116 protein-coding genes, 1 other RNA gene and 1 pseudogene (2 of these 118 cut by a window edge) are annotated in these 115,343 nt (G+C 33.4%); 66 read left to right on the forward strand and 52 right to left on the reverse strand.

The window, feature by feature from the left end; genetic code table 11:
• The 3 genes in view from ACHRVX_RS21150 to ACHRVX_RS21160 are tightly spaced (at most 59 nt apart) and all read left to right on the forward strand, a layout consistent with a single transcriptional unit that may run on beyond the window.
• A protein-coding gene (locus ACHRVX_RS21150; protein ID WP_395335971.1) for a Crp/Fnr family transcriptional regulator crosses the window boundary here: on the forward strand, positions 1-192 show its end. It extends 369 nt beyond the left edge of the window; only the last 192 of its 561 coding nucleotides appear in the window; its start codon lies beyond the left edge, outside the window; it ends in the stop codon at positions 190-192.
• Between the two features lie 59 nt (positions 193-251).
• A complete protein-coding gene (locus ACHRVX_RS21155) occupies positions 252-1,280 on the forward strand; it encodes a saccharopine dehydrogenase (protein WP_395335973.1) in 1,029 nt (342 codons plus the stop codon).
• Between the two features lie 6 nt (positions 1,281-1,286).
• Positions 1,287-1,865 (forward strand): NAD(P)H-dependent oxidoreductase, encoded by a 579-nt coding sequence (locus ACHRVX_RS21160; RefSeq protein WP_395335975.1) that lies wholly within the window; start codon positions 1,287-1,289, stop codon positions 1,863-1,865.
• 86 nt (positions 1,866-1,951) lie between these two features.
• Here the strand turns inward: ACHRVX_RS21160 and ACHRVX_RS21165 are convergent, their stop codons facing one another.
• Positions 1,952-2,326, reverse strand: coding sequence for a DNA polymerase III (locus ACHRVX_RS21165; RefSeq protein ID WP_395335977.1), 375 nt, complete (start codon positions 2,324-2,326; stop codon positions 1,952-1,954).
• Between the two features lie 31 nt (positions 2,327-2,357).
• Between ACHRVX_RS21165 and ACHRVX_RS21170 the strand changes: the two genes are divergently transcribed.
• Complete coding sequence (locus ACHRVX_RS21170; protein ID WP_395335980.1) at positions 2,358-2,537, forward strand: hypothetical protein; 180 nt, start codon at positions 2,358-2,360, stop codon at positions 2,535-2,537.
• 73 nt (positions 2,538-2,610) lie between these two features.
• Here ACHRVX_RS21170 and dnaX read toward each other — a convergent pair whose 3' ends face one another.
• The gene (gene dnaX, locus ACHRVX_RS21175; RefSeq protein ID WP_395335983.1) at positions 2,611-3,696 is read right to left on the reverse strand and encodes a DNA polymerase III subunit gamma/tau; all 1,086 of its coding nucleotides are present in this window, start codon (positions 3,694-3,696) and stop codon (positions 2,611-2,613) included.
• A gap of 409 nt (positions 3,697-4,105) precedes the next feature.
• Here dnaX and ACHRVX_RS21180 point away from each other — a divergent pair, with 409 nt between their 5' ends.
• Positions 4,106-4,681 (forward strand): hypothetical protein, encoded by a 576-nt coding sequence (locus ACHRVX_RS21180; RefSeq protein ID WP_395335985.1) that lies wholly within the window; start codon positions 4,106-4,108, stop codon positions 4,679-4,681.
• A gap of 25 nt (positions 4,682-4,706) precedes the next feature.
• Positions 4,707-5,156 carry a nuclear transport factor 2 family protein gene (locus ACHRVX_RS21185; RefSeq protein WP_395335987.1) on the forward strand — a complete coding sequence of 150 codons (450 nt, stop codon included), beginning with the start codon at positions 4,707-4,709 and terminating at the stop codon, positions 5,154-5,156.
• Between the two features lie 92 nt (positions 5,157-5,248).
• Here the strand turns inward: ACHRVX_RS21185 and ACHRVX_RS21190 are convergent, their stop codons facing one another.
• Complete coding sequence (locus ACHRVX_RS21190; RefSeq protein ID WP_395335989.1) at positions 5,249-5,524, reverse strand: hypothetical protein; 276 nt, start codon at positions 5,522-5,524, stop codon at positions 5,249-5,251.
• Positions 5,525-5,731: 207 nt separating this feature from the next.
• Here ACHRVX_RS21190 and ACHRVX_RS21195 point away from each other — a divergent pair, with 207 nt between their 5' ends.
• The 3 genes from ACHRVX_RS21195 to ACHRVX_RS21205 all read left to right on the forward strand — a co-directional run bounded on the left by ACHRVX_RS21195 (position 5,732) and on the right by ACHRVX_RS21205 (position 7,206).
• The gene (locus ACHRVX_RS21195; protein WP_395335991.1) at positions 5,732-6,217 is read left to right on the forward strand and encodes a cupin domain-containing protein; all 486 of its coding nucleotides are present in this window, start codon (positions 5,732-5,734) and stop codon (positions 6,215-6,217) included.
• A gap of 132 nt (positions 6,218-6,349) precedes the next feature.
• On the forward strand, positions 6,350-6,826 hold the full coding sequence (locus ACHRVX_RS21200; RefSeq protein ID WP_395335993.1) for a BON domain-containing protein: 477 nt from the start codon (positions 6,350-6,352) through the stop codon (positions 6,824-6,826).
• 8 nt (positions 6,827-6,834) lie between these two features.
• Entirely contained in the window at positions 6,835-7,206 is a 372-nt protein-coding gene (locus ACHRVX_RS21205) for a LysM peptidoglycan-binding domain-containing protein (protein WP_395335995.1), read from the forward strand.
• A gap of 338 nt (positions 7,207-7,544) precedes the next feature.
• Here ACHRVX_RS21205 and ACHRVX_RS21210 read toward each other — a convergent pair whose 3' ends face one another.
• Complete coding sequence (locus tag ACHRVX_RS21210) at positions 7,545-7,838, reverse strand: hypothetical protein (RefSeq protein WP_395335997.1); 294 nt, start codon at positions 7,836-7,838, stop codon at positions 7,545-7,547.
• 124 nt (positions 7,839-7,962) lie between these two features.
• Here ACHRVX_RS21210 and rnpB point away from each other — a divergent pair.
• The 3 genes from rnpB (at position 7,963) to ACHRVX_RS21225 (ending at position 10,744) form a co-directional block, all read left to right on the forward strand.
• Positions 7,963-8,280: RNase P RNA component class A (gene rnpB, locus ACHRVX_RS21215), an RNA gene on the forward strand.
• 32 nt (positions 8,281-8,312) lie between these two features.
• Positions 8,313-9,563 carry a cation:dicarboxylate symporter family transporter gene (locus ACHRVX_RS21220; RefSeq protein ID WP_395335999.1) on the forward strand — a complete coding sequence of 417 codons (1,251 nt, stop codon included), beginning with the start codon at positions 8,313-8,315 and terminating at the stop codon, positions 9,561-9,563.
• A gap of 263 nt (positions 9,564-9,826) precedes the next feature.
• Positions 9,827-10,744 (forward strand): ketopantoate reductase family protein, encoded by a 918-nt coding sequence (locus tag ACHRVX_RS21225; protein ID WP_395336002.1) that lies wholly within the window; start codon positions 9,827-9,829, stop codon positions 10,742-10,744.
• 5 nt (positions 10,745-10,749) lie between these two features.
• Here the strand turns inward: ACHRVX_RS21225 and ACHRVX_RS21230 are convergent, their stop codons facing one another.
• Positions 10,750-10,944, reverse strand: a complete 195-nt coding sequence (locus ACHRVX_RS21230; RefSeq protein WP_055096600.1) for a hypothetical protein — start codon at positions 10,942-10,944, stop codon at positions 10,750-10,752.
• Positions 10,945-11,169: 225 nt separating this feature from the next.
• On the opposite strand from ACHRVX_RS21230, the gene ACHRVX_RS21235 reads away from it, so the two are divergent.
• Positions 11,170-11,718, forward strand: a complete 549-nt coding sequence (locus ACHRVX_RS21235; RefSeq protein ID WP_395336006.1) for a hypothetical protein — start codon at positions 11,170-11,172, stop codon at positions 11,716-11,718.
• 28 nt (positions 11,719-11,746) lie between these two features.
• On the opposite strand, the gene ACHRVX_RS21240 is transcribed toward ACHRVX_RS21235, so the two are convergent.
• Positions 11,747-12,436, reverse strand: a complete 690-nt coding sequence (locus ACHRVX_RS21240; RefSeq protein WP_395336008.1) for a response regulator transcription factor — start codon at positions 12,434-12,436, stop codon at positions 11,747-11,749.
• Between the two features lie 10 nt (positions 12,437-12,446).
• Entirely contained in the window at positions 12,447-13,805 is a 1,359-nt protein-coding gene (locus ACHRVX_RS21245) for a sensor histidine kinase (protein WP_395336010.1), read from the reverse strand.
• A gap of 276 nt (positions 13,806-14,081) precedes the next feature.
• Here ACHRVX_RS21245 and ACHRVX_RS21250 point away from each other — a divergent pair, with 276 nt between their 5' ends.
• Positions 14,082-14,387, forward strand: a complete 306-nt coding sequence (locus ACHRVX_RS21250) for a hypothetical protein (RefSeq protein WP_395336012.1) — start codon at positions 14,082-14,084, stop codon at positions 14,385-14,387.
• A gap of 57 nt (positions 14,388-14,444) precedes the next feature.
• On the opposite strand, the gene ACHRVX_RS21255 is transcribed toward ACHRVX_RS21250, so the two are convergent.
• On the reverse strand, positions 14,445-15,047 hold the full coding sequence (locus tag ACHRVX_RS21255) for an RsmD family RNA methyltransferase (RefSeq protein WP_395336015.1): 603 nt from the start codon (positions 15,045-15,047) through the stop codon (positions 14,445-14,447).
• Positions 15,044-15,865: a DUF3822 family protein gene (locus tag ACHRVX_RS21260; protein ID WP_395336018.1), complete on the reverse strand. Its 822-nt coding sequence runs from the start codon at positions 15,863-15,865 to the stop codon at positions 15,044-15,046. Before ACHRVX_RS21260 ends, ACHRVX_RS21255 begins: the two co-directional genes overlap by 4 nt.
• Before the next feature lie 326 nt (positions 15,866-16,191).
• Between ACHRVX_RS21260 and ACHRVX_RS21265 the strand changes: the two genes are divergently transcribed.
• From ACHRVX_RS21265 to kdsB, 3 genes are all read left to right on the forward strand, one after another.
• Positions 16,192-17,616, forward strand: coding sequence for an ATP-dependent RecD-like DNA helicase (locus ACHRVX_RS21265; RefSeq protein ID WP_395336021.1), 1,425 nt, complete (start codon positions 16,192-16,194; stop codon positions 17,614-17,616).
• A gap of 144 nt (positions 17,617-17,760) precedes the next feature.
• Positions 17,761-18,591 (forward strand): 4,5-DOPA dioxygenase extradiol, encoded by an 831-nt coding sequence (ygiD, locus tag ACHRVX_RS21270; protein WP_395336024.1) that lies wholly within the window; start codon positions 17,761-17,763, stop codon positions 18,589-18,591.
• Positions 18,592-18,718: 127 nt separating this feature from the next.
• Positions 18,719-19,453, forward strand: coding sequence for a 3-deoxy-manno-octulosonate cytidylyltransferase (gene kdsB, locus ACHRVX_RS21275; RefSeq protein ID WP_395336026.1), 735 nt, complete (start codon positions 18,719-18,721; stop codon positions 19,451-19,453).
• Positions 19,454-20,055: 602 nt separating this feature from the next.
• Here kdsB and ACHRVX_RS21280 read toward each other — a convergent pair.
• The 11 genes from ACHRVX_RS21280 to ACHRVX_RS21330 form a co-directional block, all read right to left on the reverse strand.
• Positions 20,056-22,470, reverse strand: coding sequence for a thiamine pyrophosphate-dependent enzyme (locus ACHRVX_RS21280; RefSeq protein ID WP_395336028.1), 2,415 nt, complete (start codon positions 22,468-22,470; stop codon positions 20,056-20,058).
• A 186-nt stretch (positions 22,471-22,656) separates the two neighbouring features.
• Positions 22,657-25,407 (reverse strand): aminopeptidase, encoded by a 2,751-nt coding sequence (locus ACHRVX_RS21285; protein ID WP_395336255.1) that lies wholly within the window; start codon positions 25,405-25,407, stop codon positions 22,657-22,659.
• Positions 25,408-25,776: 369 nt separating this feature from the next.
• Entirely contained in the window at positions 25,777-26,505 is a 729-nt protein-coding gene (locus ACHRVX_RS21290; RefSeq protein ID WP_395336031.1) for a TIGR00730 family Rossman fold protein, read from the reverse strand.
• A 222-nt stretch (positions 26,506-26,727) separates the two neighbouring features.
• Positions 26,728-27,087 (reverse strand): cupin domain-containing protein, encoded by a 360-nt coding sequence (locus ACHRVX_RS21295; protein ID WP_395336033.1) that lies wholly within the window; start codon positions 27,085-27,087, stop codon positions 26,728-26,730.
• 327 nt (positions 27,088-27,414) lie between these two features.
• Positions 27,415-27,714 (reverse strand): type II toxin-antitoxin system RelE/ParE family toxin, encoded by a 300-nt coding sequence (locus tag ACHRVX_RS21300; protein ID WP_395336035.1) that lies wholly within the window; start codon positions 27,712-27,714, stop codon positions 27,415-27,417.
• A gap of 9 nt (positions 27,715-27,723) precedes the next feature.
• The gene (locus tag ACHRVX_RS21305) at positions 27,724-27,951 is read right to left on the reverse strand and encodes a hypothetical protein (protein WP_395336037.1); all 228 of its coding nucleotides are present in this window, start codon (positions 27,949-27,951) and stop codon (positions 27,724-27,726) included.
• A gap of 47 nt (positions 27,952-27,998) precedes the next feature.
• The gene (gene uvrA, locus ACHRVX_RS21310) at positions 27,999-30,830 is read right to left on the reverse strand and encodes an excinuclease ABC subunit UvrA (RefSeq protein WP_395336039.1); all 2,832 of its coding nucleotides are present in this window, start codon (positions 30,828-30,830) and stop codon (positions 27,999-28,001) included.
• Positions 30,831-31,072: 242 nt separating this feature from the next.
• Positions 31,073-32,026 carry a Fic family protein gene (locus ACHRVX_RS21315; RefSeq protein WP_395336041.1) on the reverse strand — a complete coding sequence of 318 codons (954 nt, stop codon included), beginning with the start codon at positions 32,024-32,026 and terminating at the stop codon, positions 31,073-31,075.
• Between the two features lie 63 nt (positions 32,027-32,089).
• Positions 32,090-33,874: a chloride channel protein gene (locus ACHRVX_RS21320; protein ID WP_395336043.1), complete on the reverse strand. Its 1,785-nt coding sequence runs from the start codon at positions 33,872-33,874 to the stop codon at positions 32,090-32,092.
• Between the two features lie 74 nt (positions 33,875-33,948).
• Entirely contained in the window at positions 33,949-35,631 is a 1,683-nt protein-coding gene (gene ggt, locus ACHRVX_RS21325; RefSeq protein WP_395336045.1) for a gamma-glutamyltransferase, read from the reverse strand.
• Positions 35,632-35,669: 38 nt separating this feature from the next.
• Positions 35,670-36,254 carry an ACP phosphodiesterase gene (locus ACHRVX_RS21330; RefSeq protein WP_395336047.1) on the reverse strand — a complete coding sequence of 195 codons (585 nt, stop codon included), beginning with the start codon at positions 36,252-36,254 and terminating at the stop codon, positions 35,670-35,672.
• Positions 36,255-36,535: 281 nt separating this feature from the next.
• Between ACHRVX_RS21330 and glmM the strand changes: the two genes are divergently transcribed.
• On the forward strand, positions 36,536-37,924 hold the full coding sequence (gene glmM / locus ACHRVX_RS21335; protein ID WP_395336049.1) for a phosphoglucosamine mutase: 1,389 nt from the start codon (positions 36,536-36,538) through the stop codon (positions 37,922-37,924).
• A 180-nt stretch (positions 37,925-38,104) separates the two neighbouring features.
• Here the strand turns inward: glmM and ACHRVX_RS21340 are convergent, their stop codons facing one another.
• Positions 38,105-39,583, reverse strand: coding sequence for a glycosyl hydrolase (locus ACHRVX_RS21340; RefSeq protein WP_395336051.1), 1,479 nt, complete (start codon positions 39,581-39,583; stop codon positions 38,105-38,107).
• Positions 39,584-39,805: 222 nt separating this feature from the next.
• Positions 39,806-40,678 carry a lysophospholipid acyltransferase family protein gene (locus tag ACHRVX_RS21345; RefSeq protein WP_395336053.1) on the reverse strand — a complete coding sequence of 291 codons (873 nt, stop codon included), beginning with the start codon at positions 40,676-40,678 and terminating at the stop codon, positions 39,806-39,808.
• Between the two features lie 112 nt (positions 40,679-40,790).
• On the opposite strand from ACHRVX_RS21345, the gene ACHRVX_RS21350 reads away from it, so the two are divergent.
• Both ACHRVX_RS21350 and ACHRVX_RS21355 read left to right on the forward strand, forming a co-directional pair.
• Complete coding sequence (locus ACHRVX_RS21350) at positions 40,791-41,429, forward strand: rhomboid family intramembrane serine protease (RefSeq protein ID WP_395336055.1); 639 nt, start codon at positions 40,791-40,793, stop codon at positions 41,427-41,429.
• Positions 41,430-41,481: 52 nt separating this feature from the next.
• Complete coding sequence (locus tag ACHRVX_RS21355; RefSeq protein ID WP_395336057.1) at positions 41,482-42,171, forward strand: SIMPL domain-containing protein; 690 nt, start codon at positions 41,482-41,484, stop codon at positions 42,169-42,171.
• A 144-nt stretch (positions 42,172-42,315) separates the two neighbouring features.
• Here ACHRVX_RS21355 and ACHRVX_RS21360 read toward each other — a convergent pair whose 3' ends face one another.
• Together ACHRVX_RS21360 and ACHRVX_RS21365 are read right to left on the reverse strand one after the other, a co-directional pair.
• Entirely contained in the window at positions 42,316-42,525 is a 210-nt protein-coding gene (locus ACHRVX_RS21360) for a hypothetical protein (protein ID WP_395336058.1), read from the reverse strand.
• A gap of 156 nt (positions 42,526-42,681) precedes the next feature.
• Positions 42,682-45,393, reverse strand: a complete 2,712-nt coding sequence (locus tag ACHRVX_RS21365; protein WP_395336060.1) for a S8 family serine peptidase — start codon at positions 45,391-45,393, stop codon at positions 42,682-42,684.
• A 511-nt stretch (positions 45,394-45,904) separates the two neighbouring features.
• On the opposite strand from ACHRVX_RS21365, the gene ACHRVX_RS21370 reads away from it, so the two are divergent.
• The 6 genes from ACHRVX_RS21370 (at position 45,905) to ACHRVX_RS21395 (ending at position 53,697) form a co-directional block, all read left to right on the forward strand.
• Entirely contained in the window at positions 45,905-46,738 is an 834-nt protein-coding gene (locus ACHRVX_RS21370; RefSeq protein ID WP_395336062.1) for a M57 family metalloprotease, read from the forward strand.
• Between the two features lie 1,015 nt (positions 46,739-47,753).
• Positions 47,754-48,545 (forward strand): polysaccharide lyase, encoded by a 792-nt coding sequence (locus tag ACHRVX_RS21375; protein ID WP_395336065.1) that lies wholly within the window; start codon positions 47,754-47,756, stop codon positions 48,543-48,545.
• Positions 48,546-49,434: 889 nt separating this feature from the next.
• Positions 49,435-50,019: a Crp/Fnr family transcriptional regulator gene (locus tag ACHRVX_RS21380; protein ID WP_395336067.1), complete on the forward strand. Its 585-nt coding sequence runs from the start codon at positions 49,435-49,437 to the stop codon at positions 50,017-50,019.
• 163 nt (positions 50,020-50,182) lie between these two features.
• The gene (locus ACHRVX_RS21385; protein WP_395336069.1) at positions 50,183-50,554 is read left to right on the forward strand and encodes a helix-turn-helix domain-containing protein; all 372 of its coding nucleotides are present in this window, start codon (positions 50,183-50,185) and stop codon (positions 50,552-50,554) included.
• 443 nt (positions 50,555-50,997) lie between these two features.
• Entirely contained in the window at positions 50,998-51,573 is a 576-nt protein-coding gene (locus ACHRVX_RS21390; RefSeq protein WP_395336072.1) for a hypothetical protein, read from the forward strand.
• A 3-nt stretch (positions 51,574-51,576) separates the two neighbouring features.
• Positions 51,577-53,697 (forward strand): cation:proton antiporter, encoded by a 2,121-nt coding sequence (locus tag ACHRVX_RS21395; protein WP_395336074.1) that lies wholly within the window; start codon positions 51,577-51,579, stop codon positions 53,695-53,697.
• Between the two features lie 68 nt (positions 53,698-53,765).
• Here the strand turns inward: ACHRVX_RS21395 and ACHRVX_RS21400 are convergent, their stop codons facing one another.
• The gene (locus ACHRVX_RS21400; RefSeq protein WP_395336257.1) at positions 53,766-54,422 is read right to left on the reverse strand and encodes a CBS domain-containing protein; all 657 of its coding nucleotides are present in this window, start codon (positions 54,420-54,422) and stop codon (positions 53,766-53,768) included.
• Positions 54,423-54,850: 428 nt separating this feature from the next.
• On the opposite strand from ACHRVX_RS21400, the gene ACHRVX_RS21405 reads away from it, so the two are divergent.
• The 3 genes from ACHRVX_RS21405 to ACHRVX_RS21415 all read left to right on the forward strand — a co-directional run bounded on the left by ACHRVX_RS21405 (position 54,851) and on the right by ACHRVX_RS21415 (position 59,990).
• A complete protein-coding gene (locus tag ACHRVX_RS21405) occupies positions 54,851-55,897 on the forward strand; it encodes a sensor histidine kinase (protein ID WP_395336077.1) in 1,047 nt (348 codons plus the stop codon).
• Complete coding sequence (locus ACHRVX_RS21410; RefSeq protein WP_395336079.1) at positions 55,894-56,616, forward strand: LytR/AlgR family response regulator transcription factor; 723 nt, start codon at positions 55,894-55,896, stop codon at positions 56,614-56,616. The genes ACHRVX_RS21405 and ACHRVX_RS21410 overlap by 4 nt, the downstream gene beginning before the upstream one ends.
• Before the next feature lie 209 nt (positions 56,617-56,825).
• Positions 56,826-59,990, forward strand: a complete 3,165-nt coding sequence (locus tag ACHRVX_RS21415) for a S41 family peptidase (RefSeq protein ID WP_395336082.1) — start codon at positions 56,826-56,828, stop codon at positions 59,988-59,990.
• A gap of 164 nt (positions 59,991-60,154) precedes the next feature.
• Here ACHRVX_RS21415 and ACHRVX_RS21420 read toward each other — a convergent pair whose 3' ends face one another.
• A complete protein-coding gene (locus ACHRVX_RS21420) occupies positions 60,155-60,541 on the reverse strand; it encodes a winged helix-turn-helix transcriptional regulator (RefSeq protein WP_395336085.1) in 387 nt (128 codons plus the stop codon).
• 150 nt (positions 60,542-60,691) lie between these two features.
• Here ACHRVX_RS21420 and ACHRVX_RS21425 point away from each other — a divergent pair, with 150 nt between their 5' ends.
• The gene (locus ACHRVX_RS21425; RefSeq protein ID WP_395336087.1) at positions 60,692-61,105 is read left to right on the forward strand and encodes a ketopantoate reductase family protein; all 414 of its coding nucleotides are present in this window, start codon (positions 60,692-60,694) and stop codon (positions 61,103-61,105) included.
• A gap of 199 nt (positions 61,106-61,304) precedes the next feature.
• The gene (locus ACHRVX_RS21430; protein WP_395336089.1) at positions 61,305-61,613 is read left to right on the forward strand and encodes a hypothetical protein; all 309 of its coding nucleotides are present in this window, start codon (positions 61,305-61,307) and stop codon (positions 61,611-61,613) included.
• A 257-nt stretch (positions 61,614-61,870) separates the two neighbouring features.
• Here the strand turns inward: ACHRVX_RS21430 and ACHRVX_RS21435 are convergent, their stop codons facing one another.
• The 4 genes from ACHRVX_RS21435 to ACHRVX_RS21450 all read right to left on the reverse strand — a co-directional run bounded on the left by ACHRVX_RS21435 (position 61,871) and on the right by ACHRVX_RS21450 (position 64,929).
• Complete coding sequence (locus ACHRVX_RS21435) at positions 61,871-62,287, reverse strand: acyl-CoA thioesterase (protein WP_395336092.1); 417 nt, start codon at positions 62,285-62,287, stop codon at positions 61,871-61,873.
• A 230-nt stretch (positions 62,288-62,517) separates the two neighbouring features.
• The gene (locus tag ACHRVX_RS21440) at positions 62,518-62,943 is read right to left on the reverse strand and encodes a DoxX family protein (protein ID WP_395336094.1); all 426 of its coding nucleotides are present in this window, start codon (positions 62,941-62,943) and stop codon (positions 62,518-62,520) included.
• Between the two features lie 77 nt (positions 62,944-63,020).
• On the reverse strand, positions 63,021-63,878 hold the full coding sequence (locus ACHRVX_RS21445; RefSeq protein WP_395336096.1) for a hypothetical protein: 858 nt from the start codon (positions 63,876-63,878) through the stop codon (positions 63,021-63,023).
• An 82-nt stretch (positions 63,879-63,960) separates the two neighbouring features.
• Positions 63,961-64,929 (reverse strand): AraC family transcriptional regulator, encoded by a 969-nt coding sequence (locus ACHRVX_RS21450; protein ID WP_395336098.1) that lies wholly within the window; start codon positions 64,927-64,929, stop codon positions 63,961-63,963.
• A 710-nt stretch (positions 64,930-65,639) separates the two neighbouring features.
• Here ACHRVX_RS21450 and ACHRVX_RS21455 point away from each other — a divergent pair.
• The 10 genes from ACHRVX_RS21455 to ACHRVX_RS21500 all read left to right on the forward strand — a co-directional run bounded on the left by ACHRVX_RS21455 (position 65,640) and on the right by ACHRVX_RS21500 (position 72,537).
• A complete protein-coding gene (locus tag ACHRVX_RS21455; protein WP_395336100.1) occupies positions 65,640-66,350 on the forward strand; it encodes an NRDE family protein in 711 nt (236 codons plus the stop codon).
• Positions 66,351-66,361: 11 nt separating this feature from the next.
• A complete protein-coding gene (locus ACHRVX_RS21460; RefSeq protein ID WP_395336102.1) occupies positions 66,362-67,396 on the forward strand; it encodes a D-alanine--D-alanine ligase in 1,035 nt (344 codons plus the stop codon).
• 3 nt (positions 67,397-67,399) lie between these two features.
• Positions 67,400-68,047 (forward strand): hypothetical protein, encoded by a 648-nt coding sequence (locus tag ACHRVX_RS21465; protein ID WP_395336104.1) that lies wholly within the window; start codon positions 67,400-67,402, stop codon positions 68,045-68,047.
• 222 nt (positions 68,048-68,269) lie between these two features.
• The gene (locus tag ACHRVX_RS21470; RefSeq protein ID WP_395336106.1) at positions 68,270-68,950 is read left to right on the forward strand and encodes a Crp/Fnr family transcriptional regulator; all 681 of its coding nucleotides are present in this window, start codon (positions 68,270-68,272) and stop codon (positions 68,948-68,950) included.
• Between the two features lie 191 nt (positions 68,951-69,141).
• Positions 69,142-69,828, forward strand: coding sequence for a phosphopantothenoylcysteine decarboxylase (locus ACHRVX_RS21475; RefSeq protein WP_395336109.1), 687 nt, complete (start codon positions 69,142-69,144; stop codon positions 69,826-69,828).
• Between the two features lie 78 nt (positions 69,829-69,906).
• On the forward strand, positions 69,907-70,623 hold the full coding sequence (locus tag ACHRVX_RS21480) for a hypothetical protein (RefSeq protein ID WP_395336112.1): 717 nt from the start codon (positions 69,907-69,909) through the stop codon (positions 70,621-70,623).
• A gap of 106 nt (positions 70,624-70,729) precedes the next feature.
• Complete coding sequence (locus ACHRVX_RS21485; RefSeq protein WP_395336114.1) at positions 70,730-71,173, forward strand: YHS domain-containing (seleno)protein; 444 nt, start codon at positions 70,730-70,732, stop codon at positions 71,171-71,173.
• An 18-nt stretch (positions 71,174-71,191) separates the two neighbouring features.
• Positions 71,192-71,653, forward strand: coding sequence for a YHS domain-containing (seleno)protein (locus ACHRVX_RS21490; protein ID WP_395336117.1), 462 nt, complete (start codon positions 71,192-71,194; stop codon positions 71,651-71,653).
• A 4-nt stretch (positions 71,654-71,657) separates the two neighbouring features.
• Complete coding sequence (locus ACHRVX_RS21495) at positions 71,658-72,047, forward strand: DoxX family protein (RefSeq protein WP_395336120.1); 390 nt, start codon at positions 71,658-71,660, stop codon at positions 72,045-72,047.
• Between the two features lie 4 nt (positions 72,048-72,051).
• Positions 72,052-72,537, forward strand: coding sequence for a DinB family protein (locus tag ACHRVX_RS21500; RefSeq protein WP_395336122.1), 486 nt, complete (start codon positions 72,052-72,054; stop codon positions 72,535-72,537).
• 184 nt (positions 72,538-72,721) lie between these two features.
• On the opposite strand, the gene ACHRVX_RS21505 is transcribed toward ACHRVX_RS21500, so the two are convergent.
• A complete protein-coding gene (locus ACHRVX_RS21505; protein WP_395336124.1) occupies positions 72,722-73,117 on the reverse strand; it encodes a RidA family protein in 396 nt (131 codons plus the stop codon).
• Between the two features lie 155 nt (positions 73,118-73,272).
• Between ACHRVX_RS21505 and ACHRVX_RS21510 the strand changes: the two genes are divergently transcribed.
• On the forward strand, positions 73,273-74,151 hold the full coding sequence (locus ACHRVX_RS21510; protein WP_395336126.1) for a helix-turn-helix domain-containing protein: 879 nt from the start codon (positions 73,273-73,275) through the stop codon (positions 74,149-74,151).
• A gap of 97 nt (positions 74,152-74,248) precedes the next feature.
• Here ACHRVX_RS21510 and ACHRVX_RS21515 read toward each other — a convergent pair whose 3' ends face one another.
• From ACHRVX_RS21515 to ACHRVX_RS21525, 3 genes are all read right to left on the reverse strand, one after another.
• Entirely contained in the window at positions 74,249-74,821 is a 573-nt protein-coding gene (locus tag ACHRVX_RS21515) for a DUF1349 domain-containing protein (RefSeq protein WP_395336128.1), read from the reverse strand.
• Between the two features lie 500 nt (positions 74,822-75,321).
• Complete coding sequence (locus ACHRVX_RS21520; RefSeq protein WP_395336130.1) at positions 75,322-75,918, reverse strand: peroxiredoxin-like family protein; 597 nt, start codon at positions 75,916-75,918, stop codon at positions 75,322-75,324.
• Between the two features lie 295 nt (positions 75,919-76,213).
• Complete coding sequence (locus ACHRVX_RS21525; RefSeq protein WP_395336132.1) at positions 76,214-76,573, reverse strand: winged helix-turn-helix transcriptional regulator; 360 nt, start codon at positions 76,571-76,573, stop codon at positions 76,214-76,216.
• A gap of 96 nt (positions 76,574-76,669) precedes the next feature.
• On the opposite strand from ACHRVX_RS21525, the gene ACHRVX_RS21530 reads away from it, so the two are divergent.
• The 11 genes from ACHRVX_RS21530 (at position 76,670) to ACHRVX_RS21580 (ending at position 85,391) form a co-directional block, all read left to right on the forward strand.
• Positions 76,670-76,837, forward strand: a complete 168-nt coding sequence (locus tag ACHRVX_RS21530) for a hypothetical protein (RefSeq protein ID WP_395336135.1) — start codon at positions 76,670-76,672, stop codon at positions 76,835-76,837.
• 60 nt (positions 76,838-76,897) lie between these two features.
• Positions 76,898-78,058, forward strand: a complete 1,161-nt coding sequence (locus tag ACHRVX_RS21535; RefSeq protein ID WP_395336137.1) for an MFS transporter — start codon at positions 76,898-76,900, stop codon at positions 78,056-78,058.
• 158 nt (positions 78,059-78,216) lie between these two features.
• Positions 78,217-78,849 (forward strand): NAD(P)H-dependent oxidoreductase, encoded by a 633-nt coding sequence (locus ACHRVX_RS21540; protein WP_395336139.1) that lies wholly within the window; start codon positions 78,217-78,219, stop codon positions 78,847-78,849.
• A 26-nt stretch (positions 78,850-78,875) separates the two neighbouring features.
• The gene (locus ACHRVX_RS21545) at positions 78,876-79,307 is read left to right on the forward strand and encodes a MarR family winged helix-turn-helix transcriptional regulator (protein ID WP_395336141.1); all 432 of its coding nucleotides are present in this window, start codon (positions 78,876-78,878) and stop codon (positions 79,305-79,307) included.
• A gap of 1 nt (position 79,308) precedes the next feature.
• A complete protein-coding gene (locus ACHRVX_RS21550) occupies positions 79,309-79,731 on the forward strand; it encodes an organic hydroperoxide resistance protein (protein WP_395336143.1) in 423 nt (140 codons plus the stop codon).
• A 232-nt stretch (positions 79,732-79,963) separates the two neighbouring features.
• Entirely contained in the window at positions 79,964-80,752 is a 789-nt protein-coding gene (locus ACHRVX_RS21555; protein WP_395336145.1) for an SDR family NAD(P)-dependent oxidoreductase, read from the forward strand.
• Positions 80,753-80,973: 221 nt separating this feature from the next.
• Complete coding sequence (locus tag ACHRVX_RS21560; RefSeq protein WP_395336148.1) at positions 80,974-81,780, forward strand: phytanoyl-CoA dioxygenase family protein; 807 nt, start codon at positions 80,974-80,976, stop codon at positions 81,778-81,780.
• 153 nt (positions 81,781-81,933) lie between these two features.
• Positions 81,934-82,620 carry a CDP-alcohol phosphatidyltransferase family protein gene (locus ACHRVX_RS21565; RefSeq protein ID WP_395336150.1) on the forward strand — a complete coding sequence of 229 codons (687 nt, stop codon included), beginning with the start codon at positions 81,934-81,936 and terminating at the stop codon, positions 82,618-82,620.
• 1 nt (position 82,621) lies between these two features.
• Positions 82,622-83,053, forward strand: a complete 432-nt coding sequence (locus tag ACHRVX_RS21570) for a GtrA family protein (protein ID WP_395336152.1) — start codon at positions 82,622-82,624, stop codon at positions 83,051-83,053.
• A 317-nt stretch (positions 83,054-83,370) separates the two neighbouring features.
• Positions 83,371-83,949 carry a DUF4833 domain-containing protein gene (locus ACHRVX_RS21575; protein WP_395336154.1) on the forward strand — a complete coding sequence of 193 codons (579 nt, stop codon included), beginning with the start codon at positions 83,371-83,373 and terminating at the stop codon, positions 83,947-83,949.
• 677 nt (positions 83,950-84,626) lie between these two features.
• The gene (locus tag ACHRVX_RS21580) at positions 84,627-85,391 is read left to right on the forward strand and encodes a HEPN domain-containing protein (RefSeq protein WP_395336156.1); all 765 of its coding nucleotides are present in this window, start codon (positions 84,627-84,629) and stop codon (positions 85,389-85,391) included.
• Between the two features lie 398 nt (positions 85,392-85,789).
• Here ACHRVX_RS21580 and ACHRVX_RS21585 read toward each other — a convergent pair whose 3' ends face one another.
• The 7 genes from ACHRVX_RS21585 to ACHRVX_RS21615 form a co-directional block, all read right to left on the reverse strand.
• Complete coding sequence (locus ACHRVX_RS21585; RefSeq protein ID WP_395336158.1) at positions 85,790-86,209, reverse strand: XRE family transcriptional regulator; 420 nt, start codon at positions 86,207-86,209, stop codon at positions 85,790-85,792.
• Between the two features lie 431 nt (positions 86,210-86,640).
• Positions 86,641-87,363: a DUF5131 family protein gene (locus ACHRVX_RS21590; RefSeq protein WP_395336160.1), complete on the reverse strand. Its 723-nt coding sequence runs from the start codon at positions 87,361-87,363 to the stop codon at positions 86,641-86,643.
• 15 nt (positions 87,364-87,378) lie between these two features.
• Positions 87,379-87,729 carry an MmcQ/YjbR family DNA-binding protein gene (locus ACHRVX_RS21595; protein ID WP_395336162.1) on the reverse strand — a complete coding sequence of 117 codons (351 nt, stop codon included), beginning with the start codon at positions 87,727-87,729 and terminating at the stop codon, positions 87,379-87,381.
• Between the two features lie 13 nt (positions 87,730-87,742).
• Entirely contained in the window at positions 87,743-87,967 is a 225-nt protein-coding gene (locus ACHRVX_RS21600; protein ID WP_395336164.1) for an MmcQ/YjbR family DNA-binding protein, read from the reverse strand.
• Between the two features lie 299 nt (positions 87,968-88,266).
• A complete protein-coding gene (locus ACHRVX_RS21605) occupies positions 88,267-89,178 on the reverse strand; it encodes a helix-turn-helix domain-containing protein (protein ID WP_395336166.1) in 912 nt (303 codons plus the stop codon).
• Positions 89,165-89,524, reverse strand: a complete 360-nt coding sequence (locus tag ACHRVX_RS21610; protein WP_395336169.1) for a DUF4345 family protein — start codon at positions 89,522-89,524, stop codon at positions 89,165-89,167. Before ACHRVX_RS21610 ends, ACHRVX_RS21605 begins: the two co-directional genes overlap by 14 nt.
• Positions 89,524-90,438 carry an alpha/beta hydrolase gene (locus tag ACHRVX_RS21615; RefSeq protein WP_395336171.1) on the reverse strand — a complete coding sequence of 305 codons (915 nt, stop codon included), beginning with the start codon at positions 90,436-90,438 and terminating at the stop codon, positions 89,524-89,526. Before ACHRVX_RS21615 ends, ACHRVX_RS21610 begins: the two co-directional genes overlap by 1 nt.
• A 254-nt stretch (positions 90,439-90,692) precedes the next feature.
• Here ACHRVX_RS21615 and ACHRVX_RS21620 point away from each other — a divergent pair, with 254 nt between their 5' ends.
• The 3 genes from ACHRVX_RS21620 (at position 90,693) to ACHRVX_RS21630 (ending at position 93,461) form a co-directional block, all read left to right on the forward strand.
• Positions 90,693-91,571, forward strand: a complete 879-nt coding sequence (locus ACHRVX_RS21620; protein ID WP_395336173.1) for a helix-turn-helix domain-containing protein — start codon at positions 90,693-90,695, stop codon at positions 91,569-91,571.
• 85 nt (positions 91,572-91,656) lie between these two features.
• Positions 91,657-92,253 (forward strand): DapH/DapD/GlmU-related protein, encoded by a 597-nt coding sequence (locus ACHRVX_RS21625; RefSeq protein ID WP_395336175.1) that lies wholly within the window; start codon positions 91,657-91,659, stop codon positions 92,251-92,253.
• Positions 92,254-92,417: 164 nt separating this feature from the next.
• Positions 92,418-93,461 (forward strand): alpha/beta hydrolase, encoded by a 1,044-nt coding sequence (locus ACHRVX_RS21630; protein ID WP_395336177.1) that lies wholly within the window; start codon positions 92,418-92,420, stop codon positions 93,459-93,461.
• A 173-nt stretch (positions 93,462-93,634) separates the two neighbouring features.
• Here ACHRVX_RS21630 and ACHRVX_RS21635 read toward each other — a convergent pair whose 3' ends face one another.
• The 7 genes from ACHRVX_RS21635 to ACHRVX_RS21665 form a co-directional block, all read right to left on the reverse strand.
• On the reverse strand, positions 93,635-94,063 hold the full coding sequence (locus tag ACHRVX_RS21635) for a nuclear transport factor 2 family protein (protein WP_395336179.1): 429 nt from the start codon (positions 94,061-94,063) through the stop codon (positions 93,635-93,637).
• A 303-nt stretch (positions 94,064-94,366) separates the two neighbouring features.
• A complete protein-coding gene (locus ACHRVX_RS21640; RefSeq protein ID WP_395336181.1) occupies positions 94,367-94,948 on the reverse strand; it encodes a Crp/Fnr family transcriptional regulator in 582 nt (193 codons plus the stop codon).
• Positions 94,949-94,995: 47 nt separating this feature from the next.
• Complete coding sequence (locus ACHRVX_RS21645; RefSeq protein WP_395336183.1) at positions 94,996-95,442, reverse strand: nuclear transport factor 2 family protein; 447 nt, start codon at positions 95,440-95,442, stop codon at positions 94,996-94,998.
• An 11-nt stretch (positions 95,443-95,453) separates the two neighbouring features.
• On the reverse strand, positions 95,454-96,344 hold the full coding sequence (locus ACHRVX_RS21650; RefSeq protein ID WP_395336185.1) for an MBL fold metallo-hydrolase: 891 nt from the start codon (positions 96,342-96,344) through the stop codon (positions 95,454-95,456).
• A gap of 67 nt (positions 96,345-96,411) precedes the next feature.
• Positions 96,412-97,032: a DsbA family protein gene (locus ACHRVX_RS21655; RefSeq protein WP_395336187.1), complete on the reverse strand. Its 621-nt coding sequence runs from the start codon at positions 97,030-97,032 to the stop codon at positions 96,412-96,414.
• Between the two features lie 162 nt (positions 97,033-97,194).
• Positions 97,195-97,776 carry a Crp/Fnr family transcriptional regulator gene (locus ACHRVX_RS21660; RefSeq protein ID WP_395336189.1) on the reverse strand — a complete coding sequence of 194 codons (582 nt, stop codon included), beginning with the start codon at positions 97,774-97,776 and terminating at the stop codon, positions 97,195-97,197.
• A 232-nt stretch (positions 97,777-98,008) separates the two neighbouring features.
• On the reverse strand, positions 98,009-98,374 hold the full coding sequence (locus tag ACHRVX_RS21665; RefSeq protein ID WP_395336191.1) for a winged helix-turn-helix transcriptional regulator: 366 nt from the start codon (positions 98,372-98,374) through the stop codon (positions 98,009-98,011).
• A 142-nt stretch (positions 98,375-98,516) separates the two neighbouring features.
• Between ACHRVX_RS21665 and ACHRVX_RS21670 the strand changes: the two genes are divergently transcribed.
• Positions 98,517-98,786 (forward strand): hypothetical protein, encoded by a 270-nt coding sequence (locus ACHRVX_RS21670; RefSeq protein WP_395336193.1) that lies wholly within the window; start codon positions 98,517-98,519, stop codon positions 98,784-98,786.
• Positions 98,732-99,064 (forward strand): annotated as a pseudogene (locus ACHRVX_RS21675) (SDR family NAD(P)-dependent oxidoreductase); the annotation flags it as partial. The gene ACHRVX_RS21670 and the pseudogene ACHRVX_RS21675, both read left to right, overlap by 55 nt.
• 59 nt (positions 99,065-99,123) lie before the next feature.
• Here ACHRVX_RS21675 and ACHRVX_RS21680 read toward each other — a convergent pair.
• Complete coding sequence (locus ACHRVX_RS21680; protein ID WP_395336195.1) at positions 99,124-99,288, reverse strand: hypothetical protein; 165 nt, start codon at positions 99,286-99,288, stop codon at positions 99,124-99,126.
• 36 nt (positions 99,289-99,324) lie between these two features.
• A complete protein-coding gene (locus ACHRVX_RS21685; RefSeq protein ID WP_395336197.1) occupies positions 99,325-100,833 on the reverse strand; it encodes an ATP-binding protein in 1,509 nt (502 codons plus the stop codon).
• A gap of 216 nt (positions 100,834-101,049) precedes the next feature.
• Here ACHRVX_RS21685 and ACHRVX_RS21690 point away from each other — a divergent pair, with 216 nt between their 5' ends.
• The 7 genes from ACHRVX_RS21690 to ACHRVX_RS21720 all read left to right on the forward strand — a co-directional run bounded on the left by ACHRVX_RS21690 (position 101,050) and on the right by ACHRVX_RS21720 (position 111,678).
• The gene (locus ACHRVX_RS21690; RefSeq protein ID WP_395336199.1) at positions 101,050-101,559 is read left to right on the forward strand and encodes a response regulator; all 510 of its coding nucleotides are present in this window, start codon (positions 101,050-101,052) and stop codon (positions 101,557-101,559) included.
• A 391-nt stretch (positions 101,560-101,950) separates the two neighbouring features.
• Positions 101,951-102,712, forward strand: a complete 762-nt coding sequence (locus tag ACHRVX_RS21695) for a carbonic anhydrase family protein (protein ID WP_395336201.1) — start codon at positions 101,951-101,953, stop codon at positions 102,710-102,712.
• 464 nt (positions 102,713-103,176) lie between these two features.
• Positions 103,177-106,053 carry a TonB-dependent receptor gene (locus ACHRVX_RS21700; protein ID WP_395336203.1) on the forward strand — a complete coding sequence of 959 codons (2,877 nt, stop codon included), beginning with the start codon at positions 103,177-103,179 and terminating at the stop codon, positions 106,051-106,053.
• Between the two features lie 146 nt (positions 106,054-106,199).
• Positions 106,200-107,480: a DUF5690 family protein gene (locus tag ACHRVX_RS21705; RefSeq protein ID WP_395336205.1), complete on the forward strand. Its 1,281-nt coding sequence runs from the start codon at positions 106,200-106,202 to the stop codon at positions 107,478-107,480.
• 278 nt (positions 107,481-107,758) lie between these two features.
• A complete protein-coding gene (locus tag ACHRVX_RS21710) occupies positions 107,759-108,916 on the forward strand; it encodes a TIGR03364 family FAD-dependent oxidoreductase (protein ID WP_395336207.1) in 1,158 nt (385 codons plus the stop codon).
• A 139-nt stretch (positions 108,917-109,055) separates the two neighbouring features.
• Positions 109,056-109,772: a phosphonatase-like hydrolase gene (locus ACHRVX_RS21715; RefSeq protein WP_395336210.1), complete on the forward strand. Its 717-nt coding sequence runs from the start codon at positions 109,056-109,058 to the stop codon at positions 109,770-109,772.
• Between the two features lie 223 nt (positions 109,773-109,995).
• Complete coding sequence (locus ACHRVX_RS21720; RefSeq protein WP_395336213.1) at positions 109,996-111,678, forward strand: DUF4983 domain-containing protein; 1,683 nt, start codon at positions 109,996-109,998, stop codon at positions 111,676-111,678.
• Positions 111,679-111,861: 183 nt separating this feature from the next.
• On the opposite strand, the gene ACHRVX_RS21725 is transcribed toward ACHRVX_RS21720, so the two are convergent.
• Together ACHRVX_RS21725 and ACHRVX_RS21730 are read right to left on the reverse strand one after the other, a co-directional pair.
• Positions 111,862-112,446, reverse strand: a complete 585-nt coding sequence (locus ACHRVX_RS21725; protein WP_395336215.1) for a helix-turn-helix domain-containing protein — start codon at positions 112,444-112,446, stop codon at positions 111,862-111,864.
• A 284-nt stretch (positions 112,447-112,730) separates the two neighbouring features.
• Complete coding sequence (locus ACHRVX_RS21730; protein ID WP_395336217.1) at positions 112,731-114,035, reverse strand: hypothetical protein; 1,305 nt, start codon at positions 114,033-114,035, stop codon at positions 112,731-112,733.
• Between the two features lie 476 nt (positions 114,036-114,511).
• On the opposite strand from ACHRVX_RS21730, the gene ppk1 reads away from it, so the two are divergent.
• Positions 114,512-115,343: the start of a polyphosphate kinase 1 gene (gene ppk1, locus ACHRVX_RS21735; protein WP_395336220.1), read on the forward strand. It continues 1,187 nt past the right edge of the window; the window shows 832 of its 2,019 coding nt (coding positions 1-832); its start codon is at positions 114,512-114,514; the stop codon falls past the right edge of the window.

Here is a 115,343-nt window from a genome sequence, read left to right on the forward strand (position 1 = left end):
CTAACCGAAATGGAATATGTAACGCTTCAAAAAAGAATGATTTCTTTCCAGAAATTGTCAGGCACGCAACGTTACGAAGAACTTTACAAACATCATAAAAAATACCTTCAGTTGATTCCGCTTCAATATTTAGCATCGTATTTAGGCGTGACGCCAAGGCATTTAAGCCGAATAAGAAAAGCGATTTTATAGGACATTTGTCCGGTTGCTAAGAGATTTTCCATCATTATTTTTGCCAAAAACAATATATAATGATGAGAAAAAATATTTTAGTAATTGGAGGAACAGGATTAGTAGGCAAAGTCATATTGCGTATTCTTGAAGCAAGAAATCCTGACTATAACTTATTTGTTGGAAGTCGCCAGTTAGGAAACTCTGATAAAGATTTAGTTATTGACGTGAATAGTCCAAAAACATTTAATACTATCATACATAATAAAATCGATTTGATTGTAATGTGTACAAAAGATAGTAATAATGAAATTTTACAGTTTGCTGTAAAAAACAAACTTGATTATATTGATATTACAAAGCCAACTCCTGATTTAACTGCTTCATATAATTTAGTTAAAAATGTCGAACAAATAAATAGCCGAATTGTTTTTAGTTCTGGCTGGATGGGAGGTATCGTAGGAAGTTTAATCAATTTTGCAGAGCCCGAAAAGCATAAAATTCAGGAAGTAAATATTTACATCTATTACTCTGCGAAAGATCTGGCAGGTAAAAGTTCCGCTAATTTTTTAGCCGAGAATGTATGTAAGCCATTTATTGTTTACAGAAATAGCCAACCAGTAAAAGCCAAGCACTTTTTGGATGCTGAAAATTTTAATTTTTCATTCGGAATTGGGAAACGTAAAGCTTACAACCTGGATATTCCGGATTTGTTTATTTTAAATCAGATAGAAAAAATACCAACCGTTTCGGTTAAGATGACCTATAACTCCAAGTTTATAACTAATTTGATGGGTTATTTTCAATCGCTAAAGATTTTTAATATCATGTTTTTAAGAGAAAGGCAATTGCTGTTTGGTTCAAGTGGAAATGGAGATCAGACTATTTTTGAGGTAGTTATAAAAACTCCCGATAAAGTAAGCAAGGTCAGTTTGCAAAGCAGTAAAGGACAAGCAGAATTAACAGCATTTTCTACAGTTTTACATATCGAAAAAATGTTGAGTCAAACTTTACTGAACGCAGTTTATTTTAGCCATCAAATGCATTCATCTGAAGAAGTTTATAATGCGTTAAATGATTACAGCACCATTAATATTAAATTAAGTTAACTTAACATGAAAAATATACTGATTATAAACGGGCATCCCAATCCTTCAAGTTTTAATTTCGCTATTGCTGAAACTTACTTAAAAGGTGCAATTGCTTCAGGGGCAAAAGTAGAAACCATAACAATTGCTTCTTTAAAATTTAATCCGAATCTACAATTTGGTTATCAAAAACGAACTGAATTAGAACCTGATTTATTAGAATCCTGGGAGAAAATTAAAAAAGCAGATCATTTAGTGTGGATTCATCCGGTTTGGTGGGGCGGACTTCCCGCAATTACAAAAGGATTTATCGATCGTTTGTTTTTACCGGGAATGGCATTTCAATATCGCCAAAATTCAGTTTGGTGGGATAAATTGCTAAAAGGTAAAACCGCTCATATCATTACAACATTAGATCAACCAAGTTGGTATTACAGATTTTTTTATGGAAGACCTAGCGTCAATCAATTAAAGAAATCAACTTTAGAATTCTGCGGAGTAAAACCTGTAAAAGTAACGTACATTGGAATCATTAAAGGGTCTGATAATGCTCAAAAAGAAAAATGGCTTGAAAAAGTGTATGATTTTGGAATGAGAAATAAATAAAAAAGTTCGCCACTAATTTAACGAATTTTCACTCCTTCTTCTTAAAAAATTCGTGCAAATTCGTGAAATTTGTGGCTAAAAAAATCTTAAGTATGTAAATCCAATCCAAAAGTAGAACGTAAAAGCTCAATATTTGGATTCAGTTCTAATAAGCGATTGTAACGGTCCTGATCATTTAAACTTCTTTTGCTTTCAACCGCTTCATTTACATTAACATGAATTGTGATGTCGTGATTGTGCAAATGACCTTTTAAATGTCCTAAAAGTCCATTAATCTGGCTTTCAAAATCCAGTTTAGAACCTTCATTTGGTAATTCAAGAGTAATCGTAGTCCCGTCTAAAGTAGGATCGTTGATAAGTAATAACGATTCCATAATTTTTAAACCTTTATCTCCTAAACGTTGTGCATATTTATTCCATTCTACTAACATTTCAGTCTCTGTAAATTCTTCCGTAGGCATTACCGACGTAGGTTTTACATAAGATTTATTGGTGGCTTCCAATTCTTTTTTCTTTCGAATACTCGATAATGAAAAAGCCGAAATTTTAGGTTCACCACTAACTTCAGTTTTTGGAGTGGCAGGAGCTTCAGCTTTAGGAGTTACAGGAGTTTCATCCTTTTTTGGAGCTTCAACAGCAATATTTACAGTTGTTTTTTCAGTCTCAGGTTGACTTTCGACTTTTGACTTTTGACTTTCAACTTCAACTATTGAATATCCGCTATTTCGATAATAAGTAGGGGGAATTATGAATTGCTCAACTTTTTTTTTTCTCCATCAAAAGTGATAGAGGCCAATTGCATTAAGCATAATTCAACTAAAAGACGCTGATTCTGACTCAATTTATATTTTAAATCACAATCATTAGCAGTATCAATTCCTTTTAATAAAAATTCCTGAGAGCATTTTTGAGCTTGTACGCCATACATTTGCTGTGCTTGTTCACCCACTTCAAGTAAAGAGATTGTAGCAGGAGTTTTACTTACCAGTAAATCTCTAAAATGCGACGCAAGACCGGCAATAAAATGATGTCCGTCAAAGCCTTTTGACAAAATATCATTGTAAGCCAATAAAAGATCCGGAATCTTATTTTCTAAAAGTAAATCAGTAATACTAATGTAAGTTTCGTAATCTAAAACGTTAAGGTTTTCGGTTACAGCCTGACGCGTTAAATTAGTTCCGCAGTACGAAACTACACGGTCAAAAATAGATAAAGCATCACGCATTGCACCATCAGCTTTTTGAGCAATAATGTGCAAAGCATCGTCTTCAAAATTGATTCCCTGACTTGTAGCAACTTCCGCTAAATGTTCTTTAGCATCTTTTACGGTGATTCTTTTGAAATCAAATATCTGACAACGAGATAAAATCGTTGGAATAATTTTGTGTTTCTCTGTTGTTGCTAAAATGAATATAGCATGTTTTGGCGGTTCTTCCAATGTTTTTAAAAAAGCATTAAAAGCTGCCGAAGACAACATATGGACCTCGTCAATAATATAGACTTTATATTGCCCGGTTTGTGGCGGAATTCGAACCTGATCAATCAGGCTACGGATATCATCAACAGAGTTGTTTGAAGCCGCATCTAACTCAAAAACGTTAAAAGCAAAATCTTCGTTAGGATCATCATATCCCGGCTGGTTTATTTTACGGGCCAGAATACGTGCGCAAGTCGTTTTTCCAACTCCACGCGGTCCTGTAAATAAAAGGGCAGAAGCAAGGTGATTGCTGTCAATAGCATTCAGCAAAGTGCTGGTAATGGCTTTCTGACCTACAACATCCTTAAAGGTTTGTGGGCGATACTTACGAGCCGATACTACAAATTGTTCCATATTCTTTTTATTCGACAGCAAATATAGGCTGAAATTTACCAAATCACAAATCAGAAATTCATAAATATTCAAGTGTTTTTTGAGTGTTTTTGAATAGGATAAAGTAAGGAGCGATTTTAATATAACCTTGGGGAAACTGAACGCTGATAAAACGAATTCGCTAAAGCGAAAACGCGGATTAATATGGATTTTTTAATCGTTTGTCTTCCTGAGCGGAGTCGAAGGACTGCAATCATTATAGCAATCAAAGCCTTAATTTGAAACGAAATAATATCATGAAGTTTATATGTAAAAAAAATATTCTTTTATGACTTTTAATTGGCTTAAAACATTGATAACAACATATAATGTAATTTATAGTAAAAAAGAATTATTTTAGCGACAGCCAAAACCAACTAACCTTATCAAAATGGAAAAAATATTTTATAAAATTTTAAAATTAAAACCTGCAACTTTAGCCATAATATTACTATTAGTTCCTTTTCTTTCGATGACGATAACAGCAATAATTACCATTATATTATTGTTTACAGATTTTGAATTTATCTTTCCGTTATTTACTATTTCCATTACTATAGATGTTATAATCTATTTAATTTGGACTTGGGCTATTGTTTATTATGTTGAAGAAAAGGAAATTTTAGATAAGCGGTATTTTAAAATTTCATATTGGATATTTTTTTCCTATTGTATCGTTCAGTTTATATTAAATCTCGAACTTGATATCACTCATAAACAAGTTTTATTAGATAATTCTATTTGGACAATTCTGGGAATAATAGCAGGTTTGTATACTTTGATAGTATTTGCCAGTTATATTTATCTCAGCTATTTTGTTTCAAAAAAAATAACGCTGTTACTTAAGAACGAACGAATTCCTGATTTTTTGTATTTTGCCGGAGCATGGTGTTTTCCTGTTGGGATTCCATTTTTGCAAGGTAAATTATTAAAGGAAAAGACCATTTTTGATATCATTTCTAAATAGTGTGTTGTATAAAAATTCAATTTTAATGAAAAAATATTTTTTATTTATCACAATTGCATTTTGTAGTTTTCAACTTCAGGCACAAACTGCGCAAGATACCCTTGACATAAAACGTGTTGCTTTAGCATATATTGAAGCACAACACAATCCAAATTCAAAATTGATGGAAAGTGCTTTGCATCCAAGAATGGTAAAAAGATCTGTCTTTAGAAATAAAACAGCCCAAAAAGATTTTGTATCTGAATATTTTGCCGAAAACATGATTATTCTCGCCGAAACTTACAATGTAAAAGGAGATAAATTCCCAAAGAATCCAAGAAAGGAAATTAAGCTTTTAGATATTTCTGCCAGAACAGCATCTGTAAAATTATTAGCCGATGCCTGGATTGATTATATGCACATTGTAAAAATAAATGGAGAATGGAAAATAATAAATGTGCTTTGGCAATATAATGATGTAACGCAACATGAGTAGCAGTCTAAAGTATAAACGAATGTCACGTTTGTGAACTCAAATTGAATTAACAAAATCATATAGAAACCGCTCATAGAGCGGTTTCTCTCTTTCTAAAGGTCGAAATTATCATCCAACCATTTTTTAACGTTTGCATGACTTCTGGTTGAACCAGGAAGTTCATCGCGCAAAACGTCTTCCAGTCTGTTTAATGTTGATACTGAAGTCGAATTGTTTAAATATCGATTAAGAAAGGGAAGAACTTCATAGCCTTCATGTCGATCAAGTAGAGTACTATCAGGAACTCCAGTAATTCTTGCATTGTCATTTTCTGCAGATGCAGTCCAAGAATAAGTGAGTTTTAAATCACTTCTTTTAAAATTTGCCATAATTATATATGTTTTTAATTAATAATTATGAAAGGTATTTCCAAATAATAAAATAATATTACGGTAATCCATAATGTAAATTTTAAAGTCATTAGTATCAAATTTCTATATTTGTTGGAAAGAGTTTTTCTTTAATCCGTATTTTTGATTTGAATAAATTTAAAACTCGATTAAGTTTTTTCATAAATTATACAATAAAAAAGCATCATGAAAACTCCAAACCCAATCATAACCGTAAATGAAACCGAAGGTCAAAAATTAAATATTGCCGGAGGAAATTACCGAATCATTATTTCTGGAAAACAAACCAATGGAGAATATGCCGTAATCGAAATGTCGGTTCCTCCGGGAGCAGGACCAAATCCGCATTCTCATGCTGATTTTACGGAGACTTTTTATGTTTTGGAAGGGGAAGTTTCTTTTAAATCGGAGTTGGGAAGTTATGTTGCTAAGAAAAATTCGTTTATCAATATTCCAAAAGGCGGAATTATTCATGGCTTTAAAAATCTAAGTAACGAAACAGCTCAACTATTATGCACCGTAAGTCCGGCAGGATTAGATAATTTGTTTGAAGAAATGGCAGAATATATTGAAAACGCCTCTGCAGACGATGAAATGATTAAAAAAGAAAAAGTACAAACTCTTTTTGAAAAATACGGTCAGACTATATATCCGGAAAATTATCTGGATTAGATTAAGAAATGTCCTTTTGTATTTTTTTTCAAAACTTATAAATTGAAAAAATATAAAATTGTAAGATTATTATGTAATATTTGATATTTTTATTCGTTTAACTTTATTAGTAATAAATTAAAAATATCGATTATGAAGATTAAATCAGTTTTATTAGGAATGGGTCTTGCGATTTCGTTAGTAGCTTGTGGACCAAAAGATGCAGATATTCAAAAAGAAATCAGTGCAAAATTAAGCAGTACTCCTGAAGTTCAGGTTACAGTACAGGACGGTGTTGCGACAATATCCGGAATTTGTAAAGATGATGTATTGAAGCAAAATGTTGAAAATTCTATAAAAGAAGTTAAAGGAGTAAAATCTGTAGTGAACAACTGCCAGATTGTAGCGCCGGAAGAAACTGCCGCAGCTGCTGTGATCATTAGCCCGGATACTGAATTAGATAAAGCAGTACACAAAGTAGTAGATACTTATGATGGTGTAAGTGTAACTGTTGTTGGTGGTGTTGTAACGCTTTCGGGAGAAATTAAGAAAAGCCAATTGCCAAACCTAATAAAAAGTGTACAGGAATTGAAGCCTAAAAAAGTGGATAATAAGTTAACTATTAAATAAAAAATATCATGAGCTTAAAAGATAAATATAAAGAGTTAACAGATCTTGCTACTAATTTAGGAATAGCTAATTTGCAGGTGAGAGAGCAGGATAATGTATTGTATATTGACGGTACATCAAAATCTGCAGATGATAAACAAAAAATTTGGGACGCTTACGGAAAAATTGATCCTGACTTTAGAGCAGGTGATGTAGTAATGAATATTGAAGTTACCGAAGGCGCGACAACTGAATATACAGTTGCAAGTGGTGATTCGTTATCAAAAATAGGCAAAGCACACGGCGTTTCATGGGAATCAATTTTTGAAGCCAACAGAGATATTATTAAAAATCCTGACCTGATTCAACCGGGTTGGAAAATAAAAATACCAACAGCATAATTTATTTATGAGTTGTAATTGAAAGTTCGTCTTAATGGCGGACTTTTTTTTTGGCTTATTGTTGAGATGAGACGCGGATGACCCGGATTCGCTAAAGCGAAAACGCGTATTTAAGCCGATTTTAAAGATATAGCGTATAGCAGGAAATGGCTCCTGAAAATCAATCTGCTTCTTATTGAGAACTAGTTGTTAGAGTCTATTTTAAAAATATAATTTTGAATTGAAAGATGAAAAAAATTAAAGGACAGAAGAATTGATTGTTTGAAAATTACAGGTTAAATCATAAACTTATTTTTGTCGGTGAGTTAAAGGTTGATTTCAACTCACCGACTTGTTATTTATCTTCCTTTAATGGTCAAATCGTTTAAAAGCTTTACAGTTTCCTGATCTGAGTCGGCGGAGAAACCTGCTACATAAACGCCTTTTTTACCTGATGTTGATTTAATTCCGTATACAACTGCCTCATCGCCAGGGTCTGATTCCCCTTCGTATCGATACACATGTACAATTTCAAATTTTTCAGGATTTTTTTTAATCAGATCTGAGTTCAGATTAAAATCACATGTAAATCCTTTTTCATGAAGTTGATCTAAAGCTTTTGAAACAGTTGCGTAGTGATACATTCTAGTCATGATAATTGAATTTTAAAATTATGGATTTTAAAGATAACTAATTTAAAATTAAATCATTATGAAAACAGGTCAAAAATCTAAAATTTAAAATCATTATTGTTAGTGTATAAATCGCTACTTTTGCCGCGCAGACCGCCTTATCGTCGCTCAATTCGTTGGGGGGAGGAAAGTCCGGACACCAGAGAGAAGCATAGCGGGTAACACCCGTCGGTCCCGAATCTTCGGGACAAGGACAAGTGCAACAGAAAGTATGTACAGGTAATGCTGTAGTGAAACCAGGTAAACTCTATGCGGTGAAATACCAAGTATATCAGCATTTAAGGGCTTCTCGTCCGTTGTTGAAGGGTAGGTAGCTTGAGTTCCGTAGTAATGCGGAATCTAGATAAATGATAAGGCTCTGATTTATCAGGGACAGAATCCGGCTTACAGGTCTGCATTTTTTATATATTTGTGAAATACACCTAATCTGTCTTCATGAATATAACCGCTCCAAAATCTTCGAATAAACCTAAAAAAAGCAATTTTCATACTATAATTACCAACCTTACTTTTTGGGTATTGATGGCTATTATTGCGGGGATTTTGCTCGGACATTTTTCTCCTGAAAATGGCGTGAAAATGGAAATATTAGGAAAACGCTTCATCGATATCATCAAACTTTTTATTGGTCCAATTATTTTTCTGACGATTGTTTTGGGGATTTCCGGAATGGGAAACCTGAAAAAAGTGGGTCGAATTGGAATCAAAGCTTTAGGATATTTTGAAGTAGTTTCAACCGTGGCGCTGGCAATTGGCGTTAGCGTGGCTTACTTTTTTAAACCCGGAAAAATTGACAGATCAGGTTTGACACTTGGCGATGCAAGTCAATATACAAAAGGAACTGCCGAACATTTTTCGTGGTTGCAATTCTTCTTTTCTAACTTTACATTACAGGTTTTATTGGCAGCAATTATTTGCGGTATTGTATTGAACTTTTATAAAAAAAGAGAACAGACCATTCTGGTTTTAGAACGTGCTTCAAAAGTGGTTTTTACGGGTTTGAAATACGTAATGTATCTTGCGCCAATAGGTGCTTTTGGCGGAATGGCATTTACAATTGGCAAATTTGGACTGGCAACTTTAATTCCGCTTGGAAAACTGATGTTATGTGTTTATTTGACAATGGCTTTGTTTGTGTTTTTGGTTTTAGGAAGTATTTTAAGATATTATAAAATTAGTATCCTTTCGATTCTAAAATATATAAAAGAAGAACTTTTACTGGTTCTGGGAACTTCATCTTCTGAGGCTGCTTTGCCAAGTATTATGGTAAAGCTGGAGCAAATGGGCTGTAGTAAATCGGTTGTAGGTTTGGTGATTCCTACGGGTTATTCTTTTAATCTCGACGGAACTTCGATTTATTTGTCCATGTCCGTTATATTTCTGGCGCAATTGTATGACGTGCATTTGAGTTTTTTCGAAATCCTGAGCGTAATCGGCATCTTGATGATTACGTCAAAAGGTGCAGCAGGCGTTACCGGAAGTGGATTTATTGTTTTAGCGTCGACTTTGACGGCGTTGCACAAAATTCCGGTTGAAGGTTTAGCATTTTTATTAGGCGTTGATAAATTTATGAGCGAAGCACGTGCTATAACCAATTTGATTGGGAATACGGTGGCGACAATTGTAATTTCTAAAAGTGAACACGATTTTATTGAATTGAATTTAGAACCTGTTATAGAAGAATAATTTGTTTGGCTTTGCGCAGAATGGCACGCTGATGATACGATTCGCTTTCGCGAAAGCGCGGATTTTTACGGATTTTTTTATGGTGTGGTTCACGCAGATTTTGCAGATTAAGCAGATTTTTTATTTTAGTTTATATTTGGTTTGTCATCTCGACCAAGAGGGAGAAATCACACACGTAACTCCACAAAGACTGACGACTTTAGGACGGAGTTTCTAGTTTAATTTATATTATTGGAATTTGGAATTTAAAAAAATGGAATTTTATGAAACGAATTGGAATTTTAGGACTTGGTGGAGTAGGTGGTTACTTTGGCGGACTTTTGGCGAAAGCCTACTATAAATCTTATGATGTCGAAATTATCTTTATAGCTCGTGGTGAAACCCAAAAAGCAATCGCTGAAAGCGGATTAAAAATCATTACCGATGATGAGGAGGCTATTGTTTATCCAAAATTAGTTTCGAATAATCCTGATGAAATTGGCGAATTAGATTATTTGATCTGTGCTACTAAAACGTATGATATCGAGGAAAGTTTGCTTTCGTTGCAACAATGTATTACTCAGAAAACTGTAGTTCTTCCGTTATACAATGGTGTTGATGCTCCGGAACGCATTCTTGAGCTATTTCCTAAAAATGAGGTTTTACAAGGTTGTGTTTATATTATTTCGATGATATTTTCGCCCGGAACAATTCGCAAAATCGGTTTTTATGAAAAGTTGTTCTTTGGTTCAAAAACGGCTTCAGTTTCAAAGCTAAATGAATTACAAATTATTTTTCAAAATGCGAAAATAGAAAGTTATATTGCTGAAAATATTGAAGAAACGGTTTGGGAAAAATTCATTTTTATATCTGCGCTAGCCTCTGCAACTTCTTACCTCAATCAAAATATTGGGCAAATTTTAAGCAATCCGGAATCTAAAGCGGTTTATGTTGAATTGCTGACTGAAATTGAATTAGTTGCGAAAGCAAAAGGTTTGAATTTACCGGAAGATATCGTAAATCAAACCATTTTAAAACTAGAAAAATCGCCTAAAGAAGCGACTTCATCTATGCACAGGGATTATTTGGCAGGGAATAAAATAGAATCATCTTCGCTTACAAAATTCGTTGTGAATGAAGGTGTAAAATATGGCGTAAAAACTCCTCTGTACGAAAAAATATCTAGTGTATTATTGTCCTGATAAGTTTATGCTTCGTCTTTTGTAGCGCGCACTAAACTAATTCCGGACATGAAAAATACGATTCCAAGTATACCGTAAATAATTAATGATTTAATATCTCGTGTTTCGCCTGATGTACCTGCAAAAATAACAGCAGTGTAAATCAAACCAACTATCCCAAGGATGGTTAATAATCCTCCGAAAAATCTTTTTAGGTTCATGATGTTTGGTTTTTATGTTCATTACAAATGTATAATCTTCATAAAATGAAAATGTTATACAATTAGTATAAAAAACTTATATCATTCACAGTACAAGTTTTGACTATTAATAACCATCGCACAAATATGATTTAAGGAATCATTTTGCCTTAAGAAATATATTTGTTTTTAAGTTGTTTGTATTTTTTTAATATTATTTTTGACTCATCAATTTAAAAACGAAACATGAATAAAAATTACCTTTTCTTAATTTTATCTTTTCTTTTAATTAATAGCATTCAGGCTCAGGATGAAGATCCTGCTGCTGTGGTTAAAAATCAATTTAAAATTAATTTATTATCGCCGGGTTTTGTTTACGAACATGGTTTTGACTCGAAAAATACTTTGTATTCTGAATTGAATTTAGGGGTTGGTTATGTACATAGTGACTATTATGATGAAACAAGCTGGTACATTTTACCTGTAATAAACGAGCAGTTTCGTCATTATTATAATTTAGAAAAAAGAGCGGAGAAAGGAAAAAGAACCGCTCGTAATTCAGGAAACTTTGTAGCTGGATCTGTTTATTATAATTTTAAATCATTTAATACCTACGAAAGGTATGGAAATTATGATCCTTCATTAACCTTAGCTGCACTTTGGGGTTTCCAACGTACTTACAAAGGAAGATTCAATCTCGAAGTACATTTAGGTCCCGGAGTAAATTTTGACAAATATGATACTGAATTTGTGCTCATCAGTAACTTAACTTTGGGTTGGGTTATAGGAAAGTAATTCTTTTAAAATAGAAAATCTTGATTCGTCAAGGTTTTTCTATTTTAAATTCCAAACCAATATTGCGAACACTTTCAATACTGATTTTCGGATCTGAATTAAAATATTTTCTAAGTCTGCTGATAAAAACATCCATACTTCGCCCTGAGAAATAATCATCTTTTTTCCAAACCGACATTAAAATTTGATCCCTCTTTAATAACTGGTTATGGTTGAGATATAAATATTCAATAAGGGCAGCTTCCATTTCTGTGAGCTGCTGGACATGATTTTTATTATTCAGGGTCAATCTTTCATTATCAAAAATATAAGAACCAATTTCAATTATATTATTTCCGTCCAGGCTTCTCTTTTGTTCGATTCTCTTTAAAATATTCTGCAGGCGCAGCACCAGTTCGTCTACTTCAAAAGGTTTTACGATATAGTCGTCTGCACCTAGTTTTAATCCAATGATTTTGTCTTCTTTTAACTTTCTTGCCGTTAGAAAAATAAATGGAACCTCAGGATTGATCGTAATTATTTTTTCAGCCAATGAAAATCCGTCCAATTTTGGCATCATAACATCAAAAACACAAATATCAAAAATCTGGTTTTTAAAATACTCCAATGCTATTTCGCCATTTTCTGCACAGGTAACTTCAAATTGATGCAGTTCTAAATATTGTTTTAAAATTGCGGCAAAATCAAAATCGTCTTCCGCTAAAAGTAATTTTTTCAAAATAAGGTAATTAAACTTTTAATAAAATAGTAAACAACGTTCCTTTTCCTAAATCGCTCACAACATTAACAGAACCCTGGTGCGCTTTGATAATTTGATCGACATAATACAATCCTAAGCCTAAGCCTTTTGTATTGTGAAGATTTCCTTGTTCAACACGATAGAATTTTTCAAAAAGAAGTGATTGTTTATTTTTTTCAATTCCAATTCCGTCATCTTCAATGCTAATTGAAAATTGATTCTGGTGGATATTTGTTTTTATTGTAATCGTATTAGAACCATATTTTACGGCATTTTCAAGTACGTTTAAAAGTGCCGTAGTCAGATAAAATTTATCAAGGACAAGATTTGTTTTCCCGGTTTGAAAATTGGTTTTAATATCGATTTTAGGGTAGGTGATTTTAAAATCATTGACTATTGCAGCTATAAAACTTTCGGTATCAATTGTTTCTTTTTGTAAATCGATTCCGTTTTCTGCCAATGAATTCGCCATGACCTGATCGATTAAGTTTTGTAAACGATTGTTCTGTCGTGAAATCGTATTGACAATTGTATTAAAATTTTCGTCATTATCACGAATGTCTTTTCGCTCTAATATTTTAGTCGAAATTCCTAAAGTTGCCAAAGGCGTTTTAAGTTCGTGAGTAATATTATTAATGAAATCAGTTTTGATCTCGTTTACTTTTTTTTGTTTGATTAAAGCCTTTATCGCAATTACAAAAAGCGTAATAAGAGTTACTATAGAAAGTAGGGACAAAATTAAAATGAAAGTCATTCGTCTTAAAATAATCATTTCCCAATCAATTACAGAGATATACATCGAATCCTCGGTCAATAATTGATAGTCTTGATTTTTGTAAGTGCCATTTGTGGTACCAACATAATTGCGAACTAAAAAAGCATGATTTAACGACGCAAGATTGCCGTATAATTTGTTTTGGATAAAAGGCTTTTCAGAGAAAATTGTATCTGCCTTTTTGGTGTTTTGGTACAGAATAAATTTATTGAGAACAATGGCAAAATCTATTTTAAAATTAGGTAATTCCCTTTCAAACTTACGTTGGATTTTCTGTGTCAAAACATCCTGATATTCATTTTCAAGAATGTATTTTTTTACTTCAAGCCTCGTATTTTTCTTCTCAATATAATTTTCTGACAGCTGTTTGTAAAGTGCTTCTTTTTTTGCAACAATTACAGAATCAATATCACTGTAATTATTGGAAATTTTGGCAATTTCATTTTTGATTTCGGTATGAAACTGTGCTACTTTATAATCATAAGTGGTTTTTACCAAATAGCATTGAACCGTTGATAAAACGATTAATGCGATGACAGAAAACACGATTAGTAAATTGATTCTTTGTTTCATTAGTTTTTATGGCTCGCGTATGACGCGTATTAAACGGATTTACACTGATTTTTTCACGTAGATAAAAATGATTTAACCAGATTTCTATAATAATCGAATCTGTGCAAACCCGTTCAATCCGTAAAATCTACGGGATATTTTCAAAATCAAAAATAATCTTTTTATAGTTCCAAAAGCGCGTTAACTCCGCATTAACCTTCAATTAACCTACAGAACTTTTTTTTAGAAGCACTTTTGCAGATTATAATCTTAATCAAACCTAAAATGAATCTTTATTTGCCTTTAAAACTTTTTTTAATCCTCCTTTTTTTTCTTATTTCTCTAACAGGATATGGACAAAATGAAACGCCAAAAGACAGTATTTCAAATCATTTAAATGAAGTTGTTATTAGCCAAAACAAAAAGACTTTTACCAATACAAACGGAAATATAAAAGTAGATGTTTCGAATTCTATTTATAATTCAATTCTCAATACTGTTGATTTACTGGCGAAACTTCCAAGCATTCAGTTGAGTACTGATAAAGAAAGTATTTCGGTTATTAGCAGAGGAAATCCCTTAATTTACATTCAGATAGATTGAAATAATCAAAAAACTCCCTTGAATTTCAAGGGAGTTTTTATACTTTTAAAAAGGAAATTATCCCTCGTCGTCTTCTGTTGCTTTGTTCAGTTTAATCGTTAGTTCCTCCTCGTCATCTGTAGAGTTTAATTCGAAGAAACTAAAAAATGAACCTCCGTAATTCTTCTGAAAAGAGAAATTACTTAAATGCTCCATTTTTGTATATTTTGAATGTTCGATAATCATCATTCCGTCCTCGTGAAGTAATTCTCTTTCAAAAACCGTAAGAACAATTCTTTCAAACGCAGCCTGATCTAATCCGTAAGGAGGATCGGCAAAAATAATATCGTAAGAGGTTTTGCAGTTATCCAGAAATTTATAAACATCGCTTTTAGTTGCCGCAATGTCAAAATCATATTCTGATGAAACTTGTTTGATGAATTTTACGCATCCAAAATCACCATCAACAGATGTAATTGGTGCGCTGCCGCGTGAAGCAAATTCGAAACTAATGTTTCCTGTACCTGAAAACAAGTCCAAAATTTTAAGGCCTTCAAAACTAAAATGATTATTCAAAACATTAAACAATGCTTCTTTACTCATGTCGGTCGTAGGTCTTACAGGAAGGTTTTTTGGCGGAAAAATGCGTCGTCCTTTGTATTTTCCTGAAATGATTCTCATGATTGAAATAAGATATAATGTTTTTGATTCTGTGCAGTTGAAAAGCTGTTTTTTTCTTGTAAAGTACTTACATCCAAGAATGAAATATGTCGGATATATTTGTATGCAATTTCATAAAACGCGTCGTTTTGATGAATAGTACCTAGTAATTCAAGTGGAAAACTTTCCGGATTTAAACTCAATTGTTCGGCAGTAAAAAGTAGGTAATATATAAAATCTTCCGGCGTTTGATATTCAAATGAATTGAATAATAAAAGCTTTTGATTTTGAACAACGATAACTTCAAAATGATTTGGATTGAAATTCACGACCATTTTTTTCTGGTCGTTATTTTTAGAACTTTCTAAAATTTTCTCTACTAAAATACTGTTGACATGTTTGTAATCAAACGAACCAACAGTATCAATTAAAAAATTATTTATGTTGATATACGGAATATAAACCGAGTGCATTTCGTATTTTGAAATTTGATCAAAAGTAAAAAAATCGGTTTCAAAAACCTTTGTATTGTACTGCAAATAACTGCCTAAAAAATCTTCATCAAATAAAGCAGTTGGTACAAAAGTCGAAAGATTATTGTTATGAATTACTAAAATTTCGTCGTAAGTTTCTTTTAACTCCGAAAATTTTTTAAAAGCTAAACTATATAATTCTTCGATTTTAGATGCTTTTTGTGCACCATCAAAATTGACTTCATTAAAAGCTGTAATCGTATTATTTAGTGTATCAAAACAACAAAACGAAAATCCATTCAATGAAACCTGAATAGAAAGCTTTTTGTAATTTTTAGAAGTGATGTTTGTATTTTGCAATGACATATTGATTTACAATTCGTTACCTGTTTTACAAGAAAAGAATTTAAGGCGATTACAAACTTACAAATAAAATAAATAATAATATCAATATCAATGTCAATGTAAATGCGAAAAATCAAAAAATGAAATTGAATGTAAAAATTGAAAATTCAACTGCAATTTCAAAAAACAATTTTAATTGGATATTTTTTAAACAGTATAAGTTGCAGGAGTAATTTAAGTTCAAGCCTCGTTTAATTGATAGGAGCTTATATAACTTATATGGTTTAAATTTTTTGACCTTGACATTCCCATTAAAAAAGCCGAACTTTGTATTTCAATTTTCCCTTATGAATTCATCACTTTTTTACGGCGTTTTACAAAAAAGATTTCCTTTTGTACCTACTTACAAACAGGATATTTTTTTTCAGAAAATCGCTATTTTCTTAACAGATACACACAATGACACCATTTTTGTATTGAAAGGATATGCCGGAACGGGGAAAACTACCGTGATTTCTACGATTGTAAATAATCTGGGAGATATCAATAAAAAGTTTGTTTTGCTGGCACCTACAGGACGCGCAGCAAAAGTAATTGCCAATTATTCGAATACGCCTGCTTTTACTATTCATAAAAAAATATATTTTCCTAAAAAATCTGCTGGTGGAGGTGTGGCTTTTACCAAACAATTAAACAAACATAAAAACACCATTTTTATCGTCGATGAGGCTTCGATGATTTCAGACAGCAATTCAGACTCGAAATTGTATGATAACGGATCACTTTTAGATGATTTGATTTCGTATGTATATTCAGGAAACAATTGTAAAATGATCCTTTTAGGAGATACTGCGCAGTTACCTCCTGTGAATTTAGATATAAGTCCGGCACTTGATATTCAGACTTTGGGCATTCATTATGATAAGGAAATTGAACATATCGAACTGGACGAAGTTATGCGTCAGGAGGAAAGTTCAGGGATTTTATTCAACGCAACTGAACTGCGTGAATTACTAAAAGATAGTTTTATTACCGAGTTTAAATTCAACGTTAAAAAGTTTAAAGATATCATTCGTTTAACGGATGGTTATGATATTCAGGATGCTATAAATTCTGCATATAGTAATTATAGTATTGAAGATACGGCTTTTATTGTGCGTTCGAATAAACGTGCCAATCAATATAATGAGCAAATAAGAACCCGAATTTTGTTTAAGGAAAGTGAACTTTCGGTTGGAGATTTTTTAATGGTAGTGAAGAATAATTATTTCTGGCTGAAAGAAAATGATGAAGCCGGATTTATTGCCAACGGTGATATTATTGAAGTTCTGGAATTATTTGGGATTAAAGAATTGTACGGATTTAATTTTGCTAAAGTAAAAATAAGAATGGTCGATTATCCGGATCAGAAACCTTTTGAAACCGTATTATTATTGGATACTATAAAAAGTGAATCACCATCTTTAACTTACGAAGAATCAAATCGTTTGTATGAAGAAGTGATGAAAGATTATGAAAACGAATCAACAAAATACAAGAAGTTCCAAAAAGTAAAAGAGAACGAATATTTCAACGGATTGCAGGTAAAATTCTCTTATGCTATTACGTGTCATAAATCACAAGGCGGACAATGGAATACTGTTTTTATAGAACAGCCATATCTTCCAAACGGAATTGATCGCGACTACATCAGATGGCTTTATACAGCGATGACGCGTGCCAAAAATAAATTATATTTGATAGGATTTAAAGACGAGAGTTTTGAGGAATAAAACACTAATTTTACGAACTAGCACAAATTTTGTTTTTATTACATTCGTCAAATTTCCCAATTAATAATTGTAACTAGAAAAATTGCCGCAAAGAATTAATTAGTGAAAATTAGTGAAATTTGTGGCAAAAAAATCTACATATTAATGACAACACTAAACGACTTACATTCGATTTCGTCTACGTTTTCGAATACAGATAAAATGCCGGTTTTGTTTTTAGGACACGGCAGTCCAATGAATGCTATTGAAGAAAATCAGTTTGTTGCTGGTTTTCGCGATCTTGCCAAAACATTACCACAGCCCAATGCAATTTTGTGTATTTCGGCACATTGGTTTACGAACGGAACCAAAGTAACTTCGATGCAAATGCCAAGAACGATTCATGATTTTGGAGGTTTTCCGCAAGCACTATTTGATGTGCAATATCCTGCAAAGGGAAGTCCCGAATTAGCATTAGAAACTCAAAAAATACTTGAACCTGTTCCTGTTGATTTAGATGAAGATTGGGGTTTAGATCATGGTGCATGGAGCGTAATTAAGCATTTATATCCTCAAGCAAATGTTCCGGTAATTCAGTTAAGTATTGATTATACCAAATCGGGTCAATATCATTTTGAGTTGGCTCAGAAGTTACAATCTTTGCGTCACAAAGGAGTTTTAATTATTGGAAGCGGAAATATCGTTCATAATTTGCGTTTGGTTGATTTTAGAAATTTTGATAAGGATAATTATGGTTTTGACTGGGCGATTGAAGCACGCGAAACAATTAATAATTATTTGTTAGATGGAAATTTTCAGCCTTTAATTGATTTCGAAAAAATGAATAAGGCAGCCCAACTCGCAATTCCAACGCCTGAACATTATCTGCCCTTGCTTTATACTTTAGGTTTAAAAGAAGATTCAGAAGATTTGAGTTTGTTTAATGATAAATTATTAGCTGGATCCTTAAGTATGACTTCGGTGAAAATTATGTAAAAAAACTTTGCGAATCTCTGTGAAAAACTTTGTGTCCCTCTGTGGTAAATTATAACACAAAGCTGCACAAAGTTTTTCACAGAGATTCACAGAAAATAAAAAAAATAGAAAATTAAAGATAGTACGAATGAAAATAATAGCTGTAATTCCGGCGCGATATGCATCAACACGATTTCCTGCAAAACTAATGCAGGATTTAGGAGGTAAAACGGTAATTTTAAGAACGTATGAAGCTTCTGTAGCAACAAAATTGTTTGACGACGTATTTGTTGTAACAGATTCTGATTTGATCTATAATGAAATTGTTTCTAATGGTGGAAAAGCCATTATGAGTATCAAAGAACATGAATCGGGAAGTGACCGAATTGCAGAGGCAGTTGCGAATTTAGATGTGGATATTGTTGTAAATGTTCAAGGCGACGAACCTTTTACAGAAGCAGGACCTTTAGAACAAGTTTTATCGGTTTTTAAAAATGATGCAGATCGTAAGGTAGATTTAGCTTCGTTAATGCGTGAAATTACAGATGAAGATGAAATCAATAATCCTAATAATGTAAAAGTGGTTGTAGATCAGTCGCAATTTGCCTTGTATTTTTCAAGATCGGTGATTCCATATCCAAGAGACAAAGATGTTGGAGTTCGTTATTTTCAACACATTGGGATTTATGCTTTTAGAAAACAGGCTTTATTAGATTTTTATAATTTACCAATGAAATCTTTAGAAGCTTCTGAGAAATTGGAACAATTACGTTACTTAGAATTCGGGAAACGTATTAAAATGGTCGAAACAACGCATGTAGGAATTGGCATCGATACTGCTGAAGATTTAGAAAAGGCGAGGGCTATTTTAGCGACTAAGTAGTTGTGAGATGGCACGCGGATGACACTGATTCGCTAAAGCGAAAGCGCGGATTAAGGCGGATTTTTTTATTCGCATTTTTTGTCAGTCTGAGCGGAAGCCCACGTTCCAATTGGTACGCCTTCGACTTCGCTCAGGATGACAAACGAGATGTTTAATACGAATTGTTTCTTTTGAAATCGAGTGCCTTAACCCCGATAAAAAAGGAAATCCTTATGTGCTGATGCCGATAACTCAATGTCATTAAGTTAAGCTTTTTTTGATAATTATGATTAATGCAAACCAAGAGTTGAAATGTGCCGTTAGGCACTAAATATTGGTAGTTAATATAGATTAGAAGTACGTTGGCGTGCCGTAGGTATGCAACAAATGATAAATATTGCGTACCTACGGCACGCTATATTTATTCCATTTCATATTAATTACCAATATTTAGTGCCTAACGGCACAAATAGTAAGTTTTCAAATTAGTAGCTCGACAAAGATTGGTTATATTATGAACGGAATTCTAGTGTTTCTCGTTCCCCGAAATGACAAAAAAGACAAATAAAAAAGCTCCAAATCGTAAAATTTGGAGCTTTTTTTATATTGAAATTCAAACTAAATTATTGGTATAAACCAGGATATTTAGCTGGATTAACTTCATTCATCATTGCGTATACTTTCTCAAAAATATCTTCGGCAGAAGGTTTAGAGAAATAATCACCATCAGTTCCGTACGCTGGTCTGTGTGCTTTTGCAGCAAGAGTTTGCGGTTTACTGTCTAAATGAATATAAGCGTTTTGTTCTTCCAGAATTTGTTGTAAAATATAGGCTGACGCTCCACCGGGAACATCTTCGTCAATCACTAAAAGACGATTTGTTTTAGCGATACTTTTTACAATATCTTTATTAATATCAAACGGAAGCAGAGACTGAACATCGATTACTTCACAATCAATTCCTAAATCTAATAATTCTATTGCTGCTTGTTCTACTAATCTTAAAGTTGATCCGTAAGATACTAAAGTAATATCTGCACCTTCTTTTAGGGTTTCAACAACACCAATTGGCGTTTTGAATTCACCGAAATTCAGTGGAGTTTTTTCTTTTAATCGGTAACCATTTAAACATTCGATTACTAAAGCCGGTTCATCACACTCTAAAAGAGCGTTGTAAAAACCTGCAGCTTGTGTCATATTTCTTGGAACCAAAACATGGATTCCGCGAACAGCATTAATAATCATTCCCATTGGAGAACCAGAATGCCAGATACCTTCCAGACGATGTCCGCGGGTTCTGATAATTAATGGTGCTTTTTGTTTTCCAACGGTTCTGTATTGTAGCGTTGCCAGATCATCACTCATGATTTGAATCGCATATAGTAAATAATCTAAATACTGAATCTCTGCAATTGGACGTAAACCTCTTAATGCCATCCCAATTCCCTGACCAATAATAGTGGCTTCACGAATACCAACATCGGCAACACGAAGTTCGCCGTATTTTTCCTGCATGCCTTCTAAACCTTGGTTTACGTCACCAATATTTCCTACGTCTTCACCAAAAATTAGTGTTTCAGGATATTTGGTAAACAAAGCATCAAAGTTATCACGAAGGATCATTCGGCCGTCTAAATCAGGTTTTGCATTATCTGCATATTCCGGAAGTACTTTTTCTACTGAAAAAACATTTTTATCTGAATCAGAATGCAAGTTGCTGCTGAATCTTGGTTGTGTAATTTCGATATAATTCTTAATCCAGTCTGATAATAAAACCTTGCTGTTTGGGACTTCAATAAAACGCAATATTTTTCTGGCGATTACCAGCATTTCCTTTTTTAAAGGAGATTTAATTACGCTTAATTCTGAGATATATTTTTGAATTTTATCTTTATGATTAACACTTGCAGCAGAAATTTGCTCCAGTAAAACCATTAGATTTTTTTGATCTTCAATAATTGGATTGATGAAAGAATTCCAGGCTTCTTTTTTAGCTTCCAGAACTTCTTTTTTCAATTCATTTTCAATTTCCGTCAATTCTTCAGGAGAAGCAATATTGATGGCAATCATCCATAAACGCATTTGGCGCACACAGTCAAAATCTTTTTCCCAAGCCAGTCTATCTGCGTTTTTGTAACGCTCGTGAGAACCTGAAGTAGAGTGACCTTGCGGTTGTGTTAATTCGTTTACGTGAATTAAAACCGGAATATGATTTTCGCGGGCAATTGCAGCGGCTCTTTCATATGTAGATACCAACTCTGCGTAATCCCAACCTTTGACTCTGAAAATTTCGTACCCGTTTGATTCTTCGTCGCGTTGGTACCCTTTTAAAATCTCAGATATATTTTCTTTAGTAGTTTGATGTCTCGCGTGAACCGAAATTCCGTATTCATCATCCCAAACGCTCATTACCATTGGTACTTGTAAAACTCCGGCAGCATTTATGGTTTCAAAAAACAAACCTTCAGATGTGCTTGCGTTTCCTATTGTTCCCCAGGCAATTTCATTTCCGTTTACAGAGAATTTGTCTTTGGTTGTGATACCATCAACGTTTCTGTAAATTTTTGATGCCTGAGCTAATCCCAATAATCGTGGCATTTGTCCGGCTGTAGGAGATATATCTGCGCTTGAATTTTTTTGTTTAGTTAAGTCTTTCCAGGATCCGTCTTCGTTTAAACTGTGCGTTACAAAGTGTCCGCCCATTTGTCTTCCGGCAGACATGGGATCATATTCTAAATCTGTATGACCGTATAAACCTGCGAAAAATTGTTTAGGAGTTAATTCTCCAATAGCCATCATAAAAGTCTGATCGCGATAGTATCCGGAACGGAAATCTCCGTTTTGAAAAGCTTTTGCCATTGCAAGCTGCGGCACTTCTTTTCCGTCACCAAAAATTCCAAATTTGGCCTTTCCTGTTAATACTTCTTTACGACCTAAAAGGCTACACTCGCGGCTGGTAACTGCAATTCTGTAGTCGTTCAATACCTCAGTTTTGAAATCTTCAAATGTTAGTGTAGTATTGCTTTTTTCTTTTATCATAATCTTGAGGGTCAAGTTAGACTGCGAAATTACTTAAAAACAATCAATAATCATAATTCTTTAAAATAAATATAATTTAATTATTTGTATTTAAAATCAAAAAACTACGTATATTTTTTAAGGTATATTAATATAAAAGTCTAATTTAGTGATAATAGTGCAGGATTTTCTTTAAAATTTATTCAATTAAAACCATTTTCTAGTAAAAAGATTGAGTAATGTTTTTGGTGATAATGTGATAACAAATCGTATTTTTTCGTTGTATTTATTTTGAGAAATTTCCCACCCGTTATTAGAATAAACAGGAAAATAGACTTCAAAGTAATCAGGAACCAGATTTAATCTGATACCACTATCGTAAACAAAATTCGCACTTTGATGCTTACTTCTCATAAAGCCAATATCGCCATAAGCCTCAATCCAGTTCCAGATCGAATAACTTACATTTAATGCTGTCATCCATTGATTGGCGTATGCCGGCTGTATTTTTGATTTAAAACCACCTTCGGCCATTACATATTGCTGACTAAAAAAACCGGTACTTTCAGATCGGCCGTAAAAATTATAATCAAACATATAATCGGTCGGACGGTCTAAACCAAAACTAAAATAATCCGAATTTGTTGTGTTATACAAAAAACTTCCTGCATAAAATCTCAAATTCAGTTTATGATTGTTTTCAAATAATCGTCTGTATTCAATTTCTCCGGCAACTTTTCCAAAATTTCCTGCAAATTGAAAATCAGTCATAAAATTAAAATGATTAATCAATTCGGTTTTTGTATTCGAATAACGCGCATTAAATATGGAATAATTAGGGGTAGAATTATCAGTGATATACGTACTTGCTTCGCGATTTACAATTACTTGCCGAAACATAAAAAGCTGTTTTCTGTTGTCTCTGAAATTCTCCTCGCGAATTCGAAACTGAACCATCGGATTCAGTCTTAAATATGTAGCATCAGGCGCATAATGATAATAATTCTGACTAATAGAATAACGGACATTATAAAGCGTGCTGTTTCTGTAATATTGATTCCAGACAAATGCAGATGATCCTGATACTGTTCCGGCTTTAATTGAATACGCAGGATTAACGTCAAATGTAAAGGGTTTATCCAGAATAGTTTTATTATGAAAACGAATTCCAGGCGTAAAACCGTCATATAAATTATAAGTAAGCGTTGGGATATATAAAATCTGATTATAATAAGGATCCTCTAAATCTTTGGCAAAATTAAACTTGACAGGACGATTTGTGATTACCAGACTTTTCAATGATTTCCAGTTATTTCTCAAGTTGTATTCAGGAACCTCATTATCATAATTGAGAACTATTTTATCGGCACTTTTTCGATCAAACTCATATATCGAATCATTATTTTGAGGTTCGATCCATGTTTTAAAAACGACTTCATTTTTCTTCAGTCCATAAACCGGAATTGGAACAAAATTAGTGGTTCTGTTTTTTATCTGAAATTGAATGCTGTCTTTAGTTCTGGAAACATGCGAGAATTTATAATCGATTATATCTCTGGAATCAATAATGGTATTAAAAAACCAATCGATTTTTTTAGGAGTATTTTTAGTTAATATTTTCTCGAAATCGTAGCGGTTCGTTTGCTCTGTTTTGTTCAGGTTATAAAATTCCTGTAGACTTTCGGGAACAATATTATGATTCAAATAATCATCTAAATAGCTTAGGCTTAATCCTGCACGATATTTACTGGCAATTTGTTCGTTGAATTTTATTAAAGTATTCTTTGGATCTCCAAGCGGCTGATCCAGATTCTTTCTCGCCATCAGCATATAATAATAGCTGTATTGTTCGTTAAAAGTCAAATTAGTAATGTTATAACTTTTAAAGAGTTTCCAATCAGAAAGTCTTCCCAGCATTTTTTGATCAAGATGATTTTCCTCCATGAATTTCATCATTGAATAAATCTGAATTCCGTCATAAACCCAATTGTCTTTTCTGGGATCCAGTTTTAAACTGTTCTTAAGGTAATTATTGAGATATGTTTTTAAGAAGGTAATTTCGAAAATAAAATCATCAGTAAACGGACTAATAAAGGATGGTAACTGATTCAATCCATAAAACGGATTTCGGTCATAATCTGTTTGAGAAACCGTAATTTTTTGATGTGGATATTTTCCAATAAAACTATTTGCAAAAGTCACAACTCGATTGATGATAATTGCTTTCTGAATCTCGGTAATTTTTTTGTTTTTGAGATTAGAAAGTACTTCTACAGAGCCGTTTTCATAACTTGTGAAGCTCTTTTGTTTTTCAATAAAAAAGTTAAAGTCAGTTCTGTTATTTCCGGAGAAAGCATATGTTTTAAAAGATGTATTTGTAGCATCTTCAGCAACTAAATTCAAATCAGTAGTAACCGAATATTCATTGGGAAGCTTAATATTTACCTCATAGTCTGTTGTAGCATTTGCAATATCATCTAAATTGAAATTATTGTTGGTCACAAAATTATGATTTTCAAAACGTGCAGGACTTAAAAACCAGTTTTTCAGGTTCATTCCGCCATTTTGATCAAAGCCATAACGCGTAAATTTATCACTCGGAATTTTGGATATATATATTAGATGCAAATCTAATTTTTCGCCGGGATACAATTTTCTTTTCAGTTTTATGACAACAAGATCAGGATCTTTTTCAGTTCGTTCCCATTCCAGCGCCACATTATCAGAATCGGTTAAATTTATTATTGTAGTATTACCTCTTTCCGAAGCTTTTGCCAAATGAAAACCTCTGTAAAATTCATCCGAAAACCTTCTTGCCAGCGGAGTATTTTTATCAGAGAAAGCATTGTTCCAATCGTTTAAAACGATCGAAATCAAAGAATCTTTTGAAGTGTTATAATACGTAATATCCTGTTTTACGTTTAAAGTTTTCAATTCAACATTAACCGCCACTTCCATCTTAGAATGATGTTGTGCATATTGTTTTAAAGAGTTCATTAAAACAAAAACGAAGAAAATAATTTTATAAAATGGTTTCAATGATGGCTTAGATAGTTAAGGATATAGTTTAAGTTACGTTTATAAATTGGTTTTGGTTTTCTGTAAAAATAGTATAAAAAAAGCTGTTTTTAAAAACAGCTTTAATTTTTTTGTAAGAAATAATGTTTATTTTACCCTGTAAGTTATAGAAGTAGAAAAAGAAGATTACAATTGTTAAATTCTAAATACCAAAGAAATCCGTTTTTATCAGCGCTTTCACTTTAGCGAATCAGTTTAATCTGCGTCAACTTAAATAACCTTATAGCACTTATATGGTGAAAAACATAGTTAGAAGTTAGGGCTCAAGTCGTATTTCTTGTAGAATTTATCTAATACATCAACAACTTCATCTTCAGTATCTACAATTTTAAATAAGTTCAAATCGTCAGGACTTACAGTTTGCATTTTTTCAACCAAAACTGTTTTTACCCATTCGATCAATCCGGACCAGAATTCAACACCAACTAATATAATTGGGAATTTTCCAATTTTTTTAGTCTGAATCAAAGTGATCGCTTCAAACATTTCGTCAAGAGTTCCAAAACCTCCAGGCATCACCACAAAACCTTGTGAATATTTCACGAACATTACTTTTCTCACAAAGAAATAATCGAAATTCAGGTTTTTATCGTGATCTATGTAAGGGTTAAAGTGTTGTTCAAAAGGCAATTCGATGTTTAAACCAACCGAAGTTCCGCCTCCTAAATGTGCACCTTTGTTACCAGCTTCCATGATTCCGGGACCACCTCCTGTGATAACTCCGTAACCAGCTTTACTGATTTTGTAAGCAATTTTTTCTGCCAACAAATAATATTTATCCTCTGGTTTAGTTCGCGCCGAACCAAAAATGGATACACAAGGACCAATACGTCCCATGCTTTCGTAACCGTTTACGAACTCAGCCATGATTTTAAAAATCGCCCAGCTATCATTCGTTCTAATTTCATTCCACGTTTTTTGTTTTAAACGATCCTGGATTATTCTATCCTCATCATTGTCAAAATCTTCTAATCTCATTTTAGATATTTTAATTTATTTATATTTTTATTAGTTGTGTCTTTTTTTAATTTTCATTCAAGTTGTCACATTGAGCGGAGTCCTAATGAGGAGCTGTTTCCTGCTGTCCGCTATATCTTTTCCCGGCTAAAGAAGCCAGTAAAAGGATGCCGCTCCCATCAGGGCTAGGGGATCAGTTTTCAATTGAAACATTGTTTTTTAAAAGGAAAAATTCTCTTTTAATTAATACGTTTGTTCTTCAATTGATTTCGTAATGTTGCTTTTAACTTTTCCTGTATGTTCTGTGGTTTTTGATTCAATCAGCATTATTGAACATTCTTCAACCGAGGAAACCCTGTGATTCACTCCTTTTTTCACAACGAATAAATCACCTTTTTGCATGGTAAATGATGGTTGATTTTCAATTTCCATTAAAAGTTCACCGTCGACAATGTAAAATAATTCGTCTTCGTTCTCATGATTATGCCACGGTACTTCCTGACCTTTTATTTTTGCGACTTTAATATATTGATCATTTACTTCCTCAATTATTTTAGGCGAAAAATATTGGTTTACGCTACTGAATTTCTCTTTTAGATTCATAGATTTTTATCCTACTCGTTACCGTAATCAAAAGCTTTGGCAAAAAGGGCGTACTAAATTAGTGCTTTTTTTGAGAATTGTTACAGAAATGGGGATTTATTAATTTAAATGTAACATTTCTGTAGCTGTGTTTTTGGCTGTGGATTCAGTATCAGACGATTAAGGCAGAATGCCTAATAACGATTTATTTTCTTCAAATGTCTTAGTTCCAAATTGACGTATTACTTTTGAAACATCTAAACCTTGTTGCGATATACTTATTCCTTTCGAAATTTATTATTGCCTTTTTGTCTACATTTTAATAGATTTTAAAATGGACTTAAATTATTATACTCTTGAATTCCAAATTTCAGGATTTCGACTAGTATGATATATTGCAAAAATTTCGACTAAAGAATATGATTCATTAATTGTATAATGAATCATAAAGGGAAATTTCTTAATAAGCATGCAATGAACATCCTTATATCTAATAGTATAAATATAAGGTTGCGCTTTTAGAGAGTTGATTTGAGATTTGACTTGTTTATGAAAACGAAGGCCTAGATTTTGTAATTGATTGTTGTACCAAATTACAATTTCGTGAAGATCATTTAAAGCCTCTGCGTCAATTTTTATTTTATACATTATCTGAAATTATTGAATTGGCAAATCTGAAACTTCGTCCCAATCCAACATTCTTTCAGGTGAAATTTTACTTTTTTCAATCCTACTAAAAACCCTTTTTTGATGTTCTATTGGAATTTCAATGTCATCTTTCCAAATCTCATCATTAAGTTTTAATTTTTCCGAAGGAGATAATTGTTTTACAACTTTTAATAACTCTTTAAAATCTAAATCTACTTTCAAACTTAAACTGTTCATAACGATATTTTTATAAATAGTTAAACTACTGTTTTAATAGGCATTTACTAAGTTAACTCTTTTTTCAAAAACTTAGCTGTATAGCTTTTTTTATTTTTCGCTACTTCTTCCGGAGTTCCTTTTGCGATTAATTGTCCACCGCCTTTTCCTCCTTCAGGACCAATATCAATAATATAATCCGCAAGTTTAATCACATCCATATTATGTTCGATAATCAGGATTGTATTTCCTTTATCAACTAATTTATTAATCACGTCCATCAAAACACGAATGTCTTCAAAGTGTAATCCTGTAGTAGGTTCATCAAGGATATAAAATGTATTTCCGGTATCTTTTTTAGACAATTCTCCGGCTAGTTTTATACGTTGCGCCTCACCACCCGAAAGAGTTGTACTTTGCTGTCCAAGAGTAATATATCCTAAACCAACATCCTGAATTGTTTTTACTTTACGATAAATCTTCGGAATCATTTCAAAAAACGGAACCGCTTCATCAACCGTCATATTCAATACATCAGAAATTGATTTTCCTTTATATCGAATTTCCAGAGTTTCTCTGTTAAAACGTTTTCCCTGACAGGTTTCACATTCTACATAAACATCAGGTAAAAAGTTCATTTCTATGGTTCTAACACCGGAACCTTCGCAGGTTTCACAGCGTCCGCCTTTTACATTAAAACTAAAGCGTCCTGCTTTATAACCACGGATCATACTTTCAGAAGTCATCGTAAACAAGTTTCTGATTTCGGTAAAAACCTCGGTATAAGTTGCTGGATTAGAACGCGGTGTTCTCCCAATCGGACTTTGATCAATATCAATTACTTTGTCAATATGTTCAAGGCCTTCAATCTTTTTATAAGGTTGTGGTTTTTTTACGCCATTAAAATAATAGGCATTCAAAATAGGGTAGAGGGTTTCGTTTATCAAAGTCGATTTCCCACTTCCTGACACTCCTGTAACACAAATCATTTTCCCCAAAGGCAATTCAATCGAAACATTTTTCAGGTTGTTTCCTGTTGCTCCGGTCAATTTCAAAAATTTTCCGTTTCCTTTACGGCGCTCTTTCGGAATCTCCAATTTCATTGTACCGTTCAAATATTGAGCGGTAATCGTATTCGATTTTAAAGTTTCTGCCGGAGTTCCAATGCTAATAATTTCTCCTCCGTATTTACCTGCTTTTGGACCAATATCAATAACATAATCAGCACGTTCGATCATGTCTTTGTCGTGTTCAACTACAATAACTGAGTTGCCGATATCGCGCAATTGCTCTAAGGAATGAATTAATTTTTCATTGTCTCTTTGGTGTAAACCAATACTTGGTTCATCCAGAATATATAAAACACCAACCAATTGTGAACCAATTTGTGTTGCCAGACGGATACGTTGTGCCTCACCACCGGAAAGTGATTTTGAACTTCGGCTTAAAGCCAAATATTCCAAACCAACATTCATTAAAAAATTCAAACGGTCCTTGATTTCTTTCACGACTTCTGATGCAATCAAAAGCTGCTTTTCTGATAAATGTTGATTTAAATCCTTGAACCAGATTGTTAAATCAGAGATATCCATATCGCACAATTCAACGATATTTTTACCATTGATTTTAAAAAATAAAGCTTCTTTTTTTAAACGTGAGCCATTACAAACCGGACAATTTACTTCGTCCATGAAATCTTTTGCCCACCGTTTTATGGTTGTTGAAGAAGTTTCGTCAAATTGATTTTTGATGAAATGCGAAATTCCTTCAAAATCTATTTTATAATCGCGTGTTACGCCTAAATCTTTTGAGTTTACAACAAATTTATCTTTTCCCCCATGCAAAATCATTGTCATGGCTTCTTCCGGAATTTTCTCAATAGGGTCAGTTATCTTGAAACTGAATTTTTCTCCAATAACTTCCAGTTGTTTAAAAATCCAGGACGATTTATATTCACCAAGCGGAGCAAAACCACCCGCTTTAATTGATAATTTAGGATTTGGAATAATTTTTTTAACATTGATTTCGTGCACTGTCCCTAATCCATTACAATGCGGACAAGCTCCTTTTGGGGAGTTGAACGAAAATAAGTTGGGTTCCGGATTTTGATACGATATTCCGGTTGTAGGACACATTAAATTTCTACTGAAATAACGAACTTCATTTGTATCCTGATCTAAAATCATCAAAACATTTTCGCCATGATCCATTGCTGTATTAATGCTTTCAGATAATCGTTTTTGATTCTCTTCGGTATCTTCAATCAACATTCTGTCGACTACAATCTCAATATCATGGGTTTTGTAACGATCCAGTTTCATTCCTGAAACTAAATCTTTAACTTCACCATTTACACGAACTTTTAGGAAACCTTGTTTGGTAATTTGCTGAAATAACTCTGCATAATGACCTTTTCTGGCTCTAATAATCGGAGCAAGAATATTGATGCGTTTTCCTTTAAAATCCTGAATAATCAAATCTTTGATTTGGTCATCCGAATAGGAAACCATTTTTTCACCGGTGTTGTAACTATATGCGTCAGCACCACGAGCGTATAGAAGTCGCAGGAAATCATATATTTCGGTAATCGTACCGACAGTAGAACGAGGACTTTTACTGGTTGTTTTTTGTTCAATAGCAATTACAGGCGAAAGTCCGTCGATTTTATCAACATCAGGACGTTCAAGCCCACCAAGAAACTGTCTGGCATAAGCCGAAAAAGTTTCTACATAACGGCGTTGTCCTTCGGCATAAATAGTATCAAATGCCAAAGACGATTTTCCCGAACCTGATAAACCGGTAATAACCACCAGTTTTTCACGCGGAATAGAAATGTCTATATTTTTTAGATTATGAACTCTTGCACCAAGAACTTCAATAGTATTGTCTTTTTCTAACATAATTTTGAGCAAAACGCAAAGTTACCACTTTGATTTATTCTTTCCATACTCGAACACAAAACTTTATGTTACAATTAGTAACAAAAAATGCCCAAAAAAATAAACACAAATTGCACGAATTGTCACTAATTAGTTTGTGAAATTAATTTCACAAACTAATTTAATCTTAATGATTAGTGCAAATCAGTGCAATTCTCGTTTAAATTGATTAAAATATTTGTATCCAGACGCTAGAACCTAATTTAGCGTTTTCTTTTTCTGGTTTCCATATAATCTTCGATGGCTTCTTTGGTGGTGTACCAATTTCTACCTTCTTTATAAGCATCAATTTTACCTGTTCTGGCTAATAAGCTTACATATTCCTGCCCGTATGGAGTGCTTGGCTCACTAACTATATCTGATATTTTTTGATAATCATAAGTACTGCCCGGCATTGCATTTAAATATATATTGAGCGTTCGTTCAAGTGCCTGACACATCAATAAAATTAATTTTTGATAATTGCCGTTATTAGCTTGATTTAGTGCTTCATAATATTTTTTTCTATCATTTTTTAAAATGATGGCCGGTGGAAAACCACAACGCATTAATAACAAATTCATGCTTAAACGCACAGTACGACCATTTCCGTCAAAGAATGGATGAATCCAGACTAATTTGTGATGGTAAATTGTGGAAAGCTCTATGTCGTTTAAACCTAACGGATTTGTATTAATAAAATCAATTAATTCATCGAGATAATCTGAAACTTTATTGGCATTTGGAGGCATAAAATTAGCTCCTGAAATTCGAACGCCTCCGTTTCGTAATCTTCCGGCAAAATCATCTTCGATGGAACGTAAAACTAATCCATGAATGGATAGAATGTCAATACTTCGCAAATTATAATTCTCATCAACAATCGAGTATAAATAATCAATTGCTTTGTCGTGATTGTGGGTTTCAAAATGTTCCCGAAGCGATTTTCCTTTTATGGTAATTCCTTCCTGGATTACCATTTGGGTTTCGCGCAGGCTCATTGTGTTTCCTTCGATACTATTTGAATTGTAGGTCCATTCAAGGGATAAGCTTTCACGAATTTTGTGTAAAGCGATATTGGGCAATGGTCTACTGTTTTGCAAATCAAGCCTTTTTTGATACAATCGATCAAAAGTTAATTGAAATTCTTCTCTGTATGTTAAGTCTATATTCCACATAATCCCACAAATGTACGTCTTAATATCGGATATGTAAAAATTTTAACCTATCCGATATTAATATTACTCGATGGTCATGGAACGTAGTTTGGTTCTATAGGCTTCAAGTGCTATAGATTTGGATATAAATCCAAAGTATTTATCATTTCGTAATACGGGAAGAAAAGCTGATTTAGATTTTTCGAATTTGCTCATTACGATTTCCATGCTGTCTTCAGATGAAATCGTAGCGGCAGGAGTTTTCATTACATCTTTAATCAAGGTATATTTAACCCGATAACTATTGAATATAATTTCCCTGATATCATTGAAATGAACAATTCCAACAAGATCTTTTTCATTGTCTACAACTGCAAAAACTACCTGATTAGAATGTGAAATAAGGTCAACCAATTTACTAAGATTTTCTTCAGGATGAACTGTTAGATAATCACATTGAATGATGGTGTCAATATCTAAAGTGGATAAAATATTAGAATCTTTATTGCTTGTAAACGCGTGGCCTTTTTTAGCAAGACCTTTTACATCAAGTGAATATTTTTCAAAACGTTTAGAAATCGCAAAACTTATTGAGGAAACAATCATAAGAGGGATCATCAGGCTGTAACCACCCGTGATTTCGGCAATTAAAAAGATTGCAGTAAGAGGAGCATGAAATAATCCGCTCAAAATACCTGCCATTCCTACCATAGTAAAGTTACTGATTGGGAGTTTTGACAAACCAATCATACTAATGAATTTTGCGAAAAAATAGCCCAGATACGAACCTAAAAATAAGGATGGTGCAAAATTCCCTCCATTTCCGCCGCTTCCAAGAGTTAGTCCGGAAGCAAAAACTTTTACCATCATGGTACATCCTACAAAAAGCAGTAAAACCCATTGATTATCTCTAAAATCAGCAAATAATGTATTGTCTAATAATTTTCCCGGATCTGACTCAGATAATGTTTTAATACTTTCATAACCTTCACCAAAAAGTGTTGGAAATATAAAAATTAGCAATGCTAATAACGAAGATCCAATTAAAGCTTTTCTATAAGGACCAACTTTTAAATGAGAAAAATAATGCTCAACTTTTTGGAAATTTCGTGCGTAATAAACCGCCATAAAACCAGTTACAATTCCCAATAAAACATAAAAAGGAATATTATGATAATTAAAAGCTTCTTGTTTTTTGAACGACAATAATATAGTTTCGTCTAAAACGATAGCAGAAACCAATGCTCCGGTTGCAGCAGAAATCATAATAGGAGTAAAGGCAGAAATACTTACATCGACTAGTAAAACTTCTATAGCAAAAAGTACTCCGGCAATGGGCGCGTTAAAAGCAGCCGAAATTCCGGCAGCAACACCACAACCAATAAGTAATGTCCTGTCTTTATAAGGTAATTTGAAATTTTGAGCAAAATTAGATCCAAATGCTGCACCTGTAATAACGATAGGGCTTTCTAAACCTGCAGAACCTCCTAAACCAACAGTAAGTGAAGAGGTCACAATTTGAGCATACATTTGCTTCTTCGGAATAATACTGGCTTTTTTAGCCACTGCATATAAAATCTGAGAAGTTCCTTTTTCGATGCTTCCGTTAAGAACCCTTTTTACCACAAAAACCGTCAGTACAATTCCGATGATGGGAAGAATACTATTAATGAAACTCAGTTTTAAAATACCATTGATGTAGGTGGCAAAAGAGAAAACGCTATGGGCAAAAGTTTTTAATACAATTACAGCCAAAGAGCACGAAACACCAATTAAAACACTTGATAAAAAAATAAATTGCTTTGGAGTCATTAATGACTGTCCTAAAGCGATGATGCTTTCTAATCTTCTAAAATATTTTTTTAGCATTCTGTTTGTAAAAGTTAGGTAAACTACAAATTTAACTCATAATGTTTAAATATAAATGAAAATTAGCAATAAAATTAAAAGCCTACAGCTGTATCGTCTCCACGAAAATCTGCGCCACCTTCAAGATTGCTGTTAGGTAAAACCAAAATACAATCAAGTTTACCAATTACGGGCGTAGTTTTTTCGTTAATTAAATATCCCTTTGCTTTCAATTTATCTATTGTAATATTGTCAAATGCATTAGGTTCAAACGTAATTAAATCTGGTAACCATTGATGATGAAATCGTGGTGCGTTTACGGCTTCCTGCATACTCAAATTGTATTCGTAAACATTTAAAATGGCTTGTAAAACCGTTGTAATTATAGTCGAACCACCCGGAGAACCTACGACCATAAATAATTTTCCGTTTTTCTCTACAATCGTTGGTGTCATTGAACTTAACATTCTTTTTTGCGGAGCAATACTGTTAGCTTCGTTTCCTACTAAGCCAAACATATTGGGAGATCCGGGCTTTGCGCTAAAATCATCCATTTCGTTATTTAGAAAAAATCCTAATTCGTCACAATAATATTTTGATCCGTAACCGTCATTAAGTGTTGTAGTTGCTGCAACGGCATTTCCCTGAGCATCAACAATTGAATAATGAGTAGTTTCAGTACTTTCATTAAAATTTACTTTTCCTTCTTTTATTTCTGATGATAAACTGGCTTTGTTTACATTAAAAGTTGACATTCTTTCTTTTAAATAAACATCAGACAATAAACCATTAACTGGAATTTTTACAAAATCAGGATCTCCTAAAAACTGGCTTCTGTCTGCGTAAGCCCTTCTTTCGGCCTCAACAATAACCTGAATAGACTCCTCAGAGTTATGTCCCATTTTTGATAAATCATATGGAGCGATCATTTTCATGATTTGCGCCAGACAAATTCCGCCACTGCTTGGTGGTGACATTGAGGTGATTTTTAAATCTTTATAAGTAAATTGCAATGGTTTTCTCCATTTTGCCTCATATTTTGCTAAATCCTGAAGTGTAATAATCCCACCTTTTTTATTAAGATAATCAACTAATATTTTAGCTGTTTCGCCTTTGTAAAATTCATTTCTTCCGTTTTTTGCAATTCGTTTCAATGTTTTGGCAAGAGCAGGATATTTAATAGTATCATTTTCTTTGTACAGAGTTGCAAGTGGCGTTTTATCACCGTTTATTTTTACAATAGCATCCCTGTAATCATTTATATTTTTTTCTTGTTTTTTGGTGACAACTACACCTCTTTCTGCTAACGCAATGACAGGTTTTAAAATTTCAGCCATTGGCAAAGAACCCAATTTTTTGTGTACGGCAAAAACTCCCGCAATTGTTCCCGGAACACCAATTGCTAAAGCAGTTTGGGTACTTTTACCTTTTATAACATTTCCGTCTTTATCAACAAACATATCTTTTGTGGCTGCTAATGGTGCTTTTTCGCGATAGTCTAAAGATCCAACTTCGCCATTTGCTTTTCGATATACCATAAATCCACCTCCGCCAATATTTCCCGCAAAAGGAAACGCTACGGCCAAAGCCAATTCGGTTCCAACCATTGCATCAAAAGCATTTCCGCCTTTTTGTATAATTTCTAATCCTACTTTAGATGCTTCCTGACGTGCAGAAACGACCATTGCTTTTGTGGCGACCAATCCTGTTGGTTTTGCGGTTTGTTGTGCAAAACTATAAATAGAAATAAAACTGAATAAAAAGGCGATTTTTTTCATAAAGAATGGTATTTGTTTTCTGTATAATCTGATATATTCTATAAAGACAGTAATTTTTGTTTTGAATGCTTTTTGACGTCTTCAAAAAAGAGTGTGAATTCCTGTTCAAATTCCGAATAAAATGCTACTAATTCTTCACTTGCAAACTGCATTTTTGAGGTGTTTTTTGAGCGTCGGTCCATTTGTGTCAAAATATTCTTGATTCCTTCCACGGTTTGATAACTTAAAAGCCAGTTTCTTTCGATCATATACGGCATTAAACTCTGAGTTTTTTCGGTCAGGATATCATAATTAGTATGTAATGAAGTATAAAATCGATTAATGAAATCTTCCAGTTTTTCATCTGAATATTTTGTCCAGTTTTTGGCTAAAAAATGATCGTAGACAATATCGACAATAACGCCGGCATAATGGTGGTATTTTTCATGTAACCGTTTGGTACTTTGTCTAAAAACATCGTGAGAATCTGTATAAGTATCTATGGAACGATGCAAAATAATGCCTTTTTGAACTTCTTCAGGAAAATGCTCAAATTGTTTCCCGCGAATTCCATCGGCCATAAAATTGCCAATTTTAATTAAATCATTATCTCCGGACAAATAGATGTGGGCTAGGAAGTTCATTTTTTTTGAGTTGCTAAGTTTCTTTTAGAGTTACAAAGGTTCTAAGTTGCTAAGACACTAAGTTATTTTAGTAAAAGTATGAAAACTTTTTCACATCATTTTAAGGATTATCTATAGCAATTAAAATCTCGGGAACTTAGCGTCTCAGCAACTTCTTTAAAAAATCTCAGGACCTTAGCAAATCAGACAATTAGTAGCTTTTTTTAAATTCTTAGCAACTTAGCAACTTAGGAACTCAGCAACTTTTCTATATTTGTAACTGGTAACTATAACTCATAAACATGACTTTAATAAAATCGATCTCAGGAATACGAGGAACTATTGGTGGAAAAGTAGGAGATAATCTGACTCCGGTTGATGCTGTAAAATTTGCATCGGCATATGGTACTTTTCTAAAAAACAATACTTCAAAAGAAAAATTGACAGTTGTAATAGGTCGTGATGCCAGAATTTCCGGACCTATGATTCACAATCTGGTTGTAAATACTTTAGTAGGTTTAGGAATTAATGTAATTGATCTGGGACTTTCAACAACGCCTACTGTTGAAATTGCTGTTCCTTTGGAAAAAGCGGATGGCGGAATTATTTTAACCGCTTCTCATAATCCGAAACAATGGAATGCCTTAAAATTATTGAATGCTAAAGGAGAATTTTTAAGTGGTGAAGAAGGAGCAAAAATTTTAGATATTGCTGATGCTGAAGCTTTCGATTTCTCGGACGTTGATAATTTAGGTGAAATCACGGTGAATGATGCTTATATGGATATTCATATCGATGAGGTTTTAAATTTACCTTTAGTAGATGTTGAAGCGGTAAAAGCAGCAAAATTTAAAGTGGTTGTTGATGGCGTAAATTCGTCAGGCGGAATCATTATCCCAAGATTATTAGAATTAATGGGAGTTGAAGTGGTAAAATTATACTGCGAACCAAACGGACATTTCCCGCACAACCCGGAACCTTTAAAAGAGCATTTAACCGATATTTCTGAATTAGTAGTAAAGGAAAAAGCTGATTTAGGAGTTGTTGTAGATCCGGACGTAGATCGTCTTGCTTTTATTTGCGAAGACGGAGAAATGTTCGGCGAAGAATATACGTTAGTGGCTTGCGCCGATTATGTTTTGGGTAAAACTCCCGGAAACACAGTTTCGAATATGTCATCGTCTCGTGCTTTGCGCGATGTAACGGTTGCTCATGGCGGAAAATATGAAGCAAGTGCAGTTGGAGAAGTGAATGTTGTTGAATTAATGAAAAAAAACAACGCTATTATTGGTGGTGAAGGAAACGGCGGAATCATTTATCCTGAATCTCATTACGGGCGTGATAGTTTAGTTGGTGTAGCGTTATTTCTAACACATTTAGCCAATAAAAAAATGTCAGTTTCTGCATTGCGTGCTTCATATCCGGAATATTATATGAGCAAAAATAAAATTGAATTGACACCACAAATTGATGTTGATGCGATTTTAGAAGCTATGACAAATAAATATAAAAACGAAGATATTACAACAATTGACGGTGTGAAAATTGATTTTGCAACAGAATGGGTTCATTTAAGAAAATCAAACACAGAACCAATTATCAGAATTTATACTGAAGCTCCTTCTCAGGAAAAAGCAGATGTATTGGCACTTCGAATTATAGATGAAATAAAAGCAATTGCCGGAATTTAATTTTTGGCATTAGATAATCTGAACACAAAAATTAACCGCAAAGTTCGCAAGTTTTTTAATAGTAGGATTTTATAAAAGGCAAAGTTCGCAAAGCTAGATCAATACAAAGCTTTGCGAACTTTTTGTTTTCGTCTACTAAATAAAAACTCTTGCGAACTTTGCGGTAAAATTATTACGACTCTAGTTTTTGATAATTTTCAAAGACTTTTTTACAGAACCATAAGTTGCGGTTACAATATAAACTCCGCTTGAAAGTTTTTCACCAATTTTAATATCTTCATTGGTGAAATTTGTATCTGATGAGAAACAAATACTTCCTTTCATATCTGTTATTCTTAAATTCAAAGGTTCTGTAATGGCAGATTTTATATGAAGTGTGGATTGTGATTCAATGGGATTTGGGTAAACCGTAAAAAAATCTTTTTGAACTGTTGGATCATTTACGCCTAAGTTGGCTGTTGATACATCGATGTAATTAAAATTCATATCGTTTGATTTGAATTTAATTTTCAGGTAAACTTGTCCTTTTGGTAATGTAATTCCGTTTACAATTTTATTGGTGTACGTTTGCAAACTTCCTGTTGCTGCAAATGTTTGATCAGTTTTTGCGACAACATCATTTACTACAATATCAAATTTACCCTGACTTGTTGATGCAACTCTAAAGGTTAAATTATAAGTTCCCGCGTTATCAACATTCAGCATAAATTCATTCCAATCTCCTGTTTCTATATTAGATACATTTTGTGTTGTTCCTGAATCAGTTGTGTTTTGTAAGGTTGTTCCTTTTCGGCGATAATGTTTATTTGCAATTATTCTGCCTGGAACATTCATCTTTTTAGATGTATAAGCTGTATTTATGTATTCAGTCCCAATGGGTCTTAAAACGCCGCTTTGAGGAGCTAGTAAGGGACCTTCTGCCATGTCTAACCATTCTGCTGGAACTCTTCCTGTGAACCAGGAATATCTGTAAATGTCCGGATCATTTTCAAAATTAGTTATGATGTCTTTCATAAATTTAGTTTTGTCAGCGGCACTTTGAACTACTCTGTTTGCAAATTCAGTCACCCAAACCGGACGATTGTATTTTTTTAAAAGACTGGTAACGCCAATAACGGATCCCGAAGAGCTATCATAAGTATGAAAAGCAATATAATCGACTTTGCAATTGGGGCATAACAGAAAAAAATGATCGTGCCATGCAGTCGGACTACTGTAACCGCCATAATTATTATTCGGGTCATTATACGCCGGTGAGGCACTAACTATTTCTAAGTTTTTAGCGGCAGCAATTTTCTCTACATTTTTCCATGCATTAACGGCTTCTTGCGGAGTTAATCTTGCGCCATCATTAAAATTAGGTTCATTAAAAGCCAGTAAATATTTTGCACCGGGCTTTATTCTGTTTATAAAAGCTTGTACATCGGCATCACTTACCGCATTCCATGTCATTGGGACATATTCAACACCAATGGATTCATAATTGGCATTAGTATCATTTTCAGGCGAAGATCCCCAATTGTACCACCAGGAAACGCCTGGTTTTAGAGCAAGTAAATCTGCCGTTGAGTTATTTCCGTAAGCTATTCCACGTTTGGGGCTTTGAGCGAAAGCAGCTATTGAAATACAAAAAATTAAAGAACATAGGTTTTTCTTCATAATAGGTTAATTTAGATTTAAGTAGGGTTAATCTTCTTCAAATATATGTTCTTTATGCAACTTATCATTTGATTCTGTCAGAAATAAAATAGTACAAAAACACATCAAAAATCTATTTTACTGCTTTGAATAAAGAATTCTATTATTATGAAGTTTTATAAAATAAAAAATCCAAAAAAGCAATTTTACTTTTTTGGATTTATTTATTTATGGCAGAAGTTGCTATTCAATTCTGTGTTTCCATCTTTTGTGCGTCCATAAATAAAATTCAGGAGCTTCGTAAATTTGTTTTTCAACTTCTCTTAAATATTTTTCTGTAATATCAAAGTTTTGATAATCTTTGGGATTATCGGCTATAGCAACAAAAGTGGCTTCATAGTAACCTCTTGCAACTTTTTTTACTTTTACAAAAATCACGCTTAAATCGTATTTTTTAGCCAGCATTTCCGCGCCTGTATGTACCGGAACTTCAACACCCATAAATTTCATTGAATGAAAAATTCGGTCCAGTTTAGGCGATTGATCACTTGCTAATCCGTACATGCTTAAAATTCCGTCACGCTGATTTTGCGCCATAGTAGGGATCGCCTTTCTTGTCTCAACTAATTCTGTATCGTATTTCGAGCGTATTTTTCGAACCAGTTTATCAAAATAGCGGTTGGCAACTCTTTTGTAAACGGCAATTCCCTTAAAGTCTATTTTAGGATTAATGGTTAAAAGCCATTCATAACTTGCATAATGCGAAGCTACAAGAATGACACTTTTGCCTCTTTTTGCATATTCATTTACAAGTTCAATATTGGTCACACGAAATCTCTTTTCCATTTCTTCGGGTGAAATGCTCATTGTTTTAATGGTTTCCAGAAACATATCGCACATATGGTGGTAAAATTTCTTTTCAATTTCTTTTAACTCGCTTTTACTTAAGTGGGGCAAAGTAAGCGCCAGGTTTTCACGTACTACTTTTTTGCGATAGCCAATGATTCTATATATAATAAAACATATAAAATCTGATAACCAGTAAAACAATCGAAAAGGAAGTATAGAGATAAGCCAAAGTAGAGGATAGGCCAATATATAAACGAGAAATTGCATGTACTTTTTTTTAGCAAATATAAAATAAAAATGAATAACGAGCGGTAATTTGGTCTGAAGCTAACATATGTTTAAGAATCACTATATTTACAAATCACAATAAATATTTTTTATGAATACCATTTTAGTAGGGATTATAGTTGCTAATGCTATTATTAGTTACAAAGGTTTTAATGATCTTGCTTTTTTTAGAAAATACGAATTTCATGTAGGTAGTATTCGTTCCGGTGAACAAATCAGAATGATTTCATCCGGTTTTTTACATGCAGATATGATGCATTTAGTATTTAATATGTTGACGCTTTGGTTTTTCGCACCAGTAGTAATTCAATTGATGGGTCCGATTTCTTTTGTTTTAATTTATTTCGGAAGTTTAATTTTTGGAAGTTTACTAACCATGCTCTTTCATAAAAATGATTACAGTTATCGTGCCGTTGGAGCTTCGGGCGCTGTAACGGGTATTTTATATTCGGCAATATTATTACAGCCTGATATGATGCTGGGAATTTTCTTTGTAATACCAATGCCGGCATATTTATTCGGGATCTTATATTTATTGTATTCAATTTACGGAATGCGTGCTAAAAATGATAATATTGGGCACACAGCACATTTTGGTGGCGCAATTGGCGGATATTTAATAACTCTGGTAAAAGAGCCTTCACTAATTGCAGACCATACATTGATAGTTGTGTTATTAGCGATCCCCATTTTTATACTTTTTGTAATGGCAAAATTGGGGAAATTATAATATTGGCACAACTTTTGAAATTCCATAATCAAACAATTTAAATATAACAAAAATGAAGAAAGTACTATTATTTTTAACAATCATGTTTATGACTATGTCTTACGGCCAGGAGATCAAACAAATTCCGCAAATTAATGTAAACGGAGAAGGAAAAGTAAAAGTAGCTCCAGATAAGGTTTTAATTTCTGCAACAGTTGAAACAAAAGGAAATAATGCTAAAGATGTCAAAAAACAAAATGACGAAAAAATCGACGCAGTTTTAAAATTCATTAAAAAGATGAATATTGCGACAGCAGATTTCAAAACTAAACAAGTTGCTCTTAATCCGCAATATGATTATGAGAAAAAGAAAACCAGCTACAATGCCATTCAAACAATTGAAATCGTATTGAAAGATTTAACTAAATATGATGAATTGATGGAAGGTCTTGTTCAACAAGGTATTAACCGTATTGATAAAGTATCTTTTGAAACCTCTAAATTAGAGCAAATTGAAACAGAAGCAAGAAAATTAGCCATAAAAGACGCTAAATTAAAAGCAGAAGATTACGTTTCGGTTTTAGGACAAAAAGTTGGTAAAGCGTATACTATCTCTGATAATACTCAGGTTTATCGTCCGCAACCAATGTACACCGCTATGAAAACAATGGCAATGGATTCTGCAGGTGCCGAAAATGAAACTTTAGCAGCTGGTGAAATCGAAGTTATTGCAAATGTAAGCGTGAGCTTTATTTTAGATTAAAACAGATAAACTTCAAATAAAAAAAATCCAAATTCCAACTTAAAAATTGGGATTTGGATTTTTTTTAGAATTAGATATAAGTATTATTTATTAAATAATTTTTTTAGGCTGGATGTATTAGAAGTTGCAAGACAATCGCAGATTCTATAATAGGAAATCTCCATGTCCTTCCTTTTCCAGAGCACAGCAAAATTCGCTGTCAAGATAATTTAATTCATTGCTCCGGAATACTGTAAATTCTGTCGTTTCATACGCCTGTTCAAGATGATTACGTTCATAATTTTCCATAAACATTGGCGATGCTGAAGATAAGCTCGCTTTAGGCTGATAATTAAGTTGATTGGCTATTCTCATAATGATGGCTTTTGATTTTTATCTTATTATTTGAAAGATTAATATTTCAAATATAAATAGACAAAGCCGAGAATGATTTATATAATTCTTTATAAAAGTTGTATGATTTTTAGACTGTTATGAATTGTAATTTGATTATCGAAGTTATTTTACAACTTAAAAAACGGCAATTTTTCCAGTTTGTATTTCGCCTGAGTTTGTAATTATTTTATAGATATAAATTCCTGAAGAAATGTTTTTTATATTAATGTTATTGGTTTTAGAAAGTAACGGAGATGTTATAGTGTTTTGACCGCTAATGTTGTACAAATAGAAAATAGCATTTTCCTCTTTTTTGCCTTCAATATTTAATTCTTCATTTTTGCTTAATAACGTTGGGTATACAAAAAACAAATCATCGCCTAAATAATTAGTATCAAGAATGAGGGAACTTATTACATTACTGTTTTCTAAAATTAAATTTATTTTATACTTATTGCTTCCCTTTGTTGGTGCATCATCTAAAAAAGAAAATGTTTTTGAATTGATATCATTTATGCTGCTAATGATACTTTCGTCATTATTATTTAATTTTACTAAATCAATTTTTTTGATATTGTACAAGCTAAAAACACTGGCATCAATCTTTACTTTATTTTCTTCAAAAACTTCTGCTAAAGTCAACTCAAAATAGCAATTTGAATTTTGGGCATATGCTAATGTTGACTCACTTTTTATTCCTTCGGTATTATCAAACACAGGAATAACAGAGTAAATTTTTCCATCATTATAGGTGTAAGTATTTTTTGTTGTTTGTTCTTTTAATTCTAAATGATCTCCTGCTAGTTGATAAATATTGAAAGAAGCGACATTTGCAGGTTTGTCCCAATTAATTTCGGTTGTGCCATCACAAACTAAGCTGGTGCTGATATTTAAATCATAAGAAATCGTAAAGCTATCAGATATATAATCAATATTATTAATGGTCATTTTTAGTTTTGCTTTCAAAAATTTTTGTGTTGCAGGCGTATAAGTAAATTGTCCATTATTCAGATTTATATCATTTGCGATAACTTCCCAAGTTTCCCCATTATTATAAGTAACAGACAATTGTCCGGGAATACCGGAAAATGATGAACTCCATTTAAAAGGTGAAATTGTTTTGCCATCATAAGGGAAATTATCATTATTGACGGGGTAATTCCATTCAAATTGATTTTCTAATTCATATTCGTAAGCAATGCTATATTCCTGAGACGTTTCTGAAACATATGAACCAATTACATTAATAGTATAAGATCCTGATGTTGGGTTTTCAATAGTTACTTGTTCTATATTATTAATTATATCTTGTCCTCTTACAGCTTCCTGTTCAGGAGTATCAGGATTAAGAATCCAGGGTAAAAAAGTAGTATTATCAGCTGCAATAACTTCAAGATCTAAATCATTTACCAAACTTATATTACTATTAATTTCTGCTGGTAAATCGTTCCAGACTAATGTGATTTTTAAGTTTTTTGCATTTTCCGGAAGAGTAATTGTGTGTGAATTGGTTTGACCAGTTGTTAAATTACCGGATATAAATCTGTTTTCAGTGATCGTTTTTAAGCTTTTATCAGCATTTATATTACCGTATCCATAAGTAAAATCCGGGCCTTTATTCCCTAAATCTTTGGCACTATTAATTAAAATTGCTTTTGTAAGGATATTAGTCAAAGCGCTATTGTTTATGGTTTTATAATGTTGTTTCATAAGTGTAATAATTCCTGTAGCTAATGCGGTAGAATTTGAAGTTCCTTGTGTGCTAAAGGCTACTAACTCTGGTTTTATCCGACCGTCATAAGCTGGGCCTTTTGATGAAAATGGCATAATTACTTCGTTTTGATCAATACAACCTAATACAATGCTATTTTTTGATTGCTTGAAATTACCGGTAATGGATTTAAAACCCTGAAGTCCAGTATTACCAGACGAAAAACAATGAGTTAAATCTGTATTTGAAAATAACTGCGCGTCATAAGCATTAGCTAGCGAACCGTAAAAATTTTCAATCACAGTTCCATAGGAATGATTTTGAGTAGTTGCGCCTTGCAAAGTTGCCACTTCATCGGGATAGAGATTCAAAAAGTCAGAGGATTGTATTTTAGCTTTTTGAGCGACACCTTTTCCTAATACAGAACTATTTCCTAATCCTGAAACTATAGTTGCCATAGCCGTTGCGTGGCTCGATACAATAGAAGATTGTGTTTGCGAAGGAATGTGTTTGTTTAGTAAATCAATATCATTCACATCAAAAAGATCATCTTTGATTGCAACAATTTGATTTTCGCCTTTTAAAAGAGGAAAATTAATATTGGCTTTGTTGATATAGTTAATAGTAAAATTTTGATCTGTGATTTTAGATTCGCCTTTTGGCTGAAATGATTCTTGTGAAATAGAAGATACGCTGTTCAAATTTATAATTTCATCCTTAATTTTTTTAGAATCAGTATTTATAATTACAAGATGATTGTCCAGTATTTTAATGTTAGAAATGTGTATTAATTTCAAATCAGTAATTAACGCCTGGATAGAATCAGTTGCTATTATATACGGTTTGTCTTCATTATGATTTGAAAAATTTGATGGTAATTTCCAAAAATTATTAACGAATTGAATTTTTGAAGATTTACCGGATTTCAAACTTTCATTTTTAATGATACAAAAAGTACTGTCAAGTTTTTTTACAATCTTGTACTTGTTCTGATGTGCATTTTCTAAAGACGTAAGATAGTATTTTTCAAATTTTCTTTCATTTTCTTTTTTGATGTATTGTTTCCATTTCTCACCACTTTGTGAGAAACTGATTGTCGTAATCATAAAAAGGAGAAAAATAATTTGTTTCTTCATTTACTGGAGATTTTAGAGCAGTTTTTATGGCTTAGCAAGGTTGATACTTTGAACTTAATGATTTTATTTTTAAATTTTTAAATGTTGTAGGTAAATCAAAGTTATTAAAATATTTGTAAAAATTTTATGATTTTTTATTTCTTCCTAAATCCTCAAAATTTGTAGGAGTAAATAGTGCATATAACGTCTTTTACTATTTTAAATATTGTATAAAACTGGTACAATCATTTTTTAACACAGGCTAAATAAAAATAAAATAGTAAGCATTATTATTTTATGTAACAAACTGATTTATATTCAGTTGTTGATTTTACTGGGGTTGCCGTAATAATCAGATAATTATTATTAAAAAAGTTACATAAAAAAATATAACAAAAAATGTTAAATTTGTTAAATACTTGTTTTATAAGTATTTTAAGATTAAAAATTATATAAATTTGGCAACAAAGATTACAATATTTTGTAAAGACCCCATTAATCAACTTAATTAAACAACCAAAAAAAACCTATTATGAAAAGAATTAAATCGATTTTAGCCCTGTCATTCGTAGCGCTAACAATAATATCCTGTAGCAAAGGAGATGAATCAACAACTTCATCAAATCAAGAATCTCTTAAAGTAACACAAGATGTGTTAAATAAAATTAGTTCACTATCTCTTAACAACTCAGATGTTCAGGTAATTAAGAACACTAAATTAGATGGTACTACTGAGGATGCGTTTCTGGTAGAAGGAGATATCATCATTACACAAGATCAATTAGATAAAATGGATCTTCACGGAGGTATTACTACAGAACAGTATCGTACTACAAATTTAGTATCTGCACCAAGAACTATTAAAGTTGTAGGATTAACAGGAACTGGTACAACAGCGCTAAGTACAAATATGCGTGCAGGATTGCAAGCGGCAATCAATAGATATAATAATTTAGGATTGTCTATTAACTTTACACTAACCTTTAGTTCAAGCACTACAGGAGCAAACATTGTTGTCCGGAGACAAACCGGTTCTGCCGGTGGAGTAGCAGGTTTTCCTTCAGGAGGAGCACCTTTTAATTCAGTTACACTATATTCTGGACTAGATACTTATTCAACAGGTGTAAATGCACACGTATCTGCACACGAAATAGGTCACTGTATTGGTTTACGTCATACTGACTGGTTCAGCCGTCAAAGTTGTGGACAAAATTCAAATGAAGGAACAGCTGGTGTTGGAGCAATTCAAATCCCGGGAACACCTTCAGGATATGATGCAACTTCTTACATGAGAGCTTGTTTCGGTTCATCAGAAACTGGAGCTTTCAATGCTAACGATGTTACAGCTCTGAATTATTTATACTAGAAGTTGAATTAGAGGTGTCTTTACAAAATAATAGAGGCTGTTTCATTTTGAAGCAGCCTCTTTTTTTGTAGGTACGAGTTTTAAACTTACCTGATTTTTCCCGATCTTTTTAGTTACCAGTTTTAGTAATTCAATTTCAAAGTTTTCTGCTTTTATATCAAAATTTCGGATCAATCCCAAAACCTGTTGAGAGAAAAAATATTACCGAAAAGCACAAAGCCAGGTCAACAAAAAGCTTTGTGAACTTTGTGTTTATCAAAACACTGTACCATAAAAAACTTTGCGCGCTTTGTGGTAAAAATCACCCAGTATTATAAATGTATCTCTCCTGAATATTTTTTTCTTGCTCCTTCATTATTACCAATAGAACAAAAAGCCTTCATAAGTCTTAAAATCGGCAATTTCTCCGGTTTAAAATTCTAAAATTGCAGATGTTTTTTTATTTTCTGCCACAACTTCTTCAAAAGAATCAACATTTTGCTTCAATTTAAACTTCCTTTTTTGTTGCATATTTTGTGCTGGAAACACGAAATACCGCAACAGTTTAATGTTCAATTATCTTTCATTTTTTTAAATATTAATTCGAAGTCTTCTCTGCCAAATATTATTAAATAGGGCAGAGATTAATTCTTAAATTATTAGTTGTTTTTTTTATAGTGTTATGAATAATAGGCTTTTAAAATCTAAAAAACAGGCAAAAATTATATAAGCCGGATTTTTTTGTATCCAAAAACGTACATTATTACTCCCCATTCAAATTGTTATTAATCAACTTTGTAGTGTCAATTACTAATTGCTTAGCGAACGTAAACGGGATCTGTAATCGCGCTAAAATATAAAATCATGCTGATTTTAAGATAATTACAGTAAGCATAAAATAATACGTTGTTTTATTTGTGTTCATAGATTCCAATCATAGAATTGGAAAAAATTTTCTGTTTCAGTATCAATAATATAATCACTATCTATTACTTATTACCTATTAATTATTTACTAACCTTTAATTTTTTACAAAATGAGAAAAAGCTTAAAATTAAGTTTGCTATTTATTATAGCATTAGCGTTTAATTCCTGTGAAAAGGAACAAGATTTAAATGAGCCACAAGCCATTAACAAAGAAGTTTTGCAAAGTACTGAGAAAGATGTGCAGCAGAGTACTAACAAAAATGCACTAGCGGCAGCTGCCGCCGCGGGTGGTGGTGCCGGAGCGACAACAATTACATTGAAAACAAATACACTCACATGTCCCGGTGGCTTGTGTACATCGTATGGTGTTTGGTCAGAAGGTGTTTACACCGTTTGGTTCCAGATGAAATTTAATTCCGGATTTTACTGGAGCAGAGGCGGTAAATGCGGATACGGTGTACTAATTGGTGATCAGAATACCGGCGGCGACCCTGGATGGGATGGAAATGGAGGTAGTGCCAGATTTATGTGGTATTGCCCAAATGGATCAAACTCAGCCAAAGGAAGCGGAGCTTATCTGCAGCCTTATGTCTATTATAAAGATCAGCCCGGACAATTTGGTAACGATTTTGGGAAAAAGTATTACATACAAGAAGGAGTAACGTATAACTGTCAGATATCTGTTAAGTTAAATACTGGCTCCAATACGAACGGATACGTCAAATATTATGTAAATGGCACGGAGATATTGAATCAAACAATTCGTTGGGTGACTAATGATTCTAAGCGAAATGTTAATGCCGTAAGTTTCCATACCTTCCGTGGTGGTAGTCAGGAATACTGGAAAGCTCCGGTAACAAGTTCTATTTCCTATCCTAGTGCATCTTGGGATGCTCAATAGCATTAATGCACTTTACAGCAATTTGGCATTAATATATAAAATCACAAGTTAGTATTGTTATTAGCTTCACATTGAAACTCCAACTGTATAATTTTTGATTTTAGATGTAGTCCTAAATCTTAAAAAAGTTTCTGACCAAAACTTTGTGTGTTTTTACAAAGATTAAAAGTGCCTTAGAACAAAAAACCTGCAAAGCTTATGATTTTGCAGGTTTTATACTTTTTCAGGTTTTGAAAAGTAAATTAAGTTAACTTTTTTGCATGTTTTTATACTTTTTGCAGGGACTATTTAAGTACAACAACGATATATCGTTGGTGGTCAATTTTAACATATTTTAAATTTAAATAAATAATTATCAATACCTTCGTAGAGCTCATTAATTCCTCAAAAAATGCTCTCAAATCAATACAGAATAATTCTGTCTCTCCTTCTACGGTTTTCATTTGGAGAAGTAAATGCATTGACCCATCGCAATAGCATGACGGGGATAGAAATAGCAGAAAAAATCTACCCTTTTTTAAAAGATGTTTAGATCTTGAACAACCTTATAGTGAACAGCAAGTAAGTAAAGCAGAGGAATCACTAAACCTAATACCTGAAAGCACAAACAAAATCAAAATTTTATTAAAAGTAAGCGACTGGTATGGAGGTTCGTATAATAATCCTCTAACATTGGGAAAAGCATTTCAATATGCAGAAGAAGCACTTAGGATAAGCCGGAGACTGCATTCTGACATTTATTCTGGTCAATGTCACTTAAAACTATCTATGTTGCAACAATTGCGAAACAACAATGCAATGATAGAATTTGAAGCCCCAATTGTAAAATATCGACATATCTTTCAGCGTTATACTAATAATATATTGTATTGAAATTTAGATGAATCAAATGAATAATGACTTTGCAACTATTCGAGACCTTATAATGCATTATATCGAGATTGATGACCTGGAGTGGGAAGGTTGCAAGGCAATGTTTACAATGCAGCATATTAAGAAAAAAGAAATTATTGTTTCCAAAGGAGAGGTCTGCCGAGGTATCTATTTTGTGGTAAAGGGTTTATTGAGGATTTACTTTATTGATCATAATGATGATGAAAAAACATTCCATTTTTCATTAGAGAATACATTTGCTACAGATTACCAGAGTTTTTTAAAAGCGATTCCTGCCGACTTTTACATTCAGGCGCTTGAAAATACAACTGTTGTACAAATTACTTATGAAACCCTGCAGTTGCTTTACTGCAATCTTCGGCAGGGAGAAAAGTTAGGAAGGCTTATTGCGGAGGATTATTTTTTTTTGATGAACGATAAAATCAGGGCATTCTACACTCAGACTCCCTTGGATCGCTACAATAGTATGAATACTGCATTTCCAAAAATACGAACCCGTGTGCCACAGCACTATATTGCATCGTACCTTAATATCAGCCCGGTTCATTTAAGCCGTCTTAAGCGTGGCGTTGAGAAATAATATCCAAAACGTAAACAAATGTTATTGCTGTTTTTTTCTTAGAAGCTTAATTTTACAGGGAAATAATTAATAGAGATTCACAGGAGTGTCAGCAGGACTATTCATAATAAGAAGTTTGTAATTGTTTTTGTTGGCAGGGCTGTGGGATTTAAACAGAATCAAAATGTTAATAGGTGATAAGATTAAAAGTGTAAGGGAATTAAAAAATTATACGCAGGAATATATAGCAGGACAGTTGGGTATAACACAGGCAGGTTACAGTAAAATTGAAAAAGGAAAAACAAGCGTGAGCCTTGATAAACTTCAGCAGCTAGCATTAATTATGGAACTCCCAATAGAGAATATAATCAATTTTGATAGCCAGCATTATTTAATTCAAAGCAGAATTGTTGAAAAAGGTACTGTTGCAAACAGCCACAACAGCTTTGAACTGGTTACAAGGCTTTATGAGGATAAGATAGCACTTTTGGAAAAGCTCCTTGGTAAAACAGATCGGGAGCTTCAGTTTTATAAAGAAAAGTGTGCAATGCGTTAATGGCAGTTTTTTTTACAATAGTAACTTTTAGTGATGAGATGCCCATTCGAACTTAAATTCGATAGTTTTTGTATTTACTAGATTTATAATTCTTCAAAAATCGATGTGCCACGATTCTGCCGCAAACTTCTAATGGCATAAATCTTTCATCCGCCTTAAGGTTTTGTGGCACAAAAGGTATTAAGTCCAATCTTAATATTCTTTGGGACTGCCTGTCGTTTTCAGGAATAAGTAATAACCCGTTTTTTATATCAGTCGTTTTATTGAAAATCAGATAACTAATTTACTGGAATCTTTTTAACTTCGTGACCTACTTTAAGTGAAATTTATTGATTTATTCTTATTTTCTATATGAATTTTAATGGAAGCTTATTGATTTTAAGGTTTGTTTTATTTTGTATAACGGTATATTTTCGTTAAATTGTATATCCAAAAAAAGATTTATGAAACATTTACCTCTATTATTAATTCTTGCCTGTATTTTTATTTCCTGTGAAAACAGAAAAGAACAGGAGCTGCTGAAGAGAGAAAAGGCTGTAATTTTAAAGGAAGAAGAATTTCAAAAAAAAGAAGCAGATTATAATGCATTACTCTCTATGCGCGACAGCATCTTTGCTTTAAAAGACACTATAAATAAGGATACTGAATTAATTACGGAATGGCCGGAATCGCTTAAAGGTTTCTGGAACAGTAAGATGCTTTGCAGAGAATCAAACTGCAGCCAGTACGTTATAGGAGATCAGCGTAATGAAGTCTGGGAATTTGTATCTGATTCTACCGGAACTTATACGAATGTTCTAAATAATAAAAAGCTGGTAAGGGTATTTAAGGCAAAATACCTGAAAGATAAAATAATGCTTGAATTTAGCAGTGACAGTGTTTCTAAAAACAGAGTGAAAATAAATGTGGTTCTTGATGATATTAAAGAAAATATTATTAAAGGCACGCAGACTATTACCGGTCAGGATAACTGTTCTGCCAGATTCGCGGTAGAACTTACACTTCCTCAAAAAAAATAATTTATGTTATTAAGTATACAACACGTCAGTCTTCCTGTTGAAGATCCAGTGCTAAAATTCCTTATCGAACTCATCATCATTTTATGTATTCCGCTTTTGCTGAATAAAATAAAAGTACCGCATCTGCTTGGCCTCATTATAGCTGGTGCCGTTATAGGTCCAAATGGATTTAACGTTCTTGCCAGAGACAGTAGCGTAGTGGTAACAGGTACTACAGGACTGCTGTACATAATGTTTCTGGCGGGGCTGGAGATAGACATGGGTGACTTTAAAAAAAATAAATGGAAGAGTATCACTTTTTCGCTGTATACCTTTATTGTGCCATTCGTCCTGGGGCTTATAGGCGGATATTATGTACTGCATTTTTCGCTTTTAACTTCGGTATTGTTTGCCAGTCTTTTTTCGTCACACACTCTTATCGTATATCCAATGGTAAGTAAACTCGGAATAGCAAAAAAACTGGCAGTAAATGTTACGGTAGGCGGAACAATGATTACAGATGTACTTTCGCTGGTAGTACTAGCTGTTGTAGTAGGTATGTCACAGGGAGAAGTAGGAACTTCGTTTTGGGTTACACTGTCTGTTTCCATGCTGATTTTTGCTTTAGTAGTTTTGCTTATTTTTCCCATCATAGCACGTTGGTTTTTTAAGAATGTAGAAGATAAGATTTCGCAGTATATTTTTGTAATTGTAATGATATACCTTGCTGCTTTACTGGCAGAATTAGCAGGAATAGAAGCTATTATTGGAGCATTTTTTGCAGGTCTTGCACTAAACAGGCTTATACCTCACACCTCATCTCTTATGAACAGGGTAGAATTCGTGGGTAATGCTATTTTTATTCCTTTTTTCCTAATTAGTGTTGGTATGCTGATTGATTTTAACGCTTTTATCCAGAGCTGGGAAACACTGGGAGTAGCTTCAATTATGCTTATTGCTTCAATAGGAGGAAAATATGCAGCAGCTATCTTAACTAAAAAGACATTTAATTTTACAGATGATGAAGGCAGGCTTATTTTCGGAATGAGCGCCGCCTCTGCAGCAGCGACACTTGCATCTGTAATGGTAGGGTATAACATTATTCTATCTGAAAATGAAGCAGGCGAGCCTCTAAGGCTTTTAAACGAACATGTCCTTAATGGCAGCATTCTACTTATCTTGGTTTCCTGTACTATTTCATCTTTTGTCTCAATGGCAAGTGCCCAGAGGATTGCCGATGCTGATAAAGAAGAAACTGCGGCGGGTACGGGTGATGAAGAAGAAAAGATTCTCCTGGCTGTAAATCACGAGCGTACCGTTGAGAAAATGGTTAATCTGGGACTTCTTATAAAAAATAAAAGTAATAAAGACAAGGTTTTTGCACTTAACGTGATTAATGAAGAAAAAAGTGAGTCGTCATCAAAAAATGCAGAGAAACTGCTGAGTGAAGCTGTAAATATGGGCGCAGCTGCGGATGTTAAAATAAATCCGATAACACGACATGACAATGATGTAATTGCGGGTATTAATAACGTGGTTAAAGAACAGAATATTACGGATCTGATCATTGGGCTTGAAGAAGAAAAAGGATTTTCACCGTCTTTTATTTATAATCTTTATAACGGTTACCTGCAAAATAAACATATCAATTTAATTATTTATCATGCGGTCCAGCCAGTGTCAACTATAAAAAAATATGTTGTTCTTATTCCTGCCGATGCGGAACGCGAACCAGGTTTTTTCCATTGTTTATTAAGAATTTGGAATATCGGAAAAAATTCGGGTGCTAAAATGAGTTTTTATGCAAACGATAAAACCCTCGATATATTGAAAAGTATTATTAAAAAGGCAAATATTGAAGCTGTTTTTAATGCTGTAACTTCCTGGCAGGAGGCTGAAAATATGGCAAGCAATCTTGAAGAAGATGAAGGGCTTATCATCCTAATGGCAGACAGGGGTATGCATTCTTATTTTCCTCAGATGAAAGAAGTACCTGAAATTTTAAATACAAAACTCTATAATAACAATTATTTATTAATTTACCCTTTCTCAAAAATTGACAATACGGTTACAGAAAAAAGATCCGTAAGTAATCTTGATGATTTTGCTGATATTGGAAAAATTATTGGTCGAATTTTTAAGTAAAAAAATAATTTAGCTTGTATTAGAAATATAAAGGCAATGACAATATATAAAAGGCTGAAGCTTTGTATTTATTCAAAAATCATTGATTTCAGTCTGTTTCTGTACGATTCTAAAATGTCTGATTTTGTAATAAAACCATAGTATTTTCCATTTTCTAACACCGGTAAAAAGACTTTATTGCTTTTTTCAAATTTGTTCATCACCGTTTCCATGCTGTCAAAGAGATGAACAGTTTGGACAGGTTTTGCCATAATATCTTTAACTTTAATATTTTTAGTTTTGAGATTATCGAAAATTACTTCCCTTATATCATTAAAATATACCAGTCCTTCAAGGTTAGTTTCTGCACTTACAACCGCAAAAATGACCTGATCAGAGTGCGCTAAAAGTTCAGCAACATTCTCAAGATCCTGGTTTGTATCTACAGTAAGGTAATCTTTTTTTACAAGATCTTCTATTTCAAGTGTGCAGAGAATATTGGTGTCTTTGTTACTGGTGAAAACATTTCCTTTTTTGGCCAGATTTTTAACATCCAGCGAGTGTTTTTCAAAACGTTTTGGAACAGCAAAACTCACAGAAGCTACAATCATAAGCGGAATCATTAAATCATATCCTCCGGTTATTTCTGCAATAAGGAAAATAGCGGTCAGTGGTGCGTGAAATAAGCCACTAAGGATTCCAGCCATACCCACGAGTGTGAAATTGCTGACAGGCAGATCTGTAATACCTGTAAGATTTAAAAATTTTCAAATAAGAATTATAGCTTGCTGGTTTTATAACATTTTCTATGTGTCTTTTATTTGTTGGGATTATTAGGCTACAAATTCTTTCTTCACGGCATTTATATGTTTCTGGTAGTTAAAGGACGAACAATTGTCATTTTGCTCACACTAAAATCGGCTTTTTACTTTCTGCCGTTTTATAAAACAACAAATTTTTTTGTAAAATCACTTCTCCAGGTATAATAACAACTTCATTTAATGCTTCCTGATTAGAGTGGTAATCAATTCATAGTATGATTTAAAATAGCTAAATGCAATAATTTTGATTTTATAAAATTTCATTGAGAGGGATTATTGTTGAATTGAGGGGACTGAATACACTATTGGCGGGTTGGCCGAAAATTGTCGAAAATAATTTTTAATTTTATCCTATGAAAAATAAAAACCAGCCCAATTTTCTGTTTTTAAGGCATTTGTCTTTTTGGCTAGTGATAATAATATATGAAATTGTAAATGAAGGGTGGAAATCTCATGATCAGTTTTCTTTGGAGCCAAAACCCGAAATGTTCAGCATTATACCCATAGCAATCCTGCTTACCTATTTTAATTTGTATGTTTTAATGCCTTTGTACTATTTCAGGGGTAAATACTTTATCTATAGTATTGCTTTGGTAATATTATTGCTTGCAGGTGGCGCACTCCAGCGATTTTGCAGTTATACAATTTGGGTTCCTTTGAGTAAAATTTATAATCCAGTGTCCTATCGCTCAGATATAAAGTATTATTGGAGTTCAATACGTATTTTAAGAAATAGTTTTTTATTTTTTCCCATAATAATTGTGGCAATGCTTCTGAAAATAATGAGAGAGGCTGTTAAAAAGGAAAAAAGGTTTCTGGAGATGGAGAAACAAAAAAAAACAGCGGAAATAAACTTGTTGAAAGCCCAGATAAATCCACATTTTTTTTTCAATACCCTAAACAGCTTATATGCGTTGACCCTTAAAAAATCTGAAAAAGCGCCGGAGCTAGTGCTGAGACTTTCGGACTTAATGCACTATATGTTATATGAAGCAAGTCATGATAAAGTTTTATTAAAAGATGAGATAAGGCATCTGGAGGGATACATTTATATTGAGAAAATGAGGTTTTCAGACCGGCTGGATCTTTCTTTTCAATATTCGGGGGATATAGAGGGAAAATCAATATTTCCATTGCTTTTGCTGCCCTTTATAGAAAATGCCTTCAAACACGGAATTGCTAATCATGCCGGTTGGATTACTATAAGTATCAACGTAATAAGTAATGAGCTATTTTTAAAAGTAGAAAATAGTTTCCAGAAAACTCAGGTCGAAAAACCGCATGGCATAGGGTTGGCGAACGTTAAACGAAGATTAGACTTGATGTATGATGAAAAGTATAAACTATTGATTCATAAGTTTGAAGATGTATTTGAAATTGAATTAAAAATTAATATATGAGAAAAATCAATTGTGTTGTTGCAGATGATGAAGAACTGGCAAGAGAAGTTATCGAAAGTTATATTGCCAAGATCGACTATCTTCATCATGTTGGCTCATGTTCAACAGGAGTTCAGATTTACAATATATTAAATACAACAACTGTAGATTTATTATTTCTGGATATACAAATGCCGGAAATTACGGGAATTGAACTGCTAAGAACATTAAAAGATCCTCCTCTTGTTATTATTACAACTGCCTACAGGGAATTTGCTATTGAAGGATATGAACTCAATGTATTGGATTACTTGCTCAAACCCATATCATTTGAACGTTTTTTAAAAGCAATAGATAAATGCATCGCCGTAAAGGAAAGTAAACACCTGCAGGCTACAAAACATATCACATCTAAAAATAGTGAAGATTCATTTATTTATGTGCGGTCAGAAAATAAAATGGTTCGAATTTTACTTCATGATATCCTTTATATCGAAGGCATAAAAGAATGTGTAAAAGTACATACAAAAGAAAAATCAGTGATAACGTATCATACCCTCAGCTATTTTGAAGAAAAGCTTTCCGTAGAGCTTTTTATCAGGGTACACAGATCATTTATTATTGCATTTGGACATATAAGCAGCTATTCAGCCAATGAAATAGAAATCAATCGACAAATTATACCTATTGGTGTAACTTATGCAAAAAGGGTTATTCAAAATCTAGAACAAAAATCATAAATATTTAGATTATGAATTGATAATCTGCAATTCATAACTCAGGCTACCTCGAAACTTGGGGTGATAGCCTCATGGCAATAAAAAAATCGCTAAAAACCGGAAAAGCGATTTCTTCAGAAATAAACTGAAATACTTTTGGGATAAGTTGTCTGTAAGATGATGATATCACCATTCATTTCGCGTAAAAAACAATCAAAAATATAAAGAATATGAAAAAAAATGAAATTAAGGTTCTACTATCATTAACGTTTCTGCTAATACATTTAGGGGTATTTGCGAGTCAAATTCAACCGCGCTGGATACAAAAACCTGTCATTTCACCTAATGGTGAGTGGATTGCCTTTGGTTATAAAGGAAATATTTTTAAGGTAAGACAAAGCGGGGGAGAGGCTATTCAATTGACAAATGACGGGTCATATAATAGCTATCCTATTTGGAGTAATAATAGTAATACTATTGCTTTTTCTTCCATCAAAAAGGGCAATTCTGATGTATATATCATGAACTCTTCAGGTAAGAATGTAATTCGTCTGACGTACAATTCAAGTAGCGATATTCCTTACTACTTTTCAGAAAACGACGATAAAATATATTTTGGAAGTTCTAGAAATGATGTTTTTACTTCATTGCGTTTTCCATACAGGGATCTTTTTAAAAAGCTCTATCAGGTAGCTGTAAAAGGTGGCAACAGTCAATTAGTTAATAGTGCAGGTATGGAATTTGCCCATTATAATAAAGCAAATGATGCCATTATATTTCAGGATAATAAAGGCAGTATTGAAGATCCTTTCAGGAAGCACGCTGTATCTTCTATAACAAGGGATATTTGGGTGTATCGATTAAAAACGAACTCTTACATTAAAGTTTCAAATTTTAAAGGTGAGGATCGCGAACCTCTCTGGGGAAGAGATAATGATATTTATTACCTGAGTGAAAAGAACGGTTCACAAAATCTTTACAAATCATCTTTGACTGATCCCTCTAAAATGATCCAGCTCACAAATTTTGAAAAACATCCTGTGCGCAGCATTTCGAAGGATGTTAATGGCAAATTTGCCTTTACTTATAATGGCGACATATACACATTAGAAGAAGGAAAGCAACCTGTAAAATTAGCTTTTACACTAAATGATGATTCAAATGATATTGTTACTCCAATTACGGTCGAAACAGCATCTGATGACATGGATGTTTCAGCAGATGGAAAACAGTTTGCTTTTGTTTCTCGTGGTGATGTATATGTTACATCTGAGGATGGTTTACTAACCAAAAAAATTACAAATACTCCGTATCAGGAAAAAATGATTCAGTTTAGTCCTGATGGTCGTAAATTGCTGTTTTCGGTGGAGAAAAACGGATCCTGGGATATAGATCAGATCAGTATTACCGATGGGAGTCAGCCTTATTTTTACTTAGCGAATAATCTCGCAAGGGAGACTATTATGGGAAGTAGCAAGGATGAGTTTCAGGGCATATACTCCCCGGACGGAAATAAAATAGCATATCTTGAAGAACGCTCTGTTCTAAAAACGTATGATCTGATTTCTAAACAATTCAACACTATACTACCAGCAGGTATTAATTATTCTCAAAGTGATGGAGATCAGTATTTTGCCTGGTCGCCTGATAGTAAGTATCTTATAGTACAAGGTAATAGCCTTCTTCTTGTTAAAGATGAGCAAGCAGCAAAAAATTTCATCATCAGTCAGGGTCCGTTTAAAAGTAAAATGCCACATTGGGGAATTAGTGGTAAAGTAATGTATAGTTTGTCACCACTAAAGGGTTTAACAAATTTTACCCATACAGAGAGCCAATATGATATTGTTAAAACTTATTTTGATAACGAGACCTGGTATAATGATAGGTTTAAAAGAGGTCAATCTCTTACTATTACTCCGTTGAAAATAGATCTGACCAACGAACAATTTAATTCTAAAACAATAACAAATGCTCCGGCTTCAATTTTAGATATTGCAATTTCAAATGATGAAAAAAAGATGTACTTTCTTGCACGTTATTATGATAATTATGACTTGTACACTTTAGATACTGAATCAGGGAAGATAACCCTTTTTGCTGCCATAAATGCTCAAAATCCAAAAATGAAAATGAGTCAGGACGGAAGCAGTATTTATTTAGTTGTTGATGGAGATAAAGTTAAACATATTAGTACAGCAGACGCAAAGGTAAATGACCTTGCCATAAAAATTGAAACAAATGCCAACGAGACACAGGAGCGAGCTTATATGTTGGATCATATTTACAATGTTACGAAAGATAAATTTTCGGATCCAAAATTAAATGGCGTAGACTTTGATTTTTACTATTCCGCTTATAAAGAATTTTTACCTTTTATCAATAATGGTTATGATTTTCAAATGCTCTTAAAAGAGTTTTTAGGAGAACTAAATAATTCTCATTTAATCCCCCGCTACGGACCCAATATTACAGATAGAGATGCTACTGCAACATTAGGATTGTTTTATGATGAATCGAGAAGTAGTGATGGATTATTAGTAAAAGAAATTATTGCCGAAGGTCCATTTGATAACGGAATAACACAATTAAAAGCAGGAATGATTATCGATAAAATAGACGGTAACGCAGTTACTCAAAAAGAAGATTGGTCTCAGTTTTTAAACAATAAAGCCGGGAAATTAATTAAGATTGATTTTCATAATACTAAGACAGGCTTGAAATATCAGGAAGATATCAAACCAATTGATTCGAACCGTGAAAAAAATGTCTTACTGTATAAGCGCTGGATAAAAAAAATGGAACACTTGACAGATAGTCTGTCAGGAGGTAAAATTGGATATATTCATGTAAGTCAAATGGGAGAGAAACCATTCAGGGAAATTTATGATAAAGCATTAGGTAGTTTAGCAGGAAAAAAAGCTTTGCTTGTGGATACCAGATATAATACCGGTGGAAGCCTGACGGGAGATTTGGTTACATTTTTATCAGGAAAAGTATATCTCACAGAAAGAGGGAACGGTATGGTAAATGACACTAAGTGGCCTGAAAACAAATGGAATAAGCCTAGTTGTGTGGTCATGAACGAGACTAATTATTCAGATGCTTCCATCTTTCCTTATGTCTATAAACATCTTAAAATAGGCAAATTGATAGGAATGCCCGTTCCCGGAACCGGAACAGGCACAACCTGGGAAGATCAGATTAATCCTGAAATATATGTTGGTATTCCTGACAGGGCTGTATATACAACAGAAGAAAAGCGCCGACTGGAAAATTATCAAATTGAGCCGGATATCCTTGTAAATAATGATTATGAGAAAATTTTAATGGGCAATGACCAGCAAATTGAGGCTGCTGTTAAGGAACTACTGAAGGATCTTTCTCAAAATAATTGATTTATTAGAGATTCCAAAATAATTAATTTGTTTTGAATATATAAAGTAAAAATATAGATTAAAAAAAAATCCAAACCTTTAAAGTGTAATTTAGAGGCTTGGATTTTCTGGTATATGGGAGGATCAAATTAACGAGAAATTTTTTTTGGTAGCTGAATGTTTTATCAATGAAGTACTTTAAGCTCATCTTGCCACTCTACAGTCCAATTCAATAAAGCCATCAAAGGATCGGCAGTACTTTTGCCAAATTCCGTAAGCCAATATTCCACCTTTGGAGGAACCTCGGGATATATTTTTTTATCCACCATTTTGCATTTTATCAAAAGTTTTAAAGTCTGATTAAGCATTTTAGGAGATATGCCCTCGATTTCTCGTTGCAAGTCGCTATTTCGTTTTGTACCATTGATAAGACTCCCCATAATCATTAACGTCCACTTATTGCTCATGATGTTATAAAACACGTAGAGCGAGCAAAAATGTTCTTCAAAAGAACTGTCTGATAATGCTTTTTGTAAATTTTTAAAATTTTCATTTTTTTTCTCTTCCTTCATCCTTTTGTTTATTCATTTATAACCTGCAGGTGCCTATATAACAAAGAAGTACCCTCTTGCAAAGGTATAATATTGTGTCTAATTTTGAGTAAGATTTTAAGATACAAAATCATTTTTAAGAGAAAAATATTTATAAAAAAAAGAGAAAATATGAAGATTTTAATGTTTGGCAGAGGAGTTATTTCTACACAATATGGATGGGCTTTTGAGAAGGCAGGACACGACGTAACTTTTTATATAAGAAAAGAGAGTGCAAGGGGAAACCATCCTGATGTTTTGGTAAAAATTCTTGATGCACGAAAAAAACTTGCCGGTGTAATGAATGAAGAAGTATGGAAAACAAAATTAATTAATGATATTCCTGAGCACCACGACTTTGACCTGATTATTGTTAGTGTACAGCATTATCAGTTTGCAAAAGCGGCCAATTTTCTTTTACCAAAAATAGGCAAGGCGACAGTACTTATTTTTAATAATTTCTGGACAGATCCGTTGCAGGAAACAGCTCTTTTTCCTAAAGAACAATTGGCATGGGGGTTTTCCTCTTGCCGGCGGTGGTTTTGATGCTGATGGCGTCCTGAATGGTGCGATTTTAAGCGACGTTCATTTTGGAACTTTTGGCACCATTCCAAGCAATAGAGAACTGGCTGTAAGGGAGCTTTTTATACAGACTGGTTTTAAGATAAAAGAACATTCGGATTTTAAAGGCTGGTTATGGATACATTTTATTATAGATGCCGGTTTTTTCTCTAAAGTGCTGGAGGTGGGTTCTGTCGAGAAAGTTTTTAGTTCAAATAAACACTTAAAAGAGGTTATGCTTCGGGTTCGTGAGTTACTGCCACTGGTAGAAAAAAGAGGTATTAACCTATCCACCAATTTGCAGGATATAAAAATGTACTTGCGACCTGTCTGGATAGGAAGTTTAATGGTGCGTTTTCTACTAAAAATAAGCCCGCCGTTTGCCACTATGGTCTACAGTCACAATAATCCTGAAGAGGCTAAATCGTATGGTCAGGATGTCCTGAAAGTAGCCAAAGAACTCAACTTTAAATTACCTCGTCTGGGAATATAACTGCAAAGAATTTGAAATGTAGCAGATATTTAACAACTTTTTTATAAGCGGTCAAACGTTATAGAAAAAACGGATTGTATTTGAAATCTCCAGCCAGGATAGAACACTGCTAATTAAGGCTAAATATTGAGGTAGGTAAAAAGAAGCAATTTGTACTATTAAAACAAAGTCACTCTAAAACATTAGTATAGAGTGACTTTTTTGCTTTAAGTTTTAGACAAATATGACGCACAAGCCTGTTAAAAACTTATAGATATTTAAATATCTAACTCTTGTGCGTCAGCAAAATTTGCTTTAAGCTCTTCTGGTATATACGGTCTGCCTCCGGTCGCTGGAATACAAGTTCCTGTAAATACTCCTGAAGCCATTACTTTTCCATTTTTCACTATTGATTGTTTGAAATGAAGGCGCGGTAAACCTTTAGCATCGGTAAAAACGGCACAGGTAACATCAAAATTGTCATTCCTTTTCAGCGATCTGATAAACTTGATGCTGTACTCAGATAAAACCATAAAAACACCCTGTTCTGCCTGTTGTACAAAATCGAAACCAAGAACTTCTTTAATGTAGGCATGACGGCATTCCTCCATATAAAAAGGATAATACAAACCATCCATAATTTCCTGTACATCTATATGCTCGTCTGCAGCAGTGTAATTTTTTGAATATTCCATAATATTGTAAATTAAAATTTGATATTTATTAAAAAGGATTTATTGGGTTTTTATTGTGTCAGGCTGTATATTCTTATTCGCTATGTTTCAAGTGTTTCGAGTGTCTGTTCACGCAATTAGTAAACATTTCGTGATAGAGGTTTTTATGGTCATTAAAAATTTATAAATTTACTATTTCCATTATTTTCAATCTTGAACACCAAGCGGCTTATCAGTTCAAGTTTAAATAGTTATTTCGTAAATTTATTATTTAACAACTTGTCAATACTAATGGTTCCTGGGCCATATAGAAATATCATAAGTGTTATTGCCAAATACACTGCAACTAACTCTCCGTGCACCTCTGTTATTTGTAATTTATGAAACAGCACTAATGCAATAAGTAAGTTAATTGACAAAACAAAGGCACTTATTCTGGTAAACAAACCAAAAATGAGTAGAATCGAGCAAATACCATCTGCTAAAAGGGCAAAAATTAAACTGGGAAATTGACCTATACCAACAGGATCAGGAAAAATCGAGAGCATATGATTAAAAGTAAGTATCTTTTCAATTCCATGATTGATAAAAATTAGTGATCCCACAGTAATTCTTAAAAAGAATAAAACCAAGTCTACAGAAATGAAAGGTTGGGTGAGTTGTTTTATTTTAAACATTTGATTAAAATTTTGAGGTTAAAAATTCCAGATTTGATTTTTCAATCTTTACTATTCTAATAGTTAGTTATCTATTTTTAAAATTTTCCATTTTGATTTTTCCAATTTTCTTTTAATGGAATTTCTTCAATAGTATCCCAATGCTCTGCAATTTTTCCATTTTCTACTCTGTACAGGTCATAAAAAGAATCGTGTTTTCCTGCAAGATGTCCTTCGCTAACAATTAAAACAAAATTACCTTCGCCTAAAACTTTATGGATTTTGTCATATTTCATGGTAATTCCCTGTTTCGCCCATTTTTCTAACGTTTTTCCTAATCCTGACAATTGATCCGGAACATTAGGATTATGCTGAATGTAGTTATCTCCGTCAAAGTAACCTGATAATTTTTCCATTTTTCCGTTTATTAAAATGTCGGTAATGAAGTTTTTAACCACGGTTTTGTTTGCTTCTGTTTTGTCAAGGTCTTTGATTTGGGTCGTACCGTCAATCATAGTATGTCCACTTGGGTTAGGACCTGCTGTTTGTTGCAGATTGTCCCAATGTTCTACAATTTTGCCATTCTCAAAGCGAAAAATATCAAATCCAATTTTGGGTCCGAAAAAAATGTAATCTGTTTGGGTAAAAACAAAATTACCATCTTCAAATGAACGAACGGTATTTACTTTCGCAGAGTTTGGCGGCAAGGATTTCATCAAAGCGCCAAAACCAGCCAGTCCGTCCGCGGCATTTAAATTATGTTGAATGTATTTGTTGGGATTAATAAATCCTACAGGCTCTTTTTCTCCCGTCTCAATTGATTTTAATAGGCTGACTACCTTTTCTCTGTTACTCATTTTATCTGAATTCAGAGATTTTAAAACCGGATAAATTTCTTTGTAAGAAGATAAACTTATTAGTAAAATTAAGGCTGTGCCTACGATTGTTATTTTCATTTTTATAGATTTAAAATTCAATACAAAAGTGCCCTGTTTTTCAATCAAAGGAAAGGTAGAAAAAAGCGTTTAAATGATACTTTTACGCCAAAACGATTTTTTCCCTGAATTCGATTGGGGTAAGTTTCGCATGTTTTTTAAAGTATTTAATAAAATAAGTGGGCTCTTCAAATCCCAGACTATAACCAATTTCTTTAACGCTTTGTCTTGTGTGTGCCAAAATTCTCTTGGCTTCCAGCATAATTCTGTCATCAATCATTTCTTTTGGTGTTTTGCCTAAAACCTTTGTAGTGGCCTGATTGAATCGTTTTTCTGTGATGTTTATCTGTTTGGCATAATAATTCACCTGTTTTTTATTTTTATATGTTTCTTCCAGAAATTTTTTAAACAGCATTACATAATCAAAGTCAGCATCTTTTTTAATCTCTGAGAAATTTTGCGTGCGTCTTTCTCTTTCTGAATGCAACAAGAAATTATGCAGCAGATTTTGTAAAATATCAGCCTGGAAATGGTCTTTTGAGTTGTTTAATTCTTTTTGCATCTGATCCAGTAATTCTCCAAATAGTGTAGCATTGTTTTGAAGACTGACTGGAAAATTTGAAAATAAATCGTTGAACAAAATACTATTTTGTAAAAACGTAGTGTTGCTTTCTGTACTACAAAAAAATCGCTCAGTAAATAAGATAGCTTTCCCGGCAACATCCGTTTGATTGTCAAAACGATGTACAATATCTTTGTTCAGGAATAGTAACGAGTTGGGATTTATTTGTATCGGATTAAAGTCAACCAAATGTGTAGGACTGCCATTTTGAAACCAGATTATATGATAAAAATCTGTTCGGTGAATCACCGTTAGTTTATCTCTAAATTCTGTATATAAATCGGCTAAATCCACAATTTCAAATTCTACCGAAAGTTCTCTTTTAAGACCATATTTTATAATGTCTGTTGTATTTTTAAGCGTATCGCTACAATTACGGCTAATCGTTTTAGATTTGGGACTTTTAGATACTTGCAATACGTTATCCTTGACTTCTTGTAAATTTGTCATATCGGTAAATTTGGTAAAACTCTCTTAGTTCACTTTTTAATTTGTCTTCATCCACCAGTCTCGCAGTTGCTTTTGCTCAATGGTTGGATTTTCAATTTCAGTAAGAATATATTTTTGAGGATCTTCGGTAGCAAATGCCTTCGAAGAAAGTATAACTTCATTACATGTATCGTTATGTGCTGAAAGCAATATAAAATTGATCTCAGTTTACAATGTATTGATCTGGAAACTTTCTCTTTAAGTAAATGCCACTGTAACAATAGTGTTAATCTGGTGCATAAAAGTAATAAAGCTTTTTGTTATAAATAAGTGATTTTTAAACATAATAAGAGGGCTCTAATGATCTGTATTTCAACACGAAATGCAATGCAGGAATGAAATGTAAATAATTATTTTTTAAACTATTACATGAAAATGTCATTAAAACTTCAGCAAATTATAATTATTTTGTGTGAAGTGTAAGTTAGCTGACATTTCCCTTTTTTATAGTACCATAGTTTTACACACTCAAAGATGTAAAAAGATTAAATTCATGAAATATTTCTTTTATTTTTTAAGTAACTTCATTCCTGTTGAGAATGCGCAGAACGTGATTGTCAAATTTGTAAATAGTATAGATTCTTTTATTAACTCAAAAAACAATCCCGAATTCTTACTATTATAAGGGACAGTAGTAGCGTAACTCAATTAAAAATCAAATATAGAAAACAATGTGTACAGTAAGTTTTGTAAATAATAACGGAATTGTAATTATTACATCAAACCGGGATGAAAAAGTAGCTCGTCCCAGTGCAATTGAGCCAAGAAATTATGGTCACCACGGGAAAATGATATTATATCCAAAAGATCCAAAAGCCGGCGGAACCTGGTTTGCAATTGATGAAAACGGATCTGTACTGGTTTTATTAAATGGCGGAATTACAAAACACATTCCGGTATTGCCTTATCGAAAAAGCCGCGGATTAATAGCCTTGGATATTTTATCAAATGGTTCACCAAAGAGTTTCTGGAAACAAATTGACCTGGACAATATCGAGCCGTTTACGCTGGTTTTGTATCAGGAAAAAAAATTGTATCAGTTGATCTGGGACGGCTTTGAAAAGAGTGCAACAAAATTAGATGAATCTCAAAACTATATCTGGTCATCGGTTACTTTGTATCCTGATAAAATTAGAAAGAAGCGATCAGATTGGTTTTTTAATTTTTTAAAAGAGGCAGATCAAATTTCAGCTTCAGAGATGCTTGATTTTCATAGAAACACACACAGCGATGATTCTCAAAACGGCCTCATTATAAATAGAGAAGATATCCTGAAAACGCTTAGCGTAACACAAACGGTGATTGAGCAAAACAGATGTGTCATGAAATATTATGATTTAGTAAAAACAGAAGATTTTTCAACTTCGTTTATTCGAATTTAAAACAGGCTTATATGAAACTATTTTTTCACAAAGTAACTAATTGGGAGTACTGGCCCTTTCAGGTTTTATATCTTCCCATCTATTTCCTTTGGGCTTATTATGCGATAAGAGCCAGATCTGTTTTTTTCTTTAACGCCTCTAATCCAAAAATTAAAAATGGCGGCTTTATTATGGAAAGTAAAAAACAAATCTATGATTTACTTCCTGTAAAGTGTTATCCAAAAACGATATTGATTCCGGAGAATTCTCCCTTAAACATTATAGTCGATCAACTAGTCGACAAACAAATTTATTTTCCGGTAATAGCTAAACCTGATATTGGTTTGCGTGGTTCTGGTGTAAAGAAAATAAAAACCATTGCAGAACTTAAAAAATATGCCGAAAAAGCAAACTTTGACTTCCTGGTGCAGGACCTGATTGAGTTTAAAAACGAAGTTGGCATTTTTTATGTACGCCATCCGCTTGAAGAAAGTGGTAAAATTACCGGAATTGTGTGCAAAGAATTTCTAATTGTAACAGGCGACGGCAAATCAACCATTGAAGAGTTAATTAAAAAGACGCCACGGTTCCAACTTCAGTTTGATGTTTTAAAAGAAGAATATGGAACTCAGTTGAACCAAATTCTGCAGAAAGACGAAACGCTGAATTTAGTTCCGTTTGGAAACCACGCCCGAGGCGCAAAATTTCTGGATGGAAGTCATTTGATTACTCCAAAATTAACTATGATGATTAATGAAATTGCAAGTCAGATTCCGGAGTTCTATTTTGGGCGTTTTGATATCATGTACAATACTTTTGAAGAATTAGAACAGGGAGTAAACTTTCAAATTGTAGAGCTTAACGGAGCAGCAAGTGAACCAACACATATTTATGATCCCAAACATTCGGTTTGGTTTGCCTGGAAAGAACTGGCAAGACATATTACGTATATGTATGAAATAAGTGTTGAAAACCATAAAAAAGGTGTGCCTTATTTAGATTATAAAGTCGGGATGCGTGAATATAGAATGCATGTGGCGCAAAACAATAAAATTTTGAACTTTTAAGAAATGAAAAGCTTAAAAAATATCTCGGTTGGATTTCTGGTAAGTTTTCTGGGATCAATTCCACTGGGATATTTAAACTTAGTGGGATTAGAAATTTATACAAAATCAGGGCTTCATAATTTGCTTTTCTTTTTATCAGGAGTTGTTTTTGTAGAAAGCTTTGTCATTTATTTTACGTTGCTTTTTGCCAGTCAGCTCGTAAAGAATAAAAAATTAATGAAGGTAATTGACTTATTTTCAGTTATATTTATGTTTGTTTTAGCTTTTCTTTTTTATTTTAATTTCAATGATACAGCAAAAGCTACAAACAATTTGAATAAATATTTAATGTACTCGCCCTTTATAATTGGTCTGTTTTTAAATTGTTTAAATTTCTTACAAGTTCCTTTTTGGACGAGCTGGAATTTATATTTGCTTAAAGCAAAGTATATTACAATAGAAAAAGAATTTAAATATTATTATATCGCAGGAACTTTGATTGGTGTTTTTTTAGGAATGTTTAGTTTAATTGTAGTTTTACAGAGACTTTTCGAAAAAACAAATCAATTTTCAAAGTATGTAATGCCTATTCTGGTTCCGTTATTTTTTATTGTTTTGGGAAGTATTCAGGTGATTAAAGTGTATAGAAAGTATTTTAAACCTCAATTTTAGAAATTTAAAGTTCAAAGCTAATAACGGCTTTATTTTGAGAACGTTATTTTTCTTTCCATTAAATTTATACCATTTTACCGGTTATTTTAGTTGTATTTACAATTTTAACCAACGTGTTTGACCTGCAATATTGCTAATTAGAGTTGATACAATTTCAGGAACTCTAAGGTTAAAAACTTTATCGTGAATTTTTTTATATTTGGATAGTAAATAAATTTTATTATGTACGACGAGATCAAATACTGGTATCTAAGAGACCATAAGCTTTTTAGTGTTTTAAGCTTTTCGCAAATCAAACAGTTATGCATTATAACATGCTTTAAAAAAGCAAAAAAAGGGGAAATAATTTATTTTTCGTCTACTGATGTGCCTCGAATTTTTTTACTCAAAACCGGAAATATCAAGATTGTTTCTGTGGATGAAGATGGCTCAGAAACCATTAAAGATATCATACAAAAAGGAGATTTATTTGGCGAATTAGATTTGGTTAACGACATGAATTCAAATGAACATGCAGTTGCCATCACAAATGAAGTGAGCATCTGTAGTTTTATGCTGTCGGATTTTGAAAATTTACTCTTGCAAAATCCAAATTTGGCACTTTCTTATACCAAGTTTGTGGGATTAAAAATGAAAAAAGTAAAAAATAATTATTCTAATTTAATATCTAAAGATGCCAGAACGCGACTAATTGAATTTATAAAAGATTGGGCTGAAAAAGAAGGATTAAAAAAAGATAATTCTTACACTATTGAAAACTATCTTACCCAAGCTGATATTGCCCAGGTTATTTGTACTTCAAGGCAAACAGCCACCCAATTACTCAATGATCTAGAAAATGAAGGCTTAATTCATTATAACCGTAAAGAATTAATAATTAGTGATATTTCAAAATTTAAATAAAATAAAATTGAAAATTCATTTTTAAAACTGTCTGATACACATGCTAATAATTCAAGCATTAGCATATTAAGTTTTAAAAAAAGCATTACAAATAAAATAAAGCAAACCTTCTGATTTTGATAAGTGGCTGACAAATCCATTTTTAAAGACGAACTATTTTTACAGAATATAAAAATTCAAAAGTAGATCCAATGGAAACCATCTTAAAAAACAAAAAAATTCTAATTACAGCGGGTCCAACGCGCGAATACTTGGATCCTGTTCGATTTATATCTAATGAAAGCAGCGGAAAAATGGGTTATGCAATCGCAGAAGCTTTGCATGAAATGGGTGCAGATGTACTCCTGGTAAGTGGTCCGGTTTGCATCACCTCATCATTTCCAAAACATAAAATCGTTTCTGTTGTAAGTGCCAGTCAAATGTATGAAGCCTGTAAAACGAATTTTGAGCATATTGATATAGCCATTTTCTGTGCAGCGGTTGCGGACTACACGCCAAAAATTACTTCGGATATTAAAATCAAGAAAATCGAAAATGAAGCGACAGTAGAACTTAAAAAAAATATCGATATCGCCTTAGAATTCGGGAAAGTAAAAAGACAAGATCAAAAATCAATTGGCTTTGCACTTGAAACAAACAATATCCGCGAAAATGCCATCGGCAAACTCAAAAAGAAAAATTTTGATTTAGTAGTGATCAATTCGCCTACTGTCAATGAAGGTTTTGGATATGATACGAATAAAATAACTATTGTAGATAAGGAATTATCGGTAGTAAATTTTCCCTTAAAAAATAAAAAAGATGTTGCTTTTGATATTATAGCTCTGCTTAAAGAGAGTTTTAAAACTATTGTAGTAGAAAATAATTATATGGTGTGATTATTTTGGTTAGTGATGACCACGGCAATTATCCGGCACTGCGTTACTTTTCCCATTTTGCTATTAAACTTGATCCTTATGAAACAGTCCTTTTTGGTAGTTGTATTTTTAATTTTATTGGTTAGTACTATTGCTCAGGCGCAGGAAATTGTGAAAAGCTTTTCAGCGAGTACGTTGGGTAATCGGGAATTGAATAGTCTAAAAGTAAATTATGGTATAAACAAAATTATTCCGGCAGTATACGAAACTCAAATTCTAATAGCGCTTTCCTATTTTCCGGAACTTAAAAATACCAATATTGAATTTAGATTAAAGAAAACCAATACGCCACTCTCGTCAAAGCCAACTTTACCCGGACTGTTACAGTCGGCAAAAAATAGAAAATATATCATAACAATTAGCGAAGAAACAAATCCCGGATTGGAGCCAATATTGTTTAAAAAGTTAAATTTTAATGCTCAGGTTGGTGTTTTAGGTCACGAACTTTCTCATGTTTCAGATTATTTAACCAAAGGCTTTAGTAAAATGATGAACTTGTTATTAATCGAAATCTTTTCTAAAAAGCAAGTCGATCAATTTGAATCCAGAACAGATCATATTTGTATTAACCACGGTTTAGGTTTTCAATTATTAGATTGGAGCAAATCCGTTCGGGAAAACCTGAAAATCGATTATTGGAGAGGTGCTGATAATCTGAAACACAAAACTAGCGATGAACGCTATCTTAATCCGGAAACTATTATTCAGATAATGAAACAAAATCAACTTTATCATAAAACTCTAAATTATAATTAATTAAATTCAGATTATTTAATACTGTTTGTCTGTTAGACGACATTTAGCGTTTTCATTCTGTTTTACTTTTGCTTTATCAATAGCGACACTTTAAGCATTAACTACTATGAAAAAACAAATTTTAATTTTAATGCTGTCTGTACTATCAGCGGCATCTTTTGCGCAAACTTCAAAAAGTGCGAAACCTATTAATACACAAAACAGCATAGCCATACAAGGGTATGATCCAGTTGCTTATTTTGAAAATGGTAAGGCCACTAAAGGCAACAAAGAATTTGCTGCTACTTACGAGGATGCCATTTATTATTTTTCTACAGAGAATAATAAAGTAACTTTTTTAAAAAATCCATCTCAATATGTACCGCAATTTGGTGGGTATTGTGCTTACGGAATGTCAGAAGGTCACGAAGCATCAATTCAACCCGAAGCGTTTACAATTGTAGACAACAAATTATATTTAAACAATAGTTTAAAGGTAAAAGAATTATGGGTTAAAGATCAGGCAAGCAGAATTCAAAAAGCCAATGAAAATTGGTACAATAAAAAATAACTATTAGTATTTATCACGATGAAAAAATTAATATTAGTACTATTCACCACACTTTTAACTGCCACTGCATTTGCTCAGACAGCGGTAAAAAGAGCCGCCGAATTCAATCTTGAAAACAAGGTAGCCATTCAGGGATATGATCCGGTAACTTATTTTACACAAAAGAAAGCGGTAAAAGGAAAAACATCAATAACAGCTGCTTATGATGGTGTTACTTACAATTTTGCAACACAGGCAGACAAAGATTTGTTTCTAAAAAATCCTGCACAATACGAACCGCAATATGGCGGGTGGTGTTCTTATGCTATGGGTGCAACAGGTGAGAAAGTTGAGGTTAACCCGGAAACATTCAAAATTGTTGATGGTAAACTAAACCTTTTTTATAATGCTTATTTTAATAATACATTAAAATCGTGGAACAAAGACGAAACTAAACTGAAAGCAAAAGCAGATAATAACTGGAAAAAAATAATTAAATAATCAGATGCAGACCCACTTTTTGACCTGGATAATTAAACTCACAGCAGTTTTTATCCTACTGCAAACACTCTATTTTAAATTTACCGGAGCAGAAGAAAGCATTTATATTTTTCAAACCCTGGGAATAGAACCTTTTGGGAGAATAGGTTCCGGTGTTATTGAGCTAATGGCTTCGATCCTGATTCTGGTTCCAAGAACAACTTTATTAGGTGCATTACTAGCATCAGGAACTATGGCTGGCGCAATTGTGTCCCATTTATTTGTTCTGGGTATAGAAGTTAAAAATGATGGCGGGCTTTTATTTATTCTTGCTTTAATAACATTTGCGTGCAGCTTATATTTAATTGTGATCAACAGGAATCAACTACAGAACTTGCTAAAATTCAAAATCTAATTTTATGATTATTCAATCTATCAACTATTGTCTGCTTCAGGTAAATAGGCTTCTGAGTCAAATTGATGATAAAGATTATGTGATGCCGTGTTCAGAATTGAGCAATTCCAGTATTGGCGAACATATACGACATATTATAGAAATGTTTCAGTGCGTTATTAATGAATATGATTCTGGAATAGTGAATTATGATAAAAGAGAACGCAATAAATTAATTGAAACGAACAGCTGTTTTGCGATTACTCAAATTGATTTAATACTTAGCACTATAGACAAACCCAATAAAGATTTCTTGCTGCAACAAAATGGGATCAATGAAATCATCAGTATCGATACTAATTATTATCGTGAATTGCTATATAATTTAGAACATTGCATTCATCATCAGGCATTGATAAAAATTGGATTATCACTCAATTTTAAATACGCGGTCGATGAAAATTTTGGTGTAGCATTCTCCACTATCGAATACAGAAATAAAAACAATTAATTGTTTTATGTCTAATTGCTTAGTGTAACAAAAAGGGGCACTTTTTAGAGGTTTAATGATCATATAATTGTTGTTTTTCTAAAAGAAGTGAACAGAAAAGAAATTAACAGAAATGAAAAATGCATAACAGCAAAGAGGAGAATCTTTTTTAAAAAATTCTCCTCTTTATTTTAACTATAAAAAACTAGTTGTTTACCACAGCTGTAACTTCAATTTCAATGAAAATATCAGCTCTAAATAAACCTTTCACTTCTAAAAGTGTGCTTGCTGGTGGCGTTTCAAGATTAATGTATTGATCTCTCGCTTCTCTGTAATCAGCAATTTTTGAAATATCTGTTATGAAAATCCCAAGTTTTACAATGTCATTTAAACTTGCATTGCAACTTTCTAAAATGGCCTTGACATTTTCGAAAATTTGAACTGTCTGACTTTTTACATCATTACCTGTTAATTCTCCTTTTTGGTTAAGCGGAATTTGTCCGGACAGTAACAACATTTTTTGATTTCCCAGCGGAATTTCTACAACCTGAGATAAACCTTTTATCTGGAATACTTTTTCTGAATTTTTAAACTCTATCATATCTTAATTATTTATTAATGTAAAGTTCCGTTTTTAATCCATCAATGATTTTGCTAAAACTTCCATATTTAATGACTATTTCTTTCAGTGTAATTTTGAAAGTAATTAAGCTTTAGGTAGCTAACAATTTTATATTTTTGTAAAAATGAATATCCATGCATGTTTTCAAAGAAGAAGAAAAGAATTTATATCCCGGAACACATATTATCTTATCATCGGATAAAATTGGAAAAACAGAAATTTGCCGACAACAACACAAAACTCCGTTCCATAAAACGAACATGCTAAAGGAACATTTTTTATTATTTGCCCTGGAAGGAACAAATGAATTACAAATAGGCAATCAGTTCATTTCTTTAAAAAAGGGAGAAATGTTACTGTTGAAAAAGGCAACGTACGTAGAGATTGTGAAGAGAGGCGAAGCAGAAGACAATTTTATGTACGAAAGTGTTTCCTTCTCTCTCAAAAAAGATATAATCCTTGATTTTATTAAATTAATAGAAATGGATAATTATCATCATGATAAAATAGTAGATAAGAAAATTTTGGTTCATTCTTACGGAATACGGTTACAAACCTTTTTAGACTCATTAAAACCATATTTTGATGAGACTGAAAAGATAAAAACAGGTTTATATAAGCTTAAAATCCTGGAACTGCTTTATGACCTTTCAGACGAAAATCCAGTATTTTTACAGCAACTGGTGAATCTGAATCGCATTGAAACCCGCGATTTAATGACCGTTGTAGAAACGAATTATCTTAAGCCATATACACTCGAAGAATTAGCTTATAAATCAGGGCGAAGTTTGTCCGGTTTTCGCCGTGAATTTGAATCCTTATTCCAAACTACACCTGCAAAATGGATTCAGGAAAAACGATTACAAAAAGCTAAAGAATTAATTTTTTCTACGCAATTAACTATTTCAGATATTTGTAATGAAGTAGGTTATGAAAATGTTTCCCATTTCTCACGTTTGTATAAAAGTCATTTTGGCTATAATCCCAGCGAAACGAAAAGTCGTTTAAATTAGCAGAAATGGCATTTTTCCTTTTCATTGGGAATAATCCCATTCTTCGTATTTTGCACAGTTATTCTAATATAAAAATTTTCATTAAGCCTATTGCTCATTAATTACCATCTCTAAAGTTTTTGACACTTTCATCAGTTAAGGTTATAAAATCTAATTTTCCTTCGCATTGGTCCCCTAACGGTGCTTGTATTCCAAATCCAACTTTTACAGTGGGAGCTAAGTCTAATCCAAAACAACGAACAAATCTCCACTTGTCTCCATTAAGTGAATAATGAAGTCCCCATAAGTCTCCTTTACGGGTGATTCGTAACCAGCATTTGTTTGATGGGATTAATTCACCATTGGCATCGTCAGACCAATTGTCTGTGATTACTGATACAACATTATACGTTGCATCAACGCCAAGCTCAACGGCTAATTTTATCCATCGGGTTTCACTTTCTCTCACCATTAAAAAAGCTGCATCGTAGTCAAAGTTTCCTTTTGTTTCCACTTCTGCTTTGATGGTAAAATCGCCGGTTTTTTCGATATAAAAAAATGAAGCGGTATCTTTAATATATTCTTTGTACTTACAAATGAAATCAGTTTTAGCATTTGCTACAAGTTGAAACCCAGTGTCTGTATCAGTGATTTTGCAGGCATTCAGACTGCTGTTAAAAGTATTGGTCATATAATTTTTTAATTTGTGTTATTTGAAGTTTAAAGGCAACGTTTAATCCGGTAAATTTGTTATTGAAAGGCCATTATTTATGGTGAAAAAGCTTGCAAACTATGTGAAAAGATACAAAATAGATTAGCGCAAGCCTATTGTATTTATCAGCAATAACGATTCATGCAGAAATTGCAAAGAAATAAAAGAATTCTAAATTTCTTGGAATTCATAATTAAAAAACCTGAAGTTGGCAAACTCCAGGTCTTTTTTCTACAAGTACTAATTCAAAATATTAAAATTGGTAATAGCCTGGTTAAAATATTCCACCACCGAATTTGCTATTGTTATCTGATGCGAGCAGAAGAATTTTTGATTTCATAATGTGGTATGATTATGGTCATTGATTATTGTGATTGTCTTTTTATTACATTTTAAAGTTGCTGGCAAGACTCTTATTTCGTCAAAATATTCCAATCGCGATTCGGATATTCTTCTGCTCCGGCTTTTTTAATCTTATTTTATTTTAAATTTTTCAATACCGGAATAAGTAATTCTGTCCTGATGCGGTGCTTGTAATCTGGAGAAACATATTCAAAAAGTATTGCGCTGTCACGATTCACAACAAAAACGGAAGGCACTGGTAAGAAATTAGAGTTGACTCCATTAGATTGTATGTAAATTACACTTTTGCGGTTGTCCGGAGCTTCAAAAGCAATTCCGACCGCTTTTATTAGTTCTCCTTTTGAGTCAGAAACCAAGGTGTATTTTATTTTGTCTTCTTCTTCTGTTACTTTTAGATTTTCAGGAGAATCTGGACTTACCGCAATAATTTGATATCCCAGATCCAGAATTTCTTTTTCGGCTTCAGCCAATGCCTGCAAATGCATATTGCAGTACGGACACCAGCCTCCACGATAAAAAACAAGAACTGTCTTTTTCTTTTTTAGTAGGTCCGAAATGTTTACATCTGTATTATCAGATAATTTTACAGTAAGGTTTGGAATCTTTTTTCCTATTATCAGGGGAGCGATTTCACTCGCAGATTTAGCAATTACGTTTTGTGCATTCGCAACAGAAGTGAGGATTACTAAAAAAGTAAAAAGTAATTTTTTCATAGTATATAGTTGGACATCTTTTTGATGATGTAAAACTATTGTACCAGAAAAAAGTATAATGTCGGCTAATTTACACTTTGCCCAAAATAATTATAATTTGGTATTATGGCGAATGACAATTTCTTTTATGTCGAAGATCAAAAGGCAATTGTTCCAGGGAAAAAAGAGCAGTTTATATCATACAAAATTAGGGGTGTGAAAAAACCATGAGGTAGTTGTCGAGGAGAATCATGATGATGCAAAGGTTTTTAAATGGTAAGAAGTAGATACCATTTATCCTTAATGTTGTAGTGCATTATTTCAATAAAACTTTGTGTTTTGCGCCCCAGTTTTCCAACTGGCGCCAAATCGGAATTAAATCATTTGCTATTGCTGTTAGTTCATAATCAACCCTTGGTGGAACTTCAGCATAAACGGTACGTTTTACCAATCCTTCTTTTTCCAGCTCACGCAACTGTAGTGTTAGCATACGCTCTGTAATGTTTGGAATTTGTTTTCTTATTTCGCCAAATCTTAATTTACCATCTTCTAATTTACACAGGATTATCAACTTCCAGCGACCGCCTATTTTACAAACAGCATAGGTTAAATTACATCCTTCGGTGATGAATTTCTCGTTCTGCATATTAGTCGAATTTTCTTTCCTGATTCCCATTACTTACAAATTTGTTAGTACCATACATTTAGACGTATACCGTGTAAAAGTAAGCATTACCTAATAAATTTGCGGTCTATTTTAAATTTATATATAATGAAATTATCAGAACAGGTAGAGAAGGTATTGCATAAAATTCAAAATATTGAAGTGCCTGAAGATCTAAGTCTCTCGGAAGCAGGAAGAGCTTTCTATGAAAAATTTATTCCTCTGGCAGGAGAAAAAGAAACTGTTTTTCAAATAGACCAAAAAGGAATAACTTAATGAAGGGGAATTTTTAATGCAGGATATTACCCAATTTATTACAACTCAAAATTCTTTATAATGAAAAAATTCGCATACATTGGCTGTCTTAGTTTTTTGGCAGTAATTACAACTGAGTTTGGCATCATCGGTATTTTGCCGCAGGTTGCAGAACATTACCAAATTAGCATTGATAAGGCAGGATATTTATTAAGTGCTTTTGCATTGGTTATTGCGCTGACCGGTCCTTTTATGACCTTGCTGACATCAGGTTTTGATCGTAAGAAAGTAATGCTTACCGCTATTTTTATTTTTTTGATCACAGGGGTAGTTTCTTCCTTTTCGCCGCCTTTTTGGCTGCTCATGCTGGTACGGATATTACCCGCCTTTCTCCAGCCCGTTTATATTGCAACTGCTTTGTCAGTTGCCATATCGCAGGCAGATAAAAAAAGGGAGAACGAATTAATGAGCATTGTTTTTAGCGGTGTTGCCATCGCAAGTGTCAGTACAATTCCATTTGCTACCTGGCTGGCAGGTTTATTCTCTTGGGAATATTCTTTTATGGTGCAGGCAATCGTGAGTCTTGTGGCACTGGCGGCGATTTATTTTGTATTGCCGCCAATGCCTGTCAAATCAAAAAAATCTTATGGCAGTCAATTGAAAATATTAAGGAAGCCTACTTTTATCGTCAGTACGGCAATGAACTTTTTTATGATTACAGCGTGGTTTTCTACCTACAGTTATTTTGCAGAATATCTCAATAAAGCCAAAGGAATGGATATGACTATGGTAAGCTATATGCTGTTTTTGTTTGGCGTTATTGGTGTATTTGCCAATTGGATTGCCGGTAAAATGCTGAATAAAAACGTTGCAAAAACCACCGCTTTTTTCCTTTCGGGAACTATTTTAATACCTGTCCTTTTAAATTTATCAGACGGAAATAACGCTGCAACAATTGTAGTAATTGGAATTTGGGGTTTCCTGTTTTCTCCCAGTTTTTTGAACGCCTCAACTTACATGATTTCATCTGTACCTGATAGTTTAGAATTTGCTAATAGTCTTGCCACTTCATTTGGTAACTTGGGTGTAACATTAGGAACAACATTAGGCGGCTGGATAATTATATCAAAAGGCGTTGGGTATAATCCGTTGGTAGGAATTGTTTTTGGTGTTTTAGCCTTGCTAATGATTATCTTAAGAAGTTTTTTAGAAAGTAGAAGCCGTAAAGATTTGCGATTCTAATTCTATGAATTTTTTTTAAACGAAACTGTATAAAGATCATCCACTGCATATTTATGTAAATTAAATTGCGCACAATTAAATTGTTTACTATATTTGAATTATCATATTGATTCAATCAATTTTAAGATTCAAATTTTTAATTTATAAAAAAATAAACAATGTCATTAATAGAAGATTTAAACTGGAGACATGCCGTAAAAGCATATGACTCAACAAAAAAAGTATCAGAAGGAGATTTAAATAAAATTTTAGAAGCTGCAAGATTAGCTCCCACATCTTCTGGATTACAGCCTTTTCGCGTGATTGTTATAGAAAATCAGGAATTGAAAGAGAAGATGGTAAAAGGTGCATTAAATCCGGAAGTTATGAGAGATTGTTCTCATGTATTGGTTTTTGCAGCTTGGGACAGTTACTCTGATGAGAAAATCGATAAAGTTTATGATCATCACACTGATGTAAGAGAATTGCCAAGAGGTCGTTTTAGCAGTTATACTGATCAGATCAAGCAAATTTACGGAGCTCAGACTCCTGAACAACATTTTGCACACACAGCAAGACAAAGCTATATTGCATTAGGTTTGGCAATGGCTCAGGCAGCGGAGTTGAAGGTCGATTCTACTCCTGCTGAAGGCTTCAGCAATGAAGTGGTAGATGAAATTTTAGATCTTAAGGAACTAGGTTTAAAAAGTGTTACGCTTTTATATCTGGGTTACAGAGATGCTGAAAATGACTGGCTTTCTCAAATGAAGAAAGTAAGAATTCCTATGGAGGAATTTATCATCAGAAAATAGTTTTTACTCCAGTTTGTCATAAGATTATGGAAAATTCCCCACTCCAATTGGAAAAACAGCTTTGTTTTCCGATTTACGTTATCGCAAAAGAAATTATCAGTTTGTACCGGCCATTTCTGGATGAGATTGATATTACCTACTCACAGTATCTTGTGATGATGGTACTTTGGGAAAAGGATGGCTGGACCGTAAATCAGATTGGCGAAAAACTGTATCTCGACAGTGGAACCTTAACACCGCTTCTGAAAAGACTTGAAATTAAGGGTTTTATTACTAGAAAAAGAAAAAAAGAGGATGAAAGAGTCGTTCAGGTTTTTTTAGCGGATGAAGGAAGAAATTTGCAGCAAAAAGCCTGTGAAATTCCGGCAAAAATGCAGGAAAAACTGAATCTGACAACAGAAGATCTATTGGAACTAAAAGAAACGGTTCAGAAAATTTTAAATAAAATTCAAAAATAAAATGAAAACATTATATACAACAAGCGTTACTGCAAAAGGCGGAAGAAACGGAAAGGTAAAAAGTGAAAACGGAATTTTGGACCTTGAGGTAAGAATGCCCAAAGCGTTAGGTGGAACCAATGATGATTTTACTAATCCGGAAATGCTTTTCGCAGCAGGATATTCAGCGTGCTTTGACAGTGCATTGAATCGTGTTATCAGTTTATCTAAAACTCAAACAGGGGAAACGTCAGTTGCTGCAAAAGTAAGCATTGGGCAAAATGAAGACGGTGGTTTTGGTCTTGCAGTAGAATTGGATGTGAATATTCCGGGAGTTTCTATTGAAGAAGCTCAGGAATTAACAGAAAAAGCGCATCAGATTTGTCCTTATTCTAACGCAACAAGATCTAATATTGAAGTAAAGCTTTTGGTGACGAATAATTAAAAATACTTCTTGAAATTATTATAAAAATCTGCTTCCTTTGAGGCAGATTTTTTTATTTCAGCAGTATTTGAAAGATAAGATAATTTGATGTCGAAAAAGAATCATTACGAAATGTATTAAATAGAGTGGGAGAGAGAGAAGTCTGGTCATAGTAACTTTGGCAGGATTTGTTCTTCAGATTGTTCTATACAGTTTACAATTAATCTTTATATTTGATGATTAAATGAATAATATGAGCGAAAAAAATCAACCGTATGCCTTAATAACCGGCGCCAGCAAAGGCATTGGAAAATCTATTGCTTATCAATTGGCTAAAATGGGTTATCCACTACTGCTTGTTGCAAGAAGTGACGAGGATTTAAAAGTACTATCTCATGATCTTAAAGCTAAATACGGCATTAATGCTTCTGTTTTATCAATTGATCTTTCGACAAATGGTGCATCGCAAAAAGTAAACGATTGGATAAAAATGAATAATTATCCGGTTGGCATTTTAGTTAACAATGCAGGTTATGGGGTTTGGGGCGATTTTAGTCAGTCTTCTCTAACCAATCAGCTAGACATGATGCAGCTTAACATGAATGTAGTGGTAGAACTCTCACATTTATTAGTTTCCGTACTTTTACAAGAAAAGCAAGCCTACATTTTAAATATATCGAGTACTGCTGCCTACCAGGCTGTACCTACGCTGGCTGTTTATTCGGCTACAAAGGCTTTTGTTTTATCATTTACCCGTGCCTTGCGCTTTGAACTTGCGCAAACTTCAATTTCAGTAACCTGTTTTAGTCCAGGTCCGGTGGATACCGGTTTTGCTGCAAGAGCGGGTTTAAACGCTTTTAGTAAAATGGCCGAAAAGTTCAATATGCAACCTGATGAAGTGGCAAAAATGGCAGTAAAAGCCTTGTTCAACAAAAAATCAGAAGTTATTCCGGGGTTTACCAATATCGTTTCGGTGTATGCCAACCGTATACTACCAAAGGCATTTATCGAAAAAACGGCGGCCGGGATTTATAAAATTTAATTTTTTCAAAAAAAAACAAAAAAAAATTCTTTGCAAATAAGAAATTATATTACATTTGTTTTAATATCTACTAATTCCATAGAGTATGTCTAATAAAAGAAATATGTTTAATTTTCCTAAAGGTCGAATGCACACAAACATGCGAATGTGTTGCTGTTGTTGTTGCTAATCACTTTAGATAAAATTTCACACTATTATTTCATTTATTAAATCTATTCATCATGATATCTTCTTATAAAACTTTTACGCTTACTGAGCAATTAACTGCTGAGCAAATTGACTTTTTTAACGAATATGGCTTTATCCATTTCAAAAAATTTATAAATCCGGACACTGTTTCATCCATCATTGATGCCTCAAAACAAGTGCAGCAAAAATGGATTGACAATGACCTTCAAAAAGTAAATGGTGTTCCCATTAAATACGGAAAAGATTTAGATGGTTCTCGTATTGTACAACGTTTTGCTTTTATCAATCAGCATCATCAAACCTTAAGCGGTCTTTTGCTTGACCCAAGATTTAATAGTTTATTACCATTAGCAGGCGATGGTTCAAGATTAGGTACTGAAGAAAAAGACGGAATGGTTTTTAATCATTATATCAACGGACCGGAAAGTAAGTTTACTAAAATGGGCTGGCATACAGATGGTTTGAGAGATATTTTTTATGGTGCAAAACTAAACCCGATGCTCAATGTGGGTATTCATTTAAGCACTTTAAAACCCGAAAACGGCGGACTTAAAATCATTCCCGGTACGCACAAGCAAAGTATTTATCAAATGCTTTTTCGTAAAAAATACTTTTTAGATAATAAACCCGATCCACAGGAAGTATCGATCAATCCGGAAGCTGGAGATTTAACCATTCACGATGGCCGTTTGTGGCACAGAGTGGCAGAATCATCTATCCGTGGCGAAGACAGTAGAAGGAGAGTTATTTATATTCCAATTATAGCAGGAAAATATGCTCCTAAAGACGAGAACAGTCCAACGGTTTTCTATCAACGTTTTGCGGGAATTGTTAAATAATATGCTGATTATCCTCGCATTTAGTTATCTGGTTAGATCAGGTAAACTAAAAAGAACCACCGATTTTTTTAAAAATACGCAAAGAATACTAAAATTTAAAATTATAAAAGTAGAGCTGGCTATACTGTCAGGCTTACAAATATTGCGCTATTAATGGGAGAAGAAACACAGCTTGAAGATCATAGTGCCATTGTACAAAGAACATTTTCAGACCGTAAGCGAACTAATATTTTAAAAAAAGCAGAACAGTTAACCATTGTGTTTTTGCTTCCAAAAGTGCCTAAATTCATTTCGCCAAACGTACTCACTTTAATGGGTACATTGGGTTCTGGAATCGTTTTTTTAGCTTTTGTTTTAGGTACTTATTTCGCCAACTGGTATTTGCTTTTGGGTATTATTGGTTTGGTTATAAACTGGTTAGGCGATTCTTTAGATGGTAGATTGGCTTATTATAGAAATATTCCACGACGCTGGTATGGTTTTGCACTTGATATTATTGCCGATTGGATTGGCATTGTACTTATAGGCTTTGGCTACTACATTTATGCTAAAAATGGCACACAAATAGTAGCCTTTGCTTTTGTCGCATTATATGGCTGGTCGATTATAATCAGCCAGTTACGCTACAAAATTACAAATGAATACAGTATAGATTCCGGCTTTGTTGGTCCAACAGAACTAAGGTTTATTATTGCCTTAATTCTAATTATTGAAGTTTTATTTCAGGGATCAATTGCATATCTGGCTGGTTTAATCACCGTTATTTTACTGCTAATTAATATCATAGATAGCTTAAAACTTTTAAAGTTGGGCGATTTAAGAGATAAAAACCAAGACTGATATGTTCAGCAAAAAATCCATTTTTACTTTTCTGCAAGCACAAGTTGCGGCATTTTTAGGTGGCATTACAGATTATGGTGTAATGATTGTATTGACAGAAGTATTTAAAGTACATTTTACCTTTTCTATTTTAATCTCCGGAACCGTTGGTGCCATTATTAATTTCGGTATCAATAGACTCTGGGTATTTAAAAATCAACCCGGTTATAGCAATAACATCAATAATCAGCTTTTTAAATTTGCGTTGGTGGTACTGGGAAGCATTTCCTTAAAATCATTTGGTACGCTTATTTTGCAAAAAGTATTTCAAATCGATTATAGAATAGGAAGATTAGTCACGGATACTTTTGTTTCTTATGGCTTTAATTATCCGCTGATCAAAAATTGGGTTTTTAAGGCAAACGAAAAACAGAATGCAATTGAATCACATTAGAAAATCCGTTTTTATCAGCGTTTTCGCTTTAGCGAATCCGTAAAATCAGCGTTTAATTTTGACGCGGATAAAACAGATTTACTTCGTAAAAACGCGGATAAAAACGGATTTTATTTGCAATAATTTTATTTTCTAAAAACTTAACTTAATGATTACCCGAAGCCTTATGATATATAAAAGAAGAAAACAAAAAGAAACTTAGTTTTTAACACATAGGCAACTATGTTTTTTTAAACAAGTGAAACGTCTTTTTTTAACCGTACTAAATCTATGTTTCTATGTGTTTAAAATAAACAGGTTATATAAAAAAATTCATTATGAATAAATTACTATTTAAAAAATTCACAAAATCACTAATCGTTATAACGATCTTAGTAAATATAATTTCCGGAAATCTATTGGCACAATCCAAAAATCCATCTCCATTACATTTCCCTACGCCTAAAAATATAGATAATATGCTATTTTACATTCAGCGCGACCCGAATATAAACACGGCTATTTATGCCATAAACTTTCAGGAAAATGGAAAAATAGACAAAAGCAATCCTATAAAAGCCTATTGGATTCGGTATGCTGAGAAAGGAGAACAAAAAGATTTTAGTTACCTACAACGCAAATTTGCATACGGAATAGAAAGTAAAACGGTAAATAGTGAGGAGTTTGAGCTTCAATTTGTATCGTACAAAAAGTTACCCTTAACCTTGAAAAAGATAGATTCAGATCAAAAATATCATGTTTTTGCAAATATAAATCAGAAAAAAATACAGGTAGAAAAAATATTTGTGCGCATTGAAGGAGGTTCTTTTTGGTTGCCCAATGTAAAATATGCCGAAGTTACCGGAATTGAGGCTTCGTCAAGTAAAATAATTACTGAGAGGATGTTGTTGAAATGAGATAGCTTTTCGTTTTGATCCGCATAATACCAGAAAAGGCTGTTTAAAATTAGAAAAAAGGTCATAATTAAAAATATAATAAATAGCACTTCTGAATGATAATTTTTTTAGGCAATCTCTTATCTCTATGACACTTTAATTATTTGTTTAATTAAAGATTTAAAGAGGGGGGGTAAACTTTAAAAACCAAAATTAAGTTGAGTTATTTTATTGCGATATTTTAAAAACAGGTATTTCTACGTTATTTCCAGATTTTTTTTAAAGTTAATTTGCATAAAAAATAGTAATTATGTAAAACCGTAAATAAACAATTTCCAAAATATTTATTTTAACATTCTAAACAAAAAAAATGGCAATAAAAAAAAATCAAGATGTAGTAGCATACAGAGGAAGTTCATGTTTTTGAGGGGAAATTCACTCCGGAAAATTGTACAGCTAAATTTGCGTGCATATGTGATAAGATTGAAGATCGAAGAAGGGAGGAAATGGAAGTGGTTGAAACTTGCTTAAATGAGTATGATGCAAGATTATTTGCAGCAAATTTAGGACGAGAAGTTTGTGGTATATGTATAAGTAGTCTATATGACACCTTTGAAGATTAATTAAATAAGTTCTTTTAAGTATCAAATTGATCTCCATATAAATAATCTATCCAATTATAGTATTACTCTTTTCTTATGCAAAAAAATGAAATTCCATTTTCAGGTCCATTTTCAAGTTTTTGGACAAATATTTCTAGTTTGAATTTACAACTTATGATTTCTACACAATTTACCGATCAGGAATGTCTTGATTGGGAAAGGTCATTAAGATTAGACTTAAAAAAGGCTAATTCAAAAATAAATTCTGATCCTATTGTGGAGCGTTTAAAAGAAGCTCCGCTTTTTATGTTAAATGAATTACGATCAAGCTTTATTTCGACAACTATAATAAATTTTACCTCAACAACTGAGCATTATTTAAAAGATATGATCGAGTTGAGTCTCCAGAGAAATTCGGGTTTTAGAAAAAAGGCATTTGTGAATCATCAAATGAGTGCGATAGAACTTGAAGAAAATATGGATGTAAATGATATTAAAAAAAGAATTTTTAAAATTATATCTGCAGAACATTCAAAAGGTCCAGTATTAAGTTCAAAATTCAAAAAAGCTTCTTCTTTCTTATCAATTAAAGAAGAAATAATTACAACAGATATTTTTCAAGGTTTAGATTCCATCTGGAGATTAAGGAATAAAATTGCTCATTCTAATAAAGGTTTTATCAAATTTTTTGAAATCTATTCTGCTAGTGGTTTGATAAAAGTGAGCAGTGAACCTGAGAAAGAAGAATATTTTGATTTCTGTATTTCCTTGCTTAAAATTATCGACGATTTTACAGCTTTGTTAAATAAATGGGACAAAGCAGTATTAGCAAAATGGCCTGCAAATTCATTCATCTCCTAGAAATTAATAAAATATGTATAAAGAAATTATAGAAAGTCTCAACACTAGGAGATCTCAATTTCTAGATCCAAGGACAATGATGACAAGGATGTTGAATATTGTCTCAAAAGATATTTATCCCGATCGCTCGAATATGCGCAACAATAGCGCGGAAATTCTTTCTGTGTACGTTCCTATAATAAAAACTAAACTTTCTTTTTTTAAATCTGTCAAGATAAATTTGACTCTGATAGCTACGACAAAACCTCAGTTTTTCAATCAAAAATTTTTACCCCCGCTATCTAAAGAATTCTTATAAAAACCTTTACGAATGCCTGACTTCGCACCAATAAATAATATTCCGAAAAAAAAAGAGACTTCAAAAGTCTCTTTACATAATTAATATATCTTTATAAATATTATTTAGCAATCAATTTTTCAAGTCTCACCATCATCTCATCTTTCTCTTTCAACATACGCTCGTATAACGCAATTTTTTCATCATATAATTGAACAATTTTATCAACGGGATTGAAAGAGGGTTGGTAGCTAAATCCGGAAGCAACAGCGTTATCCTTAAAATCTTGGAATGAATAGGTATTTGCAATTACATTCACCGCCTGTTCTTCATCAAAATTCTGAAAAGCTTCAACAGGAATTTTTAATACTGCCGAAATTTGTTTCAGTAGTCTGTCTTCGATTACATCTTTTTGCTCCAGCATAGAAATTTTCTTTTGATTCCAGTCTTCTCCCAGATCATAAGCTAACGCTTCCTGCTTTATGTTAAGCATTTCTCTGAAACGTTTTATGTTTCTTCCCTGATGTATTTTCTGTTCCATAATGAATATCAATTTTTGTAAAGGCTCAAAGATAAAGCCATTTTTTGAATTTAAACCCTGTGTTTCAAAAATTAAAACTAGATCCCATTTCGTTTGAAATAGGATCTAGTTTTGTTATTTGCTAAACTAAAAAGAGCAGGTTTTACCGGATCATACTAAGATAAGAGCTTTAATTTAGAATTATTTAAAGGTTTAACCAGGGAAATAATTAGAAAAATCCGTTTTTATCAGCATTTTCGCTTTAGCTAATCAGTAAAATCAGCGTCTAATTTGACGTGGATAAACAGATTTACTTCGTAAAAACGCGGATAAAAACGGATTTGATTTGAAATAATTTTATTTTCTAAAAGATTAACTTAATGACATTTACCGTAGAGAATACATTTTGTTAATTAGCGTACTTATGAAATCCATACCTCAATATCAAAAGTTTAGAGTTCGAGATTGATACCGGCTTTTCGGGCTTGCCAGGATTGATGTTTCCTTTCGATCTTGTATTCTTTACCCTCTTTTACAAATAAGGTTCCTGTCTGTTTAAAAACGAAGGAAACATTATTTTGAACACAGGCATTCCTGATCTCCATCACCCAGTCATAATTGCACACACGGGAATTATCACCGGATTCCCCGCCAACGACCACTTTTTCAATCCAGTCTCCTTTTAGAAGTTCTGAGAGGTCTACACGCCCGATAAGGGGTTCACAGATGATCGACTTTTGCTTAAAAGGGAGTTTTTTAAAGGCCGGAAGACGGAGCTCTGCCTGTTTCTGATTTTCAACAGAGCACAAGATTGTGACGTTATCATAACCCGTACCCCAATCATCCGGCAGGCAGTTTTGTACCCTTTCAATTCGTTTGGTAGCCATTGAAAAGGTAAGGTCTTTACGCTGACGTATCATTTTCCATGCTTCATCACGCCACTCGTCTGCTTCTGCTATAAAGAAATCAGAGGTGAAGCAAGTCCATACATTTTCTCCAGGGACTATTTTATAACTCTTGTCCATTTTTCTTTTTACAGGTAAATCAAAATTTTTGGTTTTGTAGACATTCCTGCTGTCGATTCCGTATAAGGAATCTCGCCGGAAAACATAACAGTTTTTACAGCCTTCACTTATTTTAATGCATCCGTGCCATAAATTCCATATTACTGACATAATTATGTGCTGATTTTAGGTGCTTTTCTTTGATAAACCTGCGGAGACAAGTGTGTAAGATTTATTCACGAGATCCATCAGCATCTCATCAGAAACCTCGCCATTTAAAGCAACGCTAATCCAGTGTTTCCAGCTCAGATTAAATGGTTTTTGTATGCCTTTGTGTTCTCTGAGTGTCTCAATAGCTTCCGGATCGCATTTCAAAGTGCAGTTATCGAATTTATCGATATCAAAAAAACAGAACATTTTTTTTCCCACATAAAATACAAGGATAGAACGTGAATTTTTGAAAAATCCCTGAAAAGGCATTCCTTCGTGAGTATCAGGAAATGACAGGCAATATGTTCGAAATGCTTCTATATCCATATGATTGCTATGATTACTTTTTATCTTTTAAGGAGTGCTGCACTTTAAGCGTTAAATTTTTAAAAACCAGTTCATATGATTTTTTGACCAGTTCCTTAATTAGGGAATCAGGTACATCGCTGTTGAAGTGAACGCTTATCCAATGTTTCTTATTCATATGATATCCGGGCTCGATACCCTGATATTGTGAGCTCTTTGCTTTTGTGTCTTTAATCCAAAGAATATATTGGCATACCATATACAGTTTCTGTCTTTGGCTTTACAAATTTGGTTTATATGTCCTGTCGGTGATTGATCTAAATTCGTATCTAATGTTTACTGTTTTTTGATATGAAAGCTGCAACATTCGAACTATTCTTTATCAATACTTAATTCCTAGTTTTTAAAATACTCTGTGCCACGATTCAGCCACAAAGCTTTGCTCGTGAAATATCTTTAAAAACCACTCTAACTTTTTTTGCAAATTGAAGTCAACTCCATTTGGCATTTAGTTTTCTCTGTATATTCCCAATAATAAAACAATCGGGAAGGAAAAATTTAATTAAACGATTGTCTGTACTTCAAAGGTGACATTTCAGTTTTCTTTTTGAAAAGTCGGTTGAATGATTGTGAATGCTCAAAACCCAATTCATAAGCAATTTCGCTTACTGATAAGTTGGTTGTTAATAGTTTTTCTTTTGCTTTTTCAATTATTTTTTCCTGAATGTGTTGTTGGGCGTTTTGTCCTGTTAGCAAGCGCAATAAGTCACTTAAATAATTGGCAGAAAAATGAAGTTGATTGGCGACATATTCAACTGTGGGCAATCCAATTTTTAGCGTTTCCGTATTATTAAAATAATCGTTCAAAAGATTTTCCAATTTAGAGAGCAAATCATTATTTACGGTTTTTCGGGTAATAAATTGGCGTTCGTAAAAACGATTGCAATAATTTAATAGCAAATCAATCTGCGACAGGATAATGTCTTGTGTGTGCTTGTCAATATGCTGATATTCTTTCTCTATTTTTTGAAAAATCTCAATGACATTTTTTTCTTCCTGTTCAGAAAGATGCAACGCTTCATTTACAGCATAGGAAAAGAAAGAATAATTTTTAATTGTGCTTTGCAAGGGGTGTTTTTTCAAAAAATCAGCATGAACAATCAATACATATCCTGTCCCAATCGTTTCGTTAAAAGCAGTGGTTTGATCTACTGTCACAGATTGTACTTGTTTAGGTGCAGTAAAAGTCATTGTTCCCTTGTCAAAATCATAATATTGCTGTCCATATTTTACTTTGGATTGAATATTGTTTTTTAGGGATATAGTATAAAAGTCCGTAGAAAAATGTTTCCACAAGTCAGAATCTACAGCATGTATTTCAGAAACTAAAACCACACTTACCAACGGATGCGAAGGCGGTGGAATGGATAGTAAGCGATGAAATTCGGATAAAGAATTAATTGTCTTCATATCGATATAAAATTCCAAAGATAATTAATACAACAACTTCTATGGTTAGCCAAAGTAATTGTTTTGAATAAAAAGCGTCTAAAACAAAACCGAATAATCGGGCTATTATAATCCCCAAAGTTAGAAAAAACAAAAATGCGCAAACCGTTAATTTCCAGTCACTCCATTGATTGAAAAAAAGGACCAAAATCCCTAATCCAATTAAAAATCCCCATTTAATCCGCATTTCAATCCTCTGATATGGTTTTTCGGGCAATGGAATTTTGCTGATTATATTTGGTTTGTAGGTTAGAACACAACCTGCAATAAGCAAAACTGCCCCGATTATTTTTAGAAAAAGGCTCATTATTGCTGCAAAAGATTTTCCTGAAAGAATGGGACTAATTTATCCAATGCTTCTGATGTTGCCTGGGGTTTGTCGTATAAATCATAATGACCTGCACCATTTACAACATGGACTTTTTTGTTTTTAGAAGCGGCTTTTTTGAATAAATCGAAACCATCTGCGTATGACCCGAAAGCACCAACTTTATCGCCAACGATAATCAATAAAGGTTGCGTAAGCAAAAGATCAGCAAGATGATAGGCGTCAAACAGGATTAAGTTTGACATACTGGTAAAAAGCAATTTATTGTTTGAAGCAGGGAATTCTCCTCTGGGCGTTCTGTAATAACTAATAGCCTCTAACATATCAAATTCGTTTAACCCTGCCTGTTTTGCTTCATCGGAAGAATTGGGGGTCCAGTTGGTAATCATCTGCTCTGCTCCGTTGGCTTCCGCAGTTCGTTGCAAAGAAACAGCCTCTAATGTTTCTAAAAAATTTGCTTCTCTAAATGCTCTGCCAATGTTCACTCCTGAAACTGTTGCCAATGCTTTTATACGCCTTTCTTTCAATGCTGCATTTGCGGCATAACCACCGCCGGCACAAATGCCCAATAAACCAATACGGTTTTTATCTGCAAAATGTAATGTAGTAATATAATCTACTGCATAACATAGGTCTTCTACACGACTGGCAGGGTCTTCAAAATATCTTGGTTCTCCACCGCTTTCGCCTTGAAACGAAGCATCATAAGCCAAGGCAATAAACCCTTTTTTGGCAAGTTTTCCAGCATACAAACCAGCGGTTTGTTCTTTTACGCTCCCTCCCGGATGAACACAAATGATAGCCGGGTATTTTTGTGTTTCATCAAAATTGTCAGGCAAATAAAGATGGGCTGCTGTATCCCAATTTCTATTTTTGAATGTTACTTTTTGCATTGTTTACTTTTTTAAATTTCTACAATGCAAAATTCGTCTTCCTTTAAAAAGTAAATGTTTCCATATCAAGGTTTTTTGTAACCCAATCAGGGTTGGGATTTAATGTCGTTTGTCTCGTCTCGTTTGTTTTGTGGATCATCACAGCATTACTAATCCTGTTTATTTTGAACTAATGAAAAACAATTAGTCTAATCTAAAGGTATTGCATAGATTATAAAGTAATATTTTAAGTTTGAATTTCTTAACTTTGCAAAATGAAAGAGAAGATAATAAGAGAAGTGTCAAAGTTTAACAATGAACTGAAACTGCAGGGGTTTAAAGCTTTCCAGATAGAAGATGATGGTGCTGAAACCAGAACTTACAGCAGAAAGGAGTTTTATAAAATCTGTCTGACTACAGGGAAAAGCAAGATTCACTATTCTGATAAAACCTATGAGCAGGAAGGTACGATTCTCTTTTTTGGCAATCCGCACATTCCATATTCCTGGGAAACCATTTCAACAACTTATGTGGGTTATACTATTTTATTTTCAGAAGAGTTTTTTAAAAACTCCGAACGTTCCGAAAGCCTGCAGCAATCTTCTTTTTTTAAAATTGGAGGAACTCCTGTTTTGAAAATCACAGAAGAACAAAGAGGTTTTCTTAATACTATTTTTGAGAAAATGATTGTAGAGCAAAAAAGTGATTATGTATTTAAAGATGAACTGATTCGCAACTACATCAGTCTTATTATTCACGAATCTTTAAAGATGGAACCTTCTGAAAATTTCGAACAAAATAAAAATGCCTCATCCAGATTGTCCTCTGTATTTTTAGAATTACTGGAAAGACAATTTCCAATTGAAACAACGTCCAGTCCACTTCAGCTAAGAACAGCGCAGCATTACGCCCAAAATTTGAACGTGCATATCAATTACCTCAACAGGGCTGTAAAAGAAGTTACCGGAAAATCAACGACGACTCATATTACTGAGCGAATCATTACAGAAGCAAAGGCACTCTTGCAGCATACTGACTGGAGTGTTTCTGAAATCGCTTATGCGCTGGGATTTGATTATCCAACCTACTTCAATAATTTCTTCAAAAAAATTACCGGAACCAATCCCTCTGCATTTCGTTTGTCGGAAGTTTGAATTTCTTAACCTTTGGTTTGATTATCGTTACTGCCTTGCTTAAAGGCAGTCTTATCTTTGTATCTGATTATTTAATTCTAATAATATGTCAGATTCAAACCCAATTTCAGATGCTGCACTATCTCAAAACGATATTTTTGACCGGCTTTTAGCAGGTGAAACCATATTTCCTAACGATTCGCAAATAGGCAGATTGAGAGCGGAAGCATTCAGTGTAAAAGCATTACTGACGCAGATGAACAATACTGCAGATCCTGAAGAAATTACGCAGCTGTTAAGCAAAATTTTAGATAAAGAAGTTCAGGATGTTACCGTATTTACACCTCTTTACATCAATTGTGGAAAACACATTACCATTGGAAAAAACGTATTCATCAATTTTGACTGTACCTTTTTGGCATTGGGCGGAATTACCATTCAAGACGACGTTTTAATTGGTCCGAAAGTCAGTCTCATTACCGAAAACCACCCATTAAATCCTGAGGAAAGAAAAGGATTGATTGCTAAACCAATTATGATCAAAAAAAATGCTTGGATTGGTGCCAATGCAACGATTTTGCCAGGCGTAACCATTGGAGAAAATGCAGTTGTCGCGGCAGGCGCAGTAGTTTCTAAAGATGTTCCTGATAATACCGTCGTTGGTGGGATTCCTGCAAAATTCATTAAAAATGTTCAATCCTAAAAGATATGATTATGAAACTGAAATTATTAATGAAGTTATCTTCCGCCCAACTGCGCAGGAGCTTTAATAGACCTCCGTCCAAATAATGGAAAGGGAATTGTAAATCAGAAAGAAACCATATTAAACGCAGGGTATTTTATTAAATAAAATAATTCAAAAATTAAATGAAAAAAGCATTCGCTATCGTCATATTATTACTGATAACAGGGCAAATATTTGCCCAGAAAAAATCAAATTCAGAAAAAATGAATACATCAAAAGAGCATTATACATTTCAATTAAGTGACAAAGTAATACGTCAAAAAGTTAGTTTTAAAAACCGTTATGGCATTACACTTTCCGGTGATTTATATCTTCCAAAAAATACAGGAACCGAAAAACTGTCTGCATTGGCCATCAGCGGACCTTTTGGAGCGGTAAAAGAACAATCATCAGGTTTATATGCCAGCCAGATGGCAGAACGTGGTTTTATAGCTTTGGCCTTTGATCCGTCTTATACAGGAGAAAGCAGTGGGGAACCGCGAAACCTGGCATCTCCGGAAATTAATACTGAAGATTTTAGCGCTGCGGTTGATTTTTTAGGATTACAGAAAAATGCAGATAGAAATAAAATTGGGATCATCGGGATTTGTGGTTTTGGCGGCTTTGCCTTAAATGCAACTGCTGTTGATAAAAGGGTTAAAGCCGTTGCTGTGACTAGTTTATATGATATGACAAGGGTAATGTCGAAAGGCTACAATGATTCAGTTACTCCGAAACAAAGAACCAAAACATTGGAGAATTTAGGTGAGCAGCGTTGGAAAGATGCCGAAAAAGGAAAACCGGCAGATGGTCCAAGAAATTTACCGGAGGCATTGAAAGGTGATGAACCGCAATTTATAAAAGAATATTTTGATTATTACAGAACCCCGCGTGGTTTTCAAGTTAATTCTGTGAACTCAAACGGAGCCTGGCCGGTAACCAATCCAATCTCGTTTATGAATATGCCAATACTTACTTATGTAAAAGAAATTTCGCCAAGACCAATGCTTTTAATCGCAGGAGAAAATGCGCACTCCAGATATTTTAGCGAAGATATTTTTAAAGCAGCAAATGAACCAAAAGAATTACTAATTATACCAAACGCTGTGCATGTAGATTTGTATGACAAAGTAGATGTTATTCCTTTTGACAAGTTAGAAAGTTTTTTTAAAAATAATTTGAAATAGTATCTCAAATGATGATTTTTCTTAATGCCGTAAGGCAATGAGACCTGAAAATAATAGAGTAATCCGCTTAAATTTTAAGCTTTGCTGGTGTAACAAAAAAAGTATAACCGGCAATCGATTGTATCATAAAAAAACCGTTGAAATTCATCAACGGTTTTTATGCTTGGGATTTACTATTCAGCGAAACTTCCACCGCTCATTGCTTTTTGAAAAGCTTGTGGATTCCAGTATTCACGATAATTTACAATAAGGCCGTCACGAAAGGTTACAAAAGTAGCATAACTCATTTCATATGCATTTCCGTTACCTATTACCACTCCGGATGCGCTCCATTCTGCAATGGCAACATTGGCATCATCAGTGCCGTAGATTTTCAGGTTCGGAATTGATTTTACGTCTATAAAACCAGGATAATCTTTTAAATAATTATAAAGAGCCTCACGACCTTCAAATTTTGCAGGGGAACCTTCAGGAGCAAAGGGGAATTCTGCCACCACATCTTCTGCACAAAGTTCTGACCAGCCTTTCATGTCTTTGGCTAAAAATGTATCTAAACTGTTACGAAGAAGTTGAGTTGCTGAGGTATTTTTTGAATTTTCCATTTTTTATTTTAAATTTTATTGTTATTTTTTATTCATTTCTATAGGGCAAAGTTGCGCTGAAAATAAGCCTCAAAACAATGAGATATGATAAAAAAAACCGTTGACATTTGTCAACGGTTTTATAAAAAATAAGATATATTATGGTGTGACATAAGGATAAAAACAAACCCGAATTTCACAAATCGACACCAATTTCACTAGTTGATTTAATTTGCGAAATTAATTTTGGCAAACTAAATTAGTGGAAATTCGTGAAATTCGGGTTTTAAATTAATTTATAAAAGACAGTTTTAAACTGAATGTTTATTTCGTTGCCTGTTTTCTAATTCTGCTTAAGGTTTCTTTGGTAATACCCAAAAAAGAGGCAATGGTATGTTGCGGAAAACGCTGGATAAATTGTGGATGATTGCTGGCAAACTCTTCATAACGTTTTTCTGCCGTGTTGCTAATAGTAGAATTTAATCTTCGTTGGTTTGCAATGGAATTTCGTTCATCCATTAAAAAGACCATTTTGGCCATTGCCGGAATTTTCTCTATCAGATCCAGCATTTCAGCTCGTGTTAAAATTAGTAATTCGGTATCTTCACAAGCTTCAATATTGTATTTTGAAGCAGTGAGCATAGTAGAGCTTTCCCGGTCGTTTGCCCAGTAATTTTCAATCAACAGCTGTACAATATGTTCAATTCCTTTTTCATCCACACTATATTGGCGCATAGCACCCTTTACAATAAAACCTGCATATTTACACACATCACCCTCTTGCAGAAAATATTGTTTTTTTCTTAATTTTTTGGGTTGAAAAGTCGCGACAATCAAGGCTTTCTCTTCGTTGGTAAGTTGCAAAGTGGAGTATTGCTCGATATAGACTATTAATTTGTCGTGCATTAGTTAGATCATTCATTAAAATGATGCAAGGTATAAAAAAAACGACTTTATTTTATAGCATCATTTACAGTCTGGCTGTCTACAAATTGCTCAAAACTGATAATTTTATGGTCTTTCAATTTCCAAATGTGAGCCACCCTGGCAGTGAATGATTTGCCTGTAATTTTGTAAGTACCACTATAAGTACCAAAAGCAACAACTTTATCATCACTCGCAACGTAATCTTCCGGAGTAAATTTGTAATCGATCCATTCACTACCTAATCGGTTAAATACATTTTTGGTGATGTTTTCTAAACCAATGTAGGTTCCAGCATAAGGAAAACCTTTAGCTTCTGTCCAGGAAATATCTTTGCTGACATATTTAGCTAAGTTTTGACCATTTTCTTCTGAAGTTTTTCCTTCGTAAGTGCTTTTTATAATTTCCAGATTTGTCATGTCATTTTTATTTAAAGAGCAGCCTGACAATACGATTAGTATTATCAGGCTGATCATGATTTTTAGTTTTACCATTTCATTTCTCCCGTGTTTACTTTGGCACCAATCTGCAGGGCGGTGTCAAAAGTAAGTGTTGGATATTTTGCTTTTATTGCTTTAATTAAAGCTTCTGAAGTTTTGTTGGTTTTTAAAGCCTCTTCATAAAACTGGATATAGTTTTTTGTGTGTTTTACTGCCGCGATATCAAAGGGACTTTGAGAATTAGCGTGAGCAGGAATTACAATTTGAGGATGTAATGCTTCAATTTTGTCCAGAACATCAATCCATTGTTTGCGTGCCTCCGGTGTCTGCGCATCAGCCATCCAAAGGTTAAAGGTTGTTCCAAAAACATTAATACCCCCTACAACTGCTTTTATTGATGGTATCCAGACGAATGTTTTTGAAGGGAATTCTTCCAGACCTGCAATTTCTAGTTTTTGTCCTTCAATCTCAATACTGTTTCCTTTTAAAACCTGAGGTAAAACAATATTTCTAGTAATGGCTTTTCCTAATCGTTCTCCCCAAACGTCTAATTTTTTCTGGGCTGTTGCTTTAATAGATTCGACTGTTTCCGGCGAAGCATAAGCGGTAACTCCAGGAAAATGTTTTTTGAATACTTCCAGTCCGAAATAGAAATCCGGATCTGTATGTGAAATATAAATAGTGGTTAGTTTTTTGCCTGATTTTTTAATTTGTTCCGCTACTTTTTCTGCGTCTTCCAGCGTAAACTGTGCATCAATCAAAACGGCATCTGTTTTTCCTGAGACTATTACCGATGCGACTCCAAAACTATTTTCGGATGCATTAAAAACTTCCAGCTTTAAATTATGGGCTTCAATAGTTTTGAAACTTTGTGCTTGTGTTTCCATATTAAATAAAATTAGTGTTAGTAAAAATACTGTTGAGATAATTTTTTTCATTTTTATATTCTTTAGAATGACAGTTGCAAATATGCGGTCATTCCATACAAAAAATGTTTAAACTAGTTTAATAAAGGAGTTCTTCGATTCTCTCTGCAATGGTTTCAAAACTTGCGTAGCCTTGTTCTAAAATAAATTCTTCGTTTTTCTTTTCCGCCAGTAAAGTGGGGTAGGAATTGGCATACTGTCTGGCCGTTTCAAATGTTTCCAGCGTAGTATTTTTTATAAATTGGGAATCAAATGATGCAGCAAATTTTTCGATATCCAGCTTTAGGTCATCACAAATCTTCAGGTAAGTCTGGATTAGATTCAGATCCTGACCATGCAAATATCTTGCTTTTTGAACCTCTACAGCAAATGATACCGCTTTTTCAGGACATAATTTTTTTACCGTAACAATTGCTCTTGACGGGACTTCACTGTCTAAAATTACGTTTTCATTTTCAATTAATTTAAAATAAGCTTCACCAAATGCAGTTCCCGTAGTATGCTGTACCTGAAGATCATGCTTTTTAATATATTCTGCCATTGGTTTAGATTGCTTTCGGGCATTTGCACCGGTCCACATGCCTGCAGGCAGGATTTCAAAGTCGAGGATCTCTTTATATTTGTTATACAGTTTTTGCGTATTGGCGGCGTTTCCATAGCACCATCCACAAAGTGGATCCATTACATAAATAAGTTTCATTTTTTTGATTTTTAACAGCCGGACATTTGCATCAGATAAGAAAAGAATGTAAATGCAATAGTTTCATTTGAAAAACTATTTTTCAGCTAATTTGATACCGTAAAGGTACTGCGGCACAACCCCAAAAATCTTTAAACTACTTTAATAAATGATAGTTGCAAATTATTTTTTCAACGAGATTTTCTTCCTTATATTACTCAGGAAAACATTCGTAATGCCAAGATAAGCAGCTACTTGAATGTTAGAAAGACGTTGTGCCAGGTTAGGATATTTTTCTACAAATTCAATATATCGCTGGTCTGCTGTTTTACTAAGATTATCAATCATTCTTCGCTGTAAGGCAACGTGTGTTTTTTGGGTCATTACCCTGAAAAGTTTTTCTATTTTAGGCAGGTTTTCATAAGCGAATTCTTTGTTTTCTTTTGAAATTAAAAGTACTTCACTGTCTTCAAGTGCTTCTATAGAAAGCTGCGAAGGCGTTCCATTAGTAAAACTATCAATATCTGTAATCCACCAATTTTCTATGGCGAAATAAAGTATTTGGTCAAAACCATTTTTGTCAATATGATAAACACGCAAAAGTCCGCTTGAAACAAATCCTTCAAATTTGCAGATTTCTCCTTCTCTGAGTAAAAACTCCTTTTTTCGGATTCGCTTTTTCTCAAATAAAGTAACAAATTCTTCTATTTCATTTTGGGAAAGTGAAATATGTTTCAAGATGTTTTCTTTGAGAAGCTCTTTCATTTTTATTAGGTTTTTCTTCATTTGGCTGCAGTATACTGCCATAACGAAATTACGTACTATTTGATAATCTTGTGTTTTGAGGTCATTATGATTTCAAGAAATTTTTCTTGAGGCTTTAAGACAATTATTGTGGTTTTCAGCGGAAAAAATATAAAATTAATTAAGTTACAGCAGGAAATGATACAAAAACTCCTTTAAATTACAGCTAAAAATTGGGCACTACTAATTTTATTTAAAGTTGTGCAGAAATATCTTCCTGAAAAATTTTCTTCTTGTGGTTCAATCCCCAATCTTTCATAGCATAAATAATTGGTGTTAAGGTATCGGCGTAAGGCTCCAGAATATAGGATATTTTTACAGGGTAATCGTTTGTTATAACTCTTTTGATCAGCTGGTGCTGCTCCAATTCCTTCAGTTCTTTAGAAAGAACTTTGGGAGTTAATCCAGAGATACTCTCCTGAATTTCAGTGAATCTACTGTTGCCTACACCCACTGAAATTATAATGGATAATTTCCACTTTCCATTAATTACTTCAAGCGTGTCCCGTACGGGCTTTACGGTATTCAGGCATTCACAGTAAGGTTTCTTTTTCGACATAATAAACTTATTTATTTTGCTTTCCTTTGGGAAAGGACTATACAAAGGAAAGTATTTTTAATTTAATTTTGCAAAAGAATCTCTTCAAAATTTGCAATTATGAAAGTTGATCAAAAAATGCTCATCGGACTTCATCTCGGAAATGAATATGGATCTCAGTCGGGAGCCTGGAATTGACGCTGAAAGCTATACGAGTTTTGATGTACGTGTAAAGCAAGCTCAAGCTGCAGAGCGTGGAATTGATGCCTTCGTAGATGAGGTTGTGCCGCTGCTGCAGGAGCGCGGGCTTTTCCACAAAGAGTATGAAGGCAAAACTTTACGTGAGTATGCAGGGGCTCCGGATCAGTACGGAATTGATCCAAGAGTTTGGCAAGATTTTCTTTTGCTGGATATTCTGCTTATGGCGCAATGAAGGCGGCAGTTGATTCTCTATCGAGATACCAGGCTTTGGAATTGGGAAGCAGAAAAATCAGGGTCAATTCTATTGCGCCGGGTGCCATTGAAACAGATTTTGGAGGCGGTGCTGTTCGTGATATTTCAGATTTGAATACCTTCATAGCTTCAGAAACAGCTTTAGGAAGAGTTGGTCTGCCCGATGATATTGGAAGTGCAGTAGCATTTCTTTGCTGCGATGATTCGAAATGGATTAACGCACAACGAATAGAAGTTTCCGGGGGATACAGAATATAATAGACTTTATAAAAATTAGGCAAACCCATTCAATCAATGTTGAATGGGTTTTTTGTTATTTAAAAAGAATCATATCTTTCAAAAATTCTAATGATAAAGGGATATGTATCTGATGGTGCGATATATAAATATTCAGTCTGTAAACCAACTCGAATCAGGTTACGCTTTGCTTCTTCTTCTTCTTCTTCACGGAAGAATTTGCTAAAAGGTTTGGATCTTCTCAAAGCGTTGATATAGCATTTATCCGGCAATAGCTGTTTCTAGAGGTTTTCAGTAGCTTGTTTAAGGGGAAGCGTAACTATAAATTCGGCGCCATTTTCTTTTTCTCCCTTAACCGTTATAGTTCCATTGTGCCTGTTCACTATCTTTTGGCAAAGTGCAAGGCCAATCCCGTTTCCTTCGTATTCATTCTTGGAGTGAAGTCTTTCAAAAGCAGTAAATACTTTTTCTGCATAAATAGGATCCAGCCCAATACCATTGTCTTTGAAGCAAATTTCAATAGATTCAACCGAATCGATATTCTTTATAATCGATGTAATAATAATTTTGGGAGGCTGGTTGCCTTTAGTGAATTTGAGGGCATTTTGGATAAGATTATAGAACAGTTGCTGAATCAGAATAGCTGCTCCCTCAATTTCAGGAAGGTCATCTATAATCAGCATAGCGTTTTTTTCTTTTATTATAAGCTCAAGATCTGTTCTGATGTTTTCCACCAGATCGTTTAGGGAAATTATTTCAACCGGCTGGTTGCTTTTGTCAATAGTAGAGTAGGCAAGGAGCCCTTCAATGATGCACTGCATGCGATTTGCAGAATGGGCAATTTTGTCTAATTGCATAACAGAACGATCAGGCAGATGGTCTGCAATCTCACTTTTTAACATGTTATTGAAGATCTTGATTTTTCTGACCGGTTCCTGAAGATCATGGCTCACCACATTGGCAAAATGCAGGAGATCATCATTAGAGCGTCGGAGTTCTGAGGTGCTTTCTTTGATCTTTTTTTTCAATTCTACTTCAAACTCCTTTTGGTCATGTATATCCTGTACAATCCCTAACATGGTTGCTGGATCACCATTTTGGTGTTTGATAATTTTTCCAAAAACTTTAATCCATTTCTCAGAGTTGTCTTTTTGTATAATTCGGGCTTCGTAGCAGACCACTCCGTTTTCCATGGCATCTTTATGAGCTTTTTCCCGAAGGTAGCGATCGTCCGGATGCAGTTTTGCGGTCAGTTCGTCAATAGTAATTTCAGAGTCGACGGCCCAGAGCTTTCTAAAATTAGCAGAAGTTTTGATCTCGTTTGTTGTAAGGTCAATTTCATATGTTCCCATACCGCAGGCTTCGATTGCCATACTCAGCATTTGATCAAAATTTACTATCTGGCTTTTTGCCTCATGTAATTTAGTTGCCTCTGTGCAGGTATGTACCACACCATAAACTACTCCCTTTTCATTGCGAAGCGGGGTATAATTATAATTAAAATAAAGCGGTGTCCATGCTCCCTTTTTAAGGATGTCAACTTTTCTGTCGTTCGCCTGAAAAGGTATTCCCGTTTTCATTACCGTTAGTATTTCTTCGCTTATCGATTCTTTTTGAAAATCAGCACTAATGTCAGCGAATTTTTTGCCAATGACCTGCCCGCCTATATTCCATAAATTAAGCATGGCGGGATTAGCAAATGAAATTACTAAATCGTCAGTACTATAAACTGCTGTGGCAACTGCAGTTTGTAGTAATATATCTTGTAGAAATATTAAATTATTATGCAAATCTGTTGGCTTTATGGTTGATACTAAAGTAGTGTGCTGCTTTAAGAGTTATGTTATACAATTTAAAGCTGATGATTGTAAAAATTCAATGTAATTAACTCAGAACTTCAATCTCATGATTTATCAATAAAAATCCGAATATTTTAAAATTATTTCTTTGTCGAAATTTTATTACGCATTTATATATTACTTTTGGCATTGTAAAAACGCTTCAATATGACGAGTCCTAAAATTGCAGTCTTAACTTCTAATGAAACAGAAGAAAAAGAGCCGTTAAAAATTATATTGGCCGAAGATGATAAAGATGATCAGGAATTATTTATGGAAGCGCTAAGTGCTACAAAAATCCCTTCTGAAGTTACCACGGTAGAAAACGGTGCGGAATTGGTGAAAACCCTAAAAGATCCCGCTGAACCAAAACCTGATATTGTTTTTATAGATATTAATATGCCTGTTAAAGGAGGCAAGCAGGCACTGGCAGAAATAAAGAGCGACGATGAACTTAAAGAGATCCCTGCCGTTATGCTTTCCACTTCAAATCACCCTAATGATATTGAAGAGACTTTTAAAAAGGGCGCCAACCTTTACATACAAAAACCAAGTTCTTTTACCGGTTTTATTCTGATTCTCAAAAAAGTGTTCATGTTACACTGGACCAAAGCTTTGATAAATCCCGTTAAAAATATATTTTTTGTTTCTGAAAAAAATATTTCTCATAAGGATTAAATAATCTGTCTTCACGATGCAGAATTATGAATCAGGATTAAATGTTGTGGAAAAACATATAAGATCATTTATAACTTGTTGATTTTTAATGCAAAGTGCGTAAAGTTTTTTATCGTAGAGTGTGTTGACAAATAAAAAGTTCACAAAGCTTTGCGTTGACCTGGCTTTGTGAGCTTTGTGTTTATATCCATCCTCCTTATTAAAAAATCTTCGCGTGTTCCTAATGTTTGCATAGTTACAAAATCAATCTTTCAAATATCTATATTGGATATAACAAAACAAAACAGGATCTAATATTCTTTACTTTTTTGTTTTTTGTCTCAAAATAAAATTTAGCTATAGTATTTTTATTATAATTTTACCTTTGAATTAACTCTTAAATGTGATTAAAATGAGACAAAAGATAGTAATCATTTTATTTCTTACAATGATATCCTGCAGAACAGATCAGGCTTTAACACCAGAACAAAATAATGTCAGCGGAGAAGTATCCATTAAAAAAGAAGATATTTTGGTGTCTGAACCATTTAATGCAGAGCAGCAGGCTAATCTTAAACCTGCCGCGGTAATTGAGCGTTTGAAAAGTGGAAATAAGGATTTTGTCGAAGATAATTTAACGATAAGAAATACAACCCAGCGTGTCAGAAATGCATCATTGGGACAATATCCTAAAGCAGTAGTTTTATCTTGTTTAGATTCACGTGTTCCTGTTGAGGATATTTTTCATAGTGGTTTAGGAAATCTTTTTGTGGCAAGAGTAGCAGGAAATATAGTAAACGATGATATTTTAGGGAGTTTGGAGTATTCTTGTAAAGTCTCCGGTGCCAAAGTTGTTTTGGTTTTAGGTCATGAATACTGTGGCGCCATCAAATCGGCAATTAAAGATGTAAAGCTGGGAAATATTACCGTATTATTAGATAAAATTCAGCCTGCTGTAAAAATGGCCCAAAATAATTTTAAAGGCGCTGCAACTGCTGAAAACGAAGAATTTGTTGAAGTTGTTTGTGATGAAAATGTGTATAATTCCATAAAACAAATTCGAGAGAAAAGCTCAATTTTAAAAGAAATGGAATTAAACGGAGAAATAATAATTTGCGGAGCAGTATATAATATGAAAACCGGTAAAGTCGAATTTTTGGAACAGCGACCTTAATTTAATCTCATTATTACTATAGAAAAGCAGAATCAAAAAAAAACTTAGCTGGAACAAATTTTCTGAAAGTGGCTTTTTTAAACTATTTTTCAAGTTCTGATTTCTTATCTTCAGTATGAGCCTTTAAATAATTTTTCTAGTGTAATTATTGTATAAAAACTTAAAAAGTTTACTATTTGTAAAAATATGACGTTTTTAAAAATTGCTGTGTTAAGTAATTTTTTATTCTAAATCACAATTATCTTCTACTTAAAAATATCATGTAATCTGCTCTCTGCTTCTATTTAAAGGGATTTTATTTTGACATTCAGTCAATTAAGCTCCGTACTTTTTACAAATCCTTAACAAACAAGACGTTTAAATTTTCATTTCTTTAACAATTCCATAATTTTAATTTTTTCACTATTTGTAAAATTCATAGTTAATTTGCTGTAATAAATTTAATATTTGTAAACAAACTAGCCATGAAAACAATTTACAAGGCAATTTTTATTTTTTCAGCTTTATTTTTTGCCCAAAATATTATGGCGCAAAAAGCCACAATAAGCGGAACAGTTACTGACTCACAATCTCCTTTGCCGGGAGCAACTATTATACTATCTAATAATCAAAAAGCAACAACTGATTTTAGTGGATCTTTTACGATTCAGGATGTAAAATCAGGAAATTTTGAATTGCAGATCGCATATATAGGATATGAAACCAAAACAATTACAGTTGAAATAAAAGACAATCAAAAATTAAGCTTAGGAATCATTAGACTTTCTACAAATTCAAAAGAATTAAATGAAGTTGTTGTGAGCGGAATGAGCCAAAGAAACAGCGAAGCAAGAGCGCTGAACATGCAAAAGAAATCAATGAGCATTGTAAACGTAATAGCTGCAGATGGAATAGGAAAACTTCCGGATCGTAATGCAGCCGAGACGGTACAGCGTATGCCTGGAGTTTCTATTGAAAGAGATCAGGGCGAGGGACGTTTTGTTTCGGTAAGAGGACTGCCTCCTTTCTGGTCATCCACTACAATTAACGGAAACAGGATCCCAACTGCCGAAGAAGAGACAACTTCCAGAGCCACAGCATTTGACTTTTTTCCATCAGATCTTATTGCGTATGTTGAAGCTACGAAAGCAATTACGCCTGATATGGACGGAGATGCAATTGGCGGAAGCGTAAATTTTACCACACAAACCGCTCCAACAAAAAGAACTATTAAAGCAAGTGTTTTTAGCGGATACAATCAAAAATCAGACAAAGGAATTTACAGCGGATCGCTTACCATTGGTGACAAAAGCAAAAACGGGAAATTTGGCTATATTATCAATGGAACTTACTGGGACAGAAACTGGGCGACAGATAATTATGAAGCCAGAAGAAATGGCGATCAGGGAGTTTACAGATTAGAATTAAGAGATTACACCGGCGTAAGAAAAACAACCGGTTTAAACGCTGCCATGGAATTTAATCCTTCATCGAGAGATAAAATTTTCGTTAAAGCAACTTATGGCGGACTTACAGATGAGGAAACACATTATAAACACAGAATAAGATTTGATAAATTCAGCAACGCTACAAGCACGCTGACTGTTGAACAGCAGGATATTCATAACCAATTAATGACGCAGTTTATCGGCATTGATTTAGGCGGAAAACATCAATTGACAAACGGAACTTTAGACTGGAGTCTGGCCTCTTATCGAAATCAGTTTAAATATGGAAACATTCCAAATGCAGAAGATAATAGTTATTTTTTAATTCAGTTCAACCAGACTGGCGTTGGGGTTAAACCCGGATATTTAAATACGGTTCCAGTTGCATCTGGCGGAGCTGGCGGACCAAGAGCCTATTGGGCTGCCGACGGCGGAATGCTGGATCCTAATAACCCTAAATCAGTATTTGATTTTTACTCAGATCCAAATTTTAAAACGGATCCCACAAAAATGAAGTTTTCTACTTTAGAATTATACAAAATTAGTATTGTAGAAAGAGACAATATTATTGCTGCGGTTAACTACGAGCACAATTTTAATGAAAATCTTAAAATGAAATTTGGTGCAAAACTGACAGATAAAGATCGTATTGCTACTTTTAGGGACGAATACTACAGCTGGACAGGTTCTCCAACACCGTTTTTATCAAATTACAGTCAGTATTTAATTCTTCAACCGGGAGGAACAGATTATATGAAAAGAGAAACGGGAAGTACTATAGGAAACACTTTCGGCGCGGTTTTATCGACTGACGGAATGACAAAATTATTCAATAATTCTAAAGGTAATTTGGTTTTAAACCCTGCAGATTCTCAAATTCCTGAATTAGGAAAAGGTTTGGGAAGAAACTTTAATGTAGGTGAAACCACTTCTTCTGCTTATGCAATGGCCACTTATTTGTTAAATGATAAATGGACCATTTTAGGAGGAGTCAGAATGACCAATACAATTACTCAGGTTACAGGTAAAACAGTTGAAAATGATGTAGTTGTAGATACTGAAAATACAAAAACGTATACTTCAGTATTGCCAATGTTGCATGTGAAATATTCTCCGGTTGAAAATTTAAACCTTCGTTTTGCCACTACAAGAACTTTTGCAAGACCAAACTTTGGAGATATTTCTCCAGCTGGATCTTTAAATACTATTGACGGAGAATATGCAGGAGGAAACCCAAATTTGAACCCGACTTATTCCTGGAACTTTGATTTATTAGGAGAGTATTTTCTTGATGAGGTAGGAATTATTAACGCCGGTGTTTTTTATAAATCGATTACAGATCCAATTTTTGATGATACGTATCAGGGAACAATAAACGGAATTCCGAATATCGAAATCAGTTCTCCAACAAATGGCGATGATGCGTGGATTGGCGGAGTTGAATTTGGAATCACAAAAAGATTTAGCTTTTTACCTGGATTCCTGAAATATTTCGGAACTCAGATCAATGCTACAATAATGAATTCTGAAATGACTTTGGGACAAAATGCCAATAATCCAAACGGGAGAAAAGTGTCAACTCCTTATCAGGCAAAAGAATTATACAACTTACAATTGTTTTATGAAAGTGGGAAATTGAACGTAAGAGCCGCTTTTAACCATAAAGGCGCTTATGCAACAAGTTTTGATGCCAATGCAAAAAATACCGACATGAATGATATTTACTACGGTAAATACAACTCGCTTGATTTTTCTGCTTCGTATAAAATTGGAGATCATTTTACCATTTTCAGTGATTTAAATAATGTTTTGAATGAGCCTTTAATGTATCATTTTGGAGAAACGCCAAACCGACCAAAACAGGTAGAATATTATGGAGTGAAGTTTAATCTGGGTTTAAAATATAATTTATAGACAACTATAAGTTAACCCGTTGGATGTTGGGAGATTCTATTTTTACGATTTATTTTTTTTAATCGAACACATTCAACGGGTTTCTAAAAAAAGAAACACTTATCTAAACTTTACACCACACTTATTACCCTAAATCTCAAGAACCAATGGCTACAAAAACATCGAATTTCAGGTTTATATTAAAAACTTCCATTGCGGCTTTTGGTACTTATTTTTGTATGTACGCTTTTAGAAAACCTTTTACCGTGGCGACATTTGACCACATGTCTTTTTGGGGAATTGACTATAAAATCTTGCTAATTCTGGCACAGGTTTTAGGATATACGCTTTCTAAGTTTTTGGGAATAAAAATAATATCAGAACTAAAATCTTCTAAAAGAATTTTGTATCTAATAAGTTTTATAGCCATTTCAGAACTTGCATTATTAGGTTTTGCATTAGTTCCGGCACCCTACAATATTTTATTTTTATTCATAAACGGACTTCCTTTGGGCATGATCTGGGGAATTGTTTTCTCGTATATCGAAGGAAGAAAAACGACCGAATTATTAGGTGTCATCCTTTGCTCAAGTTTTATTGTTTCTTCAGGAGCCGCAAAATCTGTGGGTGTTTTTGTCTTGAAAGTTTTAGGATGTACTGAGTTTTGGATGCCGTTTGTTTCGGGGTTGATTTTTATAATTCCCTTAATCGCATTTTCACTCTTTTTAGAGAAAATTCCAAATCCTGACAGTGAAGATTTAGCATTACGATCAAAACGTAAACCTCTTGGTAAAAAAGAACGTGCTTCATTGTTCAGGCAATTTGCTTTTCCGCTTACGGCAATTATTGTATTCTATGCCATGCTTACGGCAATGAGAGAATTCAGAGATAATTTTGCCAGAGAGTTATGGGATTCTTTAGGTTACAAAGAAAGTATTTCTATTTATATGTATTCAGAAATTCCAATAGCAATTTCGGTTTTGGTTATTTTGGGATTTTTAGGAAGTATGAAAAACAACTACAAAGCTTTTAAAAATTATCATTTAGTATTGTTCATAGGTTCGGTTTTAATTGGCGCAGCAACTTTCTTGTTTCAAAAGCAATTATTAGCACCACTTCCGTGGATGATGATCTCTGGATTTGGCATGTATATTTGTTACATTCCGTTTAACGGTTTATTTTTTGACCGAATGATCGCCACTTATAAAATAGATGGAAACACAGGATTTTTAATTTATATCGCCGATGCTTTTGGTTATTTAGGAAGCGTTTTAGTGTTGCTTTTCAAAAATTTTGGAGATAAGAATATTTCCTTTTTAAGTTTTTTTACGACTTGTATTTATCTGTTATCCTTCGTGGGGATCATCACAACGATAATGTCGTTTAAGTACTTTAAACGGAAATTCAAAAAAACGATAAAAATAACCACAACACCTTTGTACACTTGAAATAAAGAAAAAGAAATAGAATAAAAAATAAATATGATTATCCACGACAAATACCAAGCGAAAATAATATAAAAAAAGTTTGCCACGAATTTCTCGAATTACCGCGAATTATGTCATTGTAAGGATTAAAAATCTACATAAATCTGTGCAATTTTAGGCTAGTTTTTTTAAGCATTTTCAAAGTAAAAATTAGAGAAAATTAGAGAAATTCGTGGCAAAAAATACAAATTTGGTACTCATTTAAGATTATCATAAAAAACAATTACACAAACATAAACATGAAAGAGAAATATGATTTAATAATCGTTGGGTCAGGAGTTTTAGGCACATTTCATGCTTATCACGCCTTACAAAAAGGAATGTCGGTTGCTATTTTAGAAAAAAACAGCAAACCCGAAGGCGCAACAGTTCGAAATTTTGGTCAGGTTGTACCATCAGGAATGGATAAAAAATGGCAAAATTTCGGAAAAGAAAGTTTAAAAATTTACAAAAATATTCAGTCGCAATTTGATATTAGCATTCGGCAAAACGGAACTGTTTATCTGGCTTCAAACGAAGAAGAAATGCACTTGATTGAAGAGTTGCACCAAATAAATATCTCGAATGATTACGAATCAAACTTATTGACAAAAGAACAATGTCTGTCAAAATACCCAGGTTTACGTGCTGATTATTGTATAGGAGGATTATTTTTTCCGCAGGAAGTCACCGTTGAACCTTCAACAATGATTCACAAACTGCATCAGTATATGACTGCAAATATGGGACTTGATTTATTTATGAATACAACTGTTTTAAATACTGAAAACAGAAATAATGAAGTAGTTGCAACAACTTCGTTAGGAAAAGAGTTCAAAGCTTCAAAAATTATTATTTGTAATGGAAGTGATTTCAAAATATTATATCCTGAAGTTTATAATAACAGTGATTTGGTTGTTTCAAAACTTCAGATGCTGCAGACAAAACCCCAGAATAATTACAAACTAGATGGTTCTATTTTGACAGGATTAACGATTAGAAGATATGAATCGTTTGAAGAATGTAAATCGTACGCAGCAATCAAAGCCAAAGAAAATCCGAATAGTTTTGAGAAACAGTACGGCGTTCATATTTTATTCAAACAAGCTCTTGACGGATCTGTAATTCTGGGAGATTCGCACGAATATGCTCCTGCAAAAGATATAGATTCTCTGGGATTTGATTTGAATATGGATATCGACAATTTTATGATTGAAGAAGCGAAAAAAATAATCGACTTACCAACGTATGAAATCCAAAACAGATGGTTTGGAATGTATTCGCAATGCAAAACCAAAGATATTTTTGAACATACAATCGGAGAAAACATTCACATCATAACTGGAATTGGAGGTAAAGGAATGACCGGAAGCGCTGGATTTGCCAAACATAATATCGACAAAATTTTTAATGCATAGTTTTTAGCGACAGATTTCACGGATTAAAATAGATTAAAAAAATCTGCCTTAATCTACTTCAATCTGTAAAAATCTGCGTGAAAAATTAAGCACAATTACACTCAACATGTAGAAACATGTTCAAAATAAAACACACAAAATGAAAATCAATGAAATTGAAATGGTCGTTTTTGATATGGCCGGAACCACAATCAATGAACAAAATATAGTATATAAAACGCTGTACAAGTCTATAAACCATTTTGGCATTGAAGTTTCTCTGGAAACGGTACTTTCATTAGGTGCCGGAAAAGAAAAGTATCAGGCAATAAAAGATATTTTAAAAAGCAGCGAAATTAATGATGTTGAAAAAACAAATGTAATATTCGAACATTTCAAAAAAATCCTTGACCAGGAATATTTGACGGCCAAAGTTTTACCTATCGAAGGCATTGAAAATGTGTTTCAAAAACTTAAAAAAGACGGTATAAAAATAGTTTTAAATACAGGATACAGCAGCCATGTTGCGAACACTTTATTAGATAAATTAAACTGGAAAAAAGACAATCAATTTGATGCTTTAATCACCGCAGACGATGTAGAACTAGGACGCCCATTTCCGGATATGATACACAAAGCCATGCAATTATTCGGAATCAAAGATGCTTCAAAAGTACTGAAAGCAGGAGATTCGGCCATCGATATAGAAGAAGGAAAAAATGCCAAATGCGGCATCACCATTGGTGTTTTATCAGGAGCTCAAACCAGAGCACAACTTGAAGAGGCAAAGCCGGATTATATATTAGACTCACTTGCTTCGTTATACAGTATTGAAAAAGACATCTCAGATTTGGATAAATTAAAAATTAAAAATTAAAAATCTGTTCGATCTGCCAAATCTGCGAGAGAAAGTTTTTTCGCCACGAATTTCACGAATCAACACGAATTAATTAGTGAAAATTAGTGTAATTCGTGGCAAACATTTTTCATCTGCTTAAAAATAATCACATAAAAAAAAACTAATTAGTTAAAATAAAATCCCTGCAGGAAATAGTTTTAAACAAGTAAATAAATAGTAATCAACAAAACAATTCAATTCAATGAAAAAGATTTTTAGATTAAGTTACGTTACAATTCTTGCGAGTGTACTTTTAGTGACTTCATGTAGCAATGAACCAACGCCTGCGAGCGATGAGAATTCAGCAAATGCAAAAACTATTTTAAAAACGGGTAAAGCTGCAGCAAGCAGCGGAACTAGAAAACTGCTAATTATAGGCATTGACGGCTGTCGCGGCGATGCTTTGATGGGAGCCAATACACCAAATGTTCATGGATTACTTCCTAATTCGGTTTATAGTTTGGATGCTTTGACTGAAGCCCCAACATGGAGCGGAAACGGCTGGTCGACAATGCTGAGCGGAGTTACCCATTTAAAACATGGCGTAACAGACAATTCATTTTCAAGTCCGAATTTTGGAACTTATCCAAGCTTTTTAAAACGTCTTGAAACGTATAATACTGCTTTAAAAACAATGTCAATTGTACATTGGGTACCAATCAATACTTATATCGTAGACGGAATTGATGTGGAGAAAACAGTATCAACAGATTTAGCGGTAAAAAATGAAGTAGTTGCTGCCTTAACAAATGATAATCCGGATGCTTTATTCCTGCATTTTGATGATGTAGATCATGCAGGTCACAGCTACGGATTTTCGATCAATGTGCCACAGTATAAATCTTCAATAGAAACTACAGATGGTTATATTGGAGAGATTTTGACGGCATTAAAAAACAGACCCAATTATGCCAATGAAGACTGGCTGGTTATCGTTGCACCCGATCATGGCGGAATAGTGACAGGTTCAGCAGGATCGCACGGCGGATCATCTTATGAAGAACGAAATATTTTTACCATCTTCAATAATAAAAATTTCACTTCGACTAAAATCGAAAAACCTGTTGATCCCACAACTACTATTACGGGTAAATTTGCCAATTTTAATTCGAATAGTATTTACGCATCGACAACAAATGCATTATATAATTTTGGGAGTTCCAGTTTTACGGTTGAATGCAGGGTAAAAACTTCTGGTTATTCAAGCGATCCATCTTTAGTTTCTAATAAAAACTGGGCAAGTGGTAAAAATCGTGGTTTTGTAATTTGTGCCAATACGGGAGGAACATGGAAAGTTAATATTGGTGATACTCAAAATCGCGTAGATATTTCGGGAGGCACCATCAATGACGGGAAATGGCATCATTTAACATTAGTAGTAGATCGTACGGCAAAATTGGTAAAAACCTACCAGGACGGTGCTTTCGTTGGTCAAGCTGCTATTGTCAGCACATTTGGAAGTTTAACTTCAGGATTACCTTTTGCAGTAGGGCAGGACGGAACTTTGACGTATGGCGCAAATGTAAACGGAAATATTGCTGAAGTCCGGGTTTGGAACAAAGCGTTGTCTGAAGCTTCGATTTTTAATTATACCTGTTCATCTGTTACAGCTTCTCATCCTGATTATGCTAATCTCATAGGATATTGGAAAGGCGATAACGGTTCAGGAAATTCTTTTACGGATTTGAGTACTAAACAAGTTGCGCTTGCTTTTCCTAACACACCAACCTGGAAAACAAGTGCAGCAACTTTAAAATGCGGAACAGGAAGTGGAGTCGTACCAAAAATGGTAGATATTGCCTATTCATCACTGCAATGGTTTGGCGTGCCAATCAATTCAGGATGGTCACTTGACGGACGCTCCTGGCTTCCGGCAGGAAATTAAATTATTTCAGAATGTGTTTATTGTTTTTTTTAGAAGGTTATCTCCATTTTGGAGGTAGCCTTTTTATTGTTTAACAGCGAAGTTGATTGTGAATTTTTGCTTGCAAAGTTGCAAAGTCGTAATTTTTTTTTCAATATTGTCATCCTGACGCAAGGAAGGATCGCACTAGAAACTCCGCAAAGATTAGCTATTACTTTCAGAATAAAAATAAAGTACCAGCATGATACAGTTTTCCTGAGTTCTGTTTTCAGGAACATGAGGAAGTCTTCCGTTGAAACATAGTGAATCACCTTCGTTTACAACTACTTCTACATCATCAATGATATAAGTAACGCTTCCTTTTATAATATATTTGAATTCCCAGGCATCAGTAATAACTTTTTCACGTTTACTATCTGGTTCGACTTCAAGAATTACAGCTTCAAAACCAATCGAATTAATACTTTTACTGAAGATATGATAGTAATTAAAACCCTTTGTTTCTGAGCGGTCTTCTTTTTCTATCTTTTGATAATCTTCCTTTTTTATGTGAATAAATTTGGCATTTTTGATGTTTTTCACTCCTTCAAAAAAATAGGTAACATCTGTATCTAAAGAGTGAATAAGCTCTATTAAAACCGGAAGAGAAGGGATCGTTCTGCCATTTTCAATTCTTGAAATAAGACCGTTGCTCACTCCGGCTCTGCCAGCAACTTCATGTATTGTTAAGGCACTTTTTTTTCTGATTTCTTTTAGCCTTTTCCCGATACCAATTAAATAATCTTCCATAATATACATTCACTTTAAAAGGTAAATATAATACAATTAGCATTAATACTTTTTGCTATGAATGCAGGCAATTTTCACGAGCATTTTTTATTATCTAAGCGTGGTTTTATATTCCGGAAAGTAAAAAGTAGTAAATGCGATTCATAAACAACTAACATTCATGCAGATGTTGGATATTGGAAAAATTGTACGTGATAATATGCATAAAAAAAATTGAATATGCAAACAAGAAAGACTTCGCTTTTTTCTTTATTCTCGTTTGCATATTCAAATTCAATTACAATTTATATAGCGCTAATCTTCACAGAACTGGCTTTATCATTAAAACTGCCTAAACAACCATTATTTCCTGTTATTACAACAGATTCTCCTCCAAAATTATCATTTTGATACAGGGTAATTTTGTAACCGCTTTCTAATCGAACAGAAGACAAATCGTCATTTACGATACCGTACGTTTTTAACTGAGCTAATGTATAATTACCGGCAGGCAAAGCAATCGCATAACCTGTATAATTGCAATTTTGGTAAACAGTTACAATTCCGCCAGCTGCATTATTATATTTATTATCTATATAAGTACGGGATAAATTGCCCACTCCATCAAAATAGTTATCGGCTAATTTTGCGGGATCCGTTGCAAATTCTCCACCTTGTACGATCGCATCATTTCCATCATTCCAGGCCCAGGGAGCATTAGCACCACCAGTTTTAAAATCATTTCCTGTAAATCCTCCGGCTGGACTAGAAAATAATTGCGTGTTAAATCTTTGATCCCATAGTCCTCCGGTTTCAAAAATATCAACAAGTTTGTATTCCACATAAGTATCATAATTATCAGAAGGTATTTGTGCAGTGCCGCTTGCCGAAGGATAATAGATAATTCCATCTCCATCTATATCGTGCTGTGGCCAGGCTTTAAGACTGTGCCCTTTAGCATCCTGCGCAGTAATAGGATGTAATTCTCCATTATAATCCCTCATTTGTAATGTTCCATCAATACTTTCCAATCCGTTTACAAAAGAACTGCCAGAGGGTACATATGAAAAGAAATCGGAATGACTTACTGTAACAGCTCCTTTTAAAGCACCATAATTAGATCCATCTTTTTCTACTATCATTAATACTCCTTCTAAATCATTTTCATGCTGGTCTAATGAATATAAAAGCGGATTATCTGTCCAGTCTCTTGGAGAAAAGAAAGCATAAGTAATAAACCAATGCGTTTCTGATTCTACAATTGAATAGTAACAATGTGCCGCTAACGAATTGGCATAAGCAGGAAGATTGTTCCAGTTATTTTCACCATTCCAGTCATTGTCATAATTAATAGCAGTAAGATAATCAGATTTTCCTCCTTCGGCATAAGTTCCCGTGGCATCTACATCTTTGTAATGAATAGGAGCCCATCTTCTTGCTAAATCAGAACTTGCTGCCATACTGATTTTTTTGGTGTTTTGTTGTGTTGCAGCGACAGCGGCTGTTGTTTCTGCTTCCTCCAATGTCGTGTCCTGACAAGCGAACGTAATTGCAGATAATGCAATAATTAAAACTTTACTTGAGATCTTTTTTAGATGCTGTTTTTTCATAATTCTGTTTTTTAATTGTTTATAACATGTTTAATTCAATGATTTTGAGAAATTATTAATGGCAGTAACCAACTGAGAAAAAATAATCATCAGCAATAGCAGAGACTTTGTGTTGGGATAATTCGTTTTGATTTTTGAATTATAATTCTTACTACTTGTAAGTACTGAAAAGGAGAAATCGTACTATACTGCTTGTATTACAATACCGTTAACAAAAAGTTAACAGGAATAGGATTATTTGTTGTTTGCTGAGTCCCTAAAACGTGGATATGTAATTATGCTAATTAGAGCTTTAAGAGCCTCTACACCTAACTTATGGTAAGAATAAGTCGATCAACAGGATATGTTAAGTATAAATTAAATTATAGTTAACTGCCTGTCTGTAGTATATTTTAAGATAATTATTCCTGTAATTTACCGGTGTATTAATAAGTTATAAACCAATTTTATTCTATTATAATAGTATCTTCTAAAACGTGCAAAACTATCTTATACCTTCAGAAATTTCGTGGCTTTCTTTTAATAACTGTATTTTGGATGAAGCCGATGATGTAAATAATTCTTTATACGAACGAATTAAGTTTTTAGCGATTCATTCGTCGAACCTGGATGAATTTTTTAGGGTAAAAATCAGAAAACTGCTGATTAAAAATTCAAAAAAAAATACAGATTTACTGGATCAAATTCTGGCAGAAGTAAATCTTCAGCAAAATAGATTTGGATTAATCTGGAGGAGTTCAATCCTGCCTGAATTAGCGAATAATAATATTGTGTATTATGAAAATCAAGAGCTTTTAGAAAAGCATCTGCACGAGATCGAATACTATTTTAAAAGTATTATTTTGTCTTACATTCAGGTAATTTATATTGCAGTAAATCATCCTAAAACTTATTTTTTAAACAATAGGAGTTTATACTTTCTGGTAAAATTAAAAGACAGTGCAGGTAACTATAATTATGCCTACCTGAATATTCCTTCGGACAAACTGGACCGATTTAAACAATTGCAAAGTGAGAGAGACAGGCATTATATTATTTCTATTGATACGATAATACGAAATTGTTTGTCCCTTATTTTTCCTGTAGGAAAAGTGGTTTCCTGTAATGCAATAAAATTAAATCGTGATGAAAATTACCTGATAGAAGATGAAAGCTCAGGAGATCTGATAGCAAAAATTGAACAAAAAATCGAAGAACGTAAACGAGGTTCTTCAACAAGATTCCTGTATGATTCTAATATGGATCCGGAAACAATTTTAGTATGTAAAAAAGCTTTCCGCCTTAAAAAAGAGGAGATGATAAAAGGAG

The sequence above is a fragment of the Flavobacterium sp. FlaQc-47 genome (genome assembly GCF_044006475.1).
Classification (GTDB): Bacteria; Bacteroidota; Bacteroidia; order Flavobacteriales; family Flavobacteriaceae; genus Flavobacterium.

Coding starts and splice junctions, on each gene's coding strand:
- ACHRVX_RS21200 (WP_395335993.1), top strand. CDS start 6,350: ATGAAGATTAAATCAGTTTTATTAGGAATGGGTCTTGCGATTTCGTTA.
- ACHRVX_RS21710 (WP_395336207.1), top strand. CDS start 107,759: ATGAAAGAGAAATATGATTTAATAATCGTTGGGTCAGGAGTTTTAGGC.
- ACHRVX_RS21260 (WP_395336018.1), bottom strand. CDS start 15,865: ATGTCATTGCAAAATACAAACATCACTTCTAAAAATTACAAAAAGCTT.
- ACHRVX_RS21290 (WP_395336031.1), bottom strand. CDS start 26,505: ATGAGATTAGAAGATTTTGACAATGATGAGGATAGAATAATCCAGGAT.
- ACHRVX_RS21620 (WP_395336173.1), top strand. CDS start 90,693: ATGAAAGAGAAGATAATAAGAGAAGTGTCAAAGTTTAACAATGAACTG.
- ACHRVX_RS21720 (WP_395336213.1), top strand. CDS start 109,996: ATGAAAAAGATTTTTAGATTAAGTTACGTTACAATTCTTGCGAGTGTA.
- ACHRVX_RS21585 (WP_395336158.1), bottom strand. CDS start 86,209: ATGGAACAGAAAATACATCAGGGAAGAAACATAAAACGTTTCAGAGAA.
- ACHRVX_RS21565 (WP_395336150.1), top strand. CDS start 81,934: ATGGGAGAAGAAACACAGCTTGAAGATCATAGTGCCATTGTACAAAGA.
- ACHRVX_RS21590 (WP_395336160.1), bottom strand. CDS start 87,363: ATGTCAGTAATATGGAATTTATGGCACGGATGCATTAAAATAAGTGAA.
- ACHRVX_RS21645 (WP_395336183.1), bottom strand. CDS start 95,442: ATGATCAGCCTGATAATACTAATCGTATTGTCAGGCTGCTCTTTAAAT.
- ACHRVX_RS21610 (WP_395336169.1), bottom strand. CDS start 89,524: ATGAGCCTTTTTCTAAAAATAATCGGGGCAGTTTTGCTTATTGCAGGT.
- ACHRVX_RS21190 (WP_395335989.1), bottom strand. CDS start 5,524: ATGGCAAATTTTAAAAGAAGTGATTTAAAACTCACTTATTCTTGGACT.
- ACHRVX_RS21425 (WP_395336087.1), top strand. CDS start 60,692: ATGAAGATTTTAATGTTTGGCAGAGGAGTTATTTCTACACAATATGGA.
- ACHRVX_RS21725 (WP_395336215.1), bottom strand. CDS start 112,446: ATGGAAGATTATTTAATTGGTATCGGGAAAAGGCTAAAAGAAATCAGA.
- ACHRVX_RS21600 (WP_395336164.1), bottom strand. CDS start 87,967: ATGGTATGCCAATATATTCTTTGGATTAAAGACACAAAAGCAAAGAGC.
- ACHRVX_RS21495 (WP_395336120.1), top strand. CDS start 71,658: ATGCAGACCCACTTTTTGACCTGGATAATTAAACTCACAGCAGTTTTT.
- ACHRVX_RS21180 (WP_395335985.1), top strand. CDS start 4,106: ATGGAAAAAATATTTTATAAAATTTTAAAATTAAAACCTGCAACTTTA.
- ACHRVX_RS21700 (WP_395336203.1), top strand. CDS start 103,177: ATGAAAACAATTTACAAGGCAATTTTTATTTTTTCAGCTTTATTTTTT.
- ACHRVX_RS21225 (WP_395336002.1), top strand. CDS start 9,827: ATGAAACGAATTGGAATTTTAGGACTTGGTGGAGTAGGTGGTTACTTT.
- ACHRVX_RS21660 (WP_395336189.1), bottom strand. CDS start 97,776: ATGAAAGAGCTTCTCAAAGAAAACATCTTGAAACATATTTCACTTTCC.
- ACHRVX_RS21280 (WP_395336028.1), bottom strand. CDS start 22,470: ATGATAAAAGAAAAAAGCAATACTACACTAACATTTGAAGATTTCAAA.
- ACHRVX_RS21455 (WP_395336100.1), top strand. CDS start 65,640: ATGTGTACAGTAAGTTTTGTAAATAATAACGGAATTGTAATTATTACA.
- ACHRVX_RS21320 (WP_395336043.1), bottom strand. CDS start 33,874: ATGCTAAAAAAATATTTTAGAAGATTAGAAAGCATCATCGCTTTAGGA.
- ACHRVX_RS21410 (WP_395336079.1), top strand. CDS start 55,894: ATGAGAAAAATCAATTGTGTTGTTGCAGATGATGAAGAACTGGCAAGA.
- ACHRVX_RS21690 (WP_395336199.1), top strand. CDS start 101,050: ATGACGAGTCCTAAAATTGCAGTCTTAACTTCTAATGAAACAGAAGAA.
- ACHRVX_RS21715 (WP_395336210.1), top strand. CDS start 109,056: ATGAAAATCAATGAAATTGAAATGGTCGTTTTTGATATGGCCGGAACC.
- ACHRVX_RS21450 (WP_395336098.1), bottom strand. CDS start 64,929: ATGACAAATTTACAAGAAGTCAAGGATAACGTATTGCAAGTATCTAAA.
- ACHRVX_RS21405 (WP_395336077.1), top strand. CDS start 54,851: ATGAAAAATAAAAACCAGCCCAATTTTCTGTTTTTAAGGCATTTGTCT.
- ACHRVX_RS21265 (WP_395336021.1), top strand. CDS start 16,192: ATGAATTCATCACTTTTTTACGGCGTTTTACAAAAAAGATTTCCTTTT.
- ACHRVX_RS21360 (WP_395336058.1), bottom strand. CDS start 42,525: ATGAGAATAGCCAATCAACTTAATTATCAGCCTAAAGCGAGCTTATCT.
- ACHRVX_RS21195 (WP_395335991.1), top strand. CDS start 5,732: ATGAAAACTCCAAACCCAATCATAACCGTAAATGAAACCGAAGGTCAA.
- ACHRVX_RS21615 (WP_395336171.1), bottom strand. CDS start 90,438: ATGCAAAAAGTAACATTCAAAAATAGAAATTGGGATACAGCAGCCCAT.
- ACHRVX_RS21185 (WP_395335987.1), top strand. CDS start 4,707: ATGAAAAAATATTTTTTATTTATCACAATTGCATTTTGTAGTTTTCAA.
- dnaX (WP_395335983.1), bottom strand. CDS start 3,696: ATGGAACAATTTGTAGTATCGGCTCGTAAGTATCGCCCACAAACCTTT.
- ACHRVX_RS21625 (WP_395336175.1), top strand. CDS start 91,657: ATGTCAGATTCAAACCCAATTTCAGATGCTGCACTATCTCAAAACGAT.
- ACHRVX_RS21365 (WP_395336060.1), bottom strand. CDS start 45,393: ATGAAGAAACAAATTATTTTTCTCCTTTTTATGATTACGACAATCAGT.
- ACHRVX_RS21480 (WP_395336112.1), top strand. CDS start 69,907: ATGAAACAGTCCTTTTTGGTAGTTGTATTTTTAATTTTATTGGTTAGT.
- ACHRVX_RS21220 (WP_395335999.1), top strand. CDS start 8,313: ATGAATATAACCGCTCCAAAATCTTCGAATAAACCTAAAAAAAGCAAT.
- ACHRVX_RS21530 (WP_395336135.1), top strand. CDS start 76,670: ATGAAATTATCAGAACAGGTAGAGAAGGTATTGCATAAAATTCAAAAT.
- ACHRVX_RS21395 (WP_395336074.1), top strand. CDS start 51,577: ATGTTATTAAGTATACAACACGTCAGTCTTCCTGTTGAAGATCCAGTG.
- ACHRVX_RS21500 (WP_395336122.1), top strand. CDS start 72,052: ATGATTATTCAATCTATCAACTATTGTCTGCTTCAGGTAAATAGGCTT.
- ACHRVX_RS21595 (WP_395336162.1), bottom strand. CDS start 87,729: ATGGATATAGAAGCATTTCGAACATATTGCCTGTCATTTCCTGATACT.
- ACHRVX_RS21630 (WP_395336177.1), top strand. CDS start 92,418: ATGAAAAAAGCATTCGCTATCGTCATATTATTACTGATAACAGGGCAA.
- ACHRVX_RS21245 (WP_395336010.1), bottom strand. CDS start 13,805: ATGAAACAAAGAATCAATTTACTAATCGTGTTTTCTGTCATCGCATTA.
- ACHRVX_RS21525 (WP_395336132.1), bottom strand. CDS start 76,573: ATGGGAATCAGGAAAGAAAATTCGACTAATATGCAGAACGAGAAATTC.
- ACHRVX_RS21295 (WP_395336033.1), bottom strand. CDS start 27,087: ATGAATCTAAAAGAGAAATTCAGTAGCGTAAACCAATATTTTTCGCCT.
- ACHRVX_RS21695 (WP_395336201.1), top strand. CDS start 101,951: ATGAGACAAAAGATAGTAATCATTTTATTTCTTACAATGATATCCTGC.
- ACHRVX_RS21555 (WP_395336145.1), top strand. CDS start 79,964: ATGAGCGAAAAAAATCAACCGTATGCCTTAATAACCGGCGCCAGCAAA.
- glmM (WP_395336049.1), top strand. CDS start 36,536: ATGACTTTAATAAAATCGATCTCAGGAATACGAGGAACTATTGGTGGA.
- ACHRVX_RS21470 (WP_395336106.1), top strand. CDS start 68,270: ATGTACGACGAGATCAAATACTGGTATCTAAGAGACCATAAGCTTTTT.
- ACHRVX_RS21235 (WP_395336006.1), top strand. CDS start 11,170: ATGAATAAAAATTACCTTTTCTTAATTTTATCTTTTCTTTTAATTAAT.
- ACHRVX_RS21510 (WP_395336126.1), top strand. CDS start 73,273: ATGCATGTTTTCAAAGAAGAAGAAAAGAATTTATATCCCGGAACACAT.
- ACHRVX_RS21445 (WP_395336096.1), bottom strand. CDS start 63,878: ATGAAAATAACAATCGTAGGCACAGCCTTAATTTTACTAATAAGTTTA.
- ACHRVX_RS21315 (WP_395336041.1), bottom strand. CDS start 32,026: ATGTGGAATATAGACTTAACATACAGAGAAGAATTTCAATTAACTTTT.
- ACHRVX_RS21420 (WP_395336085.1), bottom strand. CDS start 60,541: ATGAAGGAAGAGAAAAAAAATGAAAATTTTAAAAATTTACAAAAAGCA.
- ACHRVX_RS21655 (WP_395336187.1), bottom strand. CDS start 97,032: ATGAAACTTATTTATGTAATGGATCCACTTTGTGGATGGTGCTATGGA.
- kdsB (WP_395336026.1), top strand. CDS start 18,719: ATGAAAATAATAGCTGTAATTCCGGCGCGATATGCATCAACACGATTT.
- ACHRVX_RS21520 (WP_395336130.1), bottom strand. CDS start 75,918: ATGAAAAAATTACTTTTTACTTTTTTAGTAATCCTCACTTCTGTTGCG.
- ACHRVX_RS21475 (WP_395336109.1), top strand. CDS start 69,142: ATGGAAACCATCTTAAAAAACAAAAAAATTCTAATTACAGCGGGTCCA.
- ACHRVX_RS21160 (WP_395335975.1), top strand. CDS start 1,287: ATGAAAAATATACTGATTATAAACGGGCATCCCAATCCTTCAAGTTTT.
- ACHRVX_RS21300 (WP_395336035.1), bottom strand. CDS start 27,714: ATGTATAAAATAAAAATTGACGCAGAGGCTTTAAATGATCTTCACGAA.
- ACHRVX_RS21605 (WP_395336166.1), bottom strand. CDS start 89,178: ATGAAGACAATTAATTCTTTATCCGAATTTCATCGCTTACTATCCATT.
- ACHRVX_RS21355 (WP_395336057.1), top strand. CDS start 41,482: ATGAAGAAAGTACTATTATTTTTAACAATCATGTTTATGACTATGTCT.
- ACHRVX_RS21505 (WP_395336124.1), bottom strand. CDS start 73,117: ATGATAGAGTTTAAAAATTCAGAAAAAGTATTCCAGATAAAAGGTTTA.
- ggt (WP_395336045.1), bottom strand. CDS start 35,631: ATGAAAAAAATCGCCTTTTTATTCAGTTTTATTTCTATTTATAGTTTT.
- ACHRVX_RS21380 (WP_395336067.1), top strand. CDS start 49,435: ATGAATAATGACTTTGCAACTATTCGAGACCTTATAATGCATTATATC.
- ACHRVX_RS21575 (WP_395336154.1), top strand. CDS start 83,371: ATGAATAAATTACTATTTAAAAAATTCACAAAATCACTAATCGTTATA.
- ACHRVX_RS21255 (WP_395336015.1), bottom strand. CDS start 15,047: ATGAGAATCATTTCAGGAAAATACAAAGGACGACGCATTTTTCCGCCA.
- ACHRVX_RS21340 (WP_395336051.1), bottom strand. CDS start 39,583: ATGAAGAAAAACCTATGTTCTTTAATTTTTTGTATTTCAATAGCTGCT.
- ACHRVX_RS21485 (WP_395336114.1), top strand. CDS start 70,730: ATGAAAAAACAAATTTTAATTTTAATGCTGTCTGTACTATCAGCGGCA.
- ACHRVX_RS21210 (WP_395335997.1), bottom strand. CDS start 7,838: ATGACTAGAATGTATCACTACGCAACTGTTTCAAAAGCTTTAGATCAA.
- ACHRVX_RS21490 (WP_395336117.1), top strand. CDS start 71,192: ATGAAAAAATTAATATTAGTACTATTCACCACACTTTTAACTGCCACT.
- ACHRVX_RS21155 (WP_395335973.1), top strand. CDS start 252: ATGATGAGAAAAAATATTTTAGTAATTGGAGGAACAGGATTAGTAGGC.
- ACHRVX_RS21390 (WP_395336072.1), top strand. CDS start 50,998: ATGAAACATTTACCTCTATTATTAATTCTTGCCTGTATTTTTATTTCC.
- ACHRVX_RS21415 (WP_395336082.1), top strand. CDS start 56,826: ATGAAAAAAAATGAAATTAAGGTTCTACTATCATTAACGTTTCTGCTA.
- ACHRVX_RS21640 (WP_395336181.1), bottom strand. CDS start 94,948: ATGCACGACAAATTAATAGTCTATATCGAGCAATACTCCACTTTGCAA.
- ACHRVX_RS21540 (WP_395336139.1), top strand. CDS start 78,217: ATGTCATTAATAGAAGATTTAAACTGGAGACATGCCGTAAAAGCATAT.
- ACHRVX_RS21560 (WP_395336148.1), top strand. CDS start 80,974: ATGATATCTTCTTATAAAACTTTTACGCTTACTGAGCAATTAACTGCT.
- ygiD (WP_395336024.1), top strand. CDS start 17,761: ATGACAACACTAAACGACTTACATTCGATTTCGTCTACGTTTTCGAAT.
- ACHRVX_RS21385 (WP_395336069.1), top strand. CDS start 50,183: ATGTTAATAGGTGATAAGATTAAAAGTGTAAGGGAATTAAAAAATTAT.
- ACHRVX_RS21205 (WP_395335995.1), top strand. CDS start 6,835: ATGAGCTTAAAAGATAAATATAAAGAGTTAACAGATCTTGCTACTAAT.
- ACHRVX_RS21670 (WP_395336193.1), top strand. CDS start 98,517: ATGAATATGGATCTCAGTCGGGAGCCTGGAATTGACGCTGAAAGCTAT.
- ACHRVX_RS21535 (WP_395336137.1), top strand. CDS start 76,898: ATGAAAAAATTCGCATACATTGGCTGTCTTAGTTTTTTGGCAGTAATT.
- ACHRVX_RS21665 (WP_395336191.1), bottom strand. CDS start 98,374: ATGTCGAAAAAGAAACCTTACTGTGAATGCCTGAATACCGTAAAGCCC.
- ACHRVX_RS21705 (WP_395336205.1), top strand. CDS start 106,200: ATGGCTACAAAAACATCGAATTTCAGGTTTATATTAAAAACTTCCATT.
- ACHRVX_RS21230 (WP_055096600.1), bottom strand. CDS start 10,944: ATGAACCTAAAAAGATTTTTCGGAGGATTATTAACCATCCTTGGGATA.
- ACHRVX_RS21550 (WP_395336143.1), top strand. CDS start 79,309: ATGAAAACATTATATACAACAAGCGTTACTGCAAAAGGCGGAAGAAAC.
- ACHRVX_RS21545 (WP_395336141.1), top strand. CDS start 78,876: ATGGAAAATTCCCCACTCCAATTGGAAAAACAGCTTTGTTTTCCGATT.
- ACHRVX_RS21350 (WP_395336055.1), top strand. CDS start 40,791: ATGAATACCATTTTAGTAGGGATTATAGTTGCTAATGCTATTATTAGT.
- ACHRVX_RS21460 (WP_395336102.1), top strand. CDS start 66,362: ATGAAACTATTTTTTCACAAAGTAACTAATTGGGAGTACTGGCCCTTT.
- ACHRVX_RS21515 (WP_395336128.1), bottom strand. CDS start 74,821: ATGACCAATACTTTTAACAGCAGTCTGAATGCCTGCAAAATCACTGAT.
- ACHRVX_RS21580 (WP_395336156.1), top strand. CDS start 84,627: ATGCAAAAAAATGAAATTCCATTTTCAGGTCCATTTTCAAGTTTTTGG.
- ACHRVX_RS21465 (WP_395336104.1), top strand. CDS start 67,400: ATGAAAAGCTTAAAAAATATCTCGGTTGGATTTCTGGTAAGTTTTCTG.
- ACHRVX_RS21375 (WP_395336065.1), top strand. CDS start 47,754: ATGAGAAAAAGCTTAAAATTAAGTTTGCTATTTATTATAGCATTAGCG.
- ACHRVX_RS21435 (WP_395336092.1), bottom strand. CDS start 62,287: ATGGAATATTCAAAAAATTACACTGCTGCAGACGAGCATATAGATGTA.
- ACHRVX_RS21330 (WP_395336047.1), bottom strand. CDS start 36,254: ATGAACTTCCTAGCCCACATCTATTTGTCCGGAGATAATGATTTAATT.
- ACHRVX_RS21650 (WP_395336185.1), bottom strand. CDS start 96,344: ATGAAAAAAATTATCTCAACAGTATTTTTACTAACACTAATTTTATTT.
- ACHRVX_RS21165 (WP_395335977.1), bottom strand. CDS start 2,326: ATGCCTACGGAAGAATTTACAGAGACTGAAATGTTAGTAGAATGGAAT.
- ACHRVX_RS21370 (WP_395336062.1), top strand. CDS start 45,905: ATGAAAAGAATTAAATCGATTTTAGCCCTGTCATTCGTAGCGCTAACA.
- ACHRVX_RS21345 (WP_395336053.1), bottom strand. CDS start 40,678: ATGCAATTTCTCGTTTATATATTGGCCTATCCTCTACTTTGGCTTATC.
- ACHRVX_RS21730 (WP_395336217.1), bottom strand. CDS start 114,035: ATGAAAAAACAGCATCTAAAAAAGATCTCAAGTAAAGTTTTAATTATT.
- ACHRVX_RS21570 (WP_395336152.1), top strand. CDS start 82,622: ATGTTCAGCAAAAAATCCATTTTTACTTTTCTGCAAGCACAAGTTGCG.
- ACHRVX_RS21285 (WP_395336255.1), bottom strand. CDS start 25,407: ATGGAAGTGGCGGTTAATGTTGAATTGAAAACTTTAAACGTAAAACAG.
- ACHRVX_RS21635 (WP_395336179.1), bottom strand. CDS start 94,063: ATGGAAAATTCAAAAAATACCTCAGCAACTCAACTTCTTCGTAACAGT.
- ACHRVX_RS21305 (WP_395336037.1), bottom strand. CDS start 27,951: ATGAACAGTTTAAGTTTGAAAGTAGATTTAGATTTTAAAGAGTTATTA.
- ACHRVX_RS21440 (WP_395336094.1), bottom strand. CDS start 62,943: ATGTTTAAAATAAAACAACTCACCCAACCTTTCATTTCTGTAGACTTG.
- uvrA (WP_395336039.1), bottom strand. CDS start 30,830: ATGTTAGAAAAAGACAATACTATTGAAGTTCTTGGTGCAAGAGTTCAT.